Origin of the sequence: Pseudomonas sp. 3296 (assembly GCF_031456615.1) — a bacterium.
Classification (GTDB): Bacteria; Pseudomonadota; Gammaproteobacteria; order Pseudomonadales; family Pseudomonadaceae; genus Aquipseudomonas; species Aquipseudomonas mucoides.
Window position 1 is genome coordinate 288130 of the sequence record NZ_JAVDUY010000002.1, and the last position, 114239, is coordinate 402368.

General features: G+C 59.9%; 104 protein-coding genes, 1 other RNA gene and 1 pseudogene (2 of these 106 only partly in view). 37 read left to right on the top strand and 69 right to left on the bottom strand.

Going from position 1 to position 114239, the window contains the following annotated elements; translation table 11 throughout:
* Nucleotides 1-451: the 3' end of a GTPase/DUF3482 domain-containing protein gene (locus J2X66_RS05820; RefSeq protein WP_310262041.1), read on the top strand. 926 nt of this gene lie to the left of the window's left edge; 451 of the gene's 1377 nt are visible here — the last part of the coding sequence; the start codon falls outside the window, past its left edge; it ends in the stop codon at nt 449-451.
* Between the two features lie 55 nt (nt 452-506).
* On the opposite strand, the gene J2X66_RS05825 is transcribed toward J2X66_RS05820, so the two are convergent.
* The 7 genes from J2X66_RS05825 to J2X66_RS05855 form a co-directional block, all read right to left on the bottom strand.
* Nucleotides 507-1064 carry a phosphonate degradation HD-domain oxygenase gene (locus J2X66_RS05825; RefSeq protein ID WP_310262045.1) on the bottom strand — a complete coding sequence of 186 codons (558 nt, stop codon included), beginning with the start codon at nt 1062-1064 and terminating at the stop codon, nt 507-509.
* Nucleotides 1064-2197 (bottom strand): TIGR03364 family FAD-dependent oxidoreductase, encoded by a 1134-nt coding sequence (locus J2X66_RS05830; protein ID WP_310262048.1) that lies wholly within the window; start codon nt 2195-2197, stop codon nt 1064-1066. The genes J2X66_RS05825 and J2X66_RS05830 overlap by 1 nt, the downstream gene beginning before the upstream one ends.
* Before the next feature lie 126 nt (nt 2198-2323).
* Nucleotides 2324-3349 (bottom strand): putative 2-aminoethylphosphonate ABC transporter substrate-binding protein, encoded by a 1026-nt coding sequence (locus tag J2X66_RS05835; RefSeq protein ID WP_310262051.1) that lies wholly within the window; start codon nt 3347-3349, stop codon nt 2324-2326.
* A 40-nt stretch (nt 3350-3389) separates the two neighbouring features.
* Nucleotides 3390-5114, bottom strand: a complete 1725-nt coding sequence (locus J2X66_RS05840; protein ID WP_310262055.1) for a putative 2-aminoethylphosphonate ABC transporter permease subunit — start codon at nt 5112-5114, stop codon at nt 3390-3392.
* Entirely contained in the window at nt 5114-6190 is a 1077-nt protein-coding gene (locus J2X66_RS05845) for a putative 2-aminoethylphosphonate ABC transporter ATP-binding protein (protein WP_310262059.1), read from the bottom strand. The genes J2X66_RS05840 and J2X66_RS05845 overlap by 1 nt, the downstream gene beginning before the upstream one ends.
* 146 nt (nt 6191-6336) lie before the next feature.
* Complete coding sequence (locus tag J2X66_RS05850) at nt 6337-7200, bottom strand: LysR family transcriptional regulator (RefSeq protein WP_027926518.1); 864 nt, start codon at nt 7198-7200, stop codon at nt 6337-6339.
* A 16-nt stretch (nt 7201-7216) separates the two neighbouring features.
* Entirely contained in the window at nt 7217-9478 is a 2262-nt protein-coding gene (locus tag J2X66_RS05855; protein ID WP_310262064.1) for a heavy metal translocating P-type ATPase, read from the bottom strand.
* An 85-nt stretch (nt 9479-9563) separates the two neighbouring features.
* On the opposite strand from J2X66_RS05855, the gene cadR reads away from it, so the two are divergent.
* Nucleotides 9564-10013 carry a Cd(II)/Pb(II)-responsive transcriptional regulator gene (cadR, locus tag J2X66_RS05860; protein ID WP_027926516.1) on the top strand — a complete coding sequence of 150 codons (450 nt, stop codon included), beginning with the start codon at nt 9564-9566 and terminating at the stop codon, nt 10011-10013.
* Nucleotides 10014-10068: 55 nt separating this feature from the next.
* Here cadR and J2X66_RS05865 read toward each other — a convergent pair whose 3' ends face one another.
* From J2X66_RS05865 to J2X66_RS05875, 3 genes are all read right to left on the bottom strand, one after another.
* A complete protein-coding gene (locus J2X66_RS05865) occupies nt 10069-11040 on the bottom strand; it encodes a thymidylate synthase (RefSeq protein ID WP_310262069.1) in 972 nt (323 codons plus the stop codon).
* 50 nt (nt 11041-11090) lie between these two features.
* Nucleotides 11091-11903, bottom strand: a complete 813-nt coding sequence (lgt, locus tag J2X66_RS05870) for a prolipoprotein diacylglyceryl transferase (RefSeq protein WP_310262072.1) — start codon at nt 11901-11903, stop codon at nt 11091-11093.
* Nucleotides 11904-11983: 80 nt separating this feature from the next.
* Entirely contained in the window at nt 11984-12766 is a 783-nt protein-coding gene (locus J2X66_RS05875) for a sulfite exporter TauE/SafE family protein (protein ID WP_310262075.1), read from the bottom strand.
* 124 nt (nt 12767-12890) lie between these two features.
* Between J2X66_RS05875 and J2X66_RS05880 the strand changes: the two genes are divergently transcribed.
* Nucleotides 12891-13637 carry an NRDE family protein gene (locus J2X66_RS05880; protein ID WP_310262079.1) on the top strand — a complete coding sequence of 249 codons (747 nt, stop codon included), beginning with the start codon at nt 12891-12893 and terminating at the stop codon, nt 13635-13637.
* 124 nt (nt 13638-13761) lie between these two features.
* Here the strand turns inward: J2X66_RS05880 and ptsP are convergent, their stop codons facing one another.
* On the bottom strand, nt 13762-16041 hold the full coding sequence (gene ptsP / locus J2X66_RS05885) for a phosphoenolpyruvate--protein phosphotransferase (RefSeq protein WP_310262082.1): 2280 nt from the start codon (nt 16039-16041) through the stop codon (nt 13762-13764).
* 22 nt (nt 16042-16063) lie between these two features.
* Nucleotides 16064-16543 (bottom strand): RNA pyrophosphohydrolase, encoded by a 480-nt coding sequence (locus J2X66_RS05890; protein ID WP_007945562.1) that lies wholly within the window; start codon nt 16541-16543, stop codon nt 16064-16066.
* A gap of 143 nt (nt 16544-16686) precedes the next feature.
* Between J2X66_RS05890 and J2X66_RS05895 the strand changes: the two genes are divergently transcribed.
* Nucleotides 16687-17343 carry an HAD family hydrolase gene (locus J2X66_RS05895; RefSeq protein WP_310262091.1) on the top strand — a complete coding sequence of 219 codons (657 nt, stop codon included), beginning with the start codon at nt 16687-16689 and terminating at the stop codon, nt 17341-17343.
* 117 nt (nt 17344-17460) lie between these two features.
* Here the strand turns inward: J2X66_RS05895 and J2X66_RS05900 are convergent, their stop codons facing one another.
* Complete coding sequence (locus tag J2X66_RS05900; RefSeq protein ID WP_310262094.1) at nt 17461-17886, bottom strand: DUF2269 domain-containing protein; 426 nt, start codon at nt 17884-17886, stop codon at nt 17461-17463.
* Between the two features lie 39 nt (nt 17887-17925).
* Complete coding sequence (ilvA, locus tag J2X66_RS05905; protein ID WP_310262096.1) at nt 17926-19440, bottom strand: threonine ammonia-lyase, biosynthetic; 1515 nt, start codon at nt 19438-19440, stop codon at nt 17926-17928.
* A 307-nt stretch (nt 19441-19747) separates the two neighbouring features.
* Here ilvA and rpiA point away from each other — a divergent pair, with 307 nt between their 5' ends.
* Nucleotides 19748-20422, top strand: a complete 675-nt coding sequence (rpiA, locus tag J2X66_RS05910; RefSeq protein WP_027926507.1) for a ribose-5-phosphate isomerase RpiA — start codon at nt 19748-19750, stop codon at nt 20420-20422.
* Nucleotides 20423-20553: 131 nt separating this feature from the next.
* Here rpiA and J2X66_RS05915 read toward each other — a convergent pair whose 3' ends face one another.
* The 4 genes from J2X66_RS05915 to J2X66_RS05930 all read right to left on the bottom strand — a co-directional run bounded on the left by J2X66_RS05915 (nt 20554) and on the right by J2X66_RS05930 (nt 24856).
* Entirely contained in the window at nt 20554-21471 is a 918-nt protein-coding gene (locus J2X66_RS05915; RefSeq protein WP_310262100.1) for an SdiA-regulated domain-containing protein, read from the bottom strand.
* Between the two features lie 102 nt (nt 21472-21573).
* Nucleotides 21574-22500, bottom strand: a complete 927-nt coding sequence (locus J2X66_RS05920; RefSeq protein ID WP_310262104.1) for an SdiA-regulated domain-containing protein — start codon at nt 22498-22500, stop codon at nt 21574-21576.
* Between the two features lie 259 nt (nt 22501-22759).
* A complete protein-coding gene (locus tag J2X66_RS05925; protein ID WP_059182000.1) occupies nt 22760-23425 on the bottom strand; it encodes a fumarylacetoacetate hydrolase family protein in 666 nt (221 codons plus the stop codon).
* Between the two features lie 36 nt (nt 23426-23461).
* The gene (locus J2X66_RS05930) at nt 23462-24856 is read right to left on the bottom strand and encodes an FAD-binding oxidoreductase (RefSeq protein WP_310263064.1); all 1395 of its coding nucleotides are present in this window, start codon (nt 24854-24856) and stop codon (nt 23462-23464) included.
* Between the two features lie 204 nt (nt 24857-25060).
* Between J2X66_RS05930 and serA the strand changes: the two genes are divergently transcribed.
* Nucleotides 25061-26290, top strand: coding sequence for a phosphoglycerate dehydrogenase (serA, locus tag J2X66_RS05935; RefSeq protein ID WP_027926502.1), 1230 nt, complete (start codon nt 25061-25063; stop codon nt 26288-26290).
* Between the two features lie 103 nt (nt 26291-26393).
* On the opposite strand, the gene J2X66_RS05940 is transcribed toward serA, so the two are convergent.
* A complete protein-coding gene (locus J2X66_RS05940) occupies nt 26394-26819 on the bottom strand; it encodes a DUF4399 domain-containing protein (RefSeq protein ID WP_310262110.1) in 426 nt (141 codons plus the stop codon).
* Nucleotides 26820-26954: 135 nt separating this feature from the next.
* On the opposite strand from J2X66_RS05940, the gene J2X66_RS05945 reads away from it, so the two are divergent.
* Nucleotides 26955-27539, top strand: coding sequence for a transporter substrate-binding domain-containing protein (locus J2X66_RS05945; RefSeq protein ID WP_310262113.1), 585 nt, complete (start codon nt 26955-26957; stop codon nt 27537-27539).
* 64 nt (nt 27540-27603) lie between these two features.
* Here J2X66_RS05945 and J2X66_RS05950 read toward each other — a convergent pair whose 3' ends face one another.
* Together J2X66_RS05950 and J2X66_RS05955 are read right to left on the bottom strand one after the other, a co-directional pair.
* The gene (locus tag J2X66_RS05950; protein ID WP_310262117.1) at nt 27604-28089 is read right to left on the bottom strand and encodes a DUF523 domain-containing protein; all 486 of its coding nucleotides are present in this window, start codon (nt 28087-28089) and stop codon (nt 27604-27606) included.
* A 2-nt stretch (nt 28090-28091) separates the two neighbouring features.
* The gene (locus J2X66_RS05955; RefSeq protein WP_027926498.1) at nt 28092-28724 is read right to left on the bottom strand and encodes a 2OG-Fe(II) oxygenase; all 633 of its coding nucleotides are present in this window, start codon (nt 28722-28724) and stop codon (nt 28092-28094) included.
* Between the two features lie 108 nt (nt 28725-28832).
* Between J2X66_RS05955 and J2X66_RS05960 the strand changes: the two genes are divergently transcribed.
* Entirely contained in the window at nt 28833-29585 is a 753-nt protein-coding gene (locus J2X66_RS05960; RefSeq protein ID WP_310262120.1) for a DUF2059 domain-containing protein, read from the top strand.
* Nucleotides 29586-29606: 21 nt separating this feature from the next.
* Here the strand turns inward: J2X66_RS05960 and J2X66_RS05965 are convergent, their stop codons facing one another.
* Nucleotides 29607-30554: an alpha/beta hydrolase gene (locus tag J2X66_RS05965; protein WP_027926496.1), complete on the bottom strand. Its 948-nt coding sequence runs from the start codon at nt 30552-30554 to the stop codon at nt 29607-29609.
* A gap of 96 nt (nt 30555-30650) precedes the next feature.
* Here J2X66_RS05965 and J2X66_RS05970 point away from each other — a divergent pair, with 96 nt between their 5' ends.
* Together J2X66_RS05970 and J2X66_RS05975 are read left to right on the top strand one after the other, a co-directional pair.
* Nucleotides 30651-31229, top strand: a complete 579-nt coding sequence (locus J2X66_RS05970; protein WP_310262124.1) for a DUF6436 domain-containing protein — start codon at nt 30651-30653, stop codon at nt 31227-31229.
* Nucleotides 31230-31332: 103 nt separating this feature from the next.
* Nucleotides 31333-33744, top strand: a complete 2412-nt coding sequence (locus J2X66_RS05975; protein WP_310262127.1) for a penicillin acylase family protein — start codon at nt 31333-31335, stop codon at nt 33742-33744.
* A 51-nt stretch (nt 33745-33795) separates the two neighbouring features.
* Here the strand turns inward: J2X66_RS05975 and J2X66_RS05980 are convergent, their stop codons facing one another.
* Nucleotides 33796-34761: a DJ-1/PfpI family protein gene (locus tag J2X66_RS05980; protein ID WP_310262129.1), complete on the bottom strand. Its 966-nt coding sequence runs from the start codon at nt 34759-34761 to the stop codon at nt 33796-33798.
* Between the two features lie 269 nt (nt 34762-35030).
* On the opposite strand from J2X66_RS05980, the gene J2X66_RS05985 reads away from it, so the two are divergent.
* Nucleotides 35031-35672, top strand: a complete 642-nt coding sequence (locus tag J2X66_RS05985) for an HD domain-containing protein (protein WP_310262132.1) — start codon at nt 35031-35033, stop codon at nt 35670-35672.
* Between the two features lie 79 nt (nt 35673-35751).
* Here J2X66_RS05985 and J2X66_RS05990 read toward each other — a convergent pair whose 3' ends face one another.
* The 8 genes and pseudogenes from J2X66_RS05990 to J2X66_RS06025 form a co-directional block, all read right to left on the bottom strand.
* Complete coding sequence (locus tag J2X66_RS05990) at nt 35752-36642, bottom strand: ABC transporter permease subunit (RefSeq protein ID WP_310262135.1); 891 nt, start codon at nt 36640-36642, stop codon at nt 35752-35754.
* Nucleotides 36639-37520: an ABC transporter permease subunit gene (locus J2X66_RS05995; RefSeq protein ID WP_310263066.1), complete on the bottom strand. Its 882-nt coding sequence runs from the start codon at nt 37518-37520 to the stop codon at nt 36639-36641. The genes J2X66_RS05990 and J2X66_RS05995 overlap by 4 nt, the downstream gene beginning before the upstream one ends.
* A gap of 35 nt (nt 37521-37555) precedes the next feature.
* Entirely contained in the window at nt 37556-38698 is a 1143-nt protein-coding gene (locus J2X66_RS06000; RefSeq protein ID WP_027926489.1) for an ABC transporter ATP-binding protein, read from the bottom strand.
* A 73-nt stretch (nt 38699-38771) separates the two neighbouring features.
* Nucleotides 38772-39869, bottom strand: coding sequence for a polyamine ABC transporter substrate-binding protein (locus J2X66_RS06005; RefSeq protein WP_310262138.1), 1098 nt, complete (start codon nt 39867-39869; stop codon nt 38772-38774).
* Between the two features lie 245 nt (nt 39870-40114).
* Nucleotides 40115-41227, bottom strand: a complete 1113-nt coding sequence (locus J2X66_RS06010; RefSeq protein WP_310262141.1) for a polyamine ABC transporter substrate-binding protein — start codon at nt 41225-41227, stop codon at nt 40115-40117.
* A gap of 188 nt (nt 41228-41415) precedes the next feature.
* Nucleotides 41416-42780 carry an aspartate aminotransferase family protein gene (locus J2X66_RS06015; RefSeq protein ID WP_310262145.1) on the bottom strand — a complete coding sequence of 455 codons (1365 nt, stop codon included), beginning with the start codon at nt 42778-42780 and terminating at the stop codon, nt 41416-41418.
* A 59-nt stretch (nt 42781-42839) separates the two neighbouring features.
* The gene (locus J2X66_RS06020) at nt 42840-44198 is read right to left on the bottom strand and encodes a glutamine synthetase family protein (protein WP_310262148.1); all 1359 of its coding nucleotides are present in this window, start codon (nt 44196-44198) and stop codon (nt 42840-42842) included.
* Between the two features lie 111 nt (nt 44199-44309).
* Nucleotides 44310-44600 (bottom strand): annotated as a pseudogene (locus J2X66_RS06025) (gamma-glutamyl-gamma-aminobutyrate hydrolase family protein); the annotation flags it as partial.
* A gap of 278 nt (nt 44601-44878) precedes the next feature.
* On the opposite strand from J2X66_RS06025, the gene J2X66_RS06030 reads away from it, so the two are divergent.
* Both J2X66_RS06030 and J2X66_RS06035 read left to right on the top strand, forming a co-directional pair.
* Nucleotides 44879-46255, top strand: a complete 1377-nt coding sequence (locus tag J2X66_RS06030; RefSeq protein WP_310262151.1) for a glutamine synthetase family protein — start codon at nt 44879-44881, stop codon at nt 46253-46255.
* Nucleotides 46256-46410: 155 nt separating this feature from the next.
* Complete coding sequence (locus tag J2X66_RS06035) at nt 46411-47049, top strand: TetR/AcrR family transcriptional regulator (RefSeq protein WP_059181995.1); 639 nt, start codon at nt 46411-46413, stop codon at nt 47047-47049.
* 140 nt (nt 47050-47189) lie between these two features.
* Here J2X66_RS06035 and J2X66_RS06040 read toward each other — a convergent pair whose 3' ends face one another.
* The 9 genes from J2X66_RS06040 to J2X66_RS06080 all read right to left on the bottom strand — a co-directional run bounded on the left by J2X66_RS06040 (nt 47190) and on the right by J2X66_RS06080 (nt 56126).
* Nucleotides 47190-47405, bottom strand: a complete 216-nt coding sequence (locus tag J2X66_RS06040) for a molybdopterin-binding protein (RefSeq protein ID WP_003229256.1) — start codon at nt 47403-47405, stop codon at nt 47190-47192.
* A gap of 26 nt (nt 47406-47431) precedes the next feature.
* On the bottom strand, nt 47432-48238 hold the full coding sequence (ssuB, locus tag J2X66_RS06045) for an aliphatic sulfonates ABC transporter ATP-binding protein (protein ID WP_310262155.1): 807 nt from the start codon (nt 48236-48238) through the stop codon (nt 47432-47434).
* A complete protein-coding gene (gene ssuC, locus J2X66_RS06050; RefSeq protein ID WP_310262158.1) occupies nt 48235-49017 on the bottom strand; it encodes an aliphatic sulfonate ABC transporter permease SsuC in 783 nt (260 codons plus the stop codon). The genes ssuB and ssuC overlap by 4 nt, the downstream gene beginning before the upstream one ends.
* Before the next feature lie 8 nt (nt 49018-49025).
* Nucleotides 49026-50174, bottom strand: a complete 1149-nt coding sequence (ssuD, locus tag J2X66_RS06055; RefSeq protein WP_310262161.1) for an FMNH2-dependent alkanesulfonate monooxygenase — start codon at nt 50172-50174, stop codon at nt 49026-49028.
* A 26-nt stretch (nt 50175-50200) separates the two neighbouring features.
* Nucleotides 50201-51181, bottom strand: a complete 981-nt coding sequence (locus J2X66_RS06060) for a sulfonate ABC transporter substrate-binding protein (protein ID WP_310262162.1) — start codon at nt 51179-51181, stop codon at nt 50201-50203.
* 89 nt (nt 51182-51270) lie between these two features.
* On the bottom strand, nt 51271-51864 hold the full coding sequence (gene ssuE / locus J2X66_RS06065) for an NADPH-dependent FMN reductase (protein ID WP_310262165.1): 594 nt from the start codon (nt 51862-51864) through the stop codon (nt 51271-51273).
* A 252-nt stretch (nt 51865-52116) separates the two neighbouring features.
* Entirely contained in the window at nt 52117-52755 is a 639-nt protein-coding gene (locus J2X66_RS06070) for a peroxiredoxin (RefSeq protein WP_310262166.1), read from the bottom strand.
* 292 nt (nt 52756-53047) lie between these two features.
* Nucleotides 53048-54388, bottom strand: a complete 1341-nt coding sequence (locus tag J2X66_RS06075) for an OprD family porin (protein WP_027926477.1) — start codon at nt 54386-54388, stop codon at nt 53048-53050.
* A gap of 409 nt (nt 54389-54797) precedes the next feature.
* Nucleotides 54798-56126 carry an OprD family porin gene (locus tag J2X66_RS06080; protein WP_310262172.1) on the bottom strand — a complete coding sequence of 443 codons (1329 nt, stop codon included), beginning with the start codon at nt 56124-56126 and terminating at the stop codon, nt 54798-54800.
* A gap of 362 nt (nt 56127-56488) precedes the next feature.
* Here J2X66_RS06080 and tauA point away from each other — a divergent pair, with 362 nt between their 5' ends.
* On the top strand, nt 56489-57478 hold the full coding sequence (gene tauA / locus J2X66_RS06085; RefSeq protein ID WP_310262175.1) for a taurine ABC transporter substrate-binding protein: 990 nt from the start codon (nt 56489-56491) through the stop codon (nt 57476-57478).
* 42 nt (nt 57479-57520) lie between these two features.
* Here tauA and argA read toward each other — a convergent pair whose 3' ends face one another.
* Both argA and argE read right to left on the bottom strand, forming a co-directional pair.
* A complete protein-coding gene (gene argA / locus J2X66_RS06090; RefSeq protein WP_008026003.1) occupies nt 57521-58819 on the bottom strand; it encodes an amino-acid N-acetyltransferase in 1299 nt (432 codons plus the stop codon).
* 247 nt (nt 58820-59066) lie between these two features.
* Entirely contained in the window at nt 59067-60221 is a 1155-nt protein-coding gene (gene argE / locus J2X66_RS06095) for an acetylornithine deacetylase (protein ID WP_310262181.1), read from the bottom strand.
* Nucleotides 60222-60377: 156 nt separating this feature from the next.
* Here argE and J2X66_RS06100 point away from each other — a divergent pair, with 156 nt between their 5' ends.
* Nucleotides 60378-61745 (top strand): CYTH domain-containing protein, encoded by a 1368-nt coding sequence (locus J2X66_RS06100; protein WP_310262184.1) that lies wholly within the window; start codon nt 60378-60380, stop codon nt 61743-61745.
* Nucleotides 61746-61798: 53 nt separating this feature from the next.
* Here J2X66_RS06100 and J2X66_RS06105 read toward each other — a convergent pair whose 3' ends face one another.
* Nucleotides 61799-62269, bottom strand: a complete 471-nt coding sequence (locus J2X66_RS06105; RefSeq protein ID WP_310262187.1) for an Lrp/AsnC family transcriptional regulator — start codon at nt 62267-62269, stop codon at nt 61799-61801.
* A gap of 127 nt (nt 62270-62396) precedes the next feature.
* Here J2X66_RS06105 and J2X66_RS06110 point away from each other — a divergent pair, with 127 nt between their 5' ends.
* The 3 genes from J2X66_RS06110 (at nt 62397) to J2X66_RS06120 (ending at nt 65003) form a co-directional block, all read left to right on the top strand.
* On the top strand, nt 62397-62735 hold the full coding sequence (locus J2X66_RS06110; protein WP_310262189.1) for a hypothetical protein: 339 nt from the start codon (nt 62397-62399) through the stop codon (nt 62733-62735).
* Nucleotides 62736-62825: 90 nt separating this feature from the next.
* Nucleotides 62826-64610, top strand: coding sequence for an ATPase, T2SS/T4P/T4SS family (locus tag J2X66_RS06115; RefSeq protein WP_310262193.1), 1785 nt, complete (start codon nt 62826-62828; stop codon nt 64608-64610).
* 72 nt (nt 64611-64682) lie between these two features.
* Nucleotides 64683-65003: a DUF2388 domain-containing protein gene (locus J2X66_RS06120; protein ID WP_310262196.1), complete on the top strand. Its 321-nt coding sequence runs from the start codon at nt 64683-64685 to the stop codon at nt 65001-65003.
* A gap of 81 nt (nt 65004-65084) precedes the next feature.
* Here the strand turns inward: J2X66_RS06120 and gcvP are convergent, their stop codons facing one another.
* Complete coding sequence (gene gcvP, locus J2X66_RS06125) at nt 65085-67958, bottom strand: aminomethyl-transferring glycine dehydrogenase (RefSeq protein ID WP_310262198.1); 2874 nt, start codon at nt 67956-67958, stop codon at nt 65085-65087.
* Between the two features lie 153 nt (nt 67959-68111).
* Here gcvP and J2X66_RS06130 point away from each other — a divergent pair, with 153 nt between their 5' ends.
* On the top strand, nt 68112-69251 hold the full coding sequence (locus tag J2X66_RS06130; RefSeq protein ID WP_310262201.1) for a DegT/DnrJ/EryC1/StrS aminotransferase family protein: 1140 nt from the start codon (nt 68112-68114) through the stop codon (nt 69249-69251).
* A gap of 112 nt (nt 69252-69363) precedes the next feature.
* Here the strand turns inward: J2X66_RS06130 and gcvH are convergent, their stop codons facing one another.
* The 9 genes from gcvH to J2X66_RS06175 form a co-directional block, all read right to left on the bottom strand.
* Complete coding sequence (gene gcvH / locus J2X66_RS06135) at nt 69364-69747, bottom strand: glycine cleavage system protein GcvH (protein WP_310262204.1); 384 nt, start codon at nt 69745-69747, stop codon at nt 69364-69366.
* 50 nt (nt 69748-69797) lie between these two features.
* Nucleotides 69798-70880 carry a glycine cleavage system aminomethyltransferase GcvT gene (gene gcvT / locus J2X66_RS06140; protein ID WP_310262207.1) on the bottom strand — a complete coding sequence of 361 codons (1083 nt, stop codon included), beginning with the start codon at nt 70878-70880 and terminating at the stop codon, nt 69798-69800.
* A gap of 156 nt (nt 70881-71036) precedes the next feature.
* On the bottom strand, nt 71037-72653 hold the full coding sequence (locus J2X66_RS06145) for an iron ABC transporter permease (protein WP_310262209.1): 1617 nt from the start codon (nt 72651-72653) through the stop codon (nt 71037-71039).
* Between the two features lie 140 nt (nt 72654-72793).
* Complete coding sequence (locus tag J2X66_RS06150) at nt 72794-73795, bottom strand: extracellular solute-binding protein (protein ID WP_310262212.1); 1002 nt, start codon at nt 73793-73795, stop codon at nt 72794-72796.
* A 140-nt stretch (nt 73796-73935) separates the two neighbouring features.
* The gene (locus tag J2X66_RS06155) at nt 73936-75153 is read right to left on the bottom strand and encodes a 2-octaprenyl-3-methyl-6-methoxy-1,4-benzoquinol hydroxylase (RefSeq protein WP_310263068.1); all 1218 of its coding nucleotides are present in this window, start codon (nt 75151-75153) and stop codon (nt 73936-73938) included.
* Nucleotides 75154-75162: 9 nt separating this feature from the next.
* The gene (locus J2X66_RS06160; RefSeq protein WP_310262214.1) at nt 75163-75648 is read right to left on the bottom strand and encodes a DUF4442 domain-containing protein; all 486 of its coding nucleotides are present in this window, start codon (nt 75646-75648) and stop codon (nt 75163-75165) included.
* Complete coding sequence (gene ubiH, locus J2X66_RS06165) at nt 75641-76828, bottom strand: 2-octaprenyl-6-methoxyphenyl hydroxylase (protein WP_310262217.1); 1188 nt, start codon at nt 76826-76828, stop codon at nt 75641-75643. The genes J2X66_RS06160 and ubiH overlap by 8 nt, the downstream gene beginning before the upstream one ends.
* Complete coding sequence (pepP, locus tag J2X66_RS06170) at nt 76825-78159, bottom strand: Xaa-Pro aminopeptidase (protein WP_027926458.1); 1335 nt, start codon at nt 78157-78159, stop codon at nt 76825-76827. Before pepP ends, ubiH begins: the two co-directional genes overlap by 4 nt.
* A 27-nt stretch (nt 78160-78186) precedes the next feature.
* Entirely contained in the window at nt 78187-78747 is a 561-nt protein-coding gene (locus tag J2X66_RS06175; protein ID WP_027926457.1) for a YecA family protein, read from the bottom strand.
* A 127-nt stretch (nt 78748-78874) separates the two neighbouring features.
* On the opposite strand from J2X66_RS06175, the gene J2X66_RS06180 reads away from it, so the two are divergent.
* The 4 genes from J2X66_RS06180 to J2X66_RS06195 all read left to right on the top strand — a co-directional run bounded on the left by J2X66_RS06180 (nt 78875) and on the right by J2X66_RS06195 (nt 80299).
* Nucleotides 78875-79084 carry a TIGR02449 family protein gene (locus tag J2X66_RS06180; RefSeq protein WP_007942437.1) on the top strand — a complete coding sequence of 70 codons (210 nt, stop codon included), beginning with the start codon at nt 78875-78877 and terminating at the stop codon, nt 79082-79084.
* The gene (locus J2X66_RS06185) at nt 79081-79398 is read left to right on the top strand and encodes a cell division protein ZapA (RefSeq protein ID WP_007942435.1); all 318 of its coding nucleotides are present in this window, start codon (nt 79081-79083) and stop codon (nt 79396-79398) included. Before J2X66_RS06180 ends, J2X66_RS06185 begins: the two co-directional genes overlap by 4 nt.
* A 30-nt stretch (nt 79399-79428) precedes the next feature.
* A non-coding RNA gene (ssrS, locus tag J2X66_RS06190) (6S RNA) lies at nt 79429-79607 on the top strand.
* A gap of 86 nt (nt 79608-79693) precedes the next feature.
* Nucleotides 79694-80299 (top strand): 5-formyltetrahydrofolate cyclo-ligase, encoded by a 606-nt coding sequence (locus J2X66_RS06195; protein WP_027926456.1) that lies wholly within the window; start codon nt 79694-79696, stop codon nt 80297-80299.
* 35 nt (nt 80300-80334) lie between these two features.
* Here J2X66_RS06195 and J2X66_RS06200 read toward each other — a convergent pair whose 3' ends face one another.
* Nucleotides 80335-80490: a hypothetical protein gene (locus tag J2X66_RS06200; protein ID WP_172825923.1), complete on the bottom strand. Its 156-nt coding sequence runs from the start codon at nt 80488-80490 to the stop codon at nt 80335-80337.
* 200 nt (nt 80491-80690) lie between these two features.
* On the opposite strand from J2X66_RS06200, the gene J2X66_RS06205 reads away from it, so the two are divergent.
* From J2X66_RS06205 to J2X66_RS06220, 4 genes are all read left to right on the top strand, one after another.
* Nucleotides 80691-81140, top strand: a complete 450-nt coding sequence (locus J2X66_RS06205) for an EVE domain-containing protein (protein ID WP_310262221.1) — start codon at nt 80691-80693, stop codon at nt 81138-81140.
* Between the two features lie 132 nt (nt 81141-81272).
* Entirely contained in the window at nt 81273-82238 is a 966-nt protein-coding gene (locus J2X66_RS06210; protein ID WP_027926454.1) for an HlyD family secretion protein, read from the top strand.
* Entirely contained in the window at nt 82235-84958 is a 2724-nt protein-coding gene (gene rbbA, locus J2X66_RS06215) for a ribosome-associated ATPase/putative transporter RbbA (protein ID WP_310262224.1), read from the top strand. Before J2X66_RS06210 ends, rbbA begins: the two co-directional genes overlap by 4 nt.
* Nucleotides 84958-86076, top strand: a complete 1119-nt coding sequence (locus J2X66_RS06220) for an ABC transporter permease (protein ID WP_310262228.1) — start codon at nt 84958-84960, stop codon at nt 86074-86076. The genes rbbA and J2X66_RS06220 overlap by 1 nt, the downstream gene beginning before the upstream one ends.
* A gap of 124 nt (nt 86077-86200) precedes the next feature.
* Here the strand turns inward: J2X66_RS06220 and J2X66_RS06225 are convergent, their stop codons facing one another.
* The gene (locus J2X66_RS06225; RefSeq protein ID WP_310262231.1) at nt 86201-86608 is read right to left on the bottom strand and encodes a flagellar basal body-associated protein FliL; all 408 of its coding nucleotides are present in this window, start codon (nt 86606-86608) and stop codon (nt 86201-86203) included.
* A 150-nt stretch (nt 86609-86758) separates the two neighbouring features.
* On the opposite strand from J2X66_RS06225, the gene J2X66_RS06230 reads away from it, so the two are divergent.
* Both J2X66_RS06230 and glpT read left to right on the top strand, forming a co-directional pair.
* Nucleotides 86759-87736, top strand: a complete 978-nt coding sequence (locus J2X66_RS06230) for an NADPH:quinone oxidoreductase family protein (protein WP_310262234.1) — start codon at nt 86759-86761, stop codon at nt 87734-87736.
* 394 nt (nt 87737-88130) lie between these two features.
* Nucleotides 88131-89480: a glycerol-3-phosphate transporter gene (gene glpT, locus J2X66_RS06235; RefSeq protein WP_027926449.1), complete on the top strand. Its 1350-nt coding sequence runs from the start codon at nt 88131-88133 to the stop codon at nt 89478-89480.
* On the opposite strand, the gene J2X66_RS06240 is transcribed toward glpT, so the two are convergent.
* Nucleotides 89456-90124, bottom strand: coding sequence for a gamma-glutamylcyclotransferase (locus tag J2X66_RS06240; RefSeq protein ID WP_027926448.1), 669 nt, complete (start codon nt 90122-90124; stop codon nt 89456-89458). The genes glpT and J2X66_RS06240 overlap by 25 nt on opposite strands.
* 298 nt (nt 90125-90422) lie before the next feature.
* On the opposite strand from J2X66_RS06240, the gene J2X66_RS06245 reads away from it, so the two are divergent.
* On the top strand, nt 90423-90899 hold the full coding sequence (locus J2X66_RS06245) for a sn-glycerol-3-phosphate transporter (RefSeq protein ID WP_310262240.1): 477 nt from the start codon (nt 90423-90425) through the stop codon (nt 90897-90899).
* Between the two features lie 14 nt (nt 90900-90913).
* Here J2X66_RS06245 and J2X66_RS06250 read toward each other — a convergent pair whose 3' ends face one another.
* From J2X66_RS06250 to trxA, 5 genes are all read right to left on the bottom strand, one after another.
* Nucleotides 90914-91882 (bottom strand): CDP-6-deoxy-delta-3,4-glucoseen reductase, encoded by a 969-nt coding sequence (locus tag J2X66_RS06250; protein ID WP_027926446.1) that lies wholly within the window; start codon nt 91880-91882, stop codon nt 90914-90916.
* Nucleotides 91882-93348, bottom strand: coding sequence for a 4-hydroxy-3-polyprenylbenzoate decarboxylase (gene ubiD, locus J2X66_RS06255; RefSeq protein ID WP_007942423.1), 1467 nt, complete (start codon nt 93346-93348; stop codon nt 91882-91884). Before ubiD ends, J2X66_RS06250 begins: the two co-directional genes overlap by 1 nt.
* A gap of 69 nt (nt 93349-93417) precedes the next feature.
* Nucleotides 93418-95421 carry an acyltransferase family protein gene (locus J2X66_RS06260; protein ID WP_310262244.1) on the bottom strand — a complete coding sequence of 668 codons (2004 nt, stop codon included), beginning with the start codon at nt 95419-95421 and terminating at the stop codon, nt 93418-93420.
* A 148-nt stretch (nt 95422-95569) separates the two neighbouring features.
* Nucleotides 95570-96829: a transcription termination factor Rho gene (gene rho, locus J2X66_RS06265; RefSeq protein ID WP_007942421.1), complete on the bottom strand. Its 1260-nt coding sequence runs from the start codon at nt 96827-96829 to the stop codon at nt 95570-95572.
* A 247-nt stretch (nt 96830-97076) separates the two neighbouring features.
* Nucleotides 97077-97406: a thioredoxin TrxA gene (trxA, locus tag J2X66_RS06270; protein WP_003206727.1), complete on the bottom strand. Its 330-nt coding sequence runs from the start codon at nt 97404-97406 to the stop codon at nt 97077-97079.
* Nucleotides 97407-97670: 264 nt separating this feature from the next.
* Between trxA and ppx the strand changes: the two genes are divergently transcribed.
* Entirely contained in the window at nt 97671-99173 is a 1503-nt protein-coding gene (ppx, locus tag J2X66_RS06275; RefSeq protein ID WP_027926439.1) for an exopolyphosphatase, read from the top strand.
* An 84-nt stretch (nt 99174-99257) separates the two neighbouring features.
* On the opposite strand, the gene ppk1 is transcribed toward ppx, so the two are convergent.
* Both ppk1 and hemB read right to left on the bottom strand, forming a co-directional pair.
* Nucleotides 99258-101486, bottom strand: coding sequence for a polyphosphate kinase 1 (ppk1, locus tag J2X66_RS06280; protein WP_059181977.1), 2229 nt, complete (start codon nt 101484-101486; stop codon nt 99258-99260).
* A gap of 18 nt (nt 101487-101504) precedes the next feature.
* The gene (gene hemB, locus J2X66_RS06285) at nt 101505-102518 is read right to left on the bottom strand and encodes a porphobilinogen synthase (RefSeq protein WP_310262250.1); all 1014 of its coding nucleotides are present in this window, start codon (nt 102516-102518) and stop codon (nt 101505-101507) included.
* A 208-nt stretch (nt 102519-102726) separates the two neighbouring features.
* On the opposite strand from hemB, the gene J2X66_RS06290 reads away from it, so the two are divergent.
* Nucleotides 102727-103359 (top strand): DedA family protein, encoded by a 633-nt coding sequence (locus tag J2X66_RS06290; protein ID WP_027926436.1) that lies wholly within the window; start codon nt 102727-102729, stop codon nt 103357-103359.
* On the opposite strand, the gene J2X66_RS06295 is transcribed toward J2X66_RS06290, so the two are convergent.
* Entirely contained in the window at nt 103340-104575 is a 1236-nt protein-coding gene (locus J2X66_RS06295; RefSeq protein ID WP_310262254.1) for a sterol desaturase family protein, read from the bottom strand. The two genes, J2X66_RS06290 and J2X66_RS06295, sit on opposite strands and share 20 nt — an antisense overlap.
* 115 nt (nt 104576-104690) lie before the next feature.
* Here J2X66_RS06295 and elbB point away from each other — a divergent pair, with 115 nt between their 5' ends.
* Nucleotides 104691-105359, top strand: coding sequence for an isoprenoid biosynthesis glyoxalase ElbB (elbB, locus tag J2X66_RS06300; protein ID WP_310262258.1), 669 nt, complete (start codon nt 104691-104693; stop codon nt 105357-105359).
* 55 nt (nt 105360-105414) lie between these two features.
* Here the strand turns inward: elbB and J2X66_RS06305 are convergent, their stop codons facing one another.
* Together J2X66_RS06305 and J2X66_RS06310 are read right to left on the bottom strand one after the other, a co-directional pair.
* Nucleotides 105415-105870 carry a YaiI/YqxD family protein gene (locus J2X66_RS06305; RefSeq protein WP_027926433.1) on the bottom strand — a complete coding sequence of 152 codons (456 nt, stop codon included), beginning with the start codon at nt 105868-105870 and terminating at the stop codon, nt 105415-105417.
* A gap of 107 nt (nt 105871-105977) precedes the next feature.
* Nucleotides 105978-107876, bottom strand: a complete 1899-nt coding sequence (locus J2X66_RS06310) for an FTR1 family protein (protein ID WP_310262261.1) — start codon at nt 107874-107876, stop codon at nt 105978-105980.
* Nucleotides 107877-108044: 168 nt separating this feature from the next.
* On the opposite strand from J2X66_RS06310, the gene J2X66_RS06315 reads away from it, so the two are divergent.
* Genes J2X66_RS06315 through J2X66_RS06330 form a run of 4 tightly spaced genes read left to right on the top strand, consistent with a single transcriptional unit; the run spans nt 108045 to nt 111187 of the window.
* Entirely contained in the window at nt 108045-109442 is a 1398-nt protein-coding gene (locus J2X66_RS06315; protein WP_310262264.1) for a hypothetical protein, read from the top strand.
* Nucleotides 109443-109454: 12 nt separating this feature from the next.
* A complete protein-coding gene (locus tag J2X66_RS06320; protein ID WP_310262266.1) occupies nt 109455-109826 on the top strand; it encodes a YcfL family protein in 372 nt (123 codons plus the stop codon).
* Between the two features lie 23 nt (nt 109827-109849).
* Entirely contained in the window at nt 109850-110440 is a 591-nt protein-coding gene (lpoB, locus tag J2X66_RS06325) for a penicillin-binding protein activator LpoB (RefSeq protein WP_027926429.1), read from the top strand.
* A 3-nt stretch (nt 110441-110443) separates the two neighbouring features.
* A complete protein-coding gene (locus J2X66_RS06330; protein WP_310262267.1) occupies nt 110444-111187 on the top strand; it encodes a penicillin-binding protein activator LpoB in 744 nt (247 codons plus the stop codon).
* A 56-nt stretch (nt 111188-111243) separates the two neighbouring features.
* Here the strand turns inward: J2X66_RS06330 and rhtB are convergent, their stop codons facing one another.
* From rhtB to J2X66_RS06345, 3 genes are all read right to left on the bottom strand, one after another.
* A complete protein-coding gene (gene rhtB / locus J2X66_RS06335) occupies nt 111244-111876 on the bottom strand; it encodes a homoserine/homoserine lactone efflux protein (protein WP_140664590.1) in 633 nt (210 codons plus the stop codon).
* Between the two features lie 164 nt (nt 111877-112040).
* Nucleotides 112041-112622 (bottom strand): mechanosensitive ion channel family protein, encoded by a 582-nt coding sequence (locus J2X66_RS06340; protein ID WP_027926426.1) that lies wholly within the window; start codon nt 112620-112622, stop codon nt 112041-112043.
* Nucleotides 112622-114239, bottom strand: partial view of an ATP-binding cassette domain-containing protein gene (locus J2X66_RS06345; protein WP_310262271.1) — the 3' portion only. 293 nt of this gene lie beyond the right edge of the window; the window shows 1618 of its 1911 coding nt (coding positions 294-1911); its start codon lies beyond the right edge, outside the window; its stop codon occupies nt 112622-112624. Before J2X66_RS06345 ends, J2X66_RS06340 begins: the two co-directional genes overlap by 1 nt.

Consider the following 114239-nt stretch of genomic DNA (forward strand, 5'->3'; position numbering starts at 1 on the left):
GAAACAGCTGGGTGTACGGGTCGGCAGCGGGATCGCCGCCGGCGCGGCAGCCGGGGCCGGGGTCGACTTGCTGGTGGGCGGTCTGACCTTGGGTGCAGCAGCATTGGCCGGCGCGATTGCCGGTGGCGCCCTGCAAACCGCGCGCAGCTATGGCAGCCGGTTAATCGGCAAGATCAAAGGCCAGCGAGAATTGACCATCGATGACAGCGTGCTGAGGTTGTTGGCGTTGCGTCAGCGGCAGTTGTTGCAGGCGCTGAACGCACGCGGGCACGCGGCCATGGACAGCATTCAGGTCGCCACGCCCCAAGACAAAACCTGGCGCGAAGGCAAACTGCCCGAGGCACTGAACAAGGCGCGGGCCCATCCGCAGTGGTCGTCGCTGAATCCGCAGGCGAAGTTGAATCAGGCGCAAAGGCAGGAGCAGGTTGAGGTGTTGGCGCAGCAGTTGTGAGCCTTGATGCCTGGGGTGTTTGGGCTCGCGATGGCAGCCACGCGGTCATGAGGCTCTACTCCGCCAACACTCGCGCCGCCTTTTCTTTCAAGAGACGAAGATCCATCACCGGTACGCCCGTGTCCTTGGCCAACTCGTCCCACTGCCGCATGCGCAAACTGACCTCGCACAGCGGGTCCCGTTCGAAGACCTCCGCCTCGGCCGGTGTCATCACTCCACCCTGATACTCCAGCGTGCGACGGCTGGCTTCGCTCAAGCGATCGTAGTACCCCGGCTCTTTGAGCGTCAGATAACGCTTGGCCTGCACGTGGTATTCCACCAGTCGCGCCATGCGTTCGCCGAAACCGGCACGGCGCAAGTAATCGGCACCCAGTCGTTCGTGGCTGACCACGCCAAAGCCGCGCATTTTCTCGGCGCTTTCGCCGCAAATGTGCCCGATGTCGTGAAAAAACGCAGCCAACACCACTTCATCATCGAAGCCTTCGGCCATCGCCAATTGTGCGGCCTGAGACATGTGCTCGATCTGCGACACCGGTTCGCCGATGTAGTCGCTGTCGCCAAAACGCTCGTACAGACCGAACACCTCGGCAATTACCTGTTCGTGGTTACTCATCAACGCTCTCCCAACAAAGTCGCCACATTACGTTCAGCCATTGCTGGCCCGACGCTCATGCCGACGCCGGTGTGCATCAGCGCCACGCTCAATCCCGGTGCCGGACGCAGGAACGAAAACGGTCCCGGCCCTCGTGAACCATAGACACCCTGCCAGCGTTCGACCACTTGCACCTTGCAGCCCAGCGTCTGTTCGGCCAGTTCGATCATCCAGTCGTCCACTTGCTCGGCGTTGAACGGCGATGGATCGCTGCCGTAATGGTGGGAGTCGCCGATGATCAATTCGCCATACGGCGTCGGACTGATCAGCAGGTGAATGCCGTTGTCATGCAGGTGCGGCTCGTCTCGCAGAATTTGCGCCTGCACCGCCGCCGCTTCCGGCAGATCGGCGAAGGCGCCGTAGTGCACGCAGCTCAAACCGGTGAGCAACGCGTGTTGCAGGTTGAGGTTGATTTGCGGCCGGGCGCGAAGCATTTGCAGGCGGCAGATTTGCGGGTTGAGTTCAGCGATCGGCTCGGCCAGCAGCGTCTGATAATCGTGGCCGGAACAGACGATGATCTGCTCGGCACTGAAAGTGCCGGCGGTGCTGTGCAAGCAGCCCGGTTCGATGTCGCGGACCAGGGTCGAAAAGTGAAAGGTCACGCCGAGTTCGCGACGCAGGTAGTCGATCAGCGCCGGAATCGCTTCGCGGGAATACAACTGCTGATCGTCCATCCCGTGCAACGCAGCGCGGTGATGGGTGAACTGGCCGCGGTACAGATCACGCAGTGCGGCGCCGCGCAGCAGTTCGACGCGGTAACCGTGCTCCACGGCGCGACCGGCGCAGAATGCTTCCAGCAGGTGTTCTTCGGCTTCGGTGCGGGCGAACAGGTATGAGCCGTTGCGCTTGAGTTGCAGGCCGGCGAGTTGTGCCCATTGGCCCCAGATCTCGCGGCTGGCCTTGGCCAGTTCGAGTATCGGGCCCGGCGGCTGGCCGGTGACGAGGGCCTGGCCGAAGTTGCGCACCGAGGCGCCCAAGGGCGTTTCGCTGCGCTCGAAGACGGTGACTTTCAGACCGCGTCGGGCGGCGGCGTAGGCGTGGGACAGGCCGAGGATGCCGGCGCCGACGATCAGCATGTCGTTGTGGTGTGTCATGGAGTTCCCCCAATGATCGTTCCCACGCTCTGCGTGGGAATGCAGCCATGGACGCTCCGCGTCCACTGTGACGCAGAGCGTCACGTGATTCATTCCCACGCAGAGCGTGGGAACGATCGGTGTCAGTTACTTGGCAGCCACTTTCTCGGACTTGCCGTCATAGCGCTTGCGCCATTCGGTCAGGATTTCGTCGCGATTCTTCGACGCCCAGGCGAAGTCGTTCTTGATCAAACGCTGCTCATAATCCGCCGGCAATTCGGTCTGCGGCTTGGCAATACCCGGTTGCGCGAGCACGGCGAAGTTCTCTTTATAAAGCTCCATCGCCGCCGGGCTGGCGGAGAAGTCAGCCAGTTTCTTCGCCGCCTCTTCGTGCGGTGTGCCTTTGATCACAGCCGTCGCTTCGATCTCCCAGCCCAGGCCTTCTTTCGGCAGGATGATGTCCAGTGGCGCGCCTTGGCGTTTCAGCTGAACGGCCGGGTATTCAAAGGAAATACCAATCGGGAATTCGCCCGCCGCCGCCAGTTTGCAAGGCTTGGAGCCGGAGTGAACGTACTGGCCGATGTTCTGGTGCAGGTCGTCCATGTACTGCCAGCCCTGCTTCTCGCCGAAGGTTTGCAACCAGGCGCTGACGTCGAGAAAACCGGTGCCGGACGAGGCCGGGTTAGGCATCACGATTTTGCCTTTGTACTCAGGCTTGGTCAGGTCTTGCCAGCTCACGGGTTTGCTCAAGCCCTGCTTCTGGGCTTCGACGGTGTTGAAGCAAATGGTCGCGGCCCAGACATCCATGCCGACCCAGGCGGGCGGGTTGGCGGCGTCGCGGTAGTTGCCGCCGATTTTGCCCAGATCCTTCGGTGCGTAGCTTTGCAGCATGCCTTGCTGATCGAGGATCGCCAGGCTCGAAGCGGCGAGGCCCCAGACTGCGTCGGCTTGTGGGCGAGCTTTTTCGGCCAGCAACTTGGCGGTGATGATACCGGTGGAGTCGCGCACCCACTTGATCTCGACATCCGGGTTGGTCTTTTCGAACGCTTCTTTGTAGGTCTTCAGTTGCTCGGCTTCGAGGGCGGTGTAGACCGTCAACTCGGTTTTCGCCGCGAAGGCGTTCAGGCTGAAAGCGGTGAGGACAGCAGCGGCCAGGGCCAGGGGCTTGAACATGATCTTTTCCTGTTTTGAGTTGAGGTTGCGGGATTGGAAATCAGTGGTCAGGCGCCGTCTGCCGCCAGGCCTGGGAGCGGCGCAACAAACCGCGCGAAGCCCAGGCCAGCAGCAAGGACACACCCGCCGAGGTGAACAGAATCAGCGTCGACATCGCCGCCGCGCCGCCGACGTTGCCGGCGTCGTCCATGTTCAGCACCGCCACCGCCGCGAGGAGGGTGTCAGGGCTGTAGAGGAAGATCGCCGCCGAGACAGTGGTCATGGCCGAGACGAACAGATAGCGCACGATGTCCAGCAGCGCCGGCAGGCAGATCGGCACGGTGACGCGCAGGTAGTGCCGATACAGCGGCGCCTTTAGCGACAGCGCGGCGGCTTCGAACTCGGCGTCGAGCTGCCGCAGCGCGGTGGTCGCGGTCATTTGCGCGGTGGTCAAATAGTGAGCAATGGTGCAGACCACCAGCAGGGTCATGGTCCCGTAGAGCACATGCAGCGGGTTGCCGGTGAGGTTGAAGAAGAAGACGTACCCCAGGCCCAGCACCAGCCCCGGCACCGCCATCGGTACGAAACTGAGCATGCGCAAGGTCAGGTTCAGTCCACGCTGGCCCTTGGTTTTTTCCATCAGGTAAGCGCCGGTGAAGATCAGCACGCTGCCGATCAACGCCGTGCACAACGCCATCTTCACGCTGTTGCCATACGCCAGCCAGCCGCCGCCCGCCGTGTCGTTGAACTGATAGTGGCTGAGCGAGAGCGACAGGTTGTACGGCCAGAATTTGACCAGCGAAGAGAAGATCGCCATGCCGAACACCAGCAGCAACGCCGCGCTGATCAGCAACACGATGCCCAGGTAGCAGCCGTCGCGCAGTTTCGATGGTGCGGGTTTGAAGACTTGCGCACGCCCGCTCATGGAGTCGCCCTGACGTCGACGCAACCACGCATCGACACCGAAGCTGAACAGCGCCGGCAACAGTAGAACCATGCCGATCAACGCGCCGCGACCGAATTGTTGCTGGCCGACCACCGCTTTATAGGCTTCAAGCGCCAGCACCTGGTAGTCGCCACCGACCACCACAGGCACGCCGAAGTCGGTGATAGTCAACGTAAACACCAGGCAGAACGCGGCGAACACAGCCTGACGCGTCGCCGGCCAGGTAATGCTGCGAAAGGCTTTTGCCGGACTCGCGCCCATGCTGGAGGCAGCATCGAACAGTCGCGCATCCGCCAGGGACAACGCCGACAGCAGAATCATCAAGGCATGCGGGAAGGTGTAGATCACCTCGCCGAGCACAATGCCCCAGAAGCCGTAGATGTTGTCCGAGAGCAGCCCGCGCAACATGCCCTGGTTGCCGAACAGATACACCAGCGCAATCCCGGGCAGCATCGACGGCGCCATCAATGGCAGCAGCGAAATCCCGCGCCAGATGCCTTTGCCGGGAATCAATGTGCGTTGCAGGGCGTAGGCAAACAGATAAGCCAGCGGTACTACAATCGCCGCGACGCTGAGGGAAACCTTGAGGCTATTACCCAACAGCCAGTGAAAATTTTCGCTGGTGACCAACTCCCGTGCGGCCACCAGACCACCGCCCTGCCCGGCTTCGGAGCTGAAACCCCGCCAGAAGATCGCCAGCAACGGCATCAACACCGCGACGCCGAGCAATACCAGTAACAGGACTTTGCCGCCGACCACGAACACCCGGTCGCCGATTTCGGCACGGGAGATCTGCCGAACCTGCTTGTGCGGTATCGGCAGCGCGATGTTCGCGCTCATCAGGCAAACACCTGCAGGCTGCGTGGCGGCAAGGCGACCATGATCTGCTGGGCGCCGAGGCGCGGCATGGCTTCCGGCGCCAGCTCGGCGAGCAACGGATGGCCCGGCAATTGGTCGAGTTCGAAGCTCATGCGGCAGCGGTTGCCGAGGAAAGTAATCTCGCGAACCTTGGCCGGAAACAGGTTTTCTTCATGCACCAGCGGGTTGACGTTGATCGCCTCCGGGCGGCAGAACAAACGGCCCGACGCAGTTTTTGCACTGCCATCGGCCAGGCGCATGTTCAGCCCGCCGACCTGGGCGTGGCTGTCACTGCTGCGGCGGAACGGCAGCCAATTGCCCTGGCCGACGAACTCCGCCACAAACGGCGTGGCCGGACGGTCGTAGATTTCCTGCGGTGTGGCGTACTGCTCAACCTTACCGTTGTTCATCACGGCGATGCGGTCAGCCATCAGCATGGCTTCATCCTGATTGTGCGTGACCATCAGGGTGGTGATGCCGAGGTTGCGCTGCAACTGGCGCAGTTCGGTGCACAGGTGCTCGCGAACCCGGGCGTCGAGTGCAGACATCGGTTCGTCCAGCAGCAATAACGAAGGCGCCGGCGCCAGGGCCCGAGCCAGGGCGACGCGTTGCTGTTGGCCGCCGGACAATTGGCCGGGGTACTTTTTCTCGCTGCCGATCAGGCCGACCAGTTCCAGCATCTGACCGACACGCTTGCGCACTTCATCGCGACCACTGCCCGCGAGGCCGTAGGCAATGTTCGCTTCGACGGTGAGATTGGGGAACAGCGCGTAGGACTGGAACAGAATGCCGTAGTCCCGCGCCTGGGGGGGCAGGTGGGAAACGTCGCGATCGCCGAGGTACAACTCGCCGCTGTCCTGTTTTTCCAGGCCGGCAATGCAACGCAGCAAGGTGGTTTTGCCGCATCCCGACGGGCCCAGCAGACACACCAGTTCACCGGCCGACACGTCGAGGGAAACGTTATCGAGCGCAGTAAAGGCACCGAAGCGTTTCTGTACGCCGCGCACCTTCATCGGGGCGCCGGGGTTGGTCAGGGCAGTTGCGATCGAGTGGTTCATGGACAGGCCTCATCAAGCAGATGAAGGCCATCCTAGGGATGCAATGCGTCCGTCATGTGGCAGTGAGGCAAAAATGGCTGATAGTGGTATTCAGGGATTTTGGTTCACAGTCGATCGGTTCCCACACTCTGCGTGGGAAACGATCATCAGGCAGGTGCCATTTCCTGCGCCAACCCGAGAAACGCTGCCGGCAACCGTGCGCCTTTGCGTTCCTTGAGGCAATACAGGTACTCGGGAATCTGCGGCGCATTCTCGATGGTCAGCACCCGCAGTTGCGGATCGTGCGGCACTTCCTGCCGGGCAATGATGCTGATGCCAATGTTGCGCAGCACCGCCTCCCGGATCGATTCACGGCTGCCAATCTCCAGCAGCGGCCCGAAACTCACCCCGGCGCTGGCCAGTAGCTCTTCAGTCAGACGCCGAGTGGTCGAGCCCGATTCGCGCATCAACAACGTATGCCCGGCCAATGCGCTCAGCGGCACATGGTCGTGAACCGCCAGCGGATGATTGCGATGCACCGCCAACACCAACGGATCGCTGCCCAGCACCCGGCGAATCAACCGCGCATCGTCGAGCAATTGCGAGGACGCCGCGACATCCACCCGGTAGTCCTCCAGCGCTTCGAGCACTTGTTGGGAATTGCCGATTTCCACCGACACTTCCACTTGCGGCAGGCGCTCGCGAAAGGCCTTCACCAGATCAAGGATGTAATACGGCGCCGTGGCCGCGATGCGCAACGTGCCCTGGACCTGACCGCTGTTGCGCAGGAAAAACTCGATGTCGGCTTCCTGCTGCAGCAATGCCTTGACCATCGGTAGCAGCCGCGCGCCTTCTTCACTGACGCTGAGCCGGCGGCCGCCACGGTAGAACAGTTCAACCGAGTACTGACTTTCCAGATGGCGGATCTGCGTCGTCACCGTGGGCTGGCTCAGGCCGAGCTTCTTCGCCGCCAGGGTAATGCTGCCCAGGCGGGCCACCATGTAAAACGCCTTCAGCTCGGCACTCAGCACACCCGCTCCTCATCGCTTATTTGCGCAACAGGCGCAAACCATTGAACACCACCAACAGGCTCACGCCCATGTCGGCGAACACCGCCATCCACATGGTAGCGATCCCGGCGAAGGTTACCCCAAGAAAGATCGCCTTGATGACCAAAGCGAGGGCGATGTTCTGCTTCAGGATGCTGGATGTCTGACGCGACAAGCGGATGAACGCCGGAATCTTGCGCAAATCGTCGTCCATCAAGGCGACATCGGCGGTTTCGATGGCAGTATCGGTACCGGCCGCCGCCATGGCAAAACCGATCTCGGCCCGGGCCAGTGCCGGCGCGTCGTTGATGCCGTCGCCGACCATGCCGACGTGATGGCCCTGTGCATAAAGGGCTTCGATGGCTTGCAGCTTGTCGGTCGGCAACAGGTCGCCCTTGGCCTCGTCAATGCCGACCTGCGCGGCAATCGCCTGCGCGGTGTGGACGTTATCGCCGGTGAGCATCAGCGTTTTCACGCCCAGCTCATGCAACTGGCGGATCGCTTCACGGCTGCTCTCTTTAACGGTGTCGGCCACGGCGAACAGCGCCAGCGGACCCGACGGGTCGAGCAGCAGCACCACAGACTTTCCCTGCTTCTCCAGTGCGAACAGTTTTTCTTCCAGTTGCGGCGAGCACAGGCCCAGCTCTTCGACCAGACGATGGTTGCCCAAGTGGTAGGTCTGGCCGTTGACTTGCCCCTTCACACCGCGACCGGCCAGCGCTTCGAAGTTATCCACAATCAGCGGCGCGAATTGTTTATCGACAGCCGCGTTGGCGATGGCCAGCGACACCGGGTGATCCGAACGACCGGCCAGCGCCGCCGCGATTGCCGGGGCAGTGGCGTCTGCGGTGGGATCAAGCGACAAATAATCGGTCTGCACCGGTTTGCCGTGGGTCAGGGTGCCGGTCTTGTCCAAGGCCAGGTAATCGAGTTTGTGGCCACCTTCCAGATAAACGCCGCCCTTTACCAGGATGCCTTTGCGTGCCGCCGCGGCGAGGCCGCTGACGATGGTCACCGGAGTGGAAATCACCAACGCGCATGGGCAAGCGACCACCAGCAAGACCAACGCGCGGTAGATCCAGTCGAACCAGACAGCGCCCATGAACAGGGGCGGAATCACCGCCACGGCCAAGGCCAGCAGGAATACCGCCGGGGTATAGATTTTCGAGAACTGATCGACGAAGCGCTGGGTCGGCGCCCGTGCGCCCTGGGCCTGCTCCACGGCGTGGATGATCCGCGCCAGTGTGGAATTGTTCGCCGCTGCAGTGACGGAATACTCCAGCGACCCTGCCTGGTTGATGGTGCCGGCGAAGACCTTATCGCCCACCGTCTTCTCGATCGGCAGACTTTCGCCCGTGATCGGCGCCTGATCGATGGTCGAACTGCCCGACACGACTTCGCCGTCCAGGCCAATCCGCTCGCCGGGACGCACCCGCACTCGCGCACCGAGCTCGATGGTTTTGATCTCTTGCGTGACCCAGCTGCCGTCGGCTTGCTGCACCGTCGCCTGTTCCGGGGTCATCTGCATCAAGCCGCCAATGGCGTTACGCGCACGGTCCAGGGATTTGGCTTCGATCAACTCGGCCACGGTGAACAGAAACATCACCATCGCCGCTTCCGGCCACTGCCCGATCAGGATCGCGCCGGTCACGGCGATGCTCATCAGCGCATTGATGTTCAGGTTGAGGTTCTTGAGCGCGATCCAGCCTTTCTTGTAAGTGGTGAGGCCACCACTGAGGATCGAAATCAGCGCGATGATCGCCACCACCCAGTCCGGCGCGGCGCTAGTGAAGTGGATCACTTCTGCCGCCAGCGCCCCCACGCCGGACAGTGCCAGAGGCCACCAGTGCTTTTTCTCGGGGATCGGCGCTGGCGCTTCGACGCCCTGCTCCAGCGGTTCGGCCACCATGCCCAGCGACTTGATCGCCTCAATGATCGGCGCAGTGCTCGGCAGGTCATGGGTCACGCCCAAGACCCGATTGATCAGGTTGAATTCCAGCTGTTGCACACCCGCAAGCTTGCCCAGTTTGTTCTGGATTAGCGTCTGCTCGGTCGGGCAATCCATCGCGTCAATACGAAAGCTGCTCAGCCGCGCGCCGTCGGTCGGCGTTTCGCTCAACTTGATCAGCGATGGCGCCGCCACTTTGGCGGAACAGCAGGAATCACCGTGCCCACCATGCTCATGTTTCTGCACAGGCTGCAGTTTGTGGCTGTGATCGTGCCCAGCCTCGTGTGTGTGGGTGTGTCGGGAATCGCTCATCGGGTCGCGTCCATGAAGGTGCCTGTTGCCAAGTAAAGACCCTGTAGCCACTATAGGGTCAAGCACCCATTTGGAGATTGCCGTCATGAAGATCGGAGAACTGGCCAAACTCACCGACTGCGCCGTCGAAACCATCCGCTATTACGAGCGCGAAAACCTGCTGCCGGAACCGGCCCGCAGCGACGGCAACTACCGCGTCTACACCCAGGCCCACGCCGAACGCCTGACTTTCATCCGCAACTGCCGCACCCTCGACATGACCCTCGAAGAGATCCGCAGCCTGCTGGCCTTGCGCGACAGCCCACAGGATCAGTGTGAAAGCGTGAATGCGTTGATCGATGAGCACATCCACCACGTCAAGGCGCGGATCGATGGGTTATTGGCGTTGCAGACACAGTTGCTCGACCTGCGCCAACGCTGTGGCGAAGGGCCGGAGATTGATCAGTGCGGGATATTGCAGCGGCTGGAAGTGAGTGGCGGGGTTGTGGCTACAGAAGTGGAGCATTCCCATGTGGGCCGCAGTCACGGCCACTAAAACCATCACAAAACCCTGTAGCAACCTCGGCTCCTACAGGGGCGGTGGTGGTTCTTTAGACCGCCATCGGCGCGGTCATGGGCGCGTGGTGTTGGTAGCCTTCCAGCGAGAAATCGCTCGGCTCGATCAACTCCAGCCACTCCGGCTGATAAACACCGGTCTTGGCAAACTCCGGCACACGATCACTGATCACCAGCTTCGGCATCGGGAACGGCTCGCGCTTGAGCTGTTCATTCAGCATGTCCAAATGGTTTTCGTAGACGTGCGCATCACCAATGAAATAGGTGAACCAGCGCGGCGTATACCCGGTCAGGCGACCGATCAGGCTCAGCAGCGCGGCGCCCTCGGTGAGGTTGAACGGCGTGCCCAGGCCCAGGTCGTTCGAGCGGATGTAGAGGGTCAAAGAAATCTCTTTGGTCTCGACGTTCGGGTGGAACTGGTACAGCAAGTGGCACGGCGGCAGGGCCATTTCATCGAGCTGGGCAACGTTCCAGCCGTGGAACAGGATGCGACGGCTGCCCGGGTCCTTAATGATGGTGTCGACGCACTGGCGGATCTGGTCGATCGCCTTGTACAGCACCACGTAGGCCTGGCCGTCTTCTTCACCTTCCGCGATCTGGCGGTAGCCCTGACTCAGAGTCTGCTCGATGGCGGCCTGGTTGCTGACCGGGATCTGCTTGTAAGCCGGCCATTTGCGCCATTGCACGCCGTAGATCTCGCCGAGGTCGTCTTCGCCCTGGCGGAACGGGTTGGCCAGCCACTGCGCGTTTTCGTTGGCGTTCTGGTCCCAGACCTTGCAGCCCAGCGCACGGAATTCGGCAGCGTTGTTCACGCCACGCAGGAAACCGCACATCTCGCCGATAGCCGATTTGAAGGCCATTTTGCGCGTGGTGATCGCCGGGAACCCTTCTTTCAGGTCGTAACGCAGCATCGCGCCCGGAAAGCTGATGGTGTTCACGCCCGTACGGTTGGCTTGCTTGGTGCCGTTCTTGATGACGTGGGCGACCAGTTCGAGATATTGCTTCATGAGTTACCTGTGTCCTTGAACCCGGAGACCGTCGCCCCCGGGGTTCGAATTTATACGGCTGCCGCTGGGGTCGCCGGGGCGCGGTGATACGCCAGCCAGATCAGGAACAGACCACCGACAATCATCGGCACGCAGAGCACCTGCCCCATGGTCAGCCAGTTCCAGGCCAGATAGCCCAGTTGCGCGTCCGGTACGCGGACGAATTCGACGATGAACCGGAAGATGCCGTAGAACAGCGCGAACATCCCCGATACCGCCATGGTCGGCCGCGGCTTGCGCGAGAACAGCCACAGGATCAGGAACAGCGCGACGCCTTCCAGCGCGAACTGATACAGCTGCGAAGGATGGCGCGGCAACTGTGACGGATCGCTGAACGGCGGGAAGATCATCGCCCATGGCACGTCGGTCGGCTTGCCCCACAACTCGGCGTTGATGAAGTTGCCGATACGCCCGGCGCCCAGGCCGATCGGCACCATCGGTGCAACGAAGTCCATCAGCTGGAAGAACGACTTGTTGTTCTTCTTGCCAAACCATAACGCCGCCAGCATCACGCCGATGAAGCCGCCATGGAACGACATGCCGCCCTTCCACACTTCGAAAATCAGCGCCGGATTGGCCAGGTAGGCGTGCAGATCGTAGAACAGCACATAACCCAGACGGCCGCCGACAATGACGCCCATCGACATCCAGAAGACCATGTCGGAGAGTTTCTCCTTGGTCCAGGTCGGGTCGAACCGGTTCAACCGGCGGGACGCCAGCAGCCAGGCGCCGCCAATGCCGATCAGGTACATCAAGCCGTACCAGTGGATTTTCAGCGGACCGATGGCCAGGGCCACCGGGTCGATCTGCGGGTAAGGCAGCATTGCGACTCCTCGTTAGAGTTGAAACCAAAATTCCCGGGTGACGCTGCCACCTCAGGATTAAGCCAGGATTGCGAAACGTGTCAGAACAGAAAGCTCAGGCCCACGCAGAACAGCAAAGCGGCAAACAGTCTTTTCAGCAACTTCGGCGACAGCCTGTGGGCCAGTCGCGCACCGATACGGGCGAACACCATGCTGGTCAGGGCGATCCCCAGCAGCGCCGGCAAGTACACAAAACCGAGACTATGGGCCGGCAGCAATGGATCGTGCCACCCCAGAATCATGAAACTTAATGCACTGGCCAAGGCGATCGGCAGACCGCAGGCCGACGACGTGGCCACGGCTTGCTGCATCGGTACACTGCGCCAGGTCAGGAACGGCACGGTCAATGAGCCGCCGCCAATCCCGAAAATCGCTGAGGCCCAGCCAATCACACTGCCGGCCAGGGTCAGACCGAGTTTGCCCGGCACCGTTCGGCTGGCCTTGGGTTTGACGTCCAGCGCCAGTTGCGCGGCGATGACCAGGGCGAACACGCCGATGATCTTCTGCAGGTTCGGGCCGGAGATCGCTTCGGCGGTCAGTGCGCCGAAACCGGCGCCCATCAGAATGCCGACGGTCATCCAGACGAAAATCGGCCAACGCACCGCGCCACGACGATGGTGTTCGCGTACGGCGTTGACCGAGGTAAAGATAATCGTCGCCAGGGACGTGCCGACCGCCAGGTGGGTCAGGATCGATGCGTCAAAGCCCTGCAAGGTGAAACTGAAGACCAACACGGGGACGATGATGATCCCGCCGCCGACCCCGAACAGCCCGGCCAGCACGCCTGCGCAGGCGCCGAGCGCCAGGTAAAGCAGAAATTCCATGGATGCATCCCCGAAGAAGGGGGGCATGGTAACGGATGGAGGGGTCAACGCTCCACTGCGCGAGGCGATGGAACGACGGGCGAGGACTGCGTAGAGTGAACAAAAAACACACAAGGATCACCTTATGTGCCTGATTGTCTTCGCCTGGCGGCCTGGCCACGCCCAGCCGCTGATTGTGGCGGCCAACCGCGACGAATTCTATGCCCGCCCGAGTCTGCCCTTGGCGCAATGGCCCGAAGCGCCCAACGTTTACGCCGGCCGTGACCAGGAAGCAGGCGGCACCTGGCTGGGTATTGGCGCCAATGGGCGCTTTGCGGCACTGACCAATATTCGTGATCCGCATCAGCCGCCATCGCGTAAATCCCGCGGTGAACTGGTGGCCGGGTTTCTATTAGGTGACCGCTCGATTGATGACTACTTGAGCGATGTTGTCCGACGTTCCATCGAATATGCCGGGTTTAATCTGCTGATCGGCAATGCCAACGAGCTGTGGCACTTCAATGCGCGGGAGTCTGAGGCGGTGATGCTGCCCCCGGGTGTCTACGGATTGTCGAACGCCGGGCTCGATACGCCATGGCCAAAACTGCTCAAGGCCCGGGCGGCACTGAAAAATGTTTTGGCGGACCCGCAACCCCAGGCTTTGCTGGCGTTGTTGGGGGATGCGCAGACGGCACCGTTCACCGAACTGCCGGATACCGGCGTCGGGTTGGCGACTGAGACGTTGTTGTCGAGTGTATTTATAGCCAGCCAGAGTTATGGGACGCGGGCGAGTACGGCGCTGATTGTTCAGGCCGATGGGACGCGACATATAGTCGAAAGGAGTTTCGGGCCGTATGGCGGACATCTGGGGGAAGTGGAGATAAAGCTCTGAAGGCTAGCGATAACTTGTGGCGAGGGAGCTTGCTCCCGCTCGGCTGCGCAGCAGCCGCAAAACGATTGGGAGCGCTTCGCACTCCAGCAGGAGCAAGCTCCCTCGCCACAGGGCCATCAGTCTTCTAGAGGGTCTTGACCGCAGCCGGATTGATCATCTTCGCCAACCCAAGGTTCTTCAGCGCCAGTTGCAACGAGCTGTGGATAACTTGCGGGTTGTCGATGGTCATCAGCTCTGCGAGCAAATCCTTGGCCTTGCTCAGGTTGATCTGACGCAGCATCCACTTCACTTTCGGCAAGTTGGTGGCGTTCATCGACAGGCTGTCGAAGCCCATCGCCATCAACAGCACCGCTGCTGCCGGATCACCGGCCATCTCACCACAGATGCTTACCGGCTTGCCTTCGGCATGGGCATCACGCACCACGTTCTGCAACGCCTGAAGCACCGCCGGGTGCAGGTAGTCGTAAAGGTCGGCCACCCGCGGGTTGTTACGGTCCACGGCCAGCAGGTACTGAGTCAGGTCGTTGGAGCCGACCGACAGGAAGTCCACTTGCCGCGCCAGTTCCTTGGTCTGATAAACCGCCGCCGGAATCTCGATCATTACGCCAATCGGCGGCATCGGCACATCGGTGCCTTCGTCGCGGACTTCGCCCCAGGCCCGGTGAATCAGGTGCAGGGCTTCTTCGAGTTCGTGGGTGCCGGAGATCATCGGCAGCAGAATCCGCAGGTTGTTCAAGCCTTCGCTGGCCTTGAGCATGGCGCGGGTCTGCACCAGGAAGATTTCCGGGTGATCGAGGGTGACGCGAATCCCGCGCCAGCCGAGGAACGGGTTGTCCTCCTTGATCGGGAAGTACGACAACGCCTTGTCGCCGCCAATGTCCAGGCTGCGCATGGTGACCGGTTGCGGATGGAACGCGGCGAGCTGCTCGCGGTAGATCGCCAGCTGCTCCTTTTCGCTCGGAAACCTCTGGTTGATCATGAACGGCACTTCGGTGCGGTACAGGCCCACGCCTTCAGCGCCACGCTTCTGCGCCCGCGCCACGTCCGCCAGCAGGCCGGTGTTGACCCACAGCGGCATGCGGTGACCGTCGAGGGTCACGCACGGCAAGTCGCGCAGGGAGTCGAGACCGAGTGCCAGCTGTTTCTCTTCTTCCACCACTTCGGCGAACTGCTTGCGTAGCACGTCGCTAGGGTTGGTGTAGACCTCGCCGCGATTACCATCGACGATCAATTCGATGCCGTCGACCTTGGCATAGGGCAGGTCGACCAGGCCCATCACCGTCGGGATGCCCATTGCCCGGGCCAGGATCGCGACGTGGGAGTTGCCTGAACCGAGGACCGAGACCAGACCGACCAGCGTGCCTTCCGGTACCTCGCCGAGCATCGCCGGCGTCAGTTCTTCGCTGACCAGAATGGTTTTTTCCGGGTAGACCAGATTCTGCTGACGCTCTTCCTGCAGATACGCCAGCAAACGCCGGCCAAGGTCCTTGACGTCCGAGGCGCGCTCACGCAGATAGGCGTCGTCCATCAATTCGAAACGGTTGACGTGTTCAGTGACCACTTGGCGCAACGCACCCTGGGCCCACTGGCCGGTCTTGATCACCGTCGTCACTTCGCTGCCCAGCGCCTCGTCGGCGAGCATCATCAGGTAGACGTCGAACAAGGCCCGTTCTTCGGGGCGCAGTTGCGAGGCCAATTTGGCGGACAACGCGCGCATGTCGGCGCGCACGCCTTCGATGGCCGTCTTGAACAACGCCAGTTCAGCGTCGATGTCGGTGATGGTCTTGTCCGGCACCACGTCCAGATCGGCCGGAGGCAACATAACCACCGCCGTACCGACCGCTGCACCCGGTGAACCCGGCACACCGACGAACTTGGCTTCCTGGATGCCTTTGCCCTGACGGCCCAGGCCGCGGATCGAACCGGTGGCCTCGGCGTGAGCAATAACGCCGGCAAGCTGCGCGCTCATGGTCACGAGAAAGGCTTCTTCACCTTCATCGAACTGGCGGCGTTCTTTTTGCTGGATGACCAACACGCCGACGACGCGGCGGTGGTGAATGATCGGCGCCCCGAGGAAGGAGGCGTAGCGCTCTTCACCGGTCTCGGCGAAGTAGCGGTAGCGCGGGTGATCCGCGGCATTTTCAAGGTTCAGCGGTTCTTCACGCGTGCCGACCAGGCCGACCAGACCTTCGTTGGGCGCCATGCTGACTTTGCCGATCGAGCGCTTGTTCAAGCCCTCGGTCGCCATCAGCACGAAGCGGTTGGTCTCGGGGTCAAGCAGATAGACCGAGCAGACCTGGCTGCCCATGGCCTCTTTGACGCGCAATACAATAATGCCCAACGCCGCCTTGAGATCCTTGGCGGAGTTAACTTCCTGGACGATCTTGCGCAGCGTATTGAGCATGGCTCGGGGTCGAACTCCGTCGTCAGTCGCGCGTTAAAAGGCGCGGGGCAAGCTCTTTGAGAGCGCGTCGATACACCTCGCGCTTGAATGTCACCACCTGGCCCAACGGATACCAATAGCTGACCCAGCGCCAGCCATCGAATTCCGGTTTACCGGTCAAATCCATCCGCACCCGCTGCTCGTTGGAGATCAGGCGCAGGAGAAACCACTTCTGTTTCTGGCCGATGCACAGCGGTTGGCTGTGGGTACGGACCAGACGTTGCGGCAAACGATAGCGCAACCAGCCCCGGGTGCAGGCGAGAATTTCAACATCTTCGCGCTCAAGACCCACTTCTTCGTTCAACTCGCGGTACAAGGCGTCTTCCGGCGTCTCCTGGGGGTTGATTCCGCCCTGAGGAAACTGCCAGGCATCTTGATTGATACGGCGAGCCCATAGCACCTGTCCGGCATCATTCGTGAGAATGATCCCGACATTGGGGCGGAAACCATCGGGGTCGATCACGGCAACAACCTCGCAAACGCATGTCGCCGCATTGTTCCACAAAGGTTGTGAAAGCAGCAACGCGCCGACCGACCTTATGTGCACTCTTGTGAAAAGTCCGTATTCTGGTCGCCTTTCTACAGACTTTTCAGCGAGTAACTGCAATGCGTCTGGCTTTATTCGACTTGGACAACACCCTGCTGGGCGGCGACAGTGACCACGCCTGGGGCGATTACCTGTGCGAGCGCGGCTTTCTCGACGCCGTCGCCTACAAGGCACGCAACGACGAGTTCTATCAGGATTACCTGGCTGGCAAGCTGGATAACGATGCTTACCTGAATTTCTGCCTGGAAGTGCTCGGGCGCACCGAAATGGCCACGCTGGATCAATGGCACCTCGATTACATGCGCGATTGCATCGAGCCGATCGTGCTGCCGCAGGCCCTCGACTTGTTGGCCAAGCATCGCGATGCTGGCGACAAACTGGTGATCATCACCGCGACCAACCGTTTCGTGACCGGGCCGATCGCCCAGCGCCTGGGGGTTGAAACCCTGATCGCAACCGAGTGCGAGATGGTCGATGGCCGTTATACCGGGCGCAGCACCGATGTGCCGTGCTTTCGCGAAGGCAAGGTGACGCGGTTGACTCGTTGGCTGGAAGAAACCGGGCATTCGTTGGAAGACAGCTATTTCTATAGCGACTCGATGAATGATTTATCGTTGCTGGAGCAGGTAACGAATCCGGTCGCGGTGGATCCGGATCCGAATTTGCGCGCCGAGGCCGAGAAGCGTGGATGGCCGGTGATTAGTCTGCGCGGCTGATATCGCCTGTAGCAGCTGTCGAGGTACGAGGTTGCATTGCGGCCCACAGAACCGCGCATGGGGCCGCTTCACAGCCCATCGAAGCCTCGTACCTCGGCAGCTGCCACAGATTCCCCGCTAAACAGGCTTGGCACCCATCAACCCCGCAATGGCGACAAAGCAGACAAAACTGAACAACGCCAAGGCAAAGGTAAATCGCCCCACTCCTCCCGGCGTCTTGCGCAGCTTGTTAAGCCGCACCAACAGCCAAAACCACGCCAACGCCGCCACGGTGTAAAGCACACTCGACGCCAATAACCACGTCTGCCCCAACGGCCAGCCCACCAGATGCACCATCCCCCAGCCGGTGAACGGCATGCTCAACAGCGCCAGGCCCATCAACAACCAGATGAACACCCGTGGCCGTTGCAGGGTGCGACTGCCGGCCGTCGCGTCACCTTTGCGCCGCGCGATAAAAACCCAGATCCCCAGGCCCAGCGCGCTGATCAGCAACACCGCCGTTGCAACCATGTGCGCCATTTTCAGGGCAGCTAACGTTTCCATTGTCCGATTTCCTTATGACCTGCCCATCAGCGTAGCCGCTCAGCCCAGAAACAGCTTATAGGCCGGGTTATCGCTTTCGTCCCAGTACGGGTAACCGATTTCTTCCAGCGCAGCCGGCACCAGATGACGTTCGTCATGAGGCACTTGCAGGCCGGCAACCACACGACCATCCGCCGCACCGTGGTTGCGGTAGTGGAACATCGAGATGTTCCAGCGCCCGCCCAGCTTGTTGAGGAAGTTGAACAGCGCACCCGGACGCTCCGGGAATTCGAAGCGCAGGATCACTTCATCGACCACGTGGGCCGCACGACCGCCGACCATGTGGCGGATGTGCAGTTTGGCGAGTTCGTTGTCGGTCAGGTCCAGCACCGGGAAGCCTTGCTCGGTCAGGCTCGCCAGCAGCGCACTGCGCGGATCGGTTTCCGGGTGCGTCTGCACGCCCACAAAGATGTGCGCTTCGCTACCGGTGTTGTAGCGGTAGTTGAATTCGGTGATCTGGCGCTTGCCGATGGCTTCGCAGAACGCCTTGAAGCTGCCCGGTTTCTCGGGGATGGTCACAGCGATGATCGCTTCACGGCCCTCGCCCAGCTCGGCGCGTTCGGCGACATGGCGCAAACGGTCGAAGTTGACGTTGGCGCCGGAGTCGATGGCCACGAAGGTGTGGCCGGTGACACCATACTGTTCGACGTATTTCTTGATCCCTGCCACGCCCAGTGCGCCGGCCGGTTCAGTGATCGAGCGGGTATCGTCGTAGATATCCTTGATCGCCGCGCAGATTTCGTCGGTGCTGACCGTGATCACGTCATCGACATAGTCTTTGCAGATGTCGAAGGTGTGCTGGCCGATCTGCGCCACCGCCACGCCGTCGGCGAAGATGCCCACGGTCGGCAAGACCACGCGCTCACCAGCCGCCATCGCCGCTTGCAGGCAATTGGAGTCGTCCGGCTCGACACCGATGATCTTGATTTCCGGGCGCAGGTATTTCACGTACGCCGCGATGCCGGCGATCAGGCCGCCGCCACCGACCGGAACGAAAATAGCATCGAGACGGCCAGGGTGCTGGCGCAGAATCTCCATCGCCACGGTGCCCTGCCCGGCAATGGTGTGGGGATCGTCGTACGGGTGGATGTAGACGTAGCCTTTTTCGTCGACCAGTTTCAGCGAGTAGGCCAGGGCTTCCGGGAACGAATCCCCGTGCAGCACCACGTTACCGCCGCGCGAACGCACGCCTTCGACTTTGATTTCCGGGGTGGTCTTGGGCATGACGATGGTGGCTTTCACGCCCAACACTTTCGCCGCCAGGGCCAGGCCTTGTGCATGATTGCCCGCCGACGCCGTCACCACGCCGCGAGCACGTTCTTCATCGGTCAACTGGGTCAGTTTGTTGTAAGCGCCGCGAATCTTGAACGAGAACACCGGCTGCAAGTCTTCGCGCTTGAGCCAGACACTGTTGCCCAGCCGCTCGGAGAGCTGGCGGGCAGTCTGCAATGGGGTTTCTACGGCAACGTCATAAACGCGCGAGGTGAGGATCTTTTTGACGTACTGTTCGAGCATCGGAAAGCATCACTGAGCGGGTTGGGCAGGGTTAGGGTCTGTTGACGTTTGGTGGCGGGCCGCGACGGAGGCCAATTTTGCGCAGGGCAAGGCGCGAGGAACGCAGTTTGGTTGTTCCAAATAAGTTCCGAGCAACGCAGCCCTGCGCAAAATTGGCGCACAACGCGGCCCACCACCAGACGTCAACAGACCCTCGGAGTCTAACCCGGCTTTCGGCCGGGCGACCACACGAATCAAGAGGTTTTACCCCCGCATGGGGCTATAATGCCGGCCTTTCCGTTTCCCCTTGCCCGCTTTCGGAGCCCGCATGACCCAGGATCAACTCAAACAGGCAGTGGCCCAGGCCGCCGTCGACTTCATCCTCCCGAAACTCGACGACAAGAGCATCGTCGGGGTCGGCACCGGCTCCACCGCCAACTGCTTCATCGACGCCCTGGCCAAGCACAAAGGTGCGTTCGACGGCGCGGTCGCCAGCTCCGAAGCCACTGCCGCCCGCCTTAAAGGCCACGGCATTCCGGTGTATGAGCTAAACACGGTCAGCGACCTGGAGTTCTACGTCGACGGCGCCGATGAAAGCGACGCGCACCTGAACCTGATCAAGGGCGGTGGCGCTGCCCTGACCCGCGAGAAGATTGTCGCGGCCGTGGCCAAGACTTTCATCTGCATCGCCGACGCAAGCAAACTGGTGCCGGTGCTCGGTGAGTTCCCGCTGCCAGTCGAAGTGATCCCGATGGCCCGCAGCCACGTAGCCCGCGAGCTGGTGAAACTGGGCGGCGACCCGGTTTACCGCGAAGGCGTGCTGACCGACAACGGCAACATCATCCTCGACGTGTTCAACATGCAGATCACCAATCCGGTTGAACTGGAACGCCAGATCAACGCGATTGTTGGCGTGGTCACCAATGGCCTGTTCGCGGCGCGTCCGGCGGACCTGTTGTTGCTGGGCACCAGCGAAGGCGTGAAAACCCTGCGCGCCGAGTAAGCCCGCCGCAACGCAAACCTGTGGGAGCCGGGTTTGCCCGCGATGGCGGTATATCAGTCACATATTTATCGACTGACACGACCTCATCGCGGGCAAGCCCCGGCTCCCCCAGTGGTTTTTTTTGGGGGGGGTTAGGGTTGTGCGGGTTTTTTGAAGGCGTAGAACAGATTCGGCTCGCTGACGAGGTACATCGTGCCGTCGTCGTCCATGGCGATGCCTTCCGCTTGCGGCACGGTCCTTTGCAGGCCTTGGCGCCCCTTGTTCAGTGACATTGTACTCAGCGGTCGACCGTCCACATCCAGTTCAATAATCAGCCGCGACTCGTCGGACAGCGCCAGCAAATGGCCGCTGCGTTCGTCGTATTGCAGGCTCGACAGGTCTCGCACAAACATCCCGGCATCGCGCTTGGGGTTGTTCACCACGTGCACGGCGTAGGATTTCTCCGGGTTGTAATGCGGGAAGCCCTGCACTTCGTAGATCAGCATCGGGTCGCGTTCCTTGGCGACGAACAACCGTTTGCCCACCGAATCGTAAGCCAGCCCTTCAAATCCCTTGTTACTGCCCATGTGCACGCCGAGAACCATCTGCTCGGCATCCGCCCCGTCAAGGAACGTCGTGTCCGGTTCCAGGTGAATCTTGATCAGCCGTTGCTGGCTCTCATCGGTGATGACGTAGGTGTCGGCGCTGATGAACTCCACCGCCTCCGGATCACCGAAACCAATCAAGGCCACCCGCCGCAGGATCTTGCCCTCAAGGGATAACTCGATCAGCTCGGAATTTTTATTGGTGACTGTGAACAGGCTTTTGCGCACCGGATCGAACGTCAGCGCGGAGACGTTATCGTCCAACCCGTCGATCACCCGTGCCTCAATGTCGACCCGATATTGATCCAGGCCGATGGATACGCTGCTCTGCGGCTGCCAAAGCGTGTGCAGGTTGAACCAGGCACGCTCGAACAGGCGCATGTATTGGCCAACCGCAACCAGTGCGATCAGCGCAATCACTGACAGGATCAAAACGAGGGATTTGGGACGGGCAAGTCGACGCATTCAGGCGAGCTCGAAAACAAAACGGGCGGATGAAATATCACGCCCGTATGAATTCAAGCTTAATGGCCAGTGGCTTGCGACCACAACCACAGTGTGTGGCGACTATTTCTGCTTTTCGAAGCGGTAGAACAGGTTGGGTTCACTGACCATGTACACGTTGCCCGCTTCGTCCATGGTCACGCCTTCGGCCCGGGGAATGGTGTTCTTCAGGCCGTTGAAGCCGCCCAACAGGGCGATGAAGCTGACTTGCTCACCCTTTTTGTCCAGCTCCATCAACAAGTGCGAGTCGGCAGACAGCACCAGCATGTGGCCCGTGCGCGGATCAATGGCCAGCGCCGACAGGTTGCGCATGTCCAGCGCATGACTGGCCAGCTTCAGCTTGTCACCGGTCAGGACCCGGCCGTCACCTTTCCAGGCAAACAAGGCCGGTGGACGCTCTTCGCCCAGCAGCAGCTGCTGGTTTTGCGAATCCCAGGTAACCCCTTCAAAAGCCTTGTTCTGGTCTTTCGAAGGCCCGAGGTCGTACTTCGTAAAGTCGGCGATGTTCAATTCACGGGTGCTGGCATCGACCTTGACGACGCTGATCAGGTGTTCGCGCTCATCGACAATCGCCAGCAGGCCGTTGCCCAGCACGGTGACGCCTTCCGGGTTGCTCCAGCCCACCAGCGGCATTTTGCGCAGCACATCGCCTTGAAGATTCAGCTCGACCAGGAACGGGTTCTTGCCCATGACCGAAAACAGCGTTTTGGTCTGAGGATCGTAAGCGAGGTCCGAGGCTTCGTCCTTTTCCATGCCCGGCAATACCTTGGCATCGATCACTGCCCGGTAGTCCGCGAGCCAGATACTGGCCTGACGCTCGGCCGGGCTTGTGAATTGCTCTTTCACCCAGAGCATGCCGCGATTATCCCAATGCATCGCAAAGGCAACGCCGTACGCAATGACCGCCACCAGCAACAGCCAGGCGTACCAAGGCAGCACGAAGCGCGAGCGGCGGGTTGTTTTGAGAGTCGACAGCGGGGGGGTGGCCATTGAGGGATGCGTTCCAGAAATTCAGGCTAGGGGTAATAGCACAATTGGGGCCGGCTCAGACGCCGCAAGCCCCCGGAATTATCCAGACGAAATGTGAAAAAAACGGGAAATGGCGGGATTGTCCTACTATGGGCAACCACTAAACCCTTGCAGGAGCCAAGCTTGCTCGCGATAGCGGACGTTCATTCAACATCCAGGTGAATGTGCTGACGCCATCGCGAGCAAGCTCGGCTCCTACAAGGTTTTTGCGGTGTTCGGGTCAGCGCACGCTGCTGGTGAAGCTACTGGCGCCAGGCAACTCCAGAACAATCTCATCGCCGACATTCAGCGGACCAACGCCCACCGGCGTGCCGGTCAGGATCACGTCACCGGCCTGCAGCGAGAAGCAGCCGGCCATGTGCTGGATCATCGGCACGATCGGGTTGAGCATCGCGCTGCTGTTGCCATCCTGGCGCACTTCGCCGTTGATGGTCAGGCGAATGCCGATATCGGTCAGGTCGGCAAAGGTGCTACCAGACACGAACGGCGCGATCACCGCCGCGCCGTCGAACGACTTGGCGATTTCCCACGGCAGGCCCTTGGATTTCAGCTCGGCCTGCTTGTCGCGCAGCGTCAGGTCCAGCGCCGGGGCGAAACCGGAGATGGCGTCCAGCACTTCTTCGCGGCTCGGCTTGGTCGACAACGGCTTGCCGATCAACACAGCAATTTCCGCTTCGTAGTGCACCGAACCGCGCTCGGTCGGAATGGCAAAACCACCTTCCAGCGGCACTACGCAACTGCCCGGCTTTATGAACAGCAGCGGCTCGGTAGGCACCGGGTTATCCAGTTCCTTGGCGTGTTCGGCGTAGTTACGGCCGATGCACACCACTTTCCCCAGCGGGAAATGAATACGCGTACCGTCGACATACTGGTGCTGATAGCTCATTACCGACTCCTGATTCGTGCTCTTAACGTTCGAAAATCAAACAGCGAAGATCTTGCCCGGGTTCATGATGCCGTTCGGGTCGAACACCGCTTTAACCGCTTTCATGTACTCGATCTCGACCGGCGAACGGCTGTAGGTCAAGTAATCACGCTTGGTCATGCCCACGCCGTGCTCGGCGGAAATCGAACCGTTGTACTTCTCGACAGTTTCGAACACCCACTTGTTGACGGTCGCGCACTTGGCGAAGAACTCGTCCTTGCTCAGGTTCTCCGGCTTGAGGATGTTCAAGTGCAGGTTGCCGTCGCCGATGTGGCCGAACCAGACGATTTCGAAGTCCGGGTAGTGTTCGCCGACGATCGCGTCGATTTCCTTGAGGAACGCCGGCACTTTCGACACGGTGACCGAAATGTCGTTCTTGTACGGCGTCCAGTGGGAAATGGTTTCGGAGATGTATTCGCGCAGCTTCCAGAGATTCTGCAGCTGGGTTTCGCTCTGGCTCATCACGCCGTCCAGCACCCAGCCCTGCTCCACGCAGTGTTCGAAGGTTTCCAGCGCGTGGTTGGCCACTTCTTCGGTGGTCGCTTCGAATTCCAGCAATGCGTAGAACGGGCAATCGGTTTCGAACGGCGCCGGGACGTCGCCGCGGGCCATGACTTTGGCCAAAGCTTTGTCGGAGAAGAATTCGAAGGCGGTCAGGTCGAGTTTGCTCTGGAACGCGTGCAATACCGGCATGATCGAGTCGAAATCGGTGGTGCCGAGGACCATCGCGGTGAGGTTTTTCGGTGCACGATCCAGACGCATGGTCGCTTCGACCACAAACCCGAGGGTGCCTTCGGCGCCGATGAACAGCTGACGCAGGTCGTAACCGGTGGCGTTCTTGATCAGGTCGCGGTTCAGTTCCAGCACGTCACCCTTGCCGGTCACGACTTTCATGCCGGCAACCCAGTTACGGGTCATGCCGTAGCGAATAACCTTGATCCCGCCGGCATTGGTGCCGATATTGCCGCCAATCTGGCTGGAACCTGCCGAAGCAAAATCCACCGGGTAGTACAGGCCTTTTTCTTCCGCGACATTCTGCAAATGCTCGGTCACGACGCCTGGCTGACAAACGGCAGTGCGATCAGTGAGGTTCACATCGAGAATCTGGTTCATGTAGTCGAACGACACAACCACTTCGCCATTGGCTGCCACCGCTGCGGCGGAAAGCCCGGTACGTCCACCGGACGGCACCAGCGCCACCTTGCGTTCATTGGCCCAACGGACAATGGCCTGCACCTGTTCGGTGGTCTTGGGAAACACGATGGCGGTCGGGGCCGGAGCAAAATGCTTGGTCCAATCCTTACCGTAAGCATTCAGGGAGTCGGCATCGGTCAGCACCTTGCCAGGCTCAACCAGGGTCTTCAGCTCATCAATCAGCGCAGGATTGGTCATCGACAGAACTCTCGAACAATTCATGGTCATCCTGAGAACGCTTCACGTCGCAGGAATGAGTGTTTAGCGGGGTGCGTATGCTAGCATACCGACCCCGCAGCATAGTGCCCAACGGCCAATCTGCGGCGACGGCTTTCCTGCCGTCCGGGTCAGCGTCTGCTGGCTATTTCCTGCCATTTTTCTCCGGGATACAGGTTTACGCAGATGAGCAAGACTTCTCTCGATAAGAGCAAGATCAAGTTCCTTCTTCTCGAAGGCGTCCACCAATCGGCTGTCGACGTTCTCAAGTCGGCGGGCTACACCAGCATCGAGTACCTCACGGGTTCTCTGCCGGAAGCCCAGCTGAAGGAAAAGATCGCGGATGCGCACTTCATCGGCATTCGCTCCCGCACTCAACTGACCGAAGAGATCTTCGATCACGCGAAGAAGCTGGTCGCGGTCGGCTGTTTCTGCATCGGCACCAACCAGGTTGACCTGAACGCAGCACGCGAACGCGGGATTGCGGTGTTCAACGCACCGTACTCCAACACCCGCTCCGTCGCCGAGCTGGTGCTGGCCGAAGCGATCCTGCTGCTGCGCGGCATCCCTGAGAAAAACGCTTCCTGCCACCGTGGCGGCTGGATCAAAAGCGCGGCCAACTCCTTTGAGATCCGCGGCAAGAAGCTGGGCATCGTCGGTTACGGCTCGATCGGTACGCAACTGTCGGTCCTGGCTGAAGGCCTGGGCATGCAGGTGTACTTCTACGACACCGTGACCAAGCTGCCACTGGGTAACGCTACTCAGGTCGGCAACCTGCACGAGCTGCTGGGCATGTCCGACATCGTCACCCTGCACGTTCCGGAAACCGCTGCGACCCAGTGGATGATCGGCGAGAAGGAAATCCGCGCCATCAAAAAGGGCGGCATCCTGATCAACGCCGCTCGCGGCACCGTGGTCGAACTGGACGCCCTGGCGGACGCGATCAAGGACAAGCACCTGATCGGCGCGGCCATCGACGTGTTCCCGGTGGAGCCACGCTCCAACGACGAAGAGTTCGAAAGCCCGCTGCGTGGCCTGGACAACGTGATCCTGACCCCGCACATCGGTGGCTCCACCGCTGAAGCGCAAGCCAACATCGGTCTGGAAGTGGCAGAAAAACTGGTCAAGTACAGCGACAACGGTACGTCCGTATCGTCGGTGAACTTCCCGGAAGTGGCCCTGCCGGCTCACCCTGGCAAGCACCGTCTGCTGCACATCCACGAGAACATTCCGGGTGTGATGAGCGAGATCAACAAGGTGTTCGCCGAAAACGGCATCAACATCTCCGGTCAGTTCCTGCAGACCAACGAGAAAGTCGGCTACGTCGTGATCGACGTCGACGCCGACTACTCGGAAATCGCCCAGGAGAAGTTGCAGCACATCAACGGCACCATTCGTTGCCGCGTGTTGTTTTAAAAGCGGCTTCAAGCGGCAAGTTGAGTTCGCTTTTGATTTAACTTGAAGCTTATGGCTTGACGCGTGCAGCTGTAAAAAAGGGAGCCCCTGAGGGCTCCCTTTTTTATTTGACGTTGACGGTGATTTTTTTCGACACGATCGGTGGATCGAAAGCCATGTGGCCTTTGTCACCCAGCTCCAGTTGCAAGGTGTGCTTGCCGGGAGTCAGCGTGAGCTCGGTTTCGGTCTGCGCCTTGCCGAAATGCACATGATTGGCGTCCGCCGGAATCACCGACCCCGCAGGAATGACCTCCTTGGCATCGATCAGCAGGTGGTGGTGACCGGTATTCTTGGTCTCGTCACCCGCCGGCGCCAGCGAAACGTTCTCGACAGCGAATTTAACCTTGAAAGTTTGCGGGACAGTCCCACCGTCCTCAGGAGAGACGATGGACACTTCGGCACCTTTAGGCGCCGGCGTGGCAGCACTGGCCAGTACCGAAACACCCATCAGCAGGCCAGCCATAGCCGCACGAGACATAAACGTTTTCATTCTCTTCTCCAGTTTTTTCGTAAAATCCGCGTGACCATGACAACTTCATGGTCAATCGTTGTCGAAGGCACTCGACAACCATAGCAAAGCGAGCCTGAACCAGAGCATCGCGATAATGAATTCAAAGGAGTGACCATGCGCTTTCTGCCTGGCCTGATCTGTCTGCTACCCCTTTTGAGCCCTTTGGCTCATGCCGAACTGATTGACGACATCAACGACCGTGGCGAACTGCGTATTGCTCTTGAGGCTAATACACCGCCCTTCAATTTCAAGGATGAAGGCAAGCTCAGCGGGTTCGAAGTCGAGCTGGGCCAACTGCTGGCCGACGAACTCGATGTCCGCCCCGACTTCGTCGTGACCGATTCGGGCGATCTGTTGACCGGCGTAGAAAGCGGCAAGTACGACGTCGCCATCAACCACATAGCAATGACCCCGGATCTGAAGGATCGTTTCGATTTCAGCGAACCTTACCTTCAAACCAATGCGCAATTGATCGCGCAGAAAGAAGAGCCGCGCTCGATGTTGCTGACGCAGTCGTTTGCCGAAGAGAAGCCCAAGGCCAATCCGCCGGTGGATCTGGCGATTCCGTTTCAGAAGGGCAACCCGGCGTTTCATGCCAGCCTGGAGAATGCGTTGCAGCGGATCAAGGACGATGGCCGGATGGCGGCGCTGGAGAAGAAGTGGTTGGGCGCGGATGCGAGCGTGGCGCCGAAACCCTGAATTCAGATTGAACGAATAAACCTGTGGGAGCGAGCCTGCTCCCACATTGGTTTTGGGTGGGTCGTTAGTCGAGTGAACTCAATGAGTGCGCCGCCTGCGCTAACTCCAACTCGCTAAAGACAAGCACTCCATTACGTTTGAGCAACGCCGCCGTCACACCCTCACCTGCCACCTTCACACCGCTGAAGCTTCCGTCATACGTGATTAAATTCCCGCATGACGGGCTATTGGCCTTGAGCACGGCAATGCGGATACCGTGCTTTTGCACCAGTTCCAGCGCCTGATAAGCCCCCGACAGAAACTGCGCACTGACATCCTCGCCGTCGCTGGTGATCACGCTGGCGTGGCCATCCAGCACGTGCGCGCCCTGCCCGCCAGGAATTTCCGCTGCGGCCCTGGGTGTCGGCAAACCGCCAGCCACTTCGGGGCACAACGGGATGACCCGGCCTTCGTCCAGCCACTGCTGGAGCTGATCGAATGGCCCGCTCGCCCCGCCGTCGTAGCGTACGCGGTGGCCCAGCAGGCAACGGCTTACCAGAATCTTTTGCATGATCAGAACGGCTCGTTACCCCGGCGTCGGAACCAGCCGGTCAACGACAGGCGATCCCGGGTCGCGGGCAGGACTTCGTGGGGGACTTCGCCCGACAGAAACACCACCAGGCATCCGCCGACAGGTTCCACATCGTAGGCCCGGTCTTCCTCCAGATACATGCGCAACTGTCCGCCGTGCTCGGGCAGCCAACCGTCATTGAGGTACACCACGGCCGAGACCATGCGCCGGTCGTCATCGCGGAAACGGTCGACGTGCCGGAGGTAAAACGCGCCCGGCGGGTACAGCGCGAAATGGCTTTCGAAATCTTCCAGGCCCAGAAACAAACCGCGATTCATCGCTTCGCGCAGGCTGTCCATCAACGCCAGATAGCTGTCGCACGCCTCGGCCTGGCCGGGATCGATCCACTGGATATGGTCGCCACGAATCCCTTCGCGAACCTCCGATGACGGCCCTCGGCCTACCGCTGCCGGGGCCAGTTCACCCTCGGCTGCACGTTTACGGCACTCAGCCGCCAGCGCCCGGGTCAGATCCTCAGGCAGGAAAATGTTCTGTTGCGACCAGCCGTTTGCAGCCAGGTCGTCAACGATACGTAACAGCAGCGGGTGATCAGAGGGTATTTGCATGCCGCGCATAGTATTCCTGTGCCTGAAAATCCGACAGAGCCACGCAGCGGGTTGATACGAATTCTCGACAAGTACGGATGCCACACGGAGAATAGTCGCCTGCTGACAGGAGTCCCTATGCGCCGGTTGCTTTTTTCACTGTTGATGCTCTGTGTTTTGCCCGCTTGGGCAGACGGCCACGACCAGTTGTATAAAGTCGCCGGCTGGCCAGACCAACGCGCACATTTCAACGACGCCCTCACAGCCGCGCAACAACGCTACGAAAGCAGCCTGCCACCGGCGGTGTTTCAGGCACTGGTCAACAACAGCAATCAGCGTTTTGCCCCGCAATCGGTCGATCAACGTGCCGAAGCACAACTTCGCAAAAGCCTTGCCGATCCAAAACCGGCACTGACCTTCTTCCAGTCGCCATTGGGCAAAAAAGTCGTGGCCGCCGAGTTGCTGGCCACCCGTCGCGACCAACTGGCGAAAAACGCCAAGGGCCTGCCGAAGATGCAGGCCAGTGACAGCCGTCAACTGATCATCGGCCACCTGGCCCAGGCCCTGCCCGCTCGCGAGGCGGGTGCTGAGGTCAGCCTGGCGATTGCCGGTGTCGCGGCTGACAGCCTGAGTTCGATGATCCCCGGGTTGCTCGGCAGTGGACAGTCGCAAGGGATCTTGAACGGCCAGCGCCTGCGTTTGATGGACCAGATCGGCAGCGACCTGAACAACACGCTGCTGTATGTCTACCGCGACCTGTCGGATAACGAACTGGAAGAGTTCGCCACGTTTGCCGAGTCCACTGAAGGCCAGGCGTATTACCAGGCGGCGCTGGCGGCGATTCGGGCGGGGTTGGCGGTGGGGCAAAGTACTTCGAACCTTACCCAGTAAACTTCGGTGCCTGGGAAATCGCTATAGATTCCGGCCTTTGATCCGCTTGCTCAAAAACCCGAAATACTCCTCCCGCATCACCAACGTTTCATTCGCCAGATGATGCCGCGCCTCCGGCAACATCAACACCTGAGGCCGATCGAACTTGGCCTTCAATACCCCAAGGTTATGCTCCCAATCCACCGTCATGTCCGCCTGCCCCTGCACGATCAGCGGCCGGCGCGGGCTGTTCGGTGCAGCTTCGATTCGCTTGATCCAGCGCGCCAATGCCCCGACCCACGCTGTCGGCAGACGCAACGGCTGCAACGGATCGGCCTGCAGGAATGGCAGGAAATCAGGGTCATTGGAGTTCTCGCTGAAGCGTCGGGCGATGGCTTTGACGAACGGTTTGAGCAGGTAATAGCTGAGCTTTGACCACCCCCAGGCACGCGGCCGGACCAGGGGTGACAACAGGATTACCTGACCTTGAGCCGGGCTGTTCGCGCCGTGGTTGAGCACATGATCGATCACGATTGCGCCGCCCGTGCTCTGCCCGCACAGGTGCCAGGGCTGCGGCAGGTCAATGGACAACGCCTCGGCGAACAACCCTTGCAGCGTGTCCTGATACTCGGCGAATTCCTTGATGCTCGCCCGCTCGCCGCTGGACAGACCGTGCCCCGGCAAGTCGCAGGCAATCACGGCAAAACCCTGATCCAGCGCCCACTCGATCACATGACGGTAGAGCCCGGTGTGATCGTAGAAACCGTGGAACAGGAACAGCGTCGCCTTCGCCCGCTCCGGCCACCAGAACTGACTGACCAACTGATAGCCATCGACCTCGAAACACCCTAGCCCGCTTCGCAGTGTACGTCCTGGAAAATCCAGCCCGTAAAAGTGCTGATACGCCATGGCCTCGGTCGACAGCGCCTGCCCTTCAGCCAATGGCCGCAGGCTGGCGCGCAAATGATCGGGGGCAAACGTGGCTGACATGAAAGATTCCAGAGCGTTAAACAGACTTTATAGGCCTGCGATATTCATCTGTCGCAGCAAGCATGGCAAGCTAGCCGGCCTTCGAGGATGAAACCCATGCGCCCGGCCTACCGCACCACACTGCTTGCCAGCCTGCTCGCCCTCGTGTGTGCCGGTGTCCTGTGGGCCGCGTATGACTGGTTTCAAGGACGTTATTTGCGGGCGTTCAGCGAACACACCGCGGTATTTTCCGGCGACCCGCTGCGCCTGCCCGATGACCTCGCCGGCCCGGGCGCCATTCGCCTGGTGCACTTCTGGGACCCGGCCTGCCCGTGCAACGTCGGCAATCAGCAACACCTGAGCGAACTGGTTGAGCGCTATGTGCCACAGGGCGTCGAGTTTTATGCCGTGCAAAAACCCGGCAGTCACGGCCAGCTCCCCACCACATTGAGCAGCCTGAAAACCATTACCGTCCTGCCCGGCTCTGAACAGATACCTGCCAGCCCGGCCGTGGCGATCTGGGACCGCGCCGGCAAACTGGCCTACTTCGGCCCGTACAGCGAAGGCCTGACCTGCAATTCGAACAACAGCTTTATCGAGCCCATCCTGCAAGCGCTGAGCGAAGGTCGCACAGTGAATGCAACGCATACGCTGGCCATCGGTTGTTATTGCCCGTGGCCCGTTGAAATGAAATAAGGCATTACTGACTTTTGCAGGACCGCGATGCCCGGCACAGGAGGTCTGTGCTACATGTTGGCAGCCCACACGGGCGGCAATCCAAAAAGAACAAGGAGTCACCATGAAACGCGTCCTGACCATACTTGCCTTGCTGATTGTCGCGCTCGCCATCGGGGTCGGCGGGTATGTGTACAGCAAGCAGCCGACGCGCCAGGGTCAAGTGGAATTGCAGCACCTGCAAGGTTCGGTGAGCGTGCGCTACGACGAGCGCGGCATTGCGCATATCCGCGCGGAAAACGAGACCGACCTCTACCGCACCCTCGGCTATGTGCAGGCCCAGGACCGTTTGTTCCAGATGGAAGCCATGCGCCGCCTGGCCCGTGGTGAACTGGCCGAAATCTTCGGCCCGAAACTGATCGACACTGACAAGCTGTTCCGCAGCCTGCGCATCCGCGAGCGGGCTGACAGCTACGTCGCCGCGCTGGATCGGCAGTCCCCGGCGTGGAAGGCCCTGGAAGCCTATCTGGACGGCATCAATCAATATCAGGACACGCACGCAGCGCCCGTAGAGTTTGACGTGCTGGGCATCCACAAGCGCCCGTTCACAGCGCAGGACAGCATCAGCGTCGCCGGTTACATGGCGTACAGCTTTGCCGCCGCGTTTCGCACCGAACCGTTGCTGACGTTCGTGCGCGATCAGTTGGGCGCCGACTACCTGAACATCTTCGACCTCGACTGGCAGCCCAAAGGTGTCCTGGCCCAAGGGCATTCCAAGCCTGCGCCACTACTGTCCACCAGCGACTGGAAAGACCTGAACGCCCTCGCCCGCCTGAGCGAACAGGCACTGGCCGACAATGGCCTGCCGCAATTCGAGGGCAGCAACGCCTGGGCCATTTCCGGTAGCCACACCAAAAGCGGCAAGCCGCTGCTGGCCGGCGACCCGCATATTCGCTTCTCGGTCCCGGCGGTCTGGTACGAGGCGCAACTCTCGGCGCCGGGCTTTGAGCTGTATGGCCACCATCAGGCATTAGTGCCGTTTGCGTTTCTCGGCCACAACCTGGACTTCGGCTGGAGCCTGACCATGTTCCAGAACGACGACCTGGACCTGATCGCCGAGAAGACCAACCCGGACAACCCGAATCAGGTCTGGTATCGCGGCAAGTGGGTGGACATGGTCACCACCGAGCAACAGATCGTCGTGAAGGGACAGGAAGCGGTCAAGCTGACGCTGCGTCAATCGCCCCACGGCCCGATCATCAACGATGCGCTTGGCACGGCGGCCGGCAAGACGCCGGTGGCGATGTGGTGGGCGTTCCTTGAAACGCCGAACCCGATTCTCGACGGCTTCTATCAACTCAACCGCGCCGACACGCTGGCCAAGGCGCGCGCCGCTGCGGCCAAGGTTCAGGCGCCGGGGTTGAACATCGTCTACGCCAACGCCAAGGGTGACATCGGCTGGTGGGCGTCCGCACTGCTGCCCAAGCGCGCGGCCGGGGTGAAACCCGGTTTCATCCTCGACGGCAGCACTAATCAGCCGGACAAGGACGGCTTCTACCCGTTCAGCGCTAACCCGCAGGAAGAAAACCCGGCGCGCGGCTACATCGTCTCGGCCAACTTCCAGCCGCTGTCGCCGACCGGCATGGAAATTCCCGGTTACTACAACTTGGCTGATCGCGGTCAGCAGCTTAATCGCCAGCTCAGCGACAAAAACGTGAAATGGGATATCGACGCCAGTCAGAAGCTGCAACTGGGCACTACCACCGCCTACGGTCCGCGCCTGTTGACGCCGTTGTTGCCGGTGCTGCGTGAGGTGGTGAGCGATCCCGCCGAACTGAAACTGGTGGAACAACTGGCGCAGTGGAAAGGCGACTACCCGCTCGATTCCACCAGTGCGACGCTGTTCAATCAGTTCCTGTTCAACCTCGCTGATGCGACGATGCACGATGAATTGGGCAATGATTTTTTCGAGACCTTGCTCTCGACCCGCGTGATCGATGCCGCACTGCCGCGTCTGGCTGCCACGCCTGATTCACCGTGGTGGGACAACCGCAACACCCTCGGCAAGGAAACCCGCGCCGACACCGTCAAGGTGGCCTGGCAAGCGAGCATTGCCCACCTCAAGACCACCCTCGGCGCGGATTCGAAGCAGTGGCAGTGGGGCAAGGCGCATACCCTGACCCATGGTCATCCACTGGGCGTGCAGAAGCCGCTGGATCGGGTCTTCAACGTCGGACCGTTCGACGCACCCGGTACCCACGAAGTGCCGAACAACCTCTCGGCCAAAATCGGCCCGGCGCCGTGGCCGGTGACTTACGGCCCGTCCACGCGGCGTCTGGTGGACTTTGCCGACCCGGCTCACAGCCTGACGATCAACCCGGTCGGCCAGAGCGGCGTGCCGTTCGACAGTCATTACGATGACCAGGCCGAGGCGTATGTCGAAGGGGTGTATTACGAAGCGCATTTCAACGACGAAGAAATCACGGCCAATACGCGCAGCACGTTGAAGTTTTTGCCGGCGCGGGCTGCGCCTTAGATTTTTGGTGTCTGGACTGACGCCATCGCGAGCAAGCTCGCGATGGCGCCGTCAAACCATCGCCGCAAAGTTCAGCCGGAACTGCTGTGGCGTCACACCCAGCCTGCGATTGAACACGCTGCGCATATGCTGGGCATCGCGGAATCCACATTGGTAGGCCACGGTCTTGAGCGGCGAATGCGTGCTCTCCAGCAGCACCCGCGCCGCATCCACCCTCGCCCGCTCGACGAATTCCGCCGGAGTGATTCTGGCTTCCTTGGCGAACACCCGGGAGAAATTGCGGGTGCTCATGTTGGCCGCGTTCGCCAGGTCCGCGATGGTCAGGTCGCCGGTAAGGTTGGCCAGCACGTAGAGCTGAACCAGCGCCACGGCAGAGGTGGGTTCAGCGTGGGGTGTGAGAAACGGGCTGAACTGCGATTGCCCGCCCGAGCGTTGGGTGAACACCACCAGACGCTTGGCCACGTTCAATGCGACTTCAGGTCCGTGGTCCATGGCCAGCAGGTACAACGACAAATCGATCCCCGCCGTGACACCGGCCGAGGTGTAGAGCTCACCATCCTGCACGTACAAGCGATCCGCCTCGACCTGGGTCGACGGACAGACCTTCGCCAGCGCGGCAGCGTCGCCCCAATGAGTCGTCACGGTTCGCCCCTCGAGCAATCCGGCCCGGGCGAGGATGAACGCGCCGTTGCAGATCGAGCCAAAGCGTTGCGCCCGCGCGCAGGCAGCTCGCAACCAGGTATCGAACGCCGCGCCGAATTCCATGAACGGCAACTGCGGCCCACCGGCCACCAGCAGCAAGTCATACGCCTCAAGCGCTTCGCTGAAATGCCGATGCGCATTGAGCGACAGACCGTTGGAACACGGCATCACCCCGCGCTCGACGCCGATCACTTCCAATCGATAGTGATCCGGCGGTTCGAGGAAACGATTGGCTTCAGAAAACACATCCATGGGACCGGTGACGTCCAGGGACTGAACGCCGGCGAAGACCACGATGGCGACGGTTTTACTCATGGCGAAAAACGCCCTCAATTGTTAGCCAATACACGACCTGTAGCAGCTGCCGAGCCTGCGCAGCCGAACGCAGCCGAACGCAGCCTCGCAGGCTCGGCAGCTGTTACAGGTCCGTCAAACTTAGCCAATCCAGGTGCAACAAGCGAGGTTGGCGCGATATGCAGGTTCATTGGCAAGGATCGCAGGCATGGATCGATTGTCCGGTTTCAGGGGGCGGCACAGACTTTACCCATCAGCGCCGCCACGGCGTTCCCCACGAGGAAATCACCATGAGCAGCATCATTGCCGGTATCAAAATCCCCGACAGCGCACTGGCCAAGGCCACCACCGAATACATCCGCGACGTCGAATCCGACCTGCTGTATCACCACTCCCGCCGGGTGTTCCTGTTCGGTGCCTTGAGCGGCGAACGCAAACAATTGGCCTACAACCCGGAGCTGTTGTACGTCGGCGCAATGTTCCATGACCTTGGTCTGGTGGAAGGTCATCGCAGCGCTGACGAGCGTTTTGAAGTCGACAGCGCCAATGCCGCCAAGGCGTTTCTCAAGCCATACGGGCTGAGCGATGACGATATCGAGCAGGTCTGGCTGTCGATTGCGCTGCACACCACACCAGGCGTGCCGCAGCACCTGCGGTCGAACGTGGCGCTGGTGACCGCTGGCGTAGAAATGGATGTGTTGGGCATCGACTACGCGGGGTTTTCCACCGTGCAGCGCGAGGCGGTGGTGCATGCGCATCCACGGGGTGAAGGGTTCAAGGAGTGCATCCTGTGTGCGTTTGCCAACGGCTTCAAGCACAAGCCGGACACGACGTTCGGCACGGTGAATGCGGATGTGCTGGTGGATAGCGAGGCGAGGTTCAAGCCGATGAACTTTGTCGAGATCATCCGCAAATCTCCCTGGGTTGCCTGAAGCAATCGTGGGAGCGAGCCTGCTCGCTCCCACAGGGAGTTGGGTTGACCACACGAGCGTGGTCAACCCGGCATTGCGTTTAAGCGGCTTCCGGCGCCGGGGCGCGGCGTACGTCCGGTTGTTTCCAGGAGTCGGCAGCGCCTTCTTCGATGGCTTGCTGAATCGCACGCTTGCGGCTTTCTTCGGCGCGGCGGCTGAAGAACCAGACCAGGAAGGTCACGATCGACACCGCCAGCAGAATCAGGCTGGCCACGGCGTTGATCTCAGGTTTCACGCCCAGGCGCACCGCCGAGAACACTTCCATCGGCAAGGTCGTCGAACCCGGGCCCGACACGAAACTCGCCAGTACCAGGTCATCCAGCGACAAGGCAAACGACATCATGCCGCCGGCCGCCAGCGACGGCGCGATCATGGGGATGGTGATCAGGAAGAACACCTTCCACGGCCGTGCACCGAGGTCCATGGCCGCTTCTTCGATGGACAGGTCCAGCTCACGCAAGCGCGCCGACACCACCACCGCCACATACGCCGCACAGAACGTCGTGTGGGCGATCCAGATGGTGATGATGCCGCGTTCCTGTGGCCAACCGATCATCTGCGCCATCGCCACGAACAGCAGCAACAACGACAGACCAGTGATCACTTCGGGCATCACCAACGGCGCGGTGACCAGGCCACCGAATAACGTGCGACCCTTGAAGTGGGTGATACGGGTCAGGACGAACGCCGCCAGCGTACCGAGCGCGACCGCGGCCACCGCCGTGTAGCAGGCGATTTCCAGCGAGCGCACCACCGAGCCCATCAGTTGGGTGTTGTCGAGCAGGCCGACGTACCACTTGATCGACCAGCCGCCCCACACCGTCACCAGTTTCGAGGCGTTGAACGAGTAGATCACCAGGATCAGCATCGGGGCGTAGATAAACAGCAAACCGAATACCAGCATCAGGCTGGAGAAACTGAAGCGCTTCATTCTTTGCCCTCCATTTCTTTGGCCTGACTACGGTTGAACAGGATGATCGGCACAATCAGGATCGCCAGCATCACCACCGCCAGGGCAGACGCCACCGGCCAGTCACGGTTGTTGAAGAACTCTTGCCACAGCACTTTACCGATCATCAGGGTTTCCGGACCGCCGAGCAGTTCCGGGATCACAAACTCACCCACCACCGGGATGAACACCAACATGCAACCGGCGATGATGCCGTTTTTCGACAGCGGAATCGTGATCTTCCAGAAACTGTTGAACGTGCTCGAACCGAGGTCCGAGGCGGCTTCCAGCAGGCTCTGATCGTGCTTCACCAGGTTGGCGTAAAGCGGCAGGATCATGAACGGCAGGTAGGAATAAACAACACCGATGTACACCGCAAGGTTGGTGTTGAGGATCTGCAGCGGTTCGTTGATCCAACCCATGCTCATCAGGAAACCGTTGAGCAGGCCGTTGTTGCTGAGGATGCCCATCCACGCATACACGCGGATCAGGATCGCAGTCCAGGTCGGCATCATGATCAGCAGCACCAGCACCGTTTGCAGCTCTTTACGGGCACTGGCGATGGCGTAGGCCATCGGGTAACCGATCAGCAGGCAGAGGATGGTGCTTAAAAACGCCATCTTCAACGAGCCGAGGTAAGCGGCGATGTACAACTCGTCGTCGCCGAGCATCGCGTAGTTGCCGAGGTTGAGCAGCACCTGCAGCTTCTGGTCGACGAAATTGTAGATCTCGGTGTACGGCGGAATGGCCACGTCGGCTTCGGCGAAGCTGATCTTCAAGACGATGAAGAACGGCAACATGAAGAACATGAACAGCCAGATGAACGGAACCCCGATGACCAGCTGACGGCCACCGGGAATTATTCGATTGAGGCGGCGTTTGAATTTGCGCATGTTCATGAGCGAAGTACCACGCCGCTGTCGTCTTCCCAGTACACGTAAACCTGGTCACCCCAGGTTGGGCGCTGGCCACGGCGCTCGGCGTTGGCGACGAACGACTGGACGATCTTGCCGCTCGGCAATTCAACGTAGAACACCGAATGACCGCCCAGGTAGGCGATGTCGTGCACCTTGCCGCTGGACCAGTTGTATTCGCAGGTCGGCATGGTTGGCGTCACCAGCAGTTTTTCCGGACGGATCGCGTAGGTCACGGATTTATCCTGCACCGAGGTGCTGATGCCGTGGCCGACGTAGATCTGCCGGTCCAGGTCCTTGCAGGTAATAGTCGCGTGGCCTTCGGCGTCGTCGATCACTTCACCGTCGAAGATGTTGACGTTGCCGATGAACTCGCAGACCAGGCGGCTGGTCGGGGTTTCGTAGATGTCGATCGGGCTGCCGATCTGGGCGATCCAGCCCAGGTGCATGATCGCGATGCGCTCGGCCATGGTCATGGCCTCTTCCTGGTCGTGGGTCACCATCACGCAGGTTACGCCGACGCGCTCGATGATCTCGACCAGCTCCAGCTGCATTTGCGAACGCAGCTTTTTATCCAGTGCACCCATCGGTTCATCGAGCAGCAACAGCTTCGGTCGCTTGGCCAGCGAACGGGCCAGGGCCACACGCTGACGCTGGCCACCGGACAACTGATGCGGCTTGCGCTTGGCATACTGGCTCATCTGCACCAGCTTGAGCATGTCGGCCACGCGCGCATCGACTTCAGCCGCCGGCAATTTGTCCTGCTTGAGGCCGAAGGCGATGTTCTGCGCCACGGTCATGTGCGGGAACAAGGCGTACGACTGGAACATCATGTTGATCGGTCGCTCGTACGGCGGCATCTCGGTGATGTCGACGCCGTCGAGGTAAATGCGCCCCTCCGTGGGCCGTTCGAAGCCTGCGAGCATGCGCAGCAAGGTGGACTTGCCCGATCCCGAACCGCCGAGCAAGGCGAAGATTTCGCCTTTCTTGATTTCCAGGGACACATCGTCCACGGCAATCGTCTCGTCGAACTTCTTCGTGACCCGGTCGATTTTGACCAACACCTGTTTAGGTGACTGGTCGCCCTCGAGGGCTTTCTTATAGGCGCCGGAGGCAACTGCCATTTACGAAACTCCCAGAAAAAAAGAGTGCAGCTCGCTCAAGGTGAGCCAACTTTGGATAGTTTGAGCCTTGAAGCTATTTACCCGTCTTGACCTTGGTCCAGCTACGGGTCATCAAACGTTGAATGTTCGGTGGTAACTCGACCGACACGTAGGTCTTGTCGAGGACTGCTTGCGGTGGATAAACCGCTTCGTCGGTGCGAATGGACTGTTCCATCAGTTTGTCCGACCCGGGGTTAGGGTTGGCGTAGCCGACGTAATCACTGACCTGGGCAATCACCTCAGGTTTCAGCAAATAGTTGATGAAGGCGTGGGCTTCCTTGACATTGGCCGAGTCCTTTGGAATCGCCAGCATGTCGAACCACAGCGCGCCGCCCTCTTTCGGAATCGTGTAGGCGATCTTCACGCCTTTTTTGGCTTCGTTCGCACGGTTGCGAGCCTGGAACATGTCGCCGGAGAACCCGATCGCGATGCAGATATCGCCATTGGCCAGGTCGGTGATGTATTTGGAGGAGTGGAAGTACGTCACGTAAGGCCGCACGGCCAGCAACTTGGCTTCGGCCTTTTTGTAATCTTCCGGGTTGGTGCTGTTGGCGTTCAGCCCCATGTAGTTGAGGACCGTGGGCATCATTTCGTCAGCCGAGTCAAGGAACGCTACACCGCAGCTGTGCAGTTTCTTGATGTTTTCCGGCTCGAACAGCACGCTCCAGGAGTCGATCTTGTCGACGCCCAGCACGGCCTTGATCTTGTCGACGTTGTAACCGATGCCGTTGGTGCCCCACAGGTACGGCACGGCGTACTGGTTACCCGGATCGTTTTGCTCCAGGCGCTTGAGCAGTACCGGGTCGAGGTTGCCGTAGTTCGTCAGTTTGGAGCGGTCGAGCTTCTGGAAAGCGCCCGCCTTGATCTGCTTGCCGAGGAAGTGGTTGGACGGCACAACGACGTCGTAACCGGTACGCCCGGCCAGCAACTTGCCTTCCAGGGTTTCGTTGGAATCGAAGACGTCGTAAACCGGCTTGATACCGGTCTCTTTCTGGAAGTCTGCCAGGGTGGTAGAGCCGATGTAGTCCGACCAGTTATAAACATGCACGGTGCCGGCAGCCTGGACATTGACGGCCAGCGTCAACCCGGTTGCGACCAGCATGGCATTGCGAAACAAAGAAAAAATAGGCAAGTGGAGGTCCTCTAAAATTAGTTGGGCCCAAGTTGCCCCGCGTTACATGACAGCCATGGCTGCCCGGCAACAAAACCGGCGCGCAACTTACCCTCGAAAAACCGTTCCAGCAAAACTTTTATGCAGATACCTGTAGCAGCTGCCGAAGGCGGCGTTAAGGTCCGAAGGACCTTCCCGCGTTTTCAACAGCACAACTGCTCCGCAGTCGGACGCAGCCTGCGGCAGCTGCTACAGGGTTTTACGTCTTATTTACCCGATTTGATCTTGGTCCAGCTGCGAGTCAGCAGACGCTGGGTCGCGGCCGGCAAGTCGGCAATCGCGTACAGCTTGGCCATCACGTCCGCTGGCGGGTAGACGCCCGGGTCGCTGGTGATGTCTTTATCAACCAACGGTGTGGCAGCCGCGTTACCGTTCGGGAAGCGTACGGCGTTGGTGATGGCAGCCATGACTTCCGGCTTCTGCAGGTAGGTCATGAACTTGTAGGCGCCTTCGACGTTTTCGGCATCTTTAGGGATGGCGACCATGTCGTAGAAGCTGCCGGCACCTTCTTTCGGAATGTTGTAGCTGACTTTCACCTTGTCACCGGCTTCAGCCGCGCGGGACTTGGCCTGATACACGTCACCCGAGTAACCCACGGCGACGCAGATGTTGCCGTTGGCCAGGTCGGAGATGTACTTGGAGGAGTGGAAGTAGGCGATTGAAGGACGGACTTTCAACAGTAGGGCTTCAGCCTTGTCGATGTCTTCTTTCTTCTGGCTGTCGGTCGGCAGGCCCAGGTAGTGCAACGCCGCCGGAATCATCTCGGTTGGCGAATCCAGCAGGCTGATACCGCACGACTTCAACTTGGCCGCATTTTCAGGCTTGAAGATCAGGTCCCAGGAATTGGTCGGTGCGTCGGCGCCCAGTGCCGCCTTGACCTTCTCGGCGTTGAAGCCGATACCGATCGAACCCCACATGTACGGGAAGGCGTGCTCGTTACCCGGGTCGCTCACCGAGACCGCTTTGAGCAGTTCAGGGTTCAGGTTTTTCCAGTTAGGCAGCTTGGACTTGTCCAGCTTCTGGTAAACGCCGGCCTTGATTTGCTTGGCCAGGAAGTTGTTCGACGGCACGACGATGTCGTAACCGGACTTGCCTGCCAGCAACTTCGCTTCGAGGGTTTCGTTGCTGTCGAAAACGTCGTATACCACCTTGATCCCGGACTCTTTTTCAAAGTTCGCGATCGTGTCCGGAGCGATGTAGTCGGACCAGTTGTACACGTGCAGAACTTTGTCATCGGCCTGAACCGCGCCCGCCATCAACCCCGCCAGGGACATGGCAAGAAGAGTCTTGCCAGCAAGCTTTTTACCTAGTGCCTTCATGCGTAATGCTCCAAATTTTTCTTTTTTGAACCACTTTGTTCAGCGACCGAACCCGGGAAGCTGGAACCGCGGCTAGTCTGGCAATATCCACACGGGTCTTTCAAGGAAAGGCCTTTATTTCTAACGCCTCTGAGCGAAAGTAGCTGTTTCGATACAAACCCCAACAACTTCCGCTCAGAGCCTAGCACTTAGCCCTGCAACGCACTCAGAGTCAGGTCCAGACACTTGCGTGCCTTGGTCACCAACTCGTCGATTTCAGCCGGTGTAATCACCAGTGGCGGAGCAATGATCATGGTGTCGCCCACGGCACGCATGATCAGGCCGTTGTCGAAGCAGAACTGGCGGCAGATCATGCCGACACCCTTGCCTTCGTAACGTTTACGCGTGGCTTTGTCCTGAACCAGTTCAATGGCCCCCAACAGACCGACCCCGCGCACTTCCCCCACCAGCGGGTGATCGTTCAGTTCCCGAAGACGCTTCTGCAAATAAGGTGCCGTTTCAGCATGCACGCGCTCGATAATTTTTTCTTCGCGCAGGATGCGGATGTTTTCCAGCGCCACCGCAGCCGCCACCGGGTGACCGGAGTAGGTGAAACCGTGGTTGAAGTCGCCGCCTTCGTTCAGTACGGCAACCACTTCGTCACGCACGATCAGGCCACCCATAGGGATGTAGCCGGAGGTCAGGCCCTTGGCGATGGTCATCATGTCGGGCTTGAGGTCGTAGTAATCGGTACCGAACCACTCACCGGTGCGGCCGAAACCACAGATCACTTCGTCCGCCACGAACAGAATGTCGTACTTGGCGAGGATTTCCTTGATGCGCGGCCAGTAGGTCTCAGGCGGAATGATCACGCCGCCGGCACCCTGGATCGGCTCGGCAATAAAGGCGCCGACGTTGTCCACGCCGATTTCCAGAATCTTCTCTTCCAGCTGATTCGCCGCCCAGACGCCGAACTCTTCAGGCGTCATGTCGCCGCCTTCGGTGAACCAGTACGGCTGCGCGATGTGGACGATGCCCGGGATCGGCAAGTCGCCTTGTTCGTGCATGTACGTCATGCCACCGAGGCTCGCGCCGGCCACGGTGGAACCGTGATAACCGTTTTTGCGGCTGATGATGACTTTCTTCTTCGGCTGGCCCTTGATCGCCCAGTAGTGGCGAACCATACGCAGCATGGTGTCGTTGCCTTCGGAGCCGGAACCGGTGAAGAACACGTGGTTCATGCCTTGCGGCGCGATGTCGGCGATAGCCTTGGCCAGTTCCAGTACCGGCGGGTGAGCGGTCTGGAAGAACAGGTTGTAGTAAGGCAGTTCGCGCATTTGCTTGCTGGCCGCGTCGGCCAGTTCATCACGCCCGTAACCGATCGCGACGCACCACAGGCCGGCCATGCCGTCGAGGATCTTGTTGCCTTCGCTGTCCCACAGATAAACGCCCTTGGCGTTTGTGATGATGCGCGGGCCTTTCTCTTTCAGCTGCTTGAAGTCGCTGAACGGGGCCAGGTGGTGATCGTTGCTCAGGGTTTGCCATTCACGGGTTTGCGGATTATTGCTGGTCATACCAATCTCCAAAAAAAATCAGGTGAAAGCGCCGCCCGACAACGACGGCGCCCGGCGTATCAGACGGCGAAGAGCAGGAATTCACGCTCCCACGAACTGATGACGCGCTTGAAGTTTTCATGCTCGGCCCGCTTGACCGCGACGTAGCCAGTGATGAAGTTTTTGCCCAGGTATTTCTCGATGGTCGAGCTGTTTTCCATGCGTTCCAGCGCGTCCTCGATGGTCAGTGGCAGGCGCAGGTTGCGGCGTTCATAGCCACGACCTACCACCGGTGCGCTCGGGTTGAGGCCCTCGACCATGCCGATGTAGCCGCAGAGCAGGCTCGCGGCAATCGCCAGGTACGGGTTGGCATCAGCGCCCGGCAGGCGGTTTTCCACCCGACGGTTTTGCGGCCCGGCATCCGGAACCCGCAGGCCCACGGTGCGGTTCTCTTCGCCCCACTCCACGTTCACCGGTGCCGAGGTGTCCGGCAGGAAGCGGCGGAACGAGTTCACGTTCGGTGCGAACAGCGGTAACAACTCAGGGATCAGTTTCTGCAAGCCACCGATGTGGTGCAGGAACAATTGGCTCATGGTCCCGTCTTCATTGGAGAAGATGTTCTTGCCGGTTTCGATGTCGATGATGCTCTGGTGCAAGTGCATCGCGCTGCCCGGCTCGCCGGTCATGGGCTTGGCCATGAACGTCGCCGCCACGTCATGCTTGAGCGCGGCTTCACGCATGGTGCGCTTGAACACCAGGATCTGGTCGGCCAGGGACAGGGCATCGCCGTGACGGAAATTGATTTCCATCTGCGCCGTGCCGTCTTCGTGGATCAGCGTATCGAGGTCCAGCTCCTGCAATTCGCACCAGTCGTAGACGTCTTCGAACAGCGGGTCGAATTCGTTCGCCGCTTCGATCGAGAACGACTGACGACCGATTTCCGGACGCCCGGAACGGCCAATCGGCGGTTGCAGCGGGTAGTCGGGGTCGTCGCTGCGCTTGGTCAGGTAGAACTCCATTTCCGGCGCCACGATGGGCTGCCAGCCGCGGTCGGAATAGAGTTTGAGGACCTTCTTGAGCACGTTGCGTGGCGACAGCTCGATCGGGTTGCCTTGCTTGTCATAGGTGTCGTGGATCACCTGGGCAGTCGGTTCGATGGCCCACGGCACGAGGAATACGGCGTTCTGGTCGGGGCGGCAGATCATGTCGATGTCGGCCGGGTCGAGCAGTTCGTAATAGATGTCGTCTTCGACATAGTCACCAGTCACGGTCTGCAACAGAACGCTTTCGGGCAGGCGCATGCCTTTTTCTGCAATGAACTTGTTGGTCGGCGAAATCTTGCCCCGGGTGATCCCGGTCAAGTCGGCGATCATGCATTCGACTTCTGTGATCTTGTGGTCTTTCAACCAATCGGTGAGCTGGTCGAGGTTGTTACTCATAAATGCCTCTAGGCTTTGAGTTTCCTGACGCTTGCTTGCGTCAGGCAATAGTTGACGCATCGGCGTCGCGTTGAAACGGGTGTCTACGTCAGGCTATCGTGTTTTCCCGGACGGTGCGGCAAACGCCAGGCGTGCAGAATCACGAGCGATGCCTTGAGCGATAGCCACGCCGCTATTGTGAATCGGTTCTATATTGAATGAAGTAACCGTAATGGGGGGGCCATCTCGGCCGTCCAGAATATCGGACGGAGACAGGCAATCCGTCAGGGACGGCAGAATGACCAGCAGTCCCGAAGTCTCGGAGGCCACGGCGGGGACGAAGGTGTCGCCACTGATGTGATAAGCATGCAGACCAATCTGCCTAGAGCAGTTGGTGACGCCGATTAACGGCAGGCGAGACATGAAGCACCCCGGTATTATTGGTGTTATGGGTTTGAATCGAGCTTAGCCTTGTTCATTTTTTTACACAACACCCCCGTAAAAAATACAACACGCCCCGCTCAAGCCCGCGGCAGCCAAAGCGTTCAAAGACATAAAAACGCCCCAAACTGCCCCAAAAAAGCCTTACGAGCGCTTTTTTAGGGCAAAAAAGGCCTCGCTTGACTTCGGCATGCCGTTCGGGTTGACTGGAATCCGAAGAGATCAATGATTGATATTTTTAACAACAAAGGTGTTGCATCATGTCGGTACCCCCGCGTGCCGTTCAGCTTAACGAAGCGAACGCGTTCCTTAAGGAACATCCTGAGGTTCTGTACGTTGACCTTCTGATTGCGGATATGAATGGTGTGGTGCGCGGCAAGCGCATTGAACGCACCAGCCTCCACAAGGTTTACGAGAAAGGCATCAACCTGCCGGCCTCTCTATTTGCTCTGGATATCAATGGTTCGACGGTGGAAAGCACCGGCCTGGGCCTGGACATCGGTGATGCTGACCGAATCTGCTATCCAATCCCTGACACCCTGTGCAACGAGCCTTGGCAGAAGCGCCCTACCGCGCAACTGTTGATGACCATGCACGAACTCGAAGGTGACCCTTTCTTCGCGGATCCCCGTGAAGTCCTGCGTCAAGTTGTGACCAAGTTCGACGAGATGGGCCTGACCATCTGCGCAGCCTTCGAACTGGAGTTCTACCTGATCGACCAGGAAAACGTGAACGGCCGCCCACAACCTCCGCGCTCGCCGATCTCCGGCAAACGCCCGCATTCGACTCAGGTCTACCTGATCGACGACCTCGACGAATACGTCGACTGCCTCCAGGACATTCTGGAAGGTGCGAAAGAGCAAGGCATCCCGGCCGACGCCATCGTCAAGGAAAGTGCCCCGGCGCAGTTCGAAGTGAACCTGCACCACGTGGCCGACCCGATCAAGGCCTGCGACTACGCGGTCCTGCTCAAGCGCCTGATCAAGAACATCGCCTACGACCATGAAATGGACACCACGTTCATGGCCAAGCCTTACCCGGGCCAGGCGGGCAACGGTCTGCACGTACATATCTCGATTCTTGATAAAGAAGGCAAAAACATTTTTGCCAGCGAGGATCCCGAGCAGAACGCCGCACTGCGTCACGCGATCGGCGGTGTGCTCGAGACCCTACCCGCGCAGATGGCTTTCCTCTGCCCGAACGTCAACTCCTACCGTCGTTTCGGCGCACAGTTCTACGTGCCGAACTCGCCGTGCTGGGGTCTGGACAACCGTACTGTAGCGATCCGCGTTCCAACCGGTTCCTCCGATGCCGTGCGCATCGAACACCGTGTGGCCGGCGCCGACGCCAACCCCTACCTGTTGATGGCTTCGGTCCTGGCAGGCGTGCATCACGGCTTGACCAACAAGATCGAGCCGGGCGCGCCCGTGGAAGGCAACTCCTACGAGCAGAACGAGCAAAGCCTGCCGAACAACCTGCGCGATGCGTTGCGTGAGCTGGACGACAGCGAAGTCATGGCCAGGTACATCGATCCTAAATACATCGATATCTTCGTGGCCTGTAAGGAAAGCGAGCTGGAGGAGTTTGAACACTCCATCTCCGACCTTGAGTACAACTGGTACCTGCATACCGTGTAAGCGGTTGCAGTAAAAAAGAACGCCGTCGGCTTTACAGCTTGCGGCGTTTTTTTATGGCCGCCTTCGGCGGATCGCGAGCTTGCTCGCGATGGCGTCCTGGCAGACAACATCAAACCCTGCTCGTACAATGCCCGCTGCCCCCGCAGGAGACTTCAATGACCCGACTCGCCACCCCACGCAAACCCCGCGCCCGCAGTCAGGCGCGGATCGATTCGATACTCGATGCCGCCCGCACGCTGCTGGCTGCCGAGGGCGTGGCCAGTCTGTCGATCTACAGCGTCGCCGAGCGCGCGGAGATCCCGCCCTCCTCCGTCTACCACTTCTTCGCCAGCGTCCCTGCACTGCTTGAAGCGCTGACGGCCGACGTCCACGCCGCGTTCCGCGCCTGCCTGCAAGCGCCCATCGATCATGGGGCCCTCAGCGGCTGGCGTGACCTGTCACGCCTGGTGGAGCAGCGCATGCTGGCGATCTACAGCGAAGACGCCGCCGCCCGCCAATTGATCCTCGCCCAGCATGGCCTGACCGAAGTCACCCAGGCCGACCGCCAGCACGACATCGAACTGGGCGACCTGATGCACAAACTTTTCGATCACCATTTCGAATTGCCGAAGCTGCCGACGGACGTGGATGTGTTTGCACTGGCCATGGAGTTGGGTGACCGCGTTTATGCGCGTTCGGTACAGCAGCATGGGCAGATCACGCCGCGCATGGCTGAGGAAGGGATGCGGGTGTTTGATGCATATCTTGGGTTGTACTTGCCGCCGTACTTACACAAGCGCGTTATACCTGCCTGATTTTCGCGGGTTTTATGGCCCCATCGCTAGCAGGCTCACTCCTAGTTGATCTTCAGCGCACACAGCATTTGTGTACGACAGAAATCCCTGTAGGAGTGAGCCTGCTCGCGATGGCCGCGGCGCCGATCTCACTGACTGAATTACAACTTGGCAATCGACACTTCAGTGGATTTCACGAACGCGATCACTTCGCTGCCGACCACCAGTTCGAGCTCTTTCACCGAGCGCGTGGTGATCACCGAAGTGACGATGCCGGACGCGGTTTGCACGTCGATTTCCGACAGCACGTCACCCAGTACAATTTCCTTGATCGAGCCTTTGAACTGGTTACGAACGTTGATGGCTTTGATAGTCATGATGTTGATTCCTGTCGTTGCCTGGATTAATGAGCCCAACGCAATTGCGTAGGCAAGGGTGAAACGGGTTCCGGTTCCGGCGGTTCGCCGGGCAGTGCGAGGACGCGATTGAGGACTTCAGTTTCCAGCGCCGCCAGCCGATGCGAGCCGCGCACCCGAGGACGCGGCAGTTCCACCGTCAGGTCGAGGCCGACTTCGCCCTCTTCGATCAGGATCACCCGGTCGGCAATCGCCACCGCTTCACTGACGTCGTGGGTGACCAGCAACACGGTGAAACCATGCTTGCGCCAGAGCCGTTCGATCAGTTGCTGCATTTCAATTCGGGTCAGGGCATCCAGCGCGCCCAGCGGTTCGTCGAGCAACAACAAGCGCGGTTGATGGATCAACGCACGCGCCAGCGCCACACGTTGTTTCTGGCCACCGGACAAGGCCGCCGGCCATTCATTGGCGCGATCCGCCAGGCCGACCGACTCCAGCGCTTCAAGCGCTTGCCCACGCCAGTCGCCTTTGAGGCCGAGGCCGACGTTGTCGATGACCTTTTTCCACGGCAACAAACGCGCTTCCTGGAACATCAATCGGGTGTCTTCCCGCGCATCACTCAACGGCGCAGCGCCGGCGAGCAAGTCACCGCCCGTAGGCTTGTCGAGGCCCGCCAGCAAACGCAGCAAGGTACTTTTGCCGCAACCGCTGCGCCCGACCACCGCAACGAATTGACCCGCCGGAATGTGCAAATCGATCTCGCGCAATACCTGCCGCGAGCCAAAGGTTTTTTGCAGCTTGCGCACCACCAGCGCAATCCCGCGCAGCCGGCGTGGAGGTTGTTGAGCGGTCATGCCGCACCTCCTTTGACAACTTGATAAGCCGGGTGCCAACGCAGCCACACGCGTTCAAGCCCACGGGCCGCGAGGTCGGCGAGTTTGCCGAGCACCGCGTACAAAAGAATCGCCAGCACCACCACGTCGGTCTGCAAAAACTCCCGGGCATTCATCGCCAGATAACCGATGCCGGAACTGGCCGAAATGGTTTCCGCGACGATCAGCGTCAGCCACATAAAGCCCAACGCAAAACGCACACCGACCAGAATCGAAGGCAGCGCCCCCGGCAGAATCACCTGACGAAACAGGCTGAAACCGGACAAGCCATAACTGCGCGCCATCTCCACCAGTGCCGGGTTGACGTTACGGATGCCGTGATAGGTGTTGAGGTAGATCGGGAACAACGTGCCCAGCGCCACCAGGAAAATTTTCGCCGACTCATCGATGCCGAACCACAAAATCACCAGTGGAATCAGCGCCAGATGCGGCACGTTGCGGATCATCTGCACCGAACTGTCGAGCAGGCGTTCGCCCCATTTCGACAGGCCGGTGATGAAGCCCAGCACCAGGCCGATGCTGCCGCCGATGGTGAAGCCCAGCGCAGCACGCCAGCCGCTGATTGCCAAGTGCGTCCAGATTTCACCACTGCGCACAAGGCTCGCGCCGGCTTCAATCACTGCGATCGGTGCTGGCAGGATCCGCGTCGACAACCAGCCCGCCGACACCGACAACTGCCACACCGCCAGCAGCAGCACCGGCAACGCCCACGGCGCGAGGGTGTGGATGATTTTTTTCATGGCGCGCCTCAGCTCTGGGACGCGGCTTTGGGAAGGATGTCGTTGGCGACCATCTCGCCGAACGGACTGACGTAGTTGGCGCCCTTCGGTAACTCCGGACGTTGAATATCCAGATGCGGGAAGAGCAATTCGGCCACGCGATAAGACTCTTCAAGGTGTGGATAACCGGAGAAGATAAAGGTGTCGATGCCCAGGTCCGCGTACTCCTTCACGCGGGCGGCCACGGTCGGGCCGTCGCCGACCAAAGCCGTACCGGCACCGCCACGCACCAGACCGACACCGGCCCACAGGTTGGGGCTGACTTCGAGGTTGTCGCGGCTGCCGCCATGCAGTGCGGCCATGCGTTGCTGGCCGACGGAATCGAAACGCGCCAGCGAAGCCTGGGCGCGGGCGATGGTTTCCTCGTCCAGATGCGAGATCAATCTATCCGCGGCTTGCCAGGCTTCGGCGTTGGTCTCGCGAACGATCACATGCAGACGAATGCCGAAGCGCACCGTGCGACCGAGCTTCGCCGCTTTGACGCGCACTTGCTCGATTTTTTCGGCCACGGCGGCCGGCGGTTCGCCCCAGGTCAGGACCATTTCCACTTGCTCTGCCGCGAGGTCTTGCGCCGCTTCCGACGAGCCACCGAAGTACAGCGGCGGACGCGGTTGCTGGATCGGCGGATAGAGCAATTTCGCCCCTTTCACGCTGATGTGCAGACCGTCGTAATCAACGGTTTCGCCTTCGAGCACGCGACGCCAGATGCGGGTGAATTCAACCGAGGCCTGATAGCGCTCTTCGTGGCTGAGGAACAAACCGTCGCCGGCCAATTCGTCCGGATCACCGCCCGTGACCAGATTGAACAACGCACGACCGCCGGACAGACGATCGAGGGTCGCCGCCTGGCGCGCAGCCACCGTCGGGGAAATGATCCCGGGGCGCAGGGCGACAAGGAACTTCAAACGCTGGGTCACCGGGATCAGCGACGCGGCCACCAGCCACGAGTCTTCGCAGGAGCGCCCGGTAGGAATCAGCACCCCGCCGAAGCCCAGTCGATCCGCCGCTTGCGCGACTTGTTGCAGATAACCATGGTCGACGGCGCGAGCGCCTTCGGCGGTGCCAAGGTAATGGCCGTCGCCGTGGGTAGGCAGGAACCAGAAAATATTGAGGCTCATGGAGTGGTCTCCTTCAAAGAATCGAATTACTGCGCTTTCGCAACGGCTGCCGGTGGCGTCCAGATCACGTCTTTGATGCTCAACGGCTTCGGAATCAGCTTGAGCTGGTAGAAGCTGTCGGCGATTTTCTGTTGCGCGGCGACCACTTCAGGCGTGAGGAACAGCGCGCCATAGCCCTGGCGTTTCACCGAGGTCAGGGTGATGTCTGCCGGCAGACCGAGCAGTGGTGACACCTGTTGGGTCACATCTTCAGGATTGGCCTTGGACCATTCACCGACCGCGCGCACTTCTTCGACGAGGGTCTTGATCACCTCAGGGTTTTTCTGTGCGTAAGGTTTGGTCGCGAGGTAGAACTGATGGTTGTCAACGATGCCCTGGCCATCGCGCAGGGTGTGCGCTTGCAGTTGTTTCTCGGCGGCGACCTGGTACGGGTCCCAGATGACCCAGGCGTCGACGCTGCCACGTTCAAAGGCTGCGCGGGCATCGGCTGGCGGCAGGAACACGGTCTGGATGTCGGTATATTTGAGCCCGGCGTCTTCCAGCGCACGCACCAGCAGGTAGTGAACGTTGGAGCCTTTGTTGAGCACGACTTTCTTGCCCTTGAGGTCCTTCACCGATTTGATCGGCGAGTCCTTCGGCACCAGGATCGCTTCGCTGTGGGGCGCTGGCGGTTCGTAGGCGACGTAGAGCAGATCGGCGCCGGCGGCTTGAGCGAATACGGGGGGAGTTTCACCCGTAACGCCGAAGTCGATAGAGCCAACGTTCAGACCTTCGAGCAGCTGCGGGCCGCCGGGGAATTCAGTCCATTGCACGTCCACGCCTTGGGCGGCGAGGCGTTTTTCCAGGGTGCCCTTGGCTTTGAGCAGCACCAGCGTGCCGTACTTTTGGTAACCGATTCGCAACACGCCTTCCTGGGTAGAAAGCGCTTGAGCTTGAGTAATGGCGCCGAAGGACACAGCCGCAACAAACAGAGCGACCAGACCACGACGCAAAATGACAGTGCGCATAGCGCTCTCCTTTTTGCAGTTGGGTGTTGGCTGCACCTGCTTGACCGTTGGCGGCTGAGTAAGGTGAGTGGATCAATTTCGGGTGAGGCTTAAATGCTCCAGCGAGCACTCAACAAACGTTCATTCAACAGGTTCGGATCGAGCGGTTTCGGCCGTCGTGCCATGGCGCTGAAAAACAGGTCCAGCGACTCGTTCAATCGTTGCTCCAGCTCCGGCGCCAATTGCGCCTGGGCGCTGCCTTCCCCGTAAGCGATCTGGCTGTCTACCGCAAAAATTCCGTGAAGCATTTCCTGGGCTTTCAGTGCCGACAGCACGGGCTTGAGTGCGTAATCCACCGCCAGCATGTGGGCGATGCTGCCGCCGGTGGCCATCGGCAATACGACCTTGTGGGCCAGGGCGCGCTCGGGCAGCAGATCCAGTAAGGTTTTCAGCGCGCCGGAGAACGACGCTTTGTAAACCGGCGTGGCGATCAGCAGGCCGTCGGCGTTTTCAATCTGTTGCAGCAGGTCGATAACCTTGGGGCTGTCGAAGCGTGCATGCAGCAAGTCTTCCGCCGGGAAGTCCCGAATCTGGTAACTCACCACTTCCACCCCTTGCCCCTGCAACCAGCGTTGGGAGCGTTCCAGCAGCACCCCGGATCGGGAGCGCTGGCTGGGACTGCCACCGAGTGAGACGACCAGCATTCAGAGAATTCCTTGAACGGTGTTGGCGATTCGCGGTTTGCGATCTCGCTGGGATGGGAGTGACCTTAACAGCTGATTGTTATATCCATAAATCATATTTATTCATTTGGTTATGCTTTATGGAGATATATAAATCAGTGCTTTCCTGGCATAAAAAAAGGCCGTCGAAACGGCCTGAAATCCCCTGCTATTGGATCTGGGTTCTGCAGTGCCTGTCAGGTGCGATGGCGATTCAAGCCGCGCAGAAAATGTTTAGCGATTCGGCTGCGGCGTCAGGCGCAGATACGGTTTCACCGCCCGATAACCCTTGGGAAAACGTTGCTTGATTTCATCTTCGTCCTTGAGCGACGGCACGATCACCACTTCATCACCGTCCTGCCAGTTGGCCGGGGTCGCCACCTTGTAGTTATCGGTGAGTTGCAGCGAATCAATGACCCACAGGATTTCGTGGAAGTTGCGGCCGGTACTCGCCGGGTAGGTGATGGTCAGCCGAATCTTTTTGTTCGGGTCGATCACGAACAGCGAGCGCACGGTCAGGGTGTCGTTGGCGTTGGGATGAATCAGGTCGTACAGGTCCGATACCTTGCGGTCGGCATCGGCGAGGATCGGGAAGTTGACGAGGGTGTTCTGGGTTTCGTTGATGTCCTCGATCCACCGGTGATGCGAGTCCACCGGGTCAACCGACAGGGCGATGGCCTTGACCCCGCGCTGGGCAAATTCGTCCTTGAGCCGGGCGGTGAACCCCAGTTCGGTGGTGCATACCGGGGTGAAGTCCGCCGGATGGGAAAACAGCACGCCCCAGCTATCGCCCAGCCATTCGTGGAAACGGAGGGTGCCGGCGCTGGAGTCCTGTTCAAAGTCGGGGGCGATATCGCCAAGTCTGAGGCTCATGATGCTGCTCCTGGTGAGTGCGTGATGAGCTCGACTTTGCCTGCGCCCGAGAATAATCAAAAAGAATAAATATCTATTTATTTAGATCATAAAGAAATATTAAAGATCTGTTCACTGGACGCGAACAGACAACGCGCCCAACATCGCCCACAAGGTTCGAGAAGGCCTTGAGTGCTGCAAAAGAGGGGAATTTCGAGGCGGGTTTACGGGGGTGACCCCGCCTTGAAACGCAAAAGCCCCGCCAGGCGAGATGCCGGGCGGGGCTTTTTTTGTCTCGGTTACTAGAGCGCTATTACAACAGCGGGATCGAGTAGCTGAGGATCAGGCGGTTTTCGTCCTGGGAGCGAGTGCCCGGCAGGTCGGTGCGCCACATAGCGTTTTTCCAGGCCACGCCAAGGTTCTTCAGCGGGCCGTCCTGAAGGACGTAGGCAACGCTCAAGTCGCGTTCCCACTCGGAAGCGCCATTGGCCAACTCGCCACCTTTTGCGTTAACGGTGTCGATGTTGTCACCGCGCAGGTAAACCATACCGGCGGTCAGGCCAGGTACACCAACCTTGGCGAAGTCGAACGAGTAGCGTGCTTGCCAGGTTTTTTCGCCGGCACGGCCGAACTTCTGGATTTGCGAATCGGTGATGGTGTAGTTCGACGAACCGTCACCCTGGTTCAGCCAAGGGAAGTCGCTGCTGCCGTTGCTGACCTGGTAACCGCCACCGAAGGTATGACCGGCAACCGAATACAGGAACAGGCCGCTGTACAGGTTGTTGTCGACCTTGCCTTTACCGTTTGGCGCGTTGTAGTTGCCAGTGGTGTAGTACAGCGGGTCGTGACCGTTGGCACCATCGTCAGAGCTGTTGAAGTAACGGAAATCCGACTTCAACACGCCGGGGCCGATTGCCCAGTTGTGAACCAGACCCAGGAAGTGTTGCTTGTAGAACTCTTCCAGGTTGCCGTAGTAGTACTGGGCCGTCAGGTCCTTGGTGATTTTGTAGTCACCACCGGCGTAGATGAACTTGTTGCTGTCGCGGAACTTGGTCCCACGGGAGTTCGCACCCGAAATGGACATCTGCTCGTTGTTGCTGGAGTTACGGCCTTTAACGGCTTCGATCTGACCACCGACCAGGGACAGGTCCTTGATCTCGGCGGAAGTGATCTGGCCACCCTGCCAGGTTTGCGGCAACAGACGACCATCGTTGGTCACGATCACCGGGTTTTTCGGCTGCAGAGTGCCCAGTTTCAGCTCAGTCTGGGAAACCTTGGCCTTGGCTGTCAGGCCCAGGCTGGAGAAGTCATCAACCGCTTCGCCGTTGGACTTGCTCGGGAACACAGTGCCACCGTAAGAGGTAGCAGTAGCGCCGTTAGTGCCGCCGCCCGAATCCAGCTTCACGCCCAACAGGCCGATCGCATCGATACCGAAGCCGACAGTGCCTTGGGTGTAACCGGAGATGAAACGCAGATCGAAGCCTTGGCCCCACTCTTCGTTTTTGTTCGGACCGGTACCGTCACGGTTATCGGTGTTGATGTAGAAGTTACGCAGCCCCAGGGTGGCCTTGCTGTCTTCGATAAAACCAGCGGCGCCTGCTTGCTGCGCCAAAACCCCAACGGCCACAGCGATGGCCAAGGTGGACTTGTTCATTGTTTCGCTCCTCATTACTAATGCTTACTGGTCCTGGTCCTGAGTCGAATGCCCTGGATCCTAAGACGCGCAATTTTTGCCGAGCCCTTCCAGGCCGGTCGTTTTGGCCGTGCAGGATACACAGCTTCATAAAGCTAAAAAGAATTTCATGTTTCTTTTTAATGCCGTTTAGGTATATGCCTGCGCAGCACAGATCCGAGGTATCGGCATGAAAGCCAATTCCTTGACCTGTTCTACTTACGAGGTTTTTCAACTAAAGCCGGCTCCACGATAAGGACCGGTCGGAGCCCACTTTAGACGCTCATGAAAAAAACCAAAAAGAATAAAAAATACGCATAACTGCATTTATTGGAATATTGACAGGCAAAAAAAAGCCTCGCCAGTTGGCGAGGCTTTTTCTGAAAACGTATTACATGAAGCTGTAGGTGTAGTTGAAGATCAGACGGGTCTGGTCCTGGCTGGCGATACCGGTATCACTGCCACGGTAAGTGCCATGACGCAGTGTTGTGCCGAAGCCTTTGAGTACGCCTTGTTGGATGGTGTAGTCCACACGCAGGTCGCGTTCCCACTCGGACTGATCAGGGCCGGTACCGTTTTTGGCCTTGATGTTATCGCCATACAGGTAGGCGGCCGAGGCTTTCAGACCTGGCACACCCAACGCAGCGAAGTCGTAGGAGTACTGACCGAACGTGGTGTTTTCACCGGCCCGGACAAAGCCGTTGATCATGGCATCGGTGAACAGGTAGAAGCTCGCGCCACCCGCTTCTTCGCTGCGACGGTTGTCATTCACGACGCTACCCTGGTTCAGGTAGACGAAACCGCCGTCATCATTGACGCGTTGATGACCCAGCAGGAACGCGTTGCCACCCAGGGTGTAGGTGAACATGGCGCTCCAGGTCTTGTTGTCGACCTCGCCCGGAGTCCTGGCGTAACCGCCGTTGTTGTTGAACTGATAGCCCGCATCGCCGTTCTTGCCATCGGAACCGCTATCGAAGTAGCGCAGGTCCGTCTTGAAGGACTGATTGGTACCAATCGGCCAGACATGTACCAGACCCAGGAAGTCCTGTTTGTAGTAGTCCTTCAGATTCGCATGGTAGTACTGCAGAGTCAGGTCTTTGGTGACCTTCCAGTCGGCACCGGCGTAACGGAACTGGTTGCTCTCCTCGGTACCACCCGCCACGGCCAGACCGGTGCTGTTGGAAGAGGCGCGCCCCGCCGCGTGCTCCAACTGACCAACGTTGAAGGTCACGTTGTCGATTTCCTTCGAGGAGATCGTGCCACCCTCAAAGGTCTGTGGCAGCAGACGGCTGTCGTTCGCGACCAGAATCGGCATGTTCGGTTGCAACGCGCCGCCCAAGTGGGCCTCGGTCTTGGAGACGCGTGCCTTTACGTTAGCTGCCGCACGGCTCCACTCACTCGCCGCCGAACCATCGGAGTCGCTTGGGAAGAATGAGCTCGGGTACGGGTGATGCCCCTTGCCGCCGTCCAGATGGATACCGACCAGTGCTTGAGCGTCGATACCGAAGCCGACAGTACCTTGGGTGAAACCGGACAGATAATCAAATTTGAGGCCTTCAGCGGTCTCTTTCTGATCGGCACCGCCATCACGGTTATCGTTGTTGAAATACATGGTGCGGGAACTGACGGAAGCCTTGCTGTCTTCCAGGAAACCGGCGGCGCCTGCCTGCTGCGCCAAAACCCCTACGGCCACGGCCAAGGCCAAGGTGGACTTGTTCATTGTTTAGCTCCTCTCGTTTCTAATTCTTGTGTTCCTGGCCCCAAGTCGATGCTCGGAATCCTAAGATGCGCGATTAGCGCCAGAGCGTGACCCACAAGTCAATCGTAACTATGTGTGTCTACGACCATGGTCTAATCCCCCGTTTTTTGGTCCATGCAGGTCATGAGTTCGTCATAAACCTGAAAAGAACTAGCTCTTTCTTTTCTCATACCCTTTAGGAATTACGCTCTGGGCCGCTTCCTGTCCCCAGAACAGAGCCCCCAGCTCATAAGCTAATTCCTAATCGGTATTTATTAGCGGTTTTTTAGATCGTTTAGCGTTTGAAGGAATACGGAAACAAAACCTTACCGAAAGGCCAAGTCATGACGACCAAACGCGCACTATCCAGCCCAATTGTTACAGTTTGTGTATCGCTATTGTTTTCTCTCTCCGCTCAGGCGGGCAATTTGACAGTGGGTTATCAAACCGGTATCGACCCCAGCAAAGTCCCCCAGGCAGACGGTCTGTACGAAAAAACCATCGGCGAGAAAATTGACTGGCGTCGCTTCAACAGCGGCCCGGAAGTAGTGACCGCCATCGCGTCGGGTGACGTGCAGATTGGCAACCTCGGCTCCAGTCCTTTGGCCGCGGCGGCTTCGCGCAACTTGCCGATTGTTGCGTTCATCGTGTCGGCCCAGATCAATGCGGCGGAAGCCTTGGTGGTGCGCAACGGCAGCGGCATCGATAAACCGGAAGATTTGATCGGCAAGACGATCGCCACCCCATTTGTTTCAACCTCTCACTACAGCTTGCTTGGCGCCCTGAAGCACTGGGGCCTGGACGCCTCGAAAGTCAAAGTGGTGAATCTGCAACCGGCGGAAATTGCTGCCGCGTGGAAACGTGGCGATATTGATGGCGCGTTTGTCTGGTCGCCGGCGCTGGGGGAAATTCGCAAGACCGGCAAGACCTTGACCGATGCTGCGCAGGTGGGTCAGTGGGGAGCGCCGACCTTCGAGGTCTGGGTTGCGCGTAAGGATTACGCCGAAAAACACCCAGAGGTGGTGGCCAAATTTGCCAAGGTCACGCTCGACTCGTTCGCCGACTACGCCGCGCATAAAAACAGCTGGACCGCCGATTCGGTGCCGGTACAGAAAATCGCCAAACTGACCGGTGCCAATGCCGCCGATGTACCGGAGTTGTTGGCCGGTTCTGCATTCCCGGATGCCAACGCCCAGCAGACCACTGCGCTACTGGAGGGAGGCACGGCGAAGGCGATTGGCGAGACGGCGAAATTCTTGAAGGAACAAGGGAAGGTAGAAACAGTGCTGCCGGATTATTCGGCGTATGTCAGTGCGAAATTTGTGGCTGACTGATGATCGTTCCCACGCTCTGCGTGGGAACGATCAAGCTCGCCTTCACAGGGTTTTTTCGAAGATCTTCGAATTACGCTGATAGTTGTACAGCGAAGCCCGTGCCGACGGCAGGCGTTCAACGCTGCTCGGCACAAACCCGCGCTCGCGGAACCAGTGAGCGGTGCGGGTCGTCAGCACGAACAGGGTTTTCAACCCCTGGGCCCGGGCACGGGTTTCGATGCGCTCCAGCAGCTCATCACCGCGGCCGCCATGGCGGTATTCCGGGTTCACTGCCAGGCACGCCAGCTCCCCGGCGTCCGAGTCGGCAATCTGATACAGCGCCGCACAGGCGATGATCATGCCTTCGCGCTCCACCACGCTGAACTGCTCGATCTCACGTTCCAGCACTTCCCGGGAGCGACGCACCAGAATCCCCTGCTCTTCCAGCGGGCTGATCAGGTCCAGCAAACCACCGACGTCTTCAATCGCGGCTTCACGCACCACTTCGAATTGTTCCTGCGCCACCAGCGTACCGCCACCGTCACGGGTGAACAGTTCGGTCAGCAGAGCACCGTCTTCGGCGTAGCTGACGATATGGCTGCGCGCCACACCGCCCCGGCACGCCTCAGCGGCTGCATCCAACAATTCAGCCTGATAGTTGCTGCCCAGCCGCTGCAAATGCGCCGGCACTTGTTGCGGACGCAATTCGCGCACCAGACGACCGTTTTCATCGATCAAGCCCAGGTCGGCGCCAAACAGCAGCAACTTGTCCGCGCCCAGGTCGATGGCCGCGCGAGTGGCGACGTCTTCGCAGGCAAGGTTGAAAATCTCACCGGTCGGCGAGTAGCCCAACGGCGACAGCAACACGATGGAACGCTCGTCCAGCAAGCGATTGATACCTTTGCGGTCGACCCGACGCACTTCGCCAGTGTGGTGATAATCCACACCTTCGAGTACACCGATCGGCCGCGCCGTGACCAGGTTGCCGCTGGCCACACGCAGGCGCGAGCCCTGCATCGGTGACGAGGCCATGTCCATGGACAGGCGCGCTTCGATGGCGATGCGCAATTGACCGACGGCATCGATCACACACTCCAGCGTCGCGGCATCGGTGATGCGCATGCCGTGGTGGTAATGCGGGGTCAGGCCACGCGCGGCGAGGCGGGTTTCAATTTGCGGACGGGAACCGTGCACCAGCACCAGCCGCACGCCCAGGCTGTGCAACAGCACCAGATCGTGGACGATATTGCCGAAATTCGGATGTTCCACCCCATCGCCGGGGAGCATGACGACAAAGGTGCAATCGCGGTGGGCGTTGATGTAAGGCGAAGCATGACGAAGCCAATTAACGTATTCGGGCATGAACCTGGGCCTGTAATAAATAGCAGCCAAAAAAATGGGCGAAACTGAAAACGCACAGCGGGCTGATGGTTATCGTCGGAACAGGCTTGGCGACACGCGCGCTCTCCTCATGAATACGGGTTGGGACACTGGCAATTTACAACACCTGTAGGAACTGAGCTTGCTCGCGATAACTGCAGTGCAGCACAGGCAGCTTCAATGTTGGCTGTGCTGGCCTCATCGCGAGCAAGCTCGGCTCCTACAAGGGTTACGTGACGGCCGTTGTCAGGCAGTAATGTTGAATCAGTTGACGTAATAGATGCACGGTAGGCTGCAAACGTGACATTTCGAGGTATTCCCCCGGTTGGTGGGCGCAGGCGATATCGCCCGGGCCGAGCACCAGTGTCTCGCAGCCAAGTTGCTGAAGATAAGGCGCTTCGGTGCCGAACGCCACTGCTTCGGCGTCATGGCCGGTAAGCTTTTGCGCCACCCGTACCAATTCCGAGTCTTCGGCCTGTTCGAAGGGCGGCACCTCGGGGAACAGAGGCGCGTAATCGATCTTCACCTGATGGCGCTCGGCAACCGGTTTGAGCCGCTGCAGAATCTCCGCGCGCAAGGCCTTGGGGTCCATGCCCGGCAGTGGCCGCAGGTCGAACTCCAGCGAACACTGGCCGCAGATACGGTTAGGGTTGTCGCCGCCATGGATGCAGCCGAAGTTCATGGTCGGCGTCGGCACGCCAAACTGCGGATTACGGAATTCGCGCTGCCACAACAGGCGCAGACCACGTAACTCACCGATTGCATCGTGCATCGCTTCGAGGGCGCTGTGACCCAGGCGTGGGTCCGAGGAGTGGCCACTCTGACCGAGAATGTCGATGCGCTCCATCATGATGCCTTTGTGCATGCGGATCGGCTTCAGCCCGGTCGGCTCGCCTATGACCGCCGCACGGCCCAATGGACGCCCGGCCTTGGCCAAGGCGCGAGCACCGGACATCGAGCTTTCTTCATCGCAGGTAGCGAGGATCAGCAACGGTTGCTTGAACGGCTGATCGAGCAGCGGGATCACCGCTTCAATGGCCAGGGCGAAAAAGCCCTTCATGTCGCAACTGCCCAGGCCCACCCAGCGACCATCGACTTCGGTGAGTTTCAGCGGATCGGTCTGCCACAACGCGCCGTCAAACGGCACCGTGTCACTGTGACCGGCCAGCACCAGGCCACCGGGGCCGGAGCCAAAACTGGCGAGCAGGTTGAACTTGCCGGGGCTGACTTGCTGAATATCACAGGCAAAACCCAGATCACCCAGCCACGTCGCCAGCAAATCGATTACCGGGCGGTTGGTCTGATCCAGGTTCGGTTGGGTGCAGCTGACCGACGGCGCAGCGATCAGTGCAGCGAACTGATCTTTCATGGACGGCAAAGGCATCGCTGACTCCAACTCCCGAATTGAAGTCCATCATAGAACCATCCGGCGACAGGAATAAACCGTCGCGGCGCGTAGGACTTGCGAGTCCTGTACACTGCACGACCTTGGCAGCCACACATTCCCCCGGCTGCGCTCCCGATCCTGGATTTTCCGGCCATGCAGAAAGAAACCGAAATCAAGCTCCGCGTCAGCCGCGAAACCCTCGCCGCCCTGCGCGAGCACCCGCTCCTGAAAAAACGCAACAAAAGTGGCTGGGAACGCCGTGAGTTGATGAATCAGTACTTCGACACGCCTGAGCGCGACCTGGCCCGCGCCAAGGTTGCCCTGCGCCTGCGCCGCGATGGCGAAGAAGTGATTCAGACGCTCAAGACCCGCGGCCAGAGTGTCGCCGGTTTGTCCGAGCGTAACGAATACGACTGGAACCTGCCCAAAGCCAAGCTCGACGTGAAAAAACTCGACGGCGAATGCTGGCCTGAAGAGCTGGCCGAGCTGGACAAGAAAACCCTCAAGCCGATCTTCACCACCGATTTCGTTCGCGAACGCGCTGAAATCGCCTGGGGCCGTGGCAAGACCAAAGTGGTCATCGAAGCCGCGCTGGACCTGGGCCACGTGATCGTCGGCAAGCAGAAAGAAGAAATCTGCGAGCTGGAACTGGAATTGCGCGAAGGCGAGCCGGCCGCCCTGCTGGAACTGGCCGCTGAACTGGCCGCGACCCTGGCCCTGATGCCGTGTGACATCAGCAAGGCTGAGCGCGGCTATCGCCTGTACGACGCCAACAGCTATTCGTTGAGCCTGCCGGCACCGCAAATCACCGCCGAAACCCCGCTGGACGACGCGTTCGCCGCGCTGAGCTGGCATTTGCTGGGCAGCAGCCAGCGTCTGGCCGAGCAGTATCGCTTCAATGGCCATTGGCGCCTATTGCTGGACTGGGTCGAAAATCTCGCAGAATTGCGTGCTCTGCTTAGCAGCCTGGGCCAGGCCGCGCCACGTCAGTCGACGCACGACCTGCGCCTGGCGCTGGATGCGTTGCTGGAAGACTGGCGCCCGCTGGTACAGGCCGGTATCGAGGACGAAGACGTGCGCAAAGCCGCGCCGGAACAATTCCTCGAAGAACTGGAGGACCCGCGCTGGGGCCTGTTCTCGCTGAACACCTCACGCTGGTTGCTGGCCCGAACCTGGGCGGCCGATCGCAACGTCCGTGGCAATCGTCAGGGCGCTGCGCAACTGGGTAGCTGGTTGCCGCGTTTGCTGGGTGAAGAAGCAACGTCCCTGCAATTGCAGCGTTATCAGCAACAGCCGGAAGACCTCGCCGAGCAACTGCCGCGCATCGAGCGCATTCAGGCGTGGCTGCACCATGCCCGTGGCGTGCTGGACATCCCGGAAATGGATCGCCTGTACGGTGAGCTGAAACAGCTGGCGCAACTGGCCAACGAGCCGATCACCGATGAATCGCTGGATGCGCGTAAGCAGCAGGCGATTGCGGTGTATCAGAATCGTGCCTGGAAAATGCTCCTGCGCATGTAATACCGCGATGATGATCATTCCCACGCGGGAGCGTGGGAATGATCAGCGTCGAGTTAACGCAACACCGGCAAACTCGTTGTGGATTTGATCTCCGACAACGCCACAATCGAGTTCACTTCCTGTATCCCCGGCACCATCGACAGTTTTTCAAAGAAAAACCGCTCATACGCCTCAATGTCTGCCGTGACGATCCGCAGCAAAAAATCCACCGACCCCATCAGCACATAACACTCCAGCACTTCGGGAAAACCGCGAATCGCCTCGGTGAATTCAGTGAAGTTAGACCGCCCGTGCGCGTTGAGTTTGATCTCGGCAAAGATCTGCGTGTTCAGGCCGATCTTCTTGCGGTCCAGCAGCGTCACCTGCCCACGAATGATCCCCTCCTCCTTCATCCGCTGAATCCGCCGCCAGCACGGCGACTGCGACAGCCCCACCTGTTCGGCGATTTGCGCGCTGGAGAGCGAAGCGTCCTCCTGCAGCAACGCAAGAATCTTGCGGTCGTAGCCATCCAGTTCGCTTTGCATAAAAAAACCTTCAATCGTTCGTTATTCGAATTACACAATTCGATAAATCGCCAAGAGGTCCAATCATAGATAAGAAATGCCCGGCACCGAATGTAAAAATTCCTCCAGTGATTTTTGGAGCCTGACCATGCCGCACCTGGAAGCCGTTCATACCCCGACCACCCGCGCCGATGTCTGGAGTATCAGCAACGCCCACTGCCGCGTTCATTACCAACTGCTGGCCGAGGCCGAGCCGGATCTGCTGTGCCGAGCGCTCAATCTGTTTGCCTTGCAGTGTTTGACGCCGCAACAGGTCAACGTGCAGCGCAAGGAGGATCTGCTGTCGATCGACATCGTCATGGACGGTCTCAGTTGGCACCGTGCCCAAGTGATTGCGGAAAAATTACGTAACCTGATCAGCGTCTGCTCGGTCGAGTTGCAAGCGGCTGATGCGATGTGGGATCAACCGGCCCAGGCAGCGGGCTGACAAATCCCGACACGGCTTCGTCGGGTAGTGGCCCAACGGTCGACGGCTGCGCGACTATCCTTTGCGGACTGTTGTTCATGAGGAGCCCGCATGTCCGTTCAACTTGCCATTCAGGACCGCTGGCTGGATCTCAATGATTTGCTGCGCGAACTGGTCGCCCAAGGCTTCATCAGCCAGGACTCGGCCGAGCACGCGCTCAATGCCCGCCGCCGCCACGCCGCCAATGGCCAGATGCATCCGCTGGAATTCATTGCCAGCCAACACCTCGACGATCTCAGCCGCCCCGGCAAACACCTGGACCTGGAAAGCCTGACCCTGTGGCTGTCGCAGCAGGCCGGCCAGCCTTACCTGCGTATTGATCCGCTGAAAATCAACGTCGCGGCCATTACGCCGCTGATGTCCTATGCCTTTGCCCAGCGCCACAAGATCCTCGCGGTGTCCATCGACCGCGACGCGGTGACCGTGGCCAGCGCCCAGCCTTACGTCAGCGGTTGGGAAGCCGACCTGACCCACGTGTTGAAGCTGCCGATCAAACGGGTCGTGGCCAACCCGGTGGACATCCAGCGCTTGAGCGTCGAGTTTTTTCGTCTGGCCAAATCGGTCAGTGGTGCGACCACTGCCGATCAGCAGACCAGTTCTCTGGGCAATTTCGAACAACTGCTCAACCTCGGCGCCAGCGACCAGGAGCCGGACGCCAATGATGCGCACATCGTCAACATCGTCGACTGGCTGTTCCAGTACGCCTTCCAGCAGCGCGCCAGCGATATCCACATCGAACCCCGACGCGAGCAAGGCACGGTGCGCTTTCGCATCGACGGCGTGTTGCACAACGTCTATCAATTCCCGCCGCAAGTGACCATGGCCATCGTCAGTCGCCTGAAAAGCCTGGGGCGGATGAACGTCGCGGAAAAGCGCAAACCCCAGGACGGCCGGGTCAAGACCAAAACCCCGGACGGTGGCGAAGTCGAGCTGCGCCTGTCGACATTGCCGACGGCGTTTGGCGAAAAAATGGTCATGCGGATCTTCGACCCGGAAGTGCTGCTCAAGGATTTCGATCAGTTGGGCTTTTCCGCCGAAGACCTGCGCCGCTGGCAGGACATGACCCGTCAGCCCAACGGCATCATTCTCGTCACCGGGCCGACCGGTTCGGGCAAGACCACCACGCTTTACACCACGCTGAAGAAACTGGCGACGCCGGAGGTCAACCTCTGCACCATCGAAGACCCGATTGAAATGGTCGAGCCCGCGTTCAACCAGATGCAGGTCCAGCACAACATCGACCTGACCTTCGCCGCCGGCGTGCGCGCGCTGATGCGACAGGACCCGGACATCATCATGATCGGCGAGATACGCGACCTCGAAACCGCCGAAATGGCGATTCAAGCGGCGCTCACCGGCCACTTGGTGCTCTCGACGTTGCACACCAACGACGCACCGAGCGCGATCAGTCGCCTGCTGGAACTTGGCGTGCCGCATTACCTGATCAAAGCCACGGTGCTCGGCGTCATGGCCCAGCGCCTGGTGCGCACTTTGTGTCCGCACTGCAAGGCCCCGCTGACGCTGGGCGAAGAGGATTGGCAAACCCTGACCAAACCCTGGCAAGCGCCGCGGCCCACCAACGCGCAACGCGCCATCGGCTGCCTGGAATGTCGCGACACCGGCTATCACGGTCGCGCCGGGGTCTACGAAATCATGCAACTGACGGACGGCGTCAAAGCGTTGATCAATCCCGACACCGACTTGCTGGCGATCCGGCGTCAGGCGTTCAAGGAGGGTATGCGCAGCTTGCGGCTGTCGGGCGCTCAGAAAGTGGCGGCGGGTTTGACCACGATCGAAGAGGTGCTGCGCGTGACACCGCAGAGCGAGCAAAAGTAAACGCGCTCATCATGGAACTCGATTCAGGGTTGGCTATCCAAGGCCGCAGTCAACCCAGTGGAGTCACCCATCATGCGTTTCAAATTTGCTGTCGCCACCGCCGCGCTGCTCTCTCTTCCAGTCGGTAGCGCGATGGCCGATGATAGCTTTTGGCAAAATGTCCTCACCTCCGGTGCAACTACCGCGTCGACTTACCTGACGTCCAGGGACAACAAAATGGTTGTCGCCGCCCAGGACGATGCCAGCAGCTTCGTCGCCAGTGACGGCGGCATTCGCGGCCCTTACCTGGAAGCGGCGATGCACAAAGTCCGCGCCGACAACCCGGGCCTGCAAGCAACGGACATGGAACTGGCGAATGCGATTCTGGCGAAGAATGCCGTCGCTTCGAAGTAAGTCCATCGATACAAAAATGCCGCTCACATGAGCGGCATTTTTTTGCCCGACACAAATCCCCTGTAGGAGCACGGCGAGATTTCAGCGGTAATCATCCACCGGCACACAGGCACAGAACAGGTTTCTATCGCCATAGACGTTATCCACCCGATTCACCACCGGCCAGTATTTGTGCTGTCGGGTGTGCGCATCCGGCGTCACCGCTTGCTCGATGCTGTACGACCGCTCCCACACGCCGGTGATGTCCGCCAAAGTATGTGGCGAACGCTTCAGCGGATTGTCCTCGGCCGGCCAGTTGCCGTTTTCCACCTCGCTGATTTCCGCACGGATGCTCAGCATCGCCCCGATAAACCGGTCCAGTTCGGCTTTCGATTCACTTTCGGTCGGCTCGACCATCAACGTCCCCGGCACGGGAAATGACATGGTGGGCGCATGGAAACCGTAATCCATCAGGCGCTTGGCAACGTCTTCTTCACTGATGCCGGTCAGCGCTTTCAATGGCCGTAGATCCAGGATGCATTCGTGCGCGACCCGCTCATTGCGCCCGGTGTAGAGCACCGGGAACGCACCGGACAAATGCTGCGCCAGGTAATTCGCGGCGAGGATTGCCACTTCGCTGGCGTCCGCCAGTTGCGGCCCCATCATCGCGATGTACATCCAGCTGATCGGCAGGATGCTCGCACTGCCCCAGGGCGCTGCGCTCACGGCGCCGTTCTGCGGCAACGGCCCGTCAATGGGTACCACCGGGTGATTGGCCACGAACGGCGCCAGGTGCGCCCGCACTCCAATCGGCCCCATGCCTGGCCCGCCGCCGCCATGGGGAATGCAGAACGTTTTGTGCAGGTTCATGTGTGACACGTCGGCGCCGATATCCGCCGGACGCGCCAGGCCGACTTGCGCGTTGAGGTTGGCGCCATCCATGTACACCTGACCGCCGTGGCTGTGAATAACCTCACAGATCTCGCTGATGCCTTCCTCATAGACGCCATGGGTCGATGGATACGTCGCCATCAGGCACGCGAGTTTGTCCCCCGCCTCCGAGGCTTTTTGCTTGAGGTCTTCCAGATCGACGTTGCCGGCTTCGTCGCACTCGACAATCACCACGCGCATCCCGGCCATCTGCGCCGAGGCCGGGTTGGTGCCGTGGGCCGAAGATGGAATCAGGCACAGATCCCGCGCCCCTTGATGACGGCTCTCGTGGTATTTGCGGATCGCCAGCAACCCGGCGTATTCGCCTTGGGCGCCGGAGTTGGGTTGCATGCAAATCGCATCGAAACCGGTGATCGCGCAGAGCCAGCGTTCCAGTTCTTCAATCATCAGCGAATACCCCACGGCCTGCTCCTTCGGCACGAACGGGTGCAGGTTGGCGAACTGCGGCCAGGTGATCGGGATCATCTCGCTGGTGGCGTTGAGCTTCATGGTGCAGGAGCCCAGCGGGATCATCGACTGGTTGAGGGCAAGGTCCTTGTTCTCCAGTTGCTTGAGGTAGCGCAGCATCTCGGTTTCGCTGTGGTGCGCATTGAACACCGGGTGACGCAGATAAGGAGAGGTGCGCAGCAGCTCGTCAGGAATGCCCGACACCAGCGTTTCAGCGTCCAGTTCGTCGATACTCAGACCATGATCGGCGCCGAGGAACACATCGAACAACTTGGCAACGGTGGTTTCGTCAGTGGTTTCATCGAGGCTCAACCCCAACTGCCCTCGCCCCAGAATCCGCACATTGATCTGCGCCGCCTGAGCGCTTTCGATGATCGCGGTCTGGGTGCCGCCGACGTCCAGGGTCAGGGTGTCGAAGAAGTGTTCATTCAGGCGACTGACGCCATGCCGCTCAAGGCCGGCAGCGAGGATGCAGGTCAAGCGATGCACGCGCTGGGCAATTCGCTTGAGCCCTTCAGGTCCGTGGTAGACCGCGTAGAAACTGGCGATGTTGGCCAGCAATACCTGAGCGGTGCAAATGTTTGAGTTGGCCTTCTCGCGGCGAATATGTTGCTCGCGGGTTTGCAGGGCCATGCGCAAGGCAACGTTGCCGCGAGCGTCTTTGGACACGCCGATGATCCGCCCGGGAATCGCCCGTTTGTATTCATCACGGCTGGCAAAAAACGCCGCGTGCGGCCCGCCGTAGCCCATGGGCACACCAAAACGCTGAGATGAGCCGAACACCACGTCAGCGCCCAACTCTCCTGGCGGGGTCAGTAACAGCAGGCTCAACAGATCAGTGGCGACACACGCCAGGGCTTGCTGCGCGTGCAGGTGATCGATCAGCGGCCGCAGATCGCGGATCTCGCCATGGGTGTCGGGGTATTGCAGCAGTGCACCGAACACCTGGTGCTGTTTCAAGTTATCCACAGCGTCGATGATCAGCTCGAAGCCGAAGCCTTCGGCGCGGGTCTGTACCACGGAAATGGTCTGCGGATGACAGTTCTGGTCGACGAAGAACAGATTACTTTTGGACTTGGCGACACGCTTGGCCAGCGCCATGGCTTCCGCGGCGGCGGTGGCTTCATCCAGCAAGGATGCGTTGGCCAGTTCCAGGCCGGTGAGGTCGATGGTCAGTTGCTGGAAATTCAGCAGCGCTTCAAGTCGCCCTTGGGCAATTTCCGGCTGATAAGGCGTGTACGCGGTGTACCAACCGGGGTTTTCCAGGACGTTTCGCACAATCACGGTCGGCGTGAGGGTGCCGTGGTAACCCATGCCGATCAGGCTGGTCCAGACTTGGTTTTGCTCAGCGTAGCCACGCAGCTTGGCCAGCGCCGCTTGTTCATCGAGGGCGGGCGGCAGGTCGAGCGGGCGGTTCAGACGGATTCCCGGCGGCACCGTCTGCTCGATCAGTTCGACCCGACTGCCGAGGCCGAGGCTGTCGAGCATCGCCTGCTGCTCGTCGGCATCGGGGCCGAGGTGGCGGCGTAGAAAGGCATTGGGGTCGCGTAACTGGCTCAAGGATGGCAACTGGGACATGACGGGCTCTCTCTAGACTGGCGCTCAGCGTCGATGTAACACGGTCAAACCAGCATAGCAGTCGATATCCGGGCGGATGGCTTGGCGCCGACGACCATTACAGACATCATGCTCGGCATCTGCCTAACGTCCGCTGATCAGGTGACCTAATTTATGAGCTCACAGCCTTTCCTGCCGTTCTCCAAACCCACTATCGATGAAGCGACGATAGCCGCGGTTGGCGATGTGTTGCGCTCGGGCTGGATTACCAGCGGCCCCAAGGTCCAGGCCTTTGAACAACAACTCTCGGATTTTTTTGGCGGGCGCCCGGTGCTCACCTTCAATTCCGGCACCTGCACCATGGAAATCGCTTTGCGCATTGCCGGGGTAGGACCGGGCGATGAAGTGATCACCACACCGATTTCCTGGGTGGCCACCGCCAACGTCATTCTGGAAGTCGGCGCTACCCCGGTGTTTGCCGACATCGACCCGGTCACCCGCAACATCGACCTGGCTCAGCTCGAAGCCGCTATCACCCCGCGTACCAAAGCGATCCTGCCGGTGTTCCTCGCCGGGCTGCCGGTGGACATGTCGCGCCTTTACGCACTGGCGAAGCAGTACAACCTGCGGGTGCTGGAAGATGCGGCCCAGGCGCTGGGCTCCAGCTGGAACGGCCAGCGCATCGGCTCGACCGGCGATTTCGTGTCCTTCAGTTTCCAGGCGAACAAGAACGTCACCTCCTCAGAGGGCGGTTGCCTGGTGCTGAATAATGATGAGGAAGTGCGACTGGCACAGAAGTACCGTTTGCAGGGCGTGACCCGCAGCGGCTTCGATGGTTTGGATGTCGATGTGCTGGGCGGCAAGTTCAACATGACCGACGTCGCGGCGGCCATCGGCCTTGGGCAATTTGCGCACATCGAAGCCATCACGGCCCATCGCCGTGAACTGGCCCGACACTACTTCGCATGTTTTGGTGAGGATTTCGAGGCGCAGTACGGGGCTCAACTGCCCCCGGCGGATTTCGAGAACAGCAACTGGCATTTGTTCCAGCTGGTGTTGCCGGAGCGCGGGGATGGCCTGCCGGCACGGGCGACCTTTATGGAGCAGATGCAGGCATTGGGGGTCGGTATTGGCTACCACTACCCGCCGATTCACTTGCTGAGCCTTTACCGCGAACGCGGTTTCAAGGAGGGCATGTTCCCGGTCGCCGAGCGGGTCGGTCGTTTGATTGTCTCGTTGCCGATGTTCACGGCGATGAGCAAAGCGGATGTCGAGCGTTCGGTGGCAGCGGTCAAAGCTGTTCTGAAGCCTTGAACCTGTAGGAGTGAGCCTGCTCGCGATGGCGGTGGTCAGTTGGAATAAATGTTTACTGACACACCGCAATCGCGAGCAGGCTCACTCCTACATGGATTTCGCAGAGCGGGGTTTACTCGCCGATCGCAGCCTTGTAGCCGGCGGCGTCGAGCAGTTTTTCCAGATCAGCGGCGTCGCTTGGCTTGAGCTTGAAGATCCATGCGCCGTACGGGTCGGTGTTGAGCAGCTCCGGGTTGGCGCTCAATTCTTCGTTGACCGCAATCACTTCACCGGCAATCGGGGAGTAGATGTCGGAGGCGGCTTTCACCGATTCAACAACGCCGGCCTGATCTTCAGCCGCAAACTTGTTGCCCACTTCAGTCAGTTCCACGAACACCACATCACCCAGCGCTTCCTGCGCGTGATCGCTAATGCCCACGGTGACGGTGCCGTCGGCTTCCAGGCGGGCCCATTCGTGACTTTCGGCAAAACGCAGGTCGGCAGGAATATCGCTCATGTTCTGTGTCCTCAAGAAAAATGTCAGCGGTTGTAGTCCGCCAAAAAAGGTTAGATCAAGGTTTTGCCATGGCGTACGAAGGTCGGCTTGACCACTCGGACCGGGTACCACTTGCCACGGATTTCCACTTCTGCGCGGTCTGCAGTTGCCATCGGCACGCGCGCCAGTGCTATCGACTTGCTAAGCGTAGGAGAGAAACTACCACTGGTGATCTCCCCTTCGCCAACATTGGCGATGCGGACCACTTGATGAGCGCGCAAAACACCGCGCTCCTCAAGGACCAGTCCCACCAGTTTGTGCTGTACGCCGCCGGCCCGTTCGGCTTCCAGGGCGGTGCGCCCGATGAACTGGCGAGAGGCCGGTTCCCAGGCAATGCTCCAGGCCATATTGGACGCCAATGGCGATACATCTTGATGAATGTCCTGACCGTACAGGTTCATGCCGGCTTCAACTCGCAAGGTATCCCGCGCCCCCAGGCCGATGGGGGAAATGCCTGCGCCGACCAGATCGTTGAAAAAACCCGGTGCCTGATCAGCCGGTAGAACGATTTCCAATCCATCTTCGCCGGTGTAACCGGTACGGGCGATGAACCAGTCACCTTCTGGCTGGCCCTCGAATGGCTTGAGCAGCTGAATCAGATTGCTGCGGGCCTGAGAGACCAGTTCGCAGATTTTTTGCCGGGCATGCGGGCCTTGAATCGCCAGCATCGCCAGCTCTGCACGCTCGTTGAGTTGCACATCGAAGCCGTCGAGGCGAGCCTGCATCCAGGCGAGGTCTTGATTGCGGGTGGAGGCGTTGACCACCAGGCGATAACCGTCGTCGAGGCGATAGACGATCATGTCGTCGACGATGCCGCCGCGCTCATTGAGCATGGTGCTGTACAAGGCACGGCCGGGGCTGTGCAGGCGTTCGACATCATTGGCCAGCAAATGCTGGAGCCAGGCTTTGGCCTGGGGGCCGCTGATATCGATCACGGTCATGTGGGATACATCGAAAACCCCGCAATCGCGGCGCACCTGGTGGTGTTCCTCGACCTGCGAGCCGTAATGCAGAGGCATATCCCAACCGCCAAAATCGACCATCTTCGCGCCGAGGGCGAGATGAAGGTCATACAGAGGCGTACGCTGTCCCATGGGTTTCTCCTTCCGGGCGTGGCGAAGGTGCGGACAGGTGCTGCACGGGGTGAAAACCTTGAACTAGAAGGCTTTCAGCCGATTTCAGCTACCGGGTCTGTCAGACGGACCGCACCGAATGCCGCGCATTGTAGCCGCAAGGTGTAGGACTGGCACCTAGCTGTTTCGATGCGCCGAACGTCGAATCAATCCGATGACCGGTAACAGGCCGACCAAAACCAGCGTCAGTGCTGGCAAAGACGCCCTCGCCCATTCCCCTTCGCTGGTCATTTCAAAGATCCGCACGGCCAGCGTGTCCCAGCCAAACGGGCGCATCAGCAGGGTGGCGGGCATTTCCTTGAGCACATCGACGAACACCAGCAATGCGGCGCTCAACGTACCCGGCAACAACAACGGCAGATACACCTTGAAAAACAGTCGTGGCCCACTGACGCCAAGGCTACGTGCTGCTTCGGGCAAAGATGGCCGTATACGCGCCAGGCTGCTTTCCAGTGGCCCATAAGCCACTGCGATGAAACGTACCAGATAAGCCAGCAATAACGCCGACAGACTGCCCAGCAGCAAGGGTTTGCCGGCCCCGCCGAGCCAGCCGGACAGCGGGATGACCAGTTCGCGATCGAGGTAACTGAAGGCCAGCATGATCGAGACCGCCAATACCGAACCCGGCAAGGCGTAGCCCAGATTGGCCAGGCCGATGCCGGAGCGGATTGTTCGGGTCGGTGCCAGGCGCCGGGCGAACGCCAGCACCAAAGCAACGCTGACCGTGATCAAGGCTGCCATGCCGCCCAGGTACAAGGTGTGAAGAATCAGGCCGGTGTAACGCTCATCCAGATCGAAGCGCCCGCGCTGCCAGAACCACACCAGCAGTTGCAGCATCGGGATGACGAACGCACAGGCAAACACCAGGCCGCACCAGCTCATCGCCGCCAGCGCCTTGAAGCCCCGCAGGTGATACAGCGCCTTGACCCGCGGCCGTTCGTTGCTCGTACGGTTGGCCCCGCGAGCTCGCCGCTCGCCGTACAGCACCACCATCACCACCAGCAGCAACAGGCTGGCCAGTTGGGCGGCGGTGGACAGGCTGAAGAACCCGTACCAGGTTTTGTAGATCGCGGTGGTGAACGTGTCGAAGTTGAACACCGACACGGCGCCAAAATCCGCCAGGGTTTCCATCAATGCCAGTGCCACCCCTGCGCCAATGGCCGGGCGCGCCATGGGCAAAGCCACTCGCCAGAACGCCTGCCACGGCGACTGGCCCAGCACCCTGGCGGCTTCCATCAAGCCTTTGCCCTGAGCGAGGAACGCCGTACGGGCCAGCAGATAGACGTAGGGATAGAAAACCAGCACCAGCACGATAATGACCCCGCCGGTGGAGCGCACGCGCGGCAACCTCAGGCCCGTGCCAAACCACTCGCGCATCAGGGTTTGCACGGGGCCGGCGAAATCCAGCAGGCCGACGAAGACAAACGCCAGCACATAGGCCGGAATCGCAAACGGCAACATCAGCGCCCAGTCCAGCCAGCGCCGGCCGGGGAACTCACAAAGGCTGGTCAACCAAGCGAGGCTGACGCCCAGCAGCGTGACGCCGACTCCGACGCCGACTATCAGGGTCAGGGTGTTACCCAACAGGCGCGGCATCTGGGTAGCCCAGAGGTGGGACCAGATCTGTTGATCAATGGTTTGCCAGGACAGCAGTAAAACACTGAGGGGCAACAGGACCAGCGCTGCGATGGCGAAGACCAGGGGATACCAGCGGCGTTGGGCGGGGTGGGCCAAAGGGGTTCTCTAGAAATTAATAAATGATTGTGCCCACGCTCTGCGTGGGCACTTATCTTGTGACGCTCTGCGTCACGCTTCGACGCGGAGCGTCGGGGGATGCATTCCCACGCAGAGCGTGAGAACGATCAGCAGTAATGTCAGTTCCAGCCAGCGCGATCCATCATGCGGATTGCTTCGGCCTGACGCTTGCCGGCCACTTCCACCGGCAGGGTATCGGCCACGAACTTGCCCCACGCCGCCACTTCTTCCGAAGGCGCCACCGCCGGGTTGGCCGGGAATTCCTGGTTCACGTCGGCGAAAATGTTCTGCGCCTCAGGAGTGGTCATCCACTCCACCAGTGCCTTGGCCGCTTCCGGGTGCGGCGCGTGTTTGGTCAGGCCGATACCCGACAGGTTGACGTGCACACCGCGGTCAGCCTGGTTCGGCCAGAACAGTTTCACGCCCAAATCAGGTTTCTGCTTGTGCAGGCGACCGTAGTAGTAGGTGTTGACGATACCGACATCGCATTGGCCCGCATTGATCGCTTCCAGCACCGCAACGTCATCCGAGAACACGTCGGTGGACAGGTTGCTCACCCAGCCCTTGAGGATTTTCTCGGTTTTTTCGGCGCCGTGCACTTCGATCATGGTGGCGGTCAGGGACTGGTTGTAGACCTTCTTCGCCGTGCGCAGACACAGGCGCCCTTCCCAGTTCTTGTCAGCCAGTGCTTCGTAGGTGGTCAGCTCGCCCGGCTTCACGCGATCCGTGGAGTATGCGATGGTCCGCGCCCGCAGGCTCAGGCCGGTCCAGGCATGGGAGGCAGCGCGATATTGCAGCGGAATGTTGCTATCGATCACTTTGGAGGTGAATGGCTGCAGGATGCCCATTTGCTCGGCCTGCCAGAGGTTGCCGGCATCGACCGTCAGCAGCAGGTCGGCGGTGGCGTTCTCACCCTCGGCCTTGATGCGCTGCATCAGCGGCGCTTCCTTGTCGGTGATGAACTTCACCTTCACCCCGGTCTTGGCGGTGTAGGCGTCGAAGACCGGTTTGATCAGCTCGTCGATACGCGAGGAGTAAACCACCACCTCGTCAGCGGCCTGGGCGGCGGTGCTGCCAATCAGGGACAGGGCGAGTGCGGTCAGTAGACGCTTCGGCAACATGGGAGCGATCTCTCGATTGAAAAAGTGAGGCCAAATGATAAGGACTCACATTTAGCTTCTCAATCAATCAGTTCGCGGAGGAGTTACCAGATGTTGCATCGTCAGAAATCTGCGGCGAATGTGCCGGCCTCACCCAATACCTATGCCTTGGCCAGCGCCGGCAAATCCCCGGTCAACCCCAGCGCCTCACGCACAAACAACGCCTTGGCCTCGGGCATCTGCTCAACCATTTTCAACCCGGCGTTACGCAACCAGCGCACCGGCAGCGGATCAGCCTGGAACAACCGCTCAAACCCTTCCATCGCCGCCATCAGCGCCAGGTTGTGAGGCATGCGCCGGCGCTCGTAACGGCTCAGCACTTTGACATCGGCCAAGCGTTCACCGCGCTCAAACGCTTGCAGCAGCACTTCGGCCAACACAGCAGCATCGAGGAAACCAAGGTTCACCCCCTGCCCGGCCAGCGGGTGAATGGTGTGCGCCGCGTCGCCGATCAATGCCAGGCCCTCGGCCACATAACGCTTGGCGTGACGCTGACGCAGCGGCACGCACAGACGCGGGTCGGCGCTGAGCACGGTGCCGAGTCGCCCTTCAAAGGCGCGTTCGAGCTCGCGGCAAAAGCCGTCGTCGTCCAGCGCCATCAGGCGTTCGGCTTCACTCGGGGTGGTCGACCAGACGATCGAGCACCAATCCTGCTGACCGTCGCGTACCAACGGCAAAAACGCCAACGGACCGTTGTCGGTGAAGCGCTGCCAAGCGGTCATTTGGTGAGATTTTGAGCTGCGCACACTGGTGACAATCGCGTGGTGCATGTAGTCCCACTCGCGCGTCGCCATGCCGGTCAGGCGCCTAACAGCCGAGTTGGCGCCGTCCGCCGCAATCACCAGCGGTGCGCGCAAAGTGCGGCCGTCGGCCAGAGTCAGCAGCCAGTCATCGCCCGAGCGGCGCATCTGTTCCAGACGCGCATTGGCCAGCATCCCGAGGTCGCAATCGTGCAAACGGTCGAGCAAGGCGTCCTGAACCACACGATTTTCGACGATGTGCCCAAGCACGTCGGCATGCACGCTGGCGGCCGAGAAATGGATCTGCCCGGTGCCGCTGCCGTCCCAGACGTGCATGTCGGTATAAGGACTGCTACGTCGCTTGGCGATGCCGTCCCACACGCCCAGGCGTTCGAGGATGCGCTGGCTGGCGGTCGACAAGGCGCTCACTCGCGGTTCGAACGGCGCCAGGCCATCGAAGGGTTTGACGCTCAAGGGACTACCGTCCAGCAGCAGGACTTCCAGCCCGCTGTCCTGCAACGCCAGCGCCAAGGCGCTACCGACCATTCCGGCCCCGACAATCAACAGATCTGCGCGCATTTCCATGCTTTAAGCCTGTCTCGCTTGCGGCTTGAGCCGCACGTAAAGGGTTTTTTCGACCCGCGCCACCAAGGTGCCGGCGCCGTCGTGAATATCGACCTGCAATTGCGGCAGGTATTTTTCGCCATCGGCCGTTTGCCGACGGATCTCGTCGAGCAAGGTCTCGTCGATACGGAATCTGGCGAACACCGGGCCTTTGCCCGGCGAAATGAAATCGATGTCAGCGGCTTTGTCCCAGACGATGTAACGGTGCCCGAGGTTTTCCATCAGCATCAGCATGTAGAACGGGTCGACCATCGAATACAGGCTGCCACCGAACTGGGTGCCTACGTAATTGCGGTTGTACCAGCTCAGGCCCATGGACACCGTGATGTCGCGAAAGTCATCGCTGATGTGCCGCACCCGAACCCCGGCGCCCATGTACGGTGGGTAAAAGGACATGAACCAACGCATCAACCGCGCCTTGCCGAACCTGCTCGTCAGCCACTTAAGCATCGGGACGTGTACCCAGACCCATGGCCTGGCGGGCGAACCAGCGCTTGGCCGGCGGCAGCAGATCGAGACCGAGCAGGCCGAGATTGCGGCCCAGCGACACCAGCGGCTGGGTACTGCCGAACAACCGGGTGACCTGATCGGAGAAACCCACGGTCAGGTTTTGATCCAGACGCTGGCGTTCACGGTAGGCTTGCAAAGTAGCGAAGTCCCCCGGCCCGTTCTCGCTGGCCAACAAGGCCTCCGACAACGCTTGCGCATCACGCAGCGACAGGTTGAAACCCTGGCCGGCAATCGGGTGCAGGCTGTGAGCCGCGTTGCCGAGGATCGCCAGATGTGGACGCACCTGCTCTTCCGCTTCGATCAGCGTCAGCGGGTAAAGATGACGTGCGCCAACCTGTTTCAACGTGCCGAGGCGATAACCGAACACACCCTGCAACTCGCTGAGAAAGCTCTTTTCATCCAGTGCGGCCAGCCGCTGCGCGTCCATACCCAGACGGGTCCAGACCAAGGCGCAGCGGTTGTCCGGCAGCGGCAACAGCGCCATCGGGCCGTCGTCGGTGAATCGCTCGAACGCCATGCCGTTGTGCGCTTCGCTCGGGGTAATGTTGGCGATCAGCGCGCTCTGGTTGTACGGACGCTTCTTGATACCGATCCCCAGTTGCTCGCGCAGGCCCGACCGGCCGCCATCAGCCAGCACCGCGAGGTCGCATTCCAGGGTGGTTTCGTCATTGAGGCTCAAGCGGTAGCCATCGCTCAACGGCTCCATGCGCGTGACTTCCGCCGGGCAACGCCAGGCGACCACGTCCTTGTCCAGACCTTGCCAGAGGCATTGGCCGAGCCAGGCGTTTTCCACCACGTAACCCAACGCAGGAACGCCTTCTTCCATCGCCGACAATCGTGCGGTGGAAAAACGTCCCCGGTCAGAGACATGAATCTGCTTGATCGGCTCGGCTCGGCGGGAGATTTCCTGCCACACACCCAACCGTTGGTAGATCTGTTTGGCGCCATAGGACAGCGCCGAAGAGCGGGCGTCGTAGCTCGGCTGATATGTATCGCCTGGGGCAAAGGGCTCGATCAGGACGATCTTCCAGCCGCGCGCCTTGGCCCCGGCTTGCAACGCCAACGCGAGACTGGCGCCGACCAGGCCGCCACCGATGATTGCCAGATTGACCCGGCTCATGCTGCTTGTGTCCGCGCTTGCGCCATCAGGGCCTCGATGTCGGCGACCGTTTTCGGCACGCCTTTGGTCAATATTTCACAACCGGTCTTGGTCACCACCACGTCGTCCTCGATGCGCACGCCAATGCCGCGCCATTTCTTCGCCACGTTCTGGTTGTCCGGGGAAATGTAGATCCCCGGCTCCACCGTCAGCGCCATGCCGACCTCCAGCACCCGCCATTCGCCGCCGACTTTGTATTCGCCAACGTCATGCACATCCATCCCCAGCCAGTGGCCGGCGCGGTGCATGTAAAACGCTTTATAGGCTTCGCTGGCGATCAGTTCGTCGACGTCACCCTGCAACAGGCCGAGCTTCACCAGCCCGGTGGTAATCACCCGCACCGTGGCTTCGTGCGCCTGATTCCAGTGTTTGTTCGGGGCGATTTCGGCGAAGGCGGCTTCTTGCGAGGCCAGCACCAACTCGTAGATGGCTTTCTGTTCCGGTGAATACTTGCCATTGACCGGCCAGGTGCGGGTGATGTCGCTGGCGTAGCAGTCGATCTCGCAACCGGCGTCGATCAGCACCAGGTCTCCGTCCTTGAGCACCGCGTCATTCTGCTGGTAATGCAGGATGCAGCTGTTGCGCCCGGCGGCGACGATTGAACCGTAGGCCGGCATTTTCGCGCCACCCTTGCGGAACTCGTAATCAAGCTCGGCTTCAAGGCTGAACTCGTGCAGCCCCACGCGGCTGGCCTGCATCGCGCGGATGTGCGCCTGGGCGGAAATCCGTGCGGCTTCGCGCATCACCTTCACTTCTGCCGCCGATTTATACAGGCGCATGTCGTGAAGCAAATGATCCAGGGCAACAAATTCGTTCGGCGGCTGGGCACCGAGGTGCGCTTTAGAGCGGATCACGTTGATCCAGTCCATCAGGTGCCGGTCGAATTCGGGGTTGCTGCCCATGGCCGAATACACCCGGTCGCGCCCTTCGATCAGGCCCGGCAGGATGTCGTCGATGTCGGTGATGGGGAAAGCGTCGTCGGCGCCGAAGTCGCGGATCGCGCCTTCCTGGCCGGCGCGCAAACCGTCCCACAACTCGCGCTCGGCGTTGCGTTCACGACAGAACAGGATGTATTCGCCATGGGCACGCCCCGGCATCAACACGAGGACCGCTTGAGGCTCGGGAAAGCCGCTCAGGTACTGGAAATCGCTGTCCTGGCGATAGACGTGCTCGACGTCGCGGTTGCGGATGGCGACCGCGGCGGCGGGCAGGATCGCGATGCTGTTGGGTTCCATCTGCGCCATCAGGGCCTTGCGGCGACGGCTGTATTCCGATTTCGGGATATGAATCATGGGCAGATGGCTTTTCCTGGCACGCGATTAATGCAACGACGGTTTGGCGGCTGGTGGCACGTCCGCTTTCTTGGTTTCGGAGAACAGCAGCAGCGGCGCAACGCGCAGGTATTCCATGACTTCCATGTAATCGGTTTCGCCGTCTTCGGACTCTTCCAGGGCATCTTGCACCTGAGAAATGGCCGCCAGGTCCTGCAACACTTCGGTGGCTTCAGTGCTGAGCGTGCTGCTGTCCCGGCAGTTCAAGCCGAAACCGCTGAGGAAGCCCTGGCACCACTCACCCAGTGCGACGGCACGGTCAGTCAGGGGGGCGTCATCGGTCGGCAGCAGCAGAACAACGGTCACGTCGTCGCCGGTCAGCTCGCCCTTGACCATCTCCTGCAAGCCGATCAGGGCGTTGCGGACATTGTCCTGCGGTTCGCTTTCCAGCAGTTCGGCGGCATCGATCAACCACTCTTCGGCATTGAAGCCGGCACCGGCGCAACTGCGGCCGAGCAACAGGCCATGCAGTTCGGCAGGCGAGACGTTATGACCGCTGGAGGTCAGCAGTGTGGCGAAGGCTTGGTACGGGGAATTCTGAATGGTCATGGGCAGCTAGGCGCCAGACGGCGCTATGTCTAGAATGAAGGCCTTGTATCCTACATCGACAGACTCGCCAAGACTATTAAAGGCTGTCCGCCAGCTACCCCCATCAAGCACACATTCAGTGGACACAATGGAAGACACCGACCTGCAAGCGCTGATGGCCAGACTCGAACTGCTAATTAGTCGAGTCGAGCAACTAAAGAGCCAAAACGGACTCTTACTAGCTCAGGAAAAGACCTGGCGCGAGGAACGCGCGCACCTCATTGAAAAAAACGAAATCGCCCGACGTAAGGTTGAATCGATGATTTCGCGCCTCAAGGCCCTGGAGCAAGACTCATGAGTTCAAGCAATAGCGTTACCGTGCAGATCCTCGACAAAGAATATTCGATCATCTGCCCCCAGGAAGAACGCAGCAATCTGGTGAGCGCCGCCCGCTACCTGGACGGCAAAATGCGCGAAATTCGCAGCAGCGGCAAAGTCATCGGCGCCGACCGCATCGCCGTCATGGCCGCGCTGAATATCACGCACGACTTGCTGCACAAGGAAGAACGCCCGGATGTACAGGCCAGCGGCTCGACTCGCGAACAGGTGCGCGACCTGCTGGACCGCGTCGATCTGGTGCTCGCCACCGATCCGGACGTCACCAAGGGCTGAAACACGAAACCGCTTGGGGTATACTCGCTTCACTCCCTGGGGTGCTTGCCAGTTGACCACGTCCCTGAGCCGATTCGCACTACCCTGGAGGCTGCACGTTGGGCTGGTGTGCATGTCCGCTAGACGGAAAGCCTTAAAGCCTACTGCATCTTCCACCTTGAACTTTCGGGTTCAAGGGCTAAGTCAGCAGCGGTTCATCCGGGGAGCCTGATTCCAGTCCGATGCCGGTTTAAATACCGGCATCGGCTTTTTTACGGGTACGCTTTACGTATTCGTCCTGTCGAAGCCTGAATCCATGACCGAACCTGCGCTGCTGCCCCGCCCGCAACTTCGACGCATGCTGCGCAAGGCCCGCCGCGCACTGACACCCAGTCAACAGCGCCAGGCTGCTCGCGGGCTGTACAAGCAATTGGCCCAACAGCCGTTGTTTCGCCGCGCCAAGCACATCTCCCTGTACCTGCCAACCGACGGTGAAATCGACCCGCGCATCCTGCTGCGTGCCGCTCAACGCCGGGGCAAGGCGACGTATCTGCCGGTGCTCAGCGCCTGGCCGCGCACCAAAATGGTCTTCCAGCGCATTCGCCCGGGCGAAAAACTCAAACCCAACCGCTTTCGAATTCTCGAACCCCGGCACAACCTCGCCCGGCAACGTAAAGTCTGGGCATTGGATCTGGTGCTGTTGCCGCTGGTGGGGTTTGACGATGTCGGCGGGCGTCTGGGCATGGGCGGCGGCTTCTACGATCGAAGCCTGGCGTACCTGGCGCGCCGCAAAACCTGGCGCAAGCCGACGCTGCTGGGGCTGGCCCATGAATGTCAGAAAGTCGAACGATTGGCTCAGGCGAGCTGGGATGTGCCGTTGCAAGGCACGGTGACAGACAAGGCGTGGTATTTCGCAGGGTAGACGCCACTGCGATCAGCGGCGTCCAAAAGACAGGTTTAGCGCTTGAACGCCGATGGCTGCTGTTGCTGCTGCGCGATTTCGATCGGCGCGTCAGTCTTGTTATTCCACAGGCTTTGGGCATAACCGGTGGTTACAACGCCAAGGCCGAACAAAATAACCAAAATCCATAGTAAATCCGGTTTGCGTTTCATCGATTGCCCCCCAAAGGCACATCAACACGATGACAGCAGCGGTTCCGTTTCAGGTGTAGGCCGTGCAGCAGCGTCAAGCTTAGAAGGCCGGCATTTTGCGACAACGTGAACTGACACGCAAACGCTGGCGTCAACCGACTGTCGGTTTGTCATAAAATTGCCAGACAACCTGTCCACTCACCTCGCAAGGAGCAAAATCCATGGCCTATTGGCTGATGAAGTCCGAGCCCGACGAACTCTCGATCAAAGGTCTAGAGAAGCTTGGCCGAGCGCGCTGGGACGGGGTTCGTAACTATCAGGCGCGTAATTTTTTGCGCGCCATGGCGGTCGGTGACGCGTTTTTCTTCTATCACTCCAGCTGCCCTGAGCCGGGAATTGCCGGCATTGGAAAAATTGTCGAAGCGGCGTATCCGGACCCGACGGCGCTGGAGCCAGAGAGTCATTACTACGACCCAAAGGCCAGCGCCGAGAAAAACGCCTGGAGCGCGATTGATGTCGAGCATGTCGAGACGTTTGCCAAGGTGTTGAAGCTGGATTATTTGAAGCAGCAATCGGCGTTGGCCGAGATGCCACTGGTGCAGAAGGGTTCGAGATTGTCGGTGATGCCAGTGACGACCGAGCAATGGGCAGCGGTACTCGATTTACGTTAAATCGGGCAGAACCATCCGGTCACCCTCTTTTCTGCGCTCAATAGAGTTAGGCTTGACCCTCAGTTGACTGGTATCAACTCGCCCCGGCGTTCGATCAACCAGACTAGGACGCAACAGCCGCAGGATGCCCGCATGTCTACGCACAGTCGCTCTTCAATATTGTTTGCCAGTGCTTTAGTGATACTGCTGCTGGGTGCCGGGGGCTTTGGCTACTGGAAGTCGATGCATGACCGCTTGCCCGAAGGCTTGTATGTCGGCAATGGTCGCCTCGAAGCCACCGAAGTACAGATCGCCAGTAAAACACCCGGGCGACTGGCCGAAGTACTCGTCGATGAAGGCGACAAGGTCAGCAAAGGCCAACTGCTGGCCCGCATGGACACCCGCACCCTTGAAGCCCAACGCAACCAGGCCGAAGCCGAAGTATTGCGCGCCCGGGAGAACCTCACCGCCGCACAAGCCAACGTGCAATTACGCCTGAGTGAGCAACTGCTCGCCCAACAGGAACTCAGTCGTTCCGAGACGCTGTTCAAACACGGTTTCGTGAGCGGTCAGATCATCGATCAGCAGCAGGCGCGTATTGGCACAGGCAATGCCGCCGTTGCAGCGGCCCGCGCACAAGAGTCTGCGGTCGGTGCTGCCATTGGCGCTGCGCAGGCGCAAGTCGCGCAGTTGAACAGTGAAATCGACGACAGCAGTTTGCGAGCCCCTATCGACGGGGTGATCCAGCTGCGCATGGCCGAACCGGGCGAAGTGCTCGGTGCCGGCGGACGCGTATTAGTGCTGATCGACCCGAACGATCAATACATGAACCTCTACCTGCCGACTTCCGTGACCGGACGCCTGGCGGTGGGCGATGAAGCGCGAATTTTGCTCGATGCCCTGCCCGACCGCCCGCTGCCTGCGAAGGTCAGCTTTGTCGCGGCCAAGTCGCAGTTCACCCCCAAAGAAGTCGAGACCCGCGATGAGCGGCAAAAACTCGTGTTTCGGGTCAAGTTACGTCTGACTGATCCCGGGGCCATGCCCCAGGCCAAACCCGGCATGCCCGGCGCCGGTTATGTGCGCACCGCCCCGGTTGGCTGGCCGGCTAATCTGCAATGACCAGCCTGGCGGTTCAAGCTTGCGCAATCGAACATCATTACGGCACCTATCAGGCGCTGAATGACATCACATTCAGCCTGCCCGCCGGAACCCGGTGTGGGTTGATTGGTCCCGATGGGGCCGGCAAATCGAGCCTGCTGGGACTGATCGCCGGCGTGAAAAAGCTGCAGCAAGGGCAACTGAATGTACTCGACGGGGCGATCCAGGACCGCCGCCATCGCAACACCCTCTACGCGCGTATTGCCTTCATGCCCCAAGGCCTGGGCGGCAACCTTTACCCTGAGTTGTCGATCAGCGAGAACATTCAGTTTTTCGCCACCTTGTTTGGCCTGTCAAAAGCCGAATGCAATCAGCGTATGCACAATCTGTTACTGGCCACCGACCTGTTGCACTTCGCCGATCGACCGGCAGGCAAATTGTCCGGTGGCATGAAACAGAAGCTGGGCCTGTGTTGTGCGCTGATCCATGAACCGGACCTGCTGATCCTCGATGAACCGACAACCGGCGTCGATCCGTTATCCCGTCGGCGGTTCTGGGAGCTGGTTGACGATGTGCGGCGCCAGCGTCCACAACTGACGTTATTGGTCGCCACCGCCTATATGGAGGAAGCCGAGCAGTTCGAACATTGCCTGATGCTTGACGGCGGCAAGCTGATTGCCACTGGGTTGACCAAGGAATTACGGGCTGTAACAACGAGCGGCAAACTCGACGAAGCCTTCACCCATTATCAGGGCGACGGTAGCCATGACCAGCAGCCTCTGGTGATTCCACCGGGAACCGGCACCCCCACCGATATCGCCATCGAGGCCCACGACTTGACCCTGCGCTTCGGCGACTTCACCGCCGTAGACAAGGTCAGTTTCGCCATCGGTCGTGGCGAAATCTTTGGCTTCCTCGGGTCCAACGGCTGCGGCAAAACCACCACAATGAAAGTCCTGACCGGGCTGATACCGGCCAGCGAAGGCAGCGCCACGCTGCTGGGCAATCCGGTGGATGCCAAGGATTTGGCCACCCGCAAACGCGTCGGGTTCATGTCGCAGAGCTTTTCGCTGTATGGCGAACTCAGTGTGCGGCAGAACCTGGAGCTGCATGCACGGCTGTTCGATTTGCCTAAAGTCGAAAGCGCACAACGCATCGAAGAGCTGATCCAGCGTTTCAATCTGGGCAGCGTGTGCGAACAGCAGTCCTCAGCATTGCCATTGGGCTTGCGCCAACGCCTGTCCCTGGCGGTAGCGGTGCTGCATCGGCCGGAAGTCTTGATTCTCGACGAACCGACCTCCGGAGTAGACCCGGCGGCACGGGACGACTTTTGGCGACTACTGATCGAGTTGTCCCGAGAACAAGGTGTGACCATCTTCCTCTCCACCCATTTCATGAACGAAGCCCAACGCTGCGATCGCATCTCGTTGATGCACGCCGGCAAGGTACTGGCTTGCGATACCCCGGCAGCCCTGCAACAACAATTCAAAGGTGAGACGCTGGAAGCCGCGTTTGTCACCTGCCTTGAACAGGCCCAGGGTGTCTCGGAACCCTCAAAACCTGCAGAGCCTGCAAACGCGCCTGTCACGCCGGCCACGCCCCTGAGGGATCGCGGCTTCAGTCCCGGCCGCCTGATGGCGGTGGCGAGCCGTGAGGGCAAGGAACTGCTGCGTGACAAAGTACGGATGGCGTTTGCCCTGCTCGGGGCCATCTTCATGATGGTGATCTTCGGTTATGGCATTTCCCTGGATGTCGAGAAGCTCGCGTTCGCTGTCTACGATCAGGATCAGACACCACAGAGTCGCGCGTACCTGGAGGCCTTTCGCGGCTCTCGGTACTTCGACGAGCAAGCGCCCATCCAGGACGCCAAAGAACTGCATCGTCGCCTTCAGCGCTCTGAAATCAAACTGGCACTTGAGGTGCCTCCCGGTTTTGGCCGGGATCTGTACGCCGGACGCCAACCAGCCGTGGCGGCCTGGCTCGATGGCGGTATGCCGTTTCGCGCCGAGACGAGCCGCAACTACGTCGAGGCGGTGCACCAGGCCAATATCGAACAACTGGCCGCACAGAGCAGCCCGGCGTTGAGCCGGCCAGCCGCCGCCCGACTGGAAACCCGCTTCCGCTACAACCAGGACGTGGTCAGCGTCAACGCCATCGGGCCCGGCGTCATGGCGCTGATTCTGGCGTTCATCCCGGCCATGCTCACGGCGCTGGGCATCGTGCGGGAGAAAGAACTGGGTTCGATCACCAACTTCTACGCCACACCGCTGACTCGACTGGAGTTCCTGTTAGGCAAACAGGCGCCCTATCTGGCAGTCAGCCTGATCAACCTTGCAGTGCTGGTCGCGATGAACCGATGGCTTTTTGGTGTGCCGTTCAAGGGCAGTTTCCTGACCCTGGCCTTCGGCGGGCTGCTCTATGTATTGGCGACAACCAGCATGGGTTTGTTGATTTCGGCGTTCACCCGAACCCAAATCGCCGCCATCCTCGGCACCATGATCATTACCAGCCTGCCCACCATCCAGTTTTCCGGCCTGATCGTGCCTCGTTCCTCCCTCGAAGGCGCTGCCGCAACGATGGGGATGCTGTTTCCCGCTGGGCACTTCCTTGATATCGCTGTAGGCACTTTCACGAAGGCTCTGGACATACGCCAGCTTTGGCCGCAATGCCTGGCGCTGTGCGGATTCTTCCTCGGGTTCACCGGGCTCAGCCTGGTCATGCTGAAAAAGCAGGAGGCCTGATGCACAAGTTTGCGCACATCCTGCGCCTGGGTCTCAAGGAGCTGACAAGCCTGCGACACGACAGCGTGCTGCTGCTGTTTCTTTTCTACGCCTTTACGGTGGCGATCTACATGCCGGCTGCGGGCTCGGTAATTGGCGTACATAACGCCAGCGTGGCAATCGTGGATGAAGATCACAGCCTTGTGTCGCGACAACTGGCGCAGGCGCTGCAACCTCCGGAATTCCAACGGCCGGTCTTGTTGCCGTACGGGCAACTGGACCAGGTCATGGACAATGGCAAGTACACATTTGTCATCAATGTGCCGGCGAACTTTCAGACCGACCTGCTGGCCGGTCGTCAGCCTGCCGTGCAAGTCAATGTCGACGCCACCGCCATGAGCCAGGCATTCATGGGCGCGGGGTATATAGGGCGAATTTTCCAGCGCGAGTTGTTGACCTACAGCGGCCAAAGCGATGTGGCGAGCAAAGCGCCCGTATTGCTGACCACCCGTGCCCTGTTCAACAGCAATCTGGAAGGTGGCTGGTTTCTGGCGGTGATTCAAATCGTCAACAACATCACGATCCTCGCCATCATCCTGACCGGCACAGCACTGCTGCGTGAACGGGAACACGGCACCCTCGACCACCTGTTGGTGCTACCGCTGACAGCGCTGGAAATCATGCTGGCGAAAATCTGGAGCAACATGCTGGTGGTGGTGCTGTGCACCTGGCTGTCGCTGGAGGTGATAGTCAAAGGCGCGCTCGGCGTGCCGCTGGCCGGCTCCCTGAGCCTGTTTTTGCTGGTGACGGCGGTCTATCTGTTCGCCAGTACCGCGCTGGGGATATTTCTCGCCACCCTGGCTCGCTCGACACCGCAATTCGGACTGCTGGCCATTCCGGTGATTATCCCGATGTTGCTGCTATCCGGCGGCAGCACACCATTGGACAGCATGCCGCAATGGCTGCAATGGGTGATGCAGGGGTCGCCGTCAACGCATTTTGTCAGCCTGAGCGCCGCCATTTTGTTTCGCGACGCCGGGTTGAGCGTGGTCTGGCCGGACTTGCTCGTGCTCACCGCCATAGGGCTGCTGTTCTTTGCGATAGCGCTGATGCGGTTTCGCAAGAGCCTGGCGTCCTGACGACCGAGTCGCCCCCTTCGCGAGCAAGCCCGCACACATTGGAGATGTGGCGTTCACAAAATCAATGTGGGAGCCGGCTCCGGGCGGCGTTCCGACGATGAGGCCAGCCCGGACCACGAATGACTTACTGAATGATGAGGTTGTTGAACAACAAATCCTCAACCACCGGCTTGCCGGTCTCGTCGTTCATCACTTGCTGAGTCTGCTTCAGGGCTTCCTGGCGCAGTTTTTCCTTGGCTTCGACGTTGTTCATCGTCTCGGCCGTTTGCTGTGCAAACAACGCCACCAGCTGATTGCGGATCAACGGTTCGTTGGCCTTCACTGCTTTGGTGGCGTCATCACCGGTCACGCGCAAGGCCACATCAGCCTTGTAGACCTTGAGCTTGGGCGTACCGTCCAGCCCGTAGTTGCCCACGAACGGCGGGCTCAGGGTGATGTAATTGACCTTCGGAGCTTCACCTTCTTTGGCTTCTTCGGCCATCGCTGCCACAGGCAGAGACAGGGCCAGCAACAACATGATCCACGCTTTCACAATTCGCTCCTTATCCGGTTTGCGGCCTAGCATAACGACCCGCCGCTCAAGCACAAGCTTATGGCTGACTATCAGGGTCGGGCATGCTCGTTGACCCATCGACTCACACACCTACACTTATCGGCCATCACTCCCAAAGGAATAGCCCTGATGAAAGCCGTGCTGTGCAAAGCCTTCGGCCCTGCCGAATCGCTGGTGCTGGAAGACGTCGCCAGTCCTGTGGCGAAAAAGAATGAAATCCTGCTGGACGTGCACGCTGCCGGGGTGAATTTCCCGGACACGCTGATCATCGAGGGTAAATACCAGTTCAAGCCGCCCTTCCCGTTTTCACCAGGCGGTGAAGCGGCCGGCGTGGTCAGCGCAGTGGGCGAAAAGGTCAGCCACCTCAAGGTCGGTGATCGCGTCATGGCCCTGACTGGCTGGGGCAGCTTTGCCGAACAGGTCGCCGTGCCGGGCTACAACGTGCTGCCGATTCCATCCTCGATGGACTTCAACACCGCGGCCGCCTTCAGCATGACCTACGGCACATCGATGCACGCCCTCAAGCAGCGGGCAAACCTGCAACCGGGCGAAACCTTGCTGGTCCTCGGCGCTTCCGGCGGCGTAGGCCTGGCCGCCGTGGAAATCGGCAAAGCCATGGGCGCCCGCGTGATCGCCGCCGCCAGCAGCGCCGAAAAACTTGCGGTGGCCAAGGCGGCCGGTGCCGACGAACTGATCAACTACAGCGAAACCAGCCTCAAGGACGAGATCAAGCGCCTGACCGATGGCCAGGGCGCCGACGTGATCTACGACCCGGTCGGCGGCGACCTGTTTGACCAGGCCGTGCGCGCTATCGCCTGGAACGGACGCCTGTTGGTGGTCGGTTTCGCCAGCGGACGCATTCCGGAACTCCCGGTCAACCTCGCGCTGCTCAAAGGTGCGGCCGTGGTGGGTGTGTTCTGGGGTTCGTTTGCCCAGCGCCAGCCGCAAGACAACGCGGCGAACTTCCAGCAACTGTTTGGCTGGTTTGCCGAGGGCAAGTTGAAACCGTTGGTGTCGCAGGTCTATCCGCTGAGCAATGCGGCGCAGGCGATCAATGATCTCGGCCAGCGCAAGGCAGTCGGGAAAGTGGTGGTTCAGGTTCGCTGAGCCGGAACATGCGGTCTGGAGTGTCCAGACCGCATTTTTATTGGCCGGGACTAAAGCAACGTCCGAACATCCTCCGGCAGCAAGCTCATATACCGGCGCATCTTCGGCATTTCCTGACGATTCTAAATGCCTTTCCTGCAGAACGCCGCGACGTCCCATTCCAACGCAGGACATTTCTCAAAGCCTCGTCCTACCCCGGACTGAAATGCGTCGTTGACGCCTGCAAAAGACATTTCCCACACCGCCCTTCACTTATACCTGTGCGACATGTTCATAAAGGAACACTCGATTGCCCACATTTCCGCTGTTTTGCTAATGCGAACCGGTGCTATTTTCGGTAACGAAACTGTAACATTCGCATCCGCAGTCAAAACAAGAAATCTGGAGCTCTTGAATGTTTGCTTTCTTTCGCCCTGCCGCACATCAGGCTCCATTGCCTGACGAACAAATCGACGACACGTACAAACGCCTTCGCTGGCAGATCTTCGCCGGGATATTCATTGGCTACGCGGGTTACTACCTGCTGCGCAAGAACTTCACCCTGGCGTTCCCGGACCTGATTGCCCAAGGCTACACAAAGGGTCAACTGGGCGTGGCCATGTCGGCGATTGCCATCGCCTACGGCCTGTCCAAGTTTTTGATGGGTATCGTGTCCGACCGCTCCAACCCGCGTTACTTCCTGCCCTTTGGCCTGGTGGTTTCCGCCGGAGTCATGTTCGTGTTCGGTTTCGCACCTTGGGCAACGTCCAGCGTGACCATGATGTTCATCCTGTTGTTCATCAATGGCTGGGCACAAGGCATGGGTTGGCCGCCAAGTGGCCGGACCATGGTGCACTGGTGGTCGCAGAAAGAACGCGGTCAAGTGGTGTCGGTGTGGAACACCGCGCATAACGTGGGCGGCGGTTTGATCGGACCGTTGGCGATCCTCGGCATGGGCTGGTTCAACGACTGGCACAGCAAGTTCTATGTACCCGCTGCCGTGGCGCTGCTGGTCGCCGTGTTTGCCTTCATTGTGATGCGCGATACACCGCAATCGACAGGCCTGCCGCCGATCGAGAAATACAAAAACGATTACCCGGACGGCTACGACGCCAGCCACGAAGAGGAATTCAGCGCCAAGGACATCTTCGTCAAATACGTGCTGCGCAACAAAATGCTCTGGTTCATCGCCCTGGCCAACGTCTTCGTCTACCTGCTGCGCTACGGCATCCTCGACTGGGCGCCGACCTACCTCAAAGAGGTCAAGCACTTCGACTTCGACAAGACCTCGTGGGCTTACTTCCTGTACGAGTGGGCCGGTATTCCGGGCACACTGCTGTGCGGGTGGATGTCGGACAAGATCTTCCGTGGCAACCGTGGCCTGACCGGCATGGTGTTCATGGCGTTGGTGACCGTCGCGACCATCGTGTACTGGCTAAATCCGCCCGGTAACCCGATGATCGACATGATCTCGCTGTTCGCCATCGGCTTCCTGATCTACGGCCCGGTGATGCTGGTCGGCTTGCAAGCGCTGGAACTGGTGCCGAAGAAAGCTGCCGGTACTGCCGCAGGCTTTACCGGTCTGTTCGGTTACCTGGGTGGTTCAGTCGCGGCCAGTGCCCTGATGGGCTACACCGTGGACTATTTTGGCTGGGATGGCGGCTTCATTCTGCTGGTGGTGGCCTGCCTGCTGGCGATGGCGTTCCTGGCGCCCACGCTGGGTCACAAGAACGTCGCCAGTCAGACCCGCGAAGCGATTGCCTGATCGGATTTTGATTTGCAGCGCTTGAGTCGCGCCTCCAGGTTTCGGTCCGGCATGGCGTGGCTACGCAGGGCGTGGGCGGTCTGCTCGACATAATCGCGAGTGGTGCCGTAGCGCCCGCAAGCGTTTTCAAACACCTGGCTCAGCACGTGATCCGGCAAGTTGCCGGCATAGCTGGGCAGGTGTCGCTCCAATACAAACCCCAATGCCTGAACCTGGCTTCCGTCTTCAAGACGGCAGTTGAGCCAGTGTGGGCGATAGGACGGGAATGGCATTTCACGTTGCCACAGTGCATAAAGCGAGGCTTCAAGTTGTTCTTCGGGCAAGCGATAAGCGAAGCCGCTGCAAGAACCGCCACGATCCAGACCGAACACCAGGCCTGGCACTTCGGGTGTGCCGCGATGTTCGTGGGACCACAGGTACAAACCGCGATGGTAACCATGCACCCGGCCGCGCTTGCGTTCTACCGCGGCGCATTCAGGACGCCAGATCAGCGAACCGTAAGCGAACAACCAGACCGGCCCGCCCTTGTGGCGCGCCATGGTTGACTGCATGGAGCAGAGTAATTGTTCGTGCGTGAGTTGCGGCCCCAGATCGAGCCGCGGAGGGTAAGCCAGATTCAAAAAAGCAGATTCAACGGCATTCATGGCAATGGAGTTTCGGCCCCGCGAGTATTGCAAAATGTAAGCAACATTAACGTTATAGAACATATAGCAGTAATGGTGAAACGAAAAGTGCTAAAGGAGGTATGCCCAATAAACAACAGAAGGGTTCAGGAACTGTTCATATACCCTAAGGTAATCTTGGCAATATTCTAAATACCAGAATGAAATATACATAAGCCTTAGGCTCGATCAGATAGAACCCGACTACAAGACTCCTCCTACATCCTCTTCTGATTTTCCGCCTGCTCGTACGCTGACGGCTATCACAAGAGACTGAATGATGAAAAAACCGTGGATTTACGGACTACTGGCAATGCTCTTGGCGCCGCTTTCACTGGCTGCCGAGACACCCGCCAAAGACACCGGCTCCTGGTATCTGCAAACCAGTGTTTACACCAAACACTATTCGCCCGACCCCGAGCACAATAACCATCAGGACCTGATTGGCCTTGAACGCGAGGCCCCGTCAGGCTGGTTGTTTGGCGGCGCCACTTTTCGCAATTCGTTCAGCCAGCGGTCTTATTACGCCTATGGGGGCAAACGATACGAGAGCGCCAACTATCCGGTGTATATAAAACTTACCGGTGGTCTCTTGGAGGGTTACAGCGGCAAGTATCAGGACAAGATCCCGTTGAATCACTTTGGGGTGGCGCCGGTGATCATCCCCTCACTCGGCGCGCATTACGGACCGCTGGCGGCCGAACTGGTGTTGCTCGGCTTCAACGCTGCCATGGTGACGACTGGCGTGCGCTTCTGACACGCCCCAATGGCCTAGGATCTTGGCGCATACGCAAACACATCCGCACGCATCTGATGAGCATCCATCCCGGCTTCCACCAACGCATCCAGCGTGCCGTAGACCATGGCCGGTGAGCCGCTGGCGTAGACATGCAAGGCTTTGAGGTCCGGGAAATCCTCACACACCGCCTCATGCAGCATCCCGCAGCGCCCCTGCCAACCGCACTGATCACTGACGACCCGGTGCAGGAACAGATTGGGCAGCTTCAACCATTCATCCCAATGCTCGATCTCGTAAAAGTCTTCAGGACGACGCACGCCCCAGTACAGGTGCACCGGGTGCTTGAAGCCGCTAGCGCGGCAGTGTTCGATCAGGCTGTGGATCTGGCCCATGCCGGTGCCAGCGGCGATCAGTACCAACGGGCCATCCGGCAATTCCGCGAGATGGGTATCGCCGAAGGGCAGTTCGACTCGCACCATGCGATTGCGCTGCAACTGTTCGATCAGGCTCAGCGCACTGCTTTCGCGCGCCAGTACATGAATTTCCAGATCGCGCCCGCCATGGGGAGCCGAGGCCAGCGAGAACGCGGACTTTTCGCCACTCTCACGCTCGATCATCAAATACTGACCCGCGTGATAACGCGGTGGCTTGCCGGCCGGCGCGCGCAAACGCACACGCCAGGTATCGCCGCCGACGTCCCTGCATTCAATGACCTGACACGACACGCTGCGCACCGGCAGTTCTCCCAGCGCGAGCACGCCATCCCACAGCAAAATGCAGTCTTCCAGCGGCTCTGCTATGCAAGTGTAGAACTCGCCATGGTCGTGCACATTGCCGCTTTGTTCGACCCGCCCTTCCACCAGCAACGCCGCGCACACGTGGCAATTGCCGTTGCGGCAGCTTTGCGGGCATTCATAGCCCAGGCGCCGCGCACCATCGAGAATCCGCTCGCCGGGCAGAATATCCAGCACTGCTCCGGAGGGCTGCAAGGTTACACGCATCAATCTATTCCTAACTGATTCCAGATGGCATCGATCCGTTGGGTCACGGCGTCGTCCTTGACGATCACCCGGCCCCACTCGCGAGTGGTTTCGCCCGGCCATTTATGCGTCGCATCCAGGCCCATTTTCGAGCCCAGGCCCGAGACCGGCGAGGCGAAGTCGAGGTAGTCGATCGGCGTGTTGTCGATCATCACCGTGTCGCGCTTGGGGTCCATGCGCGTGGTGATGGCCCAGATCACGTCGTTCCAGTCCCGCGCGTTGATGTCGTCATCAGTGACGATAACGAACTTGGTGTACATGAACTGTCGCAAAAACGACCAGACACCGAGCATTACCCGCTTGGCGTGCCCCGGATACGACTTCTTCATGGTCACGATGGCCATGCGGTACGAGCAGCCTTCGGGCGGCAGGTAGAAATCGGTGATTTCCGGGAACTGTTTCTGCAGGATCGGCACGAACACTTCGTTCAGCGCCACGCCGAGAATCGCCGGCTCATCCGGCGGACGACCGGTGTAGGTGCTGTGGTAGATCGGCTTGATCCGGTGGGTGATGCGCTCGACGGTGAACACCGGGAAGCTGTCGACTTCGTTGTAATAACCGGTGTGGTCGCCGTAAGGGCCTTCATCGGCCATTTCGCCCGGATGGATCACGCCTTCGAGGATGATCTCGGCAGTCGCCGGAACTTGCAGGTCGTTGCCACGGCACTTCACCAGCTCGGTTCGGTTGCCGCGCAGCAGACCGGCGAAGGCGTATTCGGAGAGGCTGTCCGGTACCGGCGTCACGGCACCGAGGATGGTCGCCGGGTCAGCACCCAACGCCACGGACACCGGAAACGGCTGGCCGGGATGCTTCTCGCACCATTCACGGTAATCCAGCGCGCCGCCACGGTGACTCAACCAGCGCATGATGACCTTGTTGCGTCCAATCACTTGCTGACGGTAGATGCCCAGGTTCTGGCGGTCCTTGTTCGGGCCTTTGGTGACGGTCAGGCCCCAGGTGATCAGCGGGCCGACGTCGCCCGGCCAGCAGGTTTGCACGGGGAGCATCGCCAGATCGACATCGTCGCCTTCGATGACCACTTCCTGGCACACCGCGTCTTTGACGACTTTCGGCGCCATGGCGATGATCTTGCGGAAGATCGGCAACTTCGACCAGGCATCTTTCAGGCCCTTCGGTGGCTCGGGTTCCTTGAGGAACGCCAGCAGCTTGCCGATCTCGCGCAGCTCACTGACCGCCTCGGCGCCCATGCCCATGGCGACCCGTTCGGGGGTGCCGAACAGGTTGCCGAGCACCGGAATGTCGTAGCCGGTCGGGTTCTCGAACAGCAGCGCCGGGCCTTTGGCCCGCAGTGTGCGATCACAGACTTCGGTCATCTCCAGCACTGGAGAGACGGGGATCTGGATGCGTTTCAACTCTCCGCGCTGCTCAAGCTGCTGCACGAAATCCCGAAGATCCTTGAATTTCATTGACGATGGCACCCCTAAAATAGGCGTACATCCTACCTGCTCTGCCGTCCGCTGGCAGCTTATCGCTGACTACTTGGCCGCATTTGGGTTGCCATTGCCGAGTGTTGCCCGGGCTTGCAGGCGCCTGAACAACGGCTCAAGTGCCGGCGCGATGAAGCGAGCCCCGACCTCGGACAGGTGATTGTCATCGGTGTACAGCGAATGACCGTCGAGCTCGGCACGACAAAGTCCTTCGTCGTCGCACAGCAGCAACGCGGGGTCGACCACGGTTACACCGGGATTGGCGGCCGCTATTTTCGCGAACAACTGACTGATGAAGGCCTGACGCTTGAAGTGCTCGGTCACCGGCAACCCAACGTCATCGGTTGGACGATGCAACATTGCCAAACGGCTGAGGCGGTAAGGCGGACTGAACTGTTGCAGCGGCGCCTCTTTGACCAGCCAGACGCGATGCCCGCCGCTGCGCAGTTGCCGGACCGTTGCCTGCAACCCTTCGGCCAGGCGTTGCTCGGCGATCGCCCGGTCATAACGGCCGCTGGAATCGCGCAGCACAAACCCGAGGTCGCCTTTCACATCGCCATACAGGTACAGGCTCCAGCGTGCGACCAGCACGACATCGCCCACCGATTGTGGCTTCAAGGCCCGCTCGACCCGACGGTTGAAGCGGGCACACTGTGGCTCGTGTTCCAGCCCTTCGACCGGAATGCAGCCCGGGGAACTGGCGAGTATCACGCTGACCCCGTGTTTTTGCGCGCCGTCGTCGAATACCGGAATCAACGCCGTGGCATGACTGTCGCCCCAGACCAGCGCTTTTGATGCGGTCGGTGTGGACGTCCCGTAATGACAAAACAGCTTTTCGTCAGGGGTTTGGTCGTTGGCCAGGCAGCGCATCAGTTCCGGGCGCCACTCTTTCCCTTTGGCGTATTGCAGGGCCTGGTCGGGCAGGCGCACGGGCAAACCATCGGTCCAGCGCAACGTCTGACCGGCCAGCCCCAGCACCAGCACACCACACGCCGCCGCGAGCAGAATCTGCCGACGCCCCGCCAACAACCGTCGCTCGCGCAATGGCGTTTCGACGAATCGCCACGACAGATAACCCAACACCAGGCTGAGCAGAATCAACCCCGAAATATCGAACGGGCCTGGCTCGTCGACACTGGCATAGCTGGCAAAGACAAATACCGGCCAGTGCCACAAGTACCAGGAATAGGAAACCAGCCCGAGCCCGACCAACACACGGCTGGCGAGCAAGCCACCGACCAGGGTTTGCCGATGGCCGTTGGCCCAGATCAGCGCCACCACGCCCAGCGTCGGCAGCAACGCGGCTGCGCCTGGGAACGGTGTGCTTTTGTCATAGCAGAACACGGCCAGCAGAATCAGAGCGGAGCCGGCCAGGCTCACCACTTGCGCGCCCGTAGAGGTCAGACGCCAACCGGTTCTTGGCGCAACCGCCAACATGGCGCCGGCCAACAACTCCCAGGCGCGCATCGGCAGCAGGAAAAAGGCTTTCTCGGGATGATGTGCCACGGCCCAGACGCTGAGCCCGAACGACACCAGCAACACACCGAACAGCGCCAGTCGCCAATGCTTGAGGCGACTCGACAGTACCGTCAGCAGCAGCGGGAAGACAATGTAGAACTGCTCTTCAACCGCCAGCGACCACGTGTGCAACAACGGCTTGAGGTCGGAAGCGACATCAAAATAACCGTCCTGACGCATAAACAGGAGGTTGGAAACGAACATCACTTGGTAACGCACCGAGCGGCCAAGCTCTTCGTAATCCTTGGGCGCCATCAGAAACCAGCCCACCGCCAGCACCGCGAGAATCATCACGAACAGCGCCGGCAGGATCCGCCGCGCACGACGTGCCCAGAAATCCACAAAGCTGAAGCGCCCGGCCTGGCGCTGATTCCAGATGATCGAGGTGATCAGATAGCCGGAAATCACAAAGAATATGTCGACGCCGACGAAGCCGCCGGTGAATCCAGGAACACCAAAATGGAACAGCACCACCGCAATCACCGCGATTGCGCGTAAGCCGTCGATGTCCCTTCGATAAGCAAGTGTGCTCATAAACAGAAATGCCAGTCAGTTGAAGTTGTTTGGGTCGCAGGCCCAATTCGCTCCTGTACTGACAAATCGCTGTCGCAAACCTCCCTTTTTTTTTGCAAAAAAAAATGGCGCCCCGAAGGACGCCATTTTTAGCGGTTAAAAAACCGTCTTACTTACGCTTCATCGACAAGAAGAACTCGTCGTTGGTCTTGGTCGTTTTCAGCTTGTCGACCAGGAACTCGATGGCAGCGATTTCGTCCATCGGGTGCAGCAGCTTGCGCAGGATCCACATGCGCTGCAATTCGTCGTCGGCGGTCAGCAACTCTTCGCGGCGGGTGCCGGAACGGTTGATGTTGATGGCCGGGAAGACGCGTTTTTCAGCGATACGACGGTCCAGAGGCAGTTCCATGTTGCCGGTGCCTTTGAATTCTTCGTAGATCACTTCGTCCATCTTCGAGCCGGTTTCAACCAGCGCGGTGGCGATGATGGTCAGCGAACCGCCTTCTTCGATGTTCCGCGCAGCGCCGAAGAAACGTTTCGGTTTCTCCAGGGCGTGAGCATCGACACCACCGGTGAGCACTTTGCCGGAACTCGGGATCACGGTGTTGTAGGCGCGAGCCAGACGGGTGATGGAGTCGAGCAGGATCACCACGTCTTTCTTGTGTTCGACCAGGCGCTTGGCCTTCTCGATCACCATTTCGGCAACCTGCACGTGGCGGGTTGGCGGCTCATCGAACGTCGAGGCAACCACTTCGCCGCGCACAGTGCGCTGCATTTCGGTTACTTCTTCCGGACGTTCATCGATCAGCAGCACGATCAGGTGAACTTCAGGATTATTACGGGCGATGTTCGCTGCGATGTTCTGCAGCATGATGGTTTTACCGGCTTTCGGCGGCGCAACGATCAGACCGCGCTGGCCTTTGCCGATCGGGGCGCACAGGTCGATGACACGACCGGTCAAGTCTTCGGTGGAACCGTTGCCGGCTTCCATCTTCATGCGCACAGTCGGGAACAGCGGGGTCAGGTTCTCGAAGAGAATCTTGTTTTTCGCGTTCTCGGGACGATCGTAGTTGATCGTGTCGACCTTGAGCAGCGCGAAATAACGCTCGCCTTCCTTTGGAGGGCGGATCTTGCCAACGATGGTGTCACCGGTGCGCAAGTTGAAACGGCGGATCTGGCTCGGCGAGACGTAGATATCGTCCGGGCCGGCGAGATAGGAAGCGTCAGCGGAGCGCAGGAAGCCGAAGCCGTCCTGGAGAATCTCCAGCACGCCATCACCGGAGATTTCCTCGCCGCTTTTAGCGTGCTTTTTGAGCAGGGAGAAAATCACGTCCTGCTTGCGCGAACGGGCCATATTTTCTATGCCCATCTGTTCGGCCAATTCGAGCAGTTCGGTAATCGGCTTTTGCTTGAGTTCAGTCAGATTCATATAGGAATGACGTAATCATTTATGGAGGGGGGAAATTAAGCTTTTGGCTTAATGAGGCCGCGCCGCAGAGAAGGCGACAGGATCGCGTACTTATTCGAAAAGGAGTGCGTCGGCGACGGCTAGCAGGGGGCAATGGAGAAACCAGTGCGGGGCCGAATGTACCACCTGAGTTTCGGAGCGTCTAGCCCTGAATAACGAAAAGGCCCCGCAATGTGCGGGGCCTTTTTGATGACGCTTTGATCGACGCTTAGATGTTGGCGTCGAGGAAGGCAGCCAGTTGCGACTTGGACAGTGCGCCGACCTTGGTCGCTTCAACGTTGCCGTTCTTGAACAGCATCAGCGTCGGGATACCACGCACGCCATGCTTGGCCGGGGTTTCCTGGTTTTCGTCGATGTTCAGCTTGGCAACGGTCAGCTTGCCTTTGTAGGTTTCAGCAATCTCGTCCAGAACAGGAGCGATCATTTTGCATGGGCCGCACCATTCAGCCCAGTAGTCGACCAGTACAGCGCCTTCGGCCTTGAGTACGTCGGCCTCGAAGCTAGCGTCGCTAACGTGTTTGATAAGATCGCTGCTCATGGAAGTCTCCAGGTTGTAAGCAAAAAAACGTGGCCCATCATAGCCGCCCTTCCTTCGTTCAGGAAGGTGCAGATGATTGAGTCTCGCTATGGTGGTCCATGAGTTTGGGTATAGCTCATTTCCCTGCATATCGAGATTTTGTGGCGAGGGGGCTTGCCTCCCCTCCCTCCGGGTTGTGCTGGATCAAGGCTTTGAACACTGCGCGTTGGCGCCAGCCTTTGATCGTGGCACGATGTCGAGGTTATCGACCGAGACCCCCTGACCATGCCGCAATCCCAAGCCAAGAATCTGTCCCTGATCGCCGCAATCGACCTGGGCTCCAACAGCTTTCACATGGTCGTGGCCAAGGCCCAGAACGGCGAAATCCGTATTCTCGAGCGTCTCGGGGAGAAGGTTCAGCTGGCCGCCGGCATCGACGAAGAGCGCCATCTCAACGAAGAATCCATGCAACGCGGGCTCGACTGCCTCAAGCGCTTTGCCCAACTGATCAACGGCATGCCCACGGGCGCCGTGCGGATCGTCGGCACCAACGCCCTGCGCGAGGCCCGTAACCGTGCCGAATTCATCCGTCGCGCCGAAGACATCCTTGGCCACCCGGTGGAAGTCATCTCCGGCCGTGAAGAAGCGCGCCTGATTTATCTCGGCGTGTCCCACACCCTCGCCGACACCCCGGGCAAACGCCTGGTGGCCGACATCGGCGGCGGCAGTACCGAATTCATCATTGGCCAGCGCTTCGAGCCGCTGTTGCGCGAAAGCCTGCAAATGGGCTGCGTCAGCTACACCCAGCGCTATTTCAAGGACGGCAAGATCACCCCGGCCCGTTACGCCCAGGCGTACACCGCGGCACGGCTGGAGATCATGAGCATCGAGCACGCCTTGCACCGCCTGACCTGGGATGAAGCCATCGGCTCCTCGGGCACCATTCGCGCCATCGGCCTGGCGCTGAAGGCCGGCGGCCACGGCACGGGCGAGGTGAATGCTGAGGGCCTGGCCTGGCTCAAACGCAAACTGATCAAGCTCGGCGACGTCGAGAAAATCGACTTCGACGGCATCAAGCCCGACCGCCGGGCGATTTTCCCGGCGGGGCTGGCGATCCTCGAGGCAATTTTCGACGCCCTCGAACTTCAGCGCATGGACCACTGCGAAGGCGCCCTGCGTGAAGGCGTGCTCTATGACCTGCTGGGCCGTCATCACCACGAAGACGTCCGTGAGCGCACGCTCAGCTCGCTGATGGAGCGTTATCACGTCGACCTGGAACAAGCGGCGCGGGTCGAGCGCAAGGCGTTGCACGCGTTCGATCAAGTGGCCAAGGATTGGGATCTGGATGACGGTGTCTGGCGCGAACTGCTCGGCTGGGCCGCCAAAGTCCACGAAGTGGGCCTGGACATCGCTCACTATCAGTACCACAAGCATGGCGCCTACCTGATCGAGCACTCGGACCTCGCCGGGTTCTCCCGCGAGGACCAGCAAATGCTGGCGCTGCTGGTGCGTGGTCACCGACGCAACATTCCCAAGGACAAATTCGCCGAGTTCGGTGATGACGGCATCAAGCTGATCCGCCTGTGCGTGCTGCTGCGCTTTGCGATCCTGTTCCATCACATCCGCGGCACCCAGCAAATGCCTCAAGTGGAACTGCACGCCAATGGCAACAGCCTGGAGGTGGTGTTCCCGGACCAATGGCTGGACGAAAACCAATTGACCCAGGCCGACTTCGCCATCGAAGCGGAATGGCTCACCCGCGTCGACATTGTCCTGAACGCCCGCTGAAACACGCACTTGTAGGAGCACGGCTGTACTGAAACAAAAATGGCGATCCCTTGGGATCGCCATTTTTTTTACATCAGGTCAGCATTAACGCACCGTCAGGATCGGGCTGCCCAAACGCTCCAGCAACGTTGCCTGCGCACTGCGCGGGTTCTGGTTGCCGGTTGGCGTGTTACGGATGTAACGACCGTCCGACTGCAGGCTCCAGCTGTGCGTGTTGTCGGTGAGGTACAGCTCCAGCTCTTTCTTGACCCGCACAATCAACTTGCGACCTTCCACCGGGAAGCAGGTCTCGACGCGCTTGTCGAGGTTGCGCTCCATCCAGTCGGCACTGGAGAGGAACATCTGCTCGTCGCCGCCATTGAGGAAGTAGAAGACCCGGGTGTGTTCCAGGAAGCGGCCGATGATCGAGCGCACGTGGATGTTGTGCGAAACCCCGGCGATACCCGGACGCAGGCAACACATGCCGCGTACGACGAGGTCGATGCGCACGCCCGACTGGCTGGCCTTGTACAGCGCACGGATGATCTTCGGATCGGTCAGCGAGTTGAACTTGGCGATGATGTGCGCCGGTTTGCCGTCGAGGGCGAACTGAGTCTCCCGGGCAATCATGTCGAGCATGCCTTTCTTCAGCGTGAACGGCGCGTGCAGCAGCTTCTTCATGCGCAGAGTCTTGCCCATGCCGATCAGCTGGCTGAACAGTTTGCCGACGTCTTCGCACAAGGCGTCGTCGGAAGTCAGCAGGCTGTAGTCGGTGTAGAGGCGCGCGTTGCCGGCGTGATAGTTGCCTGTGCCCAAGTGCGCGTAACGGACGATTTCCCCCGCCTCGCGACGCAGGATCAGCATCATCTTGGCGTGGGTCTTGAAACCGACCACGCCGTAGATCACCACCGCACCGGCCGCTTGCAGACGGCTGGCCAGTTGCAGGTTCGACTCTTCGTCAAAGCGTGCGCGCAATTCGATCACCGCCGTGACCTCTTTGCCGTTACGCGCGGCATCCACCAGCGCATCGACGATTTCCGAGTTGGCGCCCGAACGGTACAGGGTCTGGCGCACGGCCAGAACGTGCGGGTCCTTGGCGGCCTGACGCAGCAGGTCGACCACCGGGGTAAAGGATTCGAACGGGTGCAACAGCAGAATGTCCTGCTTGCTGATCACGCTGAAGATGTTCTCGCTGTTTTGCAGCAGTTTCGGGATCTGTGGCGTAAACGGCAGGTATTGCAGCTCTCGCTGGCTGTCCAGGCCGGTAATGCTGAACAGACGCGTCAGGTTCACCGGACCGTTGACCTGATAGAGCTCGGACTCGCTCAGGTTGAATTGCTTGAGCAGGTAGTCCGACAGGTGTTTCGGGCAGGTATCCGCCACTTCCAGACGTACCGCGTCACCATAGCGACGCGAGAACAACTCGCCGCGCAGTGCGCGGGCCAGGTCTTCCACATCCTCGGAATCCAGCGCCAGGTCGGCGTTTCGGGTCAGGCGGAACTGATAGCAGCCCTTGACCTTCATGCCCTGGAACAAGTCATCGGCGTGAGCGTGGATCATCGACGACAGGAACACATAGTTGTCGCCGGCGCCGCCGACCTCTTCCGGCACCTTGATCACTCGCGGCAGCAGGCGCGGTGCCGGGATGATCGCCAGGCCGGAATCGCGACCGAAGGCGTCGATGCCTTCGAGTTCGACGATGAAGTTCAGGCTCTTGTTCACCAGCAACGGGAACGGGTGTGTCGGGTCGAGGCCGATCGGGGTGATGATCGGCGCGATCTCGTCGCGAAAATAACGGCGGACCCAGGTCTTGAGCTTGGTGGTCCAATAACGACGACGGATGAAGCGGACCTGATGTTTCTCCAGTTCCGGCAACAGAATGTCGTTGAGGATCGCGTACTGGCGGTCAACGTGACCGTGCACCAGCTCGCTGATGCGGGCCAGGGCCTGATGCGGTTGCAGACCATCGGCGCCGGCTTGTTCACGGGCGAAGGTGATCTGTTTCTTCAGGCCGGCCACACGAATTTCAAAGAACTCGTCCAGGTTGCTGGAGAAGATCAGCAGAAACTTCAGCCGCTCCAGCAAGGGGTAGGACTCATCCAGCGCCTGTTCCAGCACGCGAATGTTGAATTGCAGTTGCGAGAGTTCGCGGTGGATGTACAGGCTGCTGTCATCCAGGCCGGGAATGGCAATCGCCGGCGCCGCGGCTGCGACAGCGGTTTCGGCCACCACCGCAGGCGGAGCAGGCTCTAGCTCCGGCGGGGTTTCGGCGATTTGCTCGACCAGGGGTTGAGCCTCTTTTACGGCAACTTCAGTGAGTCCTTCGGTATTCATGGAATGTTCCTGGGAGGGCTATTTCTGCTCTCGTAACAGTTGAGCGGCACGGGCGGCGAAGTAAGTCAGGATGCCATCGGCGCCTGCACGTTTAAAAGCGGTCAGGGATTCGAGAATCACCCCTTCGCTCAACCAGCCATTCTGGATCGCCGCCATGTGCATGGCGTATTCGCCGCTGACTTGATAAACAAACGTCGGCACTTTGAATTCTTCTTTGACCCGATAAAGGATGTCCAGGTACGGCATGCCTGGCTTGACCATGACCATGTCCGCGCCTTCTGACAAGTCCGCCGCCACTTCGTGCAGGGCTTCGTTGCTGTTGGCTGGGTCCATCTGATAGCTGGCCTTGTTGGCCTTGCCCAGGTTCAGCGCCGAACCGACCGCATCGCGGAACGGGCCATAGTAGGCGCTGGCGTATTTTGCCGAATAGGCCATGATGCGCACGTTGACGTGATCAGCCAGCTCCAGGGCTTCACGGATCGCCTGGATACGGCCGTCCATCATGTCCGAGGGGGCCACCACCTGAGCGCCGGCTTCGGCGTGGGACAGGGCCTGCCGGACCAGTGCATCGACGGTAATGTCGTTCTGCACGTAGCCTTCTTCGTCGATGATGCCGTCCTGACCGTGGGTGGTAAACGGGTCAAGCGCAACGTCGGTGATCACCCCCAGCTCCGGGAACTGTGCGCGCAAGGCGCGCGTGGCGCGTTGGGCAATACCGTTCGGGTTCCAGGCTTCGGCGGCATCCAGTGTCTTGAGCTCCGGTGGCGTGACCGGGAACAGCGCCAACGCCGGAATGCCCAGCTCGACCCATTTGGCCGCTTCTTCCAGCAACAGGTCGATGGTCAGGCGTTCGACGCCCGGCATCGAAGCCACCGCTTCGCGACGGTTTTCACCGTCTAGGACGAACACTGGCAGGATCAGGTCATCGACGGTCAGAACGTTTTCACGGACCAGTCGACGCGAGAACTCATCACGACGGTTGCGGCGCAGGCGGGTTGCGGGGAACAGACGGTTGGCGGGGGTAAAGCTCACGGCAGACTCCTGAGCCCGCGCTGACGGGCGAGCGTGACAGTTATAAGCGGCCATTATGACGAACGTATTACAGTTATGTGCACCCCTGTGACAGGTAGCCGCATTCCATTGTCGTTGTAGGAAATGTTCACGTCGAGACACATTTGGACACTTTCATGAATGTGCACGAAGGGTTAGGCTGCGCGTTCATTTCGCCAGCACCCAGACAATGCTCCAACAATTTCTGCATGACTTCGGCTACTTTGCCCTGTTTCTCGGCACGTTCTTCGAAGGCGAAACCATTCTTGTGCTCGCCGGCTTCCTCGCGTTCCGCGGATACATGGACATCAACCTGGTGGTAGTCGTGGCGTTCTTCGGCAGTTATGCCGGTGATCAGCTGTGGTACTTCCTGGGGCGCAAGCACGGGCGCAAACTGCTGGCCCGCAAGCCGCGCTGGCAGATGATGGGCGATCGGGCGCTGGAACATATCCGCAAACACCCGGACATCTGGGTGCTGAGCTTCCGCTTTGTCTACGGTTTACGCACGGTGATGCCGGTGGCCATTGGCCTGTCGGGCTATCCACCGGGACGTTATCTGCTGCTCAACGGCATTGGCGCGGCGGTCTGGGCGGCAGCCCTGGCGGCGGCGGCTTACCACTTTGGCGCGGTACTGGAAGGCATGCTCGGTAGCGTCAAGAAGTACGAACTGTGGGTGCTCGGCGCCTTGCTGGTACTGGGCCTGGGCCTATGGCTGCGTCGGCGCTTCAAGAATGCCCGTCTGGCGAAAAAGATCTACGCCGACGAGCAAGCCCTGAAAGCCGCACGGGCTCACGCCGAAGTTCCTAAGACGCCAAACGAGTGAAGCGGCTTCTGCAGCAGTAGAGACCAATAACGCTCAGCAGGCTGTAGCTAAGCAGGCCGATCCAGCCCACTGCGCTGGCCGGCCACAGCCCTGCCAACGGCGCCAGCCACACCAACGGCACGTTCGATACCAACCTCAGCAGCTCCAGCTTCAACGCCCACGGGCGATTCTCCAGGGCCACGCCCAACGTGAACAATCCCAGCGCCACCGCACTCCAGCCGAGCACCAACGCGGCGGTTGGCAGGCTGCGCTCCAGATTCATCAAAAAACTGCCCAGCGCGATGTAGGCGCAGAACTGAAGCGCCACATACAGTTGCTGACGGCCGTCCAGCGGTACTTCAAATTTACGGAACAGGTTCAAGTCGGGCTTGTTCATCGGGTACCTGGCCGCCACATCCGCCGGACGCCAACCGGTGCGCATGAACCAGATCCGTAGCTTGTCCCATGTGCGCTCGGCCCGCCGCGCGTCATTCCACAGCTGCACATAGAACTGCACGTTAGCCCATAACGGATTCCAGCTCGCCAACGGCGTGGTCACACCGAAAATCACCGGTTCGTTGTCGTCTTCTTCCTGGAACGAGCCAAACAGACGGTCCCAAATAATGAACACCCCGCCGTAGTTGCGATCCATGTAGAGAGCGTTCTGCGCATGGTGAGCCCGATGATTGGACGGCGACACGAAGAACCATTCGAACCAGCCGAGCTTGGGAATGTGCCTGGTATGGACCCAGAACTGATACAGCAGATTCAGCGCCGCGACGCTGACGAACACCAGCAGCGGCACGCCGAGCACGGCCATCGGCAGGTAGAAAATCCAGCCCAGCAGGAAGCCGGTGCTGGTCTGGCGCAACGCCGTGGACAGGTTGTACTCCTCGCTCTGGTGATGCACCGAATGCGCGGCCCAGAGGATATTGCGTTCGTGGCCCATGCGGTGCAGCCAGTAGTAGCAGAAGTCGTAGAGAACAAAGGCCAGCACCCAGACCCAGACGCTGTCGGCCGAGAGTTCGAACAGCGCCACATGCTCAAGGGCAAACCCGTAGGTCAGCAGCCCGACCCCCTTGGTCAACAAGCCCGTGGTGGTCGACAGCACACCGGTGCTCATGCTGTTGATCGCATCGGCCACGCGATAATGGCTGACCCCGCGCCAACGATCGACCAGCAGTTCGACAGCGATCAGCACAATGAAAAACGGCACCGCATACAGAATGAAGTCCATGACGCGCCCTGATCGGAATCTTGAGGACAGATGCTAGGTGTAGCCGCCCATTTACCCTATGGCAACGAGCGACAAATTAGTGGACATTTAACGCCATGAATCTGGAGAACAACCCATGAGCAAAAAAATTGCAGTGATCCTTTCCGGCTGTGGCGTATACGACGGCGCCGAGATCCACGAAAGCGTGATTACCCTGCTGAGACTGGACCAGCGTGGCGCACAGGTACAGTGCTTTGCGCCGAACATCGCGCAATTGCATGTGATCAATCATCTGACCGGTGAGGAAATGCCCGAGTCGCGCAACGTACTGGTGGAATCGGCGCGGATCGCCCGGGGCAATATCAAGGACATTCGCGACGCCAACGTCGACGATTTTGATGCGTTGATCGTGCCCGGCGGATTTGGCTCGGCCAAGAACCTGTCGAACTTTGCGATTGAAGGCGCCAGTTGCACGGTGCAGCCGGATGTCCTGGCGCTGACCGAAGCCTTTGCTGAAGCGGGCAAACCGGTCGGGTTGATGTGCATATCGCCCGCGCTGGCGGCGAAGATCTACGGCCCGGGGGTCAACTGCACCATCGGCAACGACGCCGAGACCGCGGCAGCCATGAACAAAATGGGCGCGACGCATACTGACTGCGCCGTAACTGAAATCGTCGAGGACAGGGCGCGCAAACTGGTGAGTACCCCAGCGTACATGCTGGCGCAAACCATCAGCGAAGCGGCGTCCGGTATCAACAAAATGGTCGACCGCGTCCTCGAACTGACCCACGAAAACGACGCCTGACCCCAATCCCCTGAGGGAGCGGGCAGGCTCGCTCCCACAGGGGTCGGAGCAAGGCTCAGGGCTTACGGGTCAGCCGGGTGAGTATCCGGTCCAGTGCATTGGCGAACGCCTGCTTCTCGCGCTCGCCAAACGGTGCCGGGCCACCGCCCATCTGCCCTTGTTCACGCAAATCGGTAAACAGGTTGCGCACCGCCAGCCGATCGCCCATGTTCTGCGCATCGAACTCCTTGCCTCGCGGGTCGAGTGCGGCCACGCCCTTCTTCACCAGGCGATCCGCCAATGGCACGTCGCTGCAAATCACCAGCTCACCCGGCACCGCATGCTCCACCAGGTAATCATCGGCGGCGTCCGGGCCACTCGGCACCACGATCAATTTCACCAGCGCCAGCCCCGGCTTGATCTGCGGCTGCCCCGCCACCAGCACCACTTCGTACTGGCGCTTGAGGGCGAATTTCACCACCAGATCCTTGGCCGCCCGAGGGCAGGCGTCAGCGTCGATCCAGACTCGCATCATGTTTTCCTCTTCAAAAAAAATCGCGGGCAAGCCACGCTCCCACAGGTTATACGCAATCCTGTGGGAGCGTGGCTTGCCCGCGATGATGAGCGCAGCGAATGCTGTTAAGAGGCGGCCACCCGCTGCTTCTCCGCCATCCGACTACGGCTATACAACACAACAATCGCAATGATCGCCACCGCCTGAGCACTCAGCGAATACGCATCCGCATGAATGCCCAGCCAGTCAAAATCAAAGAACGGCACCGGCCGCGTGCCGAAGATCCCCGCTTCCTGCAGCGCCTTCACGCCGTGCCCGGCGAACACCACCGACAACGCGCAGAGCAGGCCGGCGTTGATGCTGAAGAACAACGCCAGCGGCAACTTCGCCGAACCGCGCAGAATCACCCACGCCAGCCCCACCAACAGCACCAGCGCCGTCGCGCCGCCGGCCAACACCGCGTTGTGCCCCGCAGGCCCAGCCTGGAGCCACAAGGTTTCGTAGAACAGAATCACTTCGAACAACTCGCGATACACCGAGAAGAACGCCAGGATCGCAAAGCCGAATCGCCCGCCACCGCCCACCAGGCTGCTCTTGATGTAATCCTGCCACGCCGCCGCATGGCGACGGTCGTGCATCCACACGCCGAGCCAGAGCACCATGACCGAGGCAAACAGCGCCGTCGCGCCTTCCAGCAATTCGCGCTGCGAGCCGCTGACATCGATCACGTACGCCGCCAGCGCCCAGGTCCCCAGGCCGGCCAACAACGCCAGGCCCCAGCCGACGTTGACGCTGCGCACGGCCGATTGCTGGCCGGTGTTGCGCAGGAAGGCCAGGATGGCCGCCAACACCAGAATCGCTTCCAGGCCTTCACGCAGCAAAATCAGCAACCCGGAGATGTAACTCAAGGTCCAGCTCAGGCCATCGCTGCCCAGCAAGTCGGCGGACTGCTTCAGCTTGGCCTTGGCCGTGTCCAGACGCTGCTGGGCCTGAGCCACCGGCAAACCATCCTGCAACGACTGACGGTACGCCATCAGCGATTTTTCAGTGTCTTTGCGCACATTGGCGTCGACATTGTCGAGGGAGCTTTCAACCAGCTCGAAACCTTCCAGATACGCCGCCACCGACAGGTCATAGGCTTGATCGTGATCGCCGGCACGGTAGGCGGCGATGCTTTTTTCCAAGGTGGCCGCCGTGTAATCCAGCAACTGCCCCGGGCCGCGCTTGACCTGCGGCGGTTGCGCCCGTTGCGCGCGGAAGGTCGCGGCCGCTTGCGGACCTTCAGCGGCCTGCACTTCGGCTGGCGTCTGACGTGCCAGGTCGGCGATGTTGTAGGTTTTCTCGGATTTTGCCGCGGCCGGATCGGCGCTGAAGCTGGCGATGTAGGTCGCCAGGTCCCAGCGCTGACGATCATCCAGCTGGTCAGCGAAGGACGGCATGTCGGTGCCTTCAACGCCCATGCCCAGCGTGTTGTAGATCGCATAGAGGCTCAGACGGTCCAGTCGCACGGCATCGCGCAGATTGGCCGGCGGTGGCGTCATACCGACACCTGCCGGGCCGTCACCAGCGCCCGCATCGCCATGGCAGACCGAGCATTGCTGGGCATACAGCGGCGCGCCGCGGGTCGGATCCGGCGTGATGACCGGGGCCTGGCTGACCTCATAAGTCACCGCCAGTTTTGCCCCCAGCTGCCGCGCCTGATGGGCGACGTCCGCGCCATCTTTGCGAGCGGAGATCGCAGCGCCAAGACTGCTGACGCCGTGCTCCAGTTCTGCGCGTTCAGGTTTGGCCGGCAAATCGGCGATCAAACCTTGCAACACCTTTAGGAATTCCTGCTGTTCGCGGTATTCAGACTCATCGATCACTTTGCCCGCCTCGACCGTCGCCGGGTAATCAGCGCCAATGTAATCGAGCAAATGCAGGGCCTTCGGCGCACCTTCCGTGGTTTCGGCCTGCGCATTGAAGCTGCAAAACGCGATCACCGACAGCACGAGCCACGCCGGAAAACGAGAGGAGGCAATCATGAATAAATCTCAAATGGAAATACGAAGTAACACATTGTTCACTCTCAATGAGTTTCACTCAAGCTTTGTCTGCAAGAAGAGATCAGAGGAGGCGGAACAAAGTGCCATCATTCGCCTCTATAGTTTGCCGCCTCTTGGCGGCTTATCTTCAAGGAAGACACACAGCAAATGGCTACCCGCCTGCGCTTCTTGTTTTTGCTCGGTGCATGCTTGCTACTGAGCGGTTGCCCCACCATGCGGGACTACAACGCGGAGTTGAGCGAGACTCTCGACTATTTCAAAGCAGGCCAGGTCGACTCCGCCGTTGCTGTCCTGGACCGAAACAATCCCATTGCCCCGGGCGACTTGCTCTATAACTTCGAGAAGGGCGAACTGCTGCGGCTCACTGGCGATATGACCGGTAGCTACGCCAGCTGGGATTACGCCGACCGGCTGATTGAAGGGTGGGAAAACTCGCCGCGATTCGGCGCCTTCAAAGCCTTCACCGAGTTCAACAGTTACGGCGCCAATGACAAAGTGCGTTTGTACGATGGCTACGATTTCGAGAAGGTCGCCCTGACCACGCAAATGGCCTTGACGTGCCTGTCCAGTGCCGAAGTCGACCTCGCTCGGGTGATGATCAAGAAAACCCACGAGCGCGAGGCAACCATTGCCGAAAAGCGCGACGTGCAATACCTGGCACTGGAGAACCAGGCCCAGGAGCAAGGCGTACCCCTGAAATACCAGAACCTTCAAGGCTACCCGGTGGCGACCCTCGATGCGCCTGAAGTGATTGCCCTGAAAAACAGCTACCAAAGCGCGTTCAGTCATTACCTGGCAGGTTTCGTCTATGAAACGCTTGACGAAAAAGACCTCGCCGCGCCGGGGTATCGCAAAGCCCTTGAGTTGCGCCCCAACACACCGCTACTTGAGCAGGCGCTGCGCAATCTCGACAAGTCACCGCTCAAGGCCGGCGAAAGCGATGTCTTGCTGATCGTGCAAACCGGCCTTGCACCCGCGCGCAACTCGGTGCGTGTGCCGATTTCGGTGGATGTCGAAGGCGAAACCTACATCACCAACATGTCGTTCCCGATCCTTGTCCCCGATGCCTCTACACCACCGGTGGACTTCGTCATGGTGGACGGCAAAAAACACAAGCTGACCTTGCTCAACAGCTATGGCGACATGTCGCGGCGCACCTTGCGTGACGACATGCCGGGCATCATCCAGCGCACGCTCCATCGCGCCCGGTCCAATGTCGAGTACCTGGCCTATTTGAAAAAAAACAAACCCGAAAAGCTTGAGGAAACCCTCGCGCAGCAAACTCAACGTGAAGATGCCGACACACGAGGCTGGCGCACGCTACCGGACAAGACGCTGGTCGCTCGCCTGCGACTCAAGAAAGGCGAGCATCAACTGACCCTGCCCAATGCCCCGGAACAACTACCGGTCAGGTTCAGGATCGACCAGACACATCAAGCCTTCAGCCTGCGCGCAGTGAGCAACCGGATTTTCGCCGCTGATGTTGCTCTGGAGCTCAACCCCCCTTCCGCACCGCAGGCTGTCACCCGCCGCGCTCAACCCTGAACGGAGATCTTCATGGGATTGAAATGCATCACCGTTGTCGCGCTGGCCCTGTTGGCCGGTTGCACCACCCCACCGCCACCGGAACCGGGCAGTGCCGCCAGCAAAGTCCTGGCCACGGGACCGATCGAGGACCTGGCTGTCGGCCCCATGCGCATGGCCCGGGAAAACGGTTTCCTCACCGTCAGCACGCAGCTGAGTAACGCCGACACCCGTAACAAAACGTTCTACTACCGCTATCTGTGGCTCGGCCCCGAAGGTTTTCCAGTGGCCGAAGCCGAGTCCTGGAAAAGCCTGACCCTGTATGCCGAGCAGACGAGCTTCCTGCCGGCGATCGCTCCCGTGCCACAAGCCGTGGATTTCCGTCTGGAGATCAATACGCCGTGAACCGCCCACACGAGAACCTGCCCATGTTTGTACGCTTGTCGTCCCTCGCCCTGAGCGCCCTGCTGATTGGCGGCTGCGCGGTCAATCACTCGCCGGTACTGGGCAGCGGCAACATCAGTTACGGCGACCCGAAAGCCGTGGAGCTGGTGACCAACGAATTCGGTTCCACCGACCTGCAGATGATCGCTGAAAGCATGACCCGCTCGCTCGCCCAGTCCGGGGTCCTGAAAGGTCGTCCGGTGGTTCAGGTGTACGACGTACGAAACAAGACCAGCGAGTACATCGACACGCGCGACATCACCACGTCGATCAAGACCCAGCTGATGCGCTCCGGCACCGCCCGCTTTGCCAGCGATAACACCGACATGCAGAGCCAGGTCGATCAACTCAAACTGCAAAACCAGAGCGGTCTGTACAAGAAAAGCACGGTGGCCAAGACCGGCAACATGATCGCCGCCCGCTATCGACTGGAGGGTTCGATCAGCTCGATCGTCAAGCGCAGCAATGATTACAAGGATGTCTTCTACAAATTCAGCCTGCAGTTGATTGATGTCGAAAGCGGACTGGCCGAGTGGATGGACGAGAAAGAAATCCGCAAGACCACGGAGCGCTGAACAATGCGAGCATGGATTGGCATCATGGCCCTGACCTGCGCCCTGGGCGTCCAGGCGGCCCCGAAAATTGCTGTCACCGACATCGCCTATGAGGCCAGCGTGGATCAATACGTCCACGTAATTTCGTCTCGGGACGATCATCAGCAGGACTATTACGGCGCCAGCGGCTCGTCCAGTTATGACGAGTACACGACGCAGAACAGCTATCTGGAACAGACCGAAATCCGTCGATTCAGCGGTGACATCAAGGGTCAGATGCTCAAGACCGGGATGTTCCAGCTGGTTCAGGGGACGCCCCACACCGCCAACGCCAAACGCGATGTGTATGACGTGATCAAACGCATCAAGGCCGGTGATTTCGAAGGAGCCGACTACGTGCTGTTCGGCACGCTGTCAGATATCGACTTCACCCAGGACATGAACGAACTGGCCAATACCGACAGCTATTCAGCGGTGCTGGCGCTGACCCTGGTGGCTGACTTCAGCCTGATCAACACCAAAACCTATGAGATCACCTCGGCCTTCACCGCAATGGGTGAGGCTCAGGACACCAAACTGGTGAATGACCGGGATATCCACGTCTCGCTGAACCGGCCGCGGGTGGTGCGCGAAGTATCCAGGTCGCTGGGTGAGGATGTGGCGCGGCAATTGAGCGAGCAGCTCGGTGATGGCAGTTATCAACCGTCGGGACCACCCGAGCTACGCAATGACCTGCCGCCGGATACCGCGCCGGTCATTCTGCGCTGACACCCGGAATGAAAAAGGCGACCTCTAAAGGTCGCCTTTTTTGTGCCTGACAGCTTTTATACCGCGGCTTTACGCAGCGTCGCCATAAATGCCGCTGCGCCAATAAACAGCCCGGCAAACGTACGGTTCATGCGTTTTTGCTGCTGGGGCGTGCGCAACAGACGCAGCACCTTGGACGCCAACCCGGTGTAACCGGCCATGACAATCAGATCGACGCAGATCATGGTCACGCCAATGATCAGGTACTGGGCCAGCAACGGCGCATGCGGGTCAATGAACTGAGGCAACACCGCGAGCATGAACACCAGCGCCTTGGGGTTGCTGATGTTGACCAGGAAACCCCGGAACACCAGCGCCATCGGCTTGCCGATCTGACGCACCGCCGCGTCATCGCTCATGTCGCTGGGCAACGCGCGCCATTGCTTGATGGCGAGGTACACCAGGTACGCCACGCCGAACCATTTGATCGCATAGAACGCGGATGCCGACGCCGTGAGGATCGCGCCCACACCGGCGCCGACAATCGCGATCTGCACCGCCAGCCCCACTTGCAGGCCAAGGGCATTCCAGTAACCGCGCCAGAACCCGTATTGCAGACCGCTGGACATTGACGCAATGGCGCCGGCACCAGGCGACAGACTGATCACCCAGCAGGCGGCAAAAAACGCCAGCCATGTTTGAAGCTCCATTGCACACCTCGACTCAGACTCGTGACAGACGTCTAAGCTAATGCGGCTTTGGGCGGATGACTATCGATTTTTTGCAGGATGTTGCGGCTGCCGACCAGCGTTTACAGCTTTAGGCCCCTCCGGGCGGCATTCCGACGATGGGGATCTATCAGACTACAGCAGCCTTACTTCTCGAACCCGCTCGAGGGGAACACATCACTCCCCCGCCAGCGTCGAACCGATCGTTGGAAGAAGAGGCTGTTAGGCACCTGAACCATCGCACTGCCAGTCCCGAGTTCTTCCGCTTCGATCAACGTGGTGTACAGCAGATTGATCGCCACCACCCGGCCTTTGACGCCGGGCTTGTCAGTGGTGTCCACCAACTCGACCACATCGCCGAGGCGGAATGGGCCGACGGTGAAAATCAGGATCGCGCACAGCAGGTTGGAAAGCACACTCCACATGGCGAAGAACGCCACCGCCGCCACCGCGACGAAACCGGACAATGCGGTCCAGAGTACCGTGGCCGACACCCCGAGGCGCTCCAGCACGAAAATCAGCGCACTGCCCATGATCAGCCAGCGCAGACCGCCTCGCAGCGGCATCAGCAATTGCGGCGGAAACGGATAGCGCTCGCCCAGCCGGGTCAGGCCCTTGGCAACGAAGCGCTGGGTAAAGTAGCCGGCCAGCAGAATCAGCAGGATCTGCACGACCAGCCAGAGGGGTTCGATCCACACCGCCGGCAATGGCAGCTTGAACGCCTCCATCAAGACAGAGCCTCCAGCTCCGCCTGCATGCTTTCCAGCAGCTCCAGCGCTTCCATCCAGGATTCTTCCAGCTCGGCTTCACGCACCTTCAGCCTGGCCTGTTCAGCCAACAGATCGCGCAGATCATTCTTGCGCGCCGGCTCGTAAATATCGCTGTCGCCAAGGCTGGCATCGATCTTCGCCAGCTTCTCGTGCAGCTTGCCCAGCTCGGCTTCCAGCTTGTCAGCTTCACGCTTGTGCGGCGCCAGTTGCTGACGCAACGCAGCTGCAGCCTGGCGCTGGGCCTTCTTGTCGGTCTTGTCCGGATTGACCGGCGTGTTGTTGACCGGTGCATTGCGCTGGCGATAGTCGACCAGCCAACGGGCGTAGTCTTCCAGGTCGCCGTCGAACTCCTCGACCTTGCCGTCCGCCACCAGATAGAAATTATCGGTCGTGCTTTTGAGCAAATGACGATCGTGGGAAACCACCAGAACCGCGCCACTAAACTCCTGCAGCGCCATGGTCAACGCCAGGCGCATTTCCAGGTCCAGGTGGTTGGTCGGTTCGTCGAGCAGCAGCAGGTTCGGCCGATCCCAGGCGATCAACGCCAGGGCCAGACGGGCCTTTTCGCCGCCGGAGAAATTCAGCACCGGCTCATCGATGCGCGCACCACGGAAGTCAAAACCACCGAGGAAGTCGCGCAGGGTCTGTTCACGCTCGGTCGGGGCCAGACGCTGCAAGTGCAGCAACGGGCTGGCCTTGGCGTCGAGAGAGTCCAACTGATGTTGGGCGAAGTAACCCACGACGGTGTTCTCGCCACGGGTCAGTCGGCCGGACAAAGGTTCGAGTTCACCGGCGAGGTTTTTGATCAGGGTCGATTTACCGGCACCGTTCGGGCCGAGCAAACCGATGCGCGCGCCAGGGATCAGTTGCAGCTTGACCTTCTCCAGCACGGCTTTGTCGCCGTAACCCAAACGGGCATCGGACAGGTCGATCAGCGGGCTGGAGATTTTTTGCGATTCACGGAAAACGAAATCGAACGGCGAATCGACGTGGGCGGCGGAGAGTTCTTCCATCCGCTCCAACGCCTTGATCCGGCTCTGGGCCTGGCGGGCCTTGGTGGCCTGGGCCTTGAAGCGGGCGATGTAGCTTTCCATGTGCGCACGTTGCGCCTGCTGCTTCTCGTAAGCCTGCTGCTGCTGGGCCAGACGTTCGGCGCGGGCGCGCTCGAAAGCGCTATAGCCACCGCGATACAGCGTGATCTTGCGTTGATCGACGTGAGCCACGTGATCGACCACGGCATCGAGAAAATCCCGGTCGTGGGAAATCAACAACAATGTGCCGGGGTAACTTTTCAGCCACTCTTCGAGCCAGATGATGGCGTCGAGGTCCAAGTGGTTGGTTGGTTCGTCGAGCAGCAGCAGGTCCGAAGGGCACATCAAAGCCTGCGCCAGATTCAGACGCATCCGCCAGCCACCGGAGAAATCTCCTACCGGGCGATCCATCTGCTCGTTGGTGAACCCAAGGCCGGCCAACAACTTTCTGGCCCGGGCGTCGGCGGTGTAACCGTCGGCGCTGTCGAGTTCCGAGTGCAGGCGGGCCTGAGCGGCACCGTCATGGGCTGCTTCGGCTGCGGCG

Bases quoted from the DNA above. Each gene is read 5' to 3' on its own strand.
- gcvH (WP_310262204.1), bottom strand. From the start codon at position 69,747: ATGAGCGATATTCCTGCCGACCTGCGTTTTGCCGAAAGTCACGAATGG.
- J2X66_RS06210 (WP_027926454.1), top strand. From the start codon at position 81,273: ATGTCTACGCACAGTCGCTCTTCAATATTGTTTGCCAGTGCTTTAGTG.
- J2X66_RS06295 (WP_310262254.1), bottom strand. From the start codon at position 104,575: ATGGACTTCATTCTGTATGCGGTGCCGTTTTTCATTGTGCTGATCGCT.
- J2X66_RS06200 (WP_172825923.1), bottom strand. From the start codon at position 80,490: ATGAAACGCAAACCGGATTTACTATGGATTTTGGTTATTTTGTTCGGC.
- J2X66_RS05990 (WP_310262135.1), bottom strand. From the start codon at position 36,642: ATGAAGCGCTTCAGTTTCTCCAGCCTGATGCTGGTATTCGGTTTGCTG.
- J2X66_RS06035 (WP_059181995.1), top strand. From the start codon at position 46,411: ATGACCCGACTCGCCACCCCACGCAAACCCCGCGCCCGCAGTCAGGCG.
- rho (WP_007942421.1), bottom strand. From the start codon at position 96,829: ATGAATCTGACTGAACTCAAGCAAAAGCCGATTACCGAACTGCTCGAA.
- rbbA (WP_310262224.1), top strand. From the start codon at position 82,235: ATGACCAGCCTGGCGGTTCAAGCTTGCGCAATCGAACATCATTACGGC.
- J2X66_RS06340 (WP_027926426.1), bottom strand. From the start codon at position 112,622: ATGGAGGCGTTCAAGCTGCCATTGCCGGCGGTGTGGATCGAACCCCTC.
- J2X66_RS06245 (WP_310262240.1), top strand. From the start codon at position 90,423: ATGAAAAAACCGTGGATTTACGGACTACTGGCAATGCTCTTGGCGCCG.
- rhtB (WP_140664590.1), bottom strand. From the start codon at position 111,876: ATGGAGCTTCAAACATGGCTGGCGTTTTTTGCCGCCTGCTGGGTGATC.
- lgt (WP_310262072.1), bottom strand. From the start codon at position 11,903: ATGCTGCCTTACCCGCAGATCGACCCGGTGGCCCTGGCCATCGGTCCG.
- J2X66_RS05825 (WP_310262045.1), bottom strand. From the start codon at position 1,064: ATGAGTAACCACGAACAGGTAATTGCCGAGGTGTTCGGTCTGTACGAG.
- J2X66_RS06020 (WP_310262148.1), bottom strand. From the start codon at position 44,198: ATGAGTAACAACCTCGACCAGCTCACCGATTGGTTGAAAGACCACAAG.
- gcvP (WP_310262198.1), bottom strand. From the start codon at position 67,958: ATGTCCCAGTTGCCATCCTTGAGCCAGTTACGCGACCCCAATGCCTTT.
- J2X66_RS06330 (WP_310262267.1), top strand. From the start codon at position 110,444: ATGCGAGCATGGATTGGCATCATGGCCCTGACCTGCGCCCTGGGCGTC.
- J2X66_RS05970 (WP_310262124.1), top strand. From the start codon at position 30,651: ATGCGCCCGGCCTACCGCACCACACTGCTTGCCAGCCTGCTCGCCCTC.
- J2X66_RS06205 (WP_310262221.1), top strand. From the start codon at position 80,691: ATGGCCTATTGGCTGATGAAGTCCGAGCCCGACGAACTCTCGATCAAA.
- J2X66_RS06155 (WP_310263068.1), bottom strand. From the start codon at position 75,153: ATGCGCGCAGATCTGTTGATTGTCGGGGCCGGAATGGTCGGTAGCGCC.
- J2X66_RS06250 (WP_027926446.1), bottom strand. From the start codon at position 91,882: ATGCGTGTAACCTTGCAGCCCTCCGGAGCAGTGCTGGATATTCTGCCC.
- J2X66_RS05875 (WP_310262075.1), bottom strand. From the start codon at position 12,766: ATGGAATTTCTGCTTTACCTGGCGCTCGGCGCCTGCGCAGGCGTGCTG.
- J2X66_RS06150 (WP_310262212.1), bottom strand. From the start codon at position 73,795: ATGTTGCCGAAGCGTCTACTGACCGCACTCGCCCTGTCCCTGATTGGC.
- J2X66_RS06030 (WP_310262151.1), top strand. From the start codon at position 44,879: ATGTCGGTACCCCCGCGTGCCGTTCAGCTTAACGAAGCGAACGCGTTC.
- J2X66_RS06315 (WP_310262264.1), top strand. From the start codon at position 108,045: ATGGCTACCCGCCTGCGCTTCTTGTTTTTGCTCGGTGCATGCTTGCTA.
- ubiH (WP_310262217.1), bottom strand. From the start codon at position 76,828: ATGAGCCGGGTCAATCTGGCAATCATCGGTGGCGGCCTGGTCGGCGCC.
- J2X66_RS06240 (WP_027926448.1), bottom strand. From the start codon at position 90,124: ATGAATGCCGTTGAATCTGCTTTTTTGAATCTGGCTTACCCTCCGCGG.
- J2X66_RS06320 (WP_310262266.1), top strand. From the start codon at position 109,455: ATGGGATTGAAATGCATCACCGTTGTCGCGCTGGCCCTGTTGGCCGGT.
- J2X66_RS06100 (WP_310262184.1), top strand. From the start codon at position 60,378: ATGCAGAAAGAAACCGAAATCAAGCTCCGCGTCAGCCGCGAAACCCTC.
- J2X66_RS06105 (WP_310262187.1), bottom strand. From the start codon at position 62,269: ATGCAAAGCGAACTGGATGGCTACGACCGCAAGATTCTTGCGTTGCTG.
- ubiD (WP_007942423.1), bottom strand. From the start codon at position 93,348: ATGAAATTCAAGGATCTTCGGGATTTCGTGCAGCAGCTTGAGCAGCGC.
- serA (WP_027926502.1), top strand. From the start codon at position 25,061: ATGAGCAAGACTTCTCTCGATAAGAGCAAGATCAAGTTCCTTCTTCTC.
- J2X66_RS05960 (WP_310262120.1), top strand. From the start codon at position 28,833: ATGCGCCGGTTGCTTTTTTCACTGTTGATGCTCTGTGTTTTGCCCGCT.
- J2X66_RS06070 (WP_310262166.1), bottom strand. From the start codon at position 52,755: ATGAGCCTCAGACTTGGCGATATCGCCCCCGACTTTGAACAGGACTCC.
- J2X66_RS06290 (WP_027926436.1), top strand. From the start codon at position 102,727: ATGCTCCAACAATTTCTGCATGACTTCGGCTACTTTGCCCTGTTTCTC.
- J2X66_RS06230 (WP_310262234.1), top strand. From the start codon at position 86,759: ATGAAAGCCGTGCTGTGCAAAGCCTTCGGCCCTGCCGAATCGCTGGTG.
- J2X66_RS05955 (WP_027926498.1), bottom strand. From the start codon at position 28,724: ATGCGCGGCATGCAAATACCCTCTGATCACCCGCTGCTGTTACGTATC.
- J2X66_RS05920 (WP_310262104.1), bottom strand. From the start codon at position 22,500: ATGGCCACCCCCCCGCTGTCGACTCTCAAAACAACCCGCCGCTCGCGC.
- trxA (WP_003206727.1), bottom strand. From the start codon at position 97,406: ATGAGCAGCGATCTTATCAAACACGTTAGCGACGCTAGCTTCGAGGCC.
- ssuD (WP_310262161.1), bottom strand. From the start codon at position 50,174: ATGAGCCTCAATATTTTCTGGTTCCTGCCTACCCACGGCGACGGCCAT.
- J2X66_RS06260 (WP_310262244.1), bottom strand. From the start codon at position 95,421: ATGAGCACACTTGCTTATCGAAGGGACATCGACGGCTTACGCGCAATC.
- ptsP (WP_310262082.1), bottom strand. From the start codon at position 16,041: ATGCTCAATACGCTGCGCAAGATCGTCCAGGAAGTTAACTCCGCCAAG.
- argA (WP_008026003.1), bottom strand. From the start codon at position 58,819: ATGCCCGAATACGTTAATTGGCTTCGTCATGCTTCGCCTTACATCAAC.
- J2X66_RS05880 (WP_310262079.1), top strand. From the start codon at position 12,891: ATGTGCCTGATTGTCTTCGCCTGGCGGCCTGGCCACGCCCAGCCGCTG.
- J2X66_RS05895 (WP_310262091.1), top strand. From the start codon at position 16,687: ATGCGTCTGGCTTTATTCGACTTGGACAACACCCTGCTGGGCGGCGAC.
- J2X66_RS06310 (WP_310262261.1), bottom strand. From the start codon at position 107,876: ATGATTGCCTCCTCTCGTTTTCCGGCGTGGCTCGTGCTGTCGGTGATC.
- J2X66_RS06080 (WP_310262172.1), bottom strand. From the start codon at position 56,126: ATGAACAAGTCCACCTTGGCCTTGGCCGTGGCCGTAGGGGTTTTGGCG.
- J2X66_RS06010 (WP_310262141.1), bottom strand. From the start codon at position 41,227: ATGAAGGCACTAGGTAAAAAGCTTGCTGGCAAGACTCTTCTTGCCATG.
- J2X66_RS05980 (WP_310262129.1), bottom strand. From the start codon at position 34,761: ATGAGTAAAACCGTCGCCATCGTGGTCTTCGCCGGCGTTCAGTCCCTG.
- elbB (WP_310262258.1), top strand. From the start codon at position 104,691: ATGAGCAAAAAAATTGCAGTGATCCTTTCCGGCTGTGGCGTATACGAC.
- J2X66_RS06115 (WP_310262193.1), top strand. From the start codon at position 62,826: ATGTCCGTTCAACTTGCCATTCAGGACCGCTGGCTGGATCTCAATGAT.
- J2X66_RS06175 (WP_027926457.1), bottom strand. From the start codon at position 78,747: ATGACCATTCAGAATTCCCCGTACCAAGCCTTCGCCACACTGCTGACC.
- J2X66_RS05965 (WP_027926496.1), bottom strand. From the start codon at position 30,554: ATGTCAGCCACGTTTGCCCCCGATCATTTGCGCGCCAGCCTGCGGCCA.
- J2X66_RS05840 (WP_310262055.1), bottom strand. From the start codon at position 5,114: ATGAGCGCGAACATCGCGCTGCCGATACCGCACAAGCAGGTTCGGCAG.
- ssuC (WP_310262158.1), bottom strand. From the start codon at position 49,017: ATGAAAAAAATCATCCACACCCTCGCGCCGTGGGCGTTGCCGGTGCTG.
- J2X66_RS05900 (WP_310262094.1), bottom strand. From the start codon at position 17,886: ATGGAAACGTTAGCTGCCCTGAAAATGGCGCACATGGTTGCAACGGCG.
- J2X66_RS05950 (WP_310262117.1), bottom strand. From the start codon at position 28,089: ATGCAAAAGATTCTGGTAAGCCGTTGCCTGCTGGGCCACCGCGTACGC.
- J2X66_RS06060 (WP_310262162.1), bottom strand. From the start codon at position 51,181: ATGCGCACTGTCATTTTGCGTCGTGGTCTGGTCGCTCTGTTTGTTGCG.
- J2X66_RS05915 (WP_310262100.1), bottom strand. From the start codon at position 21,471: ATGCGTCGACTTGCCCGTCCCAAATCCCTCGTTTTGATCCTGTCAGTG.
- J2X66_RS05855 (WP_310262064.1), bottom strand. From the start codon at position 9,478: ATGAGCGATTCCCGACACACCCACACACACGAGGCTGGGCACGATCAC.
- J2X66_RS06305 (WP_027926433.1), bottom strand. From the start codon at position 105,870: ATGCGAGTCTGGATCGACGCTGACGCCTGCCCTCGGGCGGCCAAGGAT.
- lpoB (WP_027926429.1), top strand. From the start codon at position 109,850: ATGTTTGTACGCTTGTCGTCCCTCGCCCTGAGCGCCCTGCTGATTGGC.
- ilvA (WP_310262096.1), bottom strand. From the start codon at position 19,440: ATGCTCGAACAGTACGTCAAAAAGATCCTCACCTCGCGCGTTTATGAC.
- J2X66_RS06160 (WP_310262214.1), bottom strand. From the start codon at position 75,648: ATGCTTAAGTGGCTGACGAGCAGGTTCGGCAAGGCGCGGTTGATGCGT.
- ppk1 (WP_059181977.1), bottom strand. From the start codon at position 101,486: ATGAATACCGAAGGACTCACTGAAGTTGCCGTAAAAGAGGCTCAACCC.
- J2X66_RS06220 (WP_310262228.1), top strand. From the start codon at position 84,958: ATGCACAAGTTTGCGCACATCCTGCGCCTGGGTCTCAAGGAGCTGACA.
- J2X66_RS06195 (WP_027926456.1), top strand. From the start codon at position 79,694: ATGACCGAACCTGCGCTGCTGCCCCGCCCGCAACTTCGACGCATGCTG.
- J2X66_RS06015 (WP_310262145.1), bottom strand. From the start codon at position 42,780: ATGACCAGCAATAATCCGCAAACCCGTGAATGGCAAACCCTGAGCAAC.
- ssuE (WP_310262165.1), bottom strand. From the start codon at position 51,864: ATGCTGGTCGTCTCACTCGGTGGCAGTCCCAGCCAGCGCTCCCGATCC.
- J2X66_RS06130 (WP_310262201.1), top strand. From the start codon at position 68,112: ATGAGCTCACAGCCTTTCCTGCCGTTCTCCAAACCCACTATCGATGAA.
- J2X66_RS05945 (WP_310262113.1), top strand. From the start codon at position 26,955: ATGCGCTTTCTGCCTGGCCTGATCTGTCTGCTACCCCTTTTGAGCCCT.
- ssuB (WP_310262155.1), bottom strand. From the start codon at position 48,238: ATGACCGCTCAACAACCTCCACGCCGGCTGCGCGGGATTGCGCTGGTG.
- rpiA (WP_027926507.1), top strand. From the start codon at position 19,748: ATGACCCAGGATCAACTCAAACAGGCAGTGGCCCAGGCCGCCGTCGAC.
- J2X66_RS05835 (WP_310262051.1), bottom strand. From the start codon at position 3,349: ATGTTCAAGCCCCTGGCCCTGGCCGCTGCTGTCCTCACCGCTTTCAGC.
- J2X66_RS05845 (WP_310262059.1), bottom strand. From the start codon at position 6,190: ATGAACCACTCGATCGCAACTGCCCTGACCAACCCCGGCGCCCCGATG.
- J2X66_RS05985 (WP_310262132.1), top strand. From the start codon at position 35,031: ATGAGCAGCATCATTGCCGGTATCAAAATCCCCGACAGCGCACTGGCC.
- J2X66_RS06120 (WP_310262196.1), top strand. From the start codon at position 64,683: ATGCGTTTCAAATTTGCTGTCGCCACCGCCGCGCTGCTCTCTCTTCCA.
- J2X66_RS05930 (WP_310263064.1), bottom strand. From the start codon at position 24,856: ATGACCAATCCTGCGCTGATTGATGAGCTGAAGACCCTGGTTGAGCCT.
- tauA (WP_310262175.1), top strand. From the start codon at position 56,489: ATGACGACCAAACGCGCACTATCCAGCCCAATTGTTACAGTTTGTGTA.
- J2X66_RS06000 (WP_027926489.1), bottom strand. From the start codon at position 38,698: ATGGCAGTTGCCTCCGGCGCCTATAAGAAAGCCCTCGAGGGCGACCAG.
- J2X66_RS06180 (WP_007942437.1), top strand. From the start codon at position 78,875: ATGGAAGACACCGACCTGCAAGCGCTGATGGCCAGACTCGAACTGCTA.
- J2X66_RS05940 (WP_310262110.1), bottom strand. From the start codon at position 26,819: ATGAAAACGTTTATGTCTCGTGCGGCTATGGCTGGCCTGCTGATGGGT.
- J2X66_RS06110 (WP_310262189.1), top strand. From the start codon at position 62,397: ATGCCGCACCTGGAAGCCGTTCATACCCCGACCACCCGCGCCGATGTC.
- ppx (WP_027926439.1), top strand. From the start codon at position 97,671: ATGCCGCAATCCCAAGCCAAGAATCTGTCCCTGATCGCCGCAATCGAC.
- J2X66_RS05865 (WP_310262069.1), bottom strand. From the start codon at position 11,040: ATGAAGCAATATCTCGAACTGGTCGCCCACGTCATCAAGAACGGCACC.
- J2X66_RS05975 (WP_310262127.1), top strand. From the start codon at position 31,333: ATGAAACGCGTCCTGACCATACTTGCCTTGCTGATTGTCGCGCTCGCC.
- J2X66_RS06185 (WP_007942435.1), top strand. From the start codon at position 79,081: ATGAGTTCAAGCAATAGCGTTACCGTGCAGATCCTCGACAAAGAATAT.
- gcvT (WP_310262207.1), bottom strand. From the start codon at position 70,880: ATGGGACAGCGTACGCCTCTGTATGACCTTCATCTCGCCCTCGGCGCG.
- glpT (WP_027926449.1), top strand. From the start codon at position 88,131: ATGTTTGCTTTCTTTCGCCCTGCCGCACATCAGGCTCCATTGCCTGAC.
- J2X66_RS06040 (WP_003229256.1), bottom strand. From the start codon at position 47,405: ATGACTATCAAAGCCATCAACGTTCGTAACCAGTTCAAAGGCTCGATC.
- J2X66_RS05925 (WP_059182000.1), bottom strand. From the start codon at position 23,425: ATGAGCTATCAGCACCAGTATGTCGACGGTACGCGTATTCATTTCCCG.
- J2X66_RS05830 (WP_310262048.1), bottom strand. From the start codon at position 2,197: ATGACACACCACAACGACATGCTGATCGTCGGCGCCGGCATCCTCGGC.
- cadR (WP_027926516.1), top strand. From the start codon at position 9,564: ATGAAGATCGGAGAACTGGCCAAACTCACCGACTGCGCCGTCGAAACC.
- J2X66_RS06075 (WP_027926477.1), bottom strand. From the start codon at position 54,388: ATGAACAAGTCCACCTTGGCCATCGCTGTGGCCGTTGGGGTTTTGGCG.
- pepP (WP_027926458.1), bottom strand. From the start codon at position 78,159: ATGATTCATATCCCGAAATCGGAATACAGCCGTCGCCGCAAGGCCCTG.
- argE (WP_310262181.1), bottom strand. From the start codon at position 60,221: ATGCCTTTGCCGTCCATGAAAGATCAGTTCGCTGCACTGATCGCTGCG.